The organism is Staphylococcus sp. EZ-P03 (assembly GCF_003344575.1).
GTDB lineage: Bacteria > Bacillota > Bacilli > Staphylococcales > Staphylococcaceae > Staphylococcus > Staphylococcus simulans_B.
The window spans coordinates 1-89697 of record NZ_QPMO01000019.1 but is presented as its reverse complement, the minus strand read 5'-3'; the positions used below and the strand labels follow the sequence as shown (position 1 = coordinate 89697).

Sequence of the window (89697 nt, the reverse complement as noted above, 5' to 3'; positions counted from 1 at the left end):
AAAACGCGTGCTGTATCTGCTGCTGTTTCTTTTTTGCCCATTTGAGAACCAGTTGGTCCTAAGTAAGTAGTACTTGCACCTTGGTCTGCTGCCGCAACTTCAAATGCGCAACGCGTACGAGTTGAGTCTTTTTCAAAAATTAATGCAATGTTTTTACCTTTTAAAGTTTGTTGTTCAATTCCAGCGTATTTAGCTCGTTTTAAATCTTCAGATAGGTTCAATAAGAACTCCATCTCTCTGTTTGAAAAATCTAATAGTGTTAGGAAATGTCTGTTTCTTAAGTTTTGCATTATTACTACAACTCCTCTTTTAGTGATAATTTTCACCTTAATTATAAGCGTTTTCATTTTAAAAACCAATGTAAAACACAACGATTTTCAAAATTTCACAATTTCTTAACTGTTTCTAAATAAATATACTTTTGTAATATTTAGTTGTAAGTGTCACATTAGTTCTATACCCACATACGAAAATATAAGCAAGGTGCTATGATTTTGTTTTATTATACACTATAACGAATAAAAATACATAATTATTTATAAAAACCTTTTTAGCTTTTCGGAGAAAAGCAGCCTGTTAAGGAGAAAAAAGAAAATGTTGAATTGTTATAAAGTGTAAATAGAATCTTATAATGATTGAAGAAATAGTATATTATAGATAGTAATAAACATCAGAGAAGAGGTGTACAAGATGTTAGAAATACTGGGAGTATTGTGTTTTATTATTTTCATCATTTACATAGTTATGTTTATCGTTTTATGGGCAAAGCGAAAGCCTAAAAAAACAGCAGGATTGATTGCGCTTGGTGCTTTTGTTTTAAGTATGATCATGATTGGTTTATCAGAACCAGAAACTGAACAGAAACCATCAGAACATCATACAGCTGAAGTCACAAAAGACAATAAGCCAAATCAACAACAAGATAATGATGCTGCTAAGCAGGAAAAGAAAGAAAAACCTAAAGCAGCTGCACCTAAGAAAGAAGAAACTTCAGAATCTGATAAAGAAAAAGAAACTCCAGACTCGCAACAAGAATCAAAAGCACAACCTAGTGCAAATGGATTAGTAAAAGAAGAAGCAACTTATTCACGTTCAGTCGATGGTGATACGGTAAGACTGATGTATCAAGGGAAAGAATCAGTATTCAGATTGTTATTGATTGATACACCGGAAACAAAACATCCTAAAAAAGGTGTGGAACCTTACGGCAAAGAAGCATCAGCTTATACCAAAAACATGCTGGAAAATGCTTCAAAGATTGAAGTTGAATTTGATAAAGGCGGAAAGACCGATAAATACGGAAGATATTTAGCCTATGTTTATGCGGATGGTGTAATGGTCAATGATGCATTAGTGAGACAAGGTTTAGCTAAAGTGGCCTATATTTATCCGCCAAGTATTACTTATCTGGATCAGTTAAAAGAAAGCCAGCGACTAGCGCAGCAAGAACATTTGAATATTTGGAGTAATGGGGTTCTTGATAGCGAAGCTGCACAAAATAGTGTGCCGTCAGACTCCCAAGCTGCAGCAACTCCTTCGCAGGCTGAGTCGACTGAATCTCAAAGCGGAACTGCCTCAAAACATTATGCAAACTGCACTGCATTAAGGGTGGATTACCCGAACGGTGTTCCTAAAGGTCATCCTGCATATCAAGATAAGATGGATAGAGATAAAGATGGTATGGCATGTGAAGTCAATTAGCGGGTAAATGAAAATCGTAAGTCAACAAAATTCACGTGATAAAAATGATTGTAAAAAGTAAATGGCTATGCTATAATTCTTGATTGTGAGTAATGAAAATTATTCCTTGCTTACTCCAATTGAGGGTAAGCCGTATAGTCCACGAGGAGGTGCAAATAAAAAATGAGAACATATGAAATTATGTACGTTGTTCGTCCGAACATTGAAGACGAAGCGAGAAAAGCATTAGTTGAACGTTTCAACGGTATTTTAAATCAAGACGGTGCTGAAATCATTGAAGAAAAAGATTGGGGCAAACGTCGCCTTGCTTACGAAATCGAAGATTTCAAAGAAGGTTTCTACAACCTTGTACGTATCAACACTGAAAACAGTGAAGCTACAGATGAATTCCAACGTTTAGCAAAAATCAATGACGATATCATTCGTTACATTGTTATCCGCGAAGACGAAGATAAGTAAAAACAGAATGGGGGCGTTTAAATGCTTAACAGAGTTGTATTAGTAGGCCGTTTAACAAAGGATCCTGAATACAGAACGACACCCTCAGGCGTAAGTGTAGCGACTTTTACTTTAGCGGTTAATCGTACGTTTACGAATGCGCAAGGGGAACGCGAAGCAGACTTTATTAACTGTGTTGTTTTTAGAAAACAAGCAGAAAACGTAAGCAATTACTTGTTTAAAGGCAGTCTTGCAGGCGTTGATGGTCGCTTACAATCACGCAGTTATGAAAACCAAGAAGGACGCCGTATCTTTGTTACTGAAGTTGTATGTGACAGTGTTCAATTCCTTGAACCTAAATCACAAAACCAACGTCATGGCCAACAATCTGGCGGTAACAACCAATTCCAGAATTACGGTCAAAACTATGGTGGTCAACAACAAGGACAAAATACGTCATCTTATCAAAACAATAATTCATCAAATGCTGGACAATCAGATAATCCATTTGCAAATGCAAACGGACCTATTGATATCAGTGATGATGATTTACCATTCTAATACGTCAAATGAACGTAGAATCTGAAAATATCGATTAAAGGAGGCAGTTAACCATGGCAGGTGGACCAAGAAGAGGCGGACGTCGTCGTAAAAAAGTTTGTTACTTCACAGCAAACGGAATTACACACATCGACTATAAAGATACTGACTTATTAAAACGTTTTATCTCAGAACGCGGTAAAATTTTACCACGTCGTGTAACTGGCACTTCAGCTAAATATCAACGTATGTTGACTACAGCTATCAAACGTGCTCGTCATATGGCATTATTACCATATGTAAAAGACGAAAACTAAGATCAGTTTTAATGATAAACCCCGTAGGCATAGGCTTACGGGGCTTTTTTGCGTCTGAAATACTGAAAAAGGGCAAATTCAAAAGATACAAAAAAATACGTCCGAATCATCGGACGTATATGCAGCCAATTTTAATGTTTTTAATTAAATTATTTTTTAGGAGCGAAAGTGTCTACTAAATTCACGATTAACTTGATAATACCACCAATAATATCTGCGATCATCATGATAAGTAACCTCCTTTGTTTTATCTTAGTTCTATTCTAAATTAGATTTGCATTTAATTGGACTAAATTTCTTAAGTCGTCATTTTGTGTCCTTATCTGTAAATAATGAAAGAGAAAATAACAGTTACGTTCCCTAACTGTCAAAATAACTGTGCGCATTAAGATTGTATGCGGTGTTTAAGAGATGTGGACGCGGGTAAACTTTCACTAAATTGCACTCTGATAGATTGAATCAAAGAAAATGTCATTGGACAAAGGAGTTAATAACTATGAGTGAAAAAAGCCAAAATTATTTTGATGAGTTAGACCAAAGCGGTACTGATGAAAAGCATTTTGATTTGCATAAAGCAGAAGAATTATTAGGAACATATAAGAAAAATAAAGACACGTGGAACAAAGAAGAGCGTATTAAAGAATTAGAAAAAATTGAAGATGAAATCAAAACACAGAAAATGTTAGTGAAAGATAGAGTGAAACCTGGAAACCAAGCGGAAAAAGAACGATTATCCGACCTTTCAGAAAAAGTAACAGATCAAGTATTCGGTATCTTTGAACATACTAATAGTTTTGACGAAGCTAAAAATTTCTTAGAATCTTACTACCAGCGAGGTAAAGTCGATATTGCATATGGTCGTGCTTTTATCTTAGTATGTGAGGATTCATTGTTGGCACAAGCTAAAGAAGAATATGAAAACAATGAAGAGAACGAAAAGTTAGTCGACTTTATTTCAGAAAAGAACGTGGAATTAAGTAAAGAAATTATGTCAGATGATTATGTACATTTACTAGAAGTAGAACGTGAATTTTTTAAAGACCTAATGGAAATTAATAAAATTGATTTAATTTAAGTGGTTGATCGAGCATGAAAGCATGCTCGGTCTTTTTTATTTTTAATAATGTTTGATAAGATAAATGAATGAATAGACGTATTTGATTTATGATAAAAGCGTTTACATTATAATAGTGATAAAGTATAATGTTTTTAACGAGTTGTGCAAATTACACATATTAATTATAGATATAGAGAAATTTTTAAACGGTGCTTTTGTAATGTGGGAGGTGAAACATATGAAATCATTACTAGATATTTTATCATTAAATGAAATTAACATTTGGATTTTTAAATTTGGCAGAAGAGGAAAAAGATGGTACTTCTAATTTAATATTAAAAATATTAAAGCTAGGATACTTATCCTAGCTTTAACTACTAAAATGGAGTAGAACATGAAAAAATTTGAAAATGTTATATTATCCTGTGCACTAATTGTATTGGCTGGTTTTGTCTTAAATATGGGATTGTTCGTTATTACATTAATCAATAAACAATTGCCTCCTTGGGTCTATATTACACTTTTTGTTTCTGTTTTTATATTGGCTTTTGTAATTATTCCAGTGTTCATAATACATACATTTTCTAATTTGCAGATAAACAATATATTCATAGATTTATTTAATTGGAAAAGAACTGTAATAATATTAATAACTATGATAATTATCTCGTTGTGTTTTGTCGGGTATGAAGCTACATTTGAATATTTAGTAGTAGCATTTGGTGAAGAATTTTTATTTAGGCATATCATTTTATTAATATTACTTAGCGTATTCCGTAGATGGTGGTGTTATATTATTGGATCGTTAATGTTTGCGTTAATATTGCATCTGAATGGAGATTTTATTATTAACTTACTAACTAAATTCCCAGTGAGTCTTTTGCTTTATTATGTCTCTGGAAAATATAAATTACAAGATGCTATAGGATTACATTGGCTTTATAACGTTTTAGTATACAAATTTTCTTGATTTAAAAGGAGGGTTCCATATTTGAATTTAAAAATTAAACATATTACGGTTGCGCTTATCTTGAACTTTATCTGTTCGATTTTAATGGCAATCATAAATATTAATTTAGGGTTAATCGTCATGATAATTGGAATGATTGTTGTGCCGCTATTGATAAATACTTTTTCATTTATAGTGGGGCAAGGGAATCGCTCAATTTTAAATGTTTTTATAATGAGTATTTTCAATTTAATTTATTATATTATTACATCTAATTCTGTCATGCATAATACAAAGTTTAAGGAAGTGTTAGCAAAGTATTCATATGAAAAAGGTGACTTTTTTATTCATTTGAATGCTAATTTAACGGCGCTTTCTCAACTTATATTCATTTTCTTGTTTTACTTTGTAATTAGCTTCTTAATTATGAAGTTATTTAGAAAGTCGGTGCATGCATAGTGTTAGAAGTGAAAGATTTATTTAAGAAATTTAAAAATGATGATCGCATGATTCTTGAAAATATTAATTTGACAATTAATAGTGGAGAGATAGTGGGGTTACTGGGCAAAAATGGTGCGGGTAAAACAACGTTAATGAAAATCATAGCAAAGACGAAAAGACCGACGTCTGGCCAAATTATGATTGATGGTAAGGATATTTTTCAGCACGATGGTTTATTACAAGATGTTGGTATTATGATTGATACAGTGTATTTTGATCATTTGTCAGCTGAACAAAATTTAAAGTATTTTTTACAGGTCAATCAACAAACACAATACTTAAAAAATATTGACCAAATTTTAGAATTGGTTGGATTACGCCATACTAAAAATAAAAAAGCGAAAGATTTTTCATTCGGAATGAAACAAAGACTTTCTTTGGCGATGTGTTTATTGATTGAACCAAAGTTGGCAATTATGGATGAGCCCTTTGTTGGATTAGATCCGAATGGCGTTAAAACATTAATTGAAGCACTCAAAAAATGGGTTAAAAATCGAAAAATTTCCTTATTAATATCTAGTCATCAACTAAATGAACTGGAAGAAGTTTGCGACCGATTTGTTATTTTAAAAAATGGTCACCTTCGTGCTATCAATCTAAATAAAATGAATGGTCTTAAAATCATTGTGGATAGAAACATAACTGAAGAAGATGCTGAAAAACTTAAATATGATTATTCAATTGTTGAACGTATTGAAGGTGATAGTATTTTCATTAAAGAAACGGTTGATAATTATAATGATTTATTGACAACTGTACTGACAAAGTACACATTGGTAAAAATAGACAAGCCGCAACAAGATTTATATGATGCATTTGATTACTATGAAAATAAGGGGGGAGCATAAATGTTATCAAAAAGTATCTTTTTAAATTTATCTTCCCGCACATCAGCAAAGATATTTTATGCGATTGCATTATATCCGTTTCTGTATTTAATTACCTTATTCTTGCCCACTAACTTTATGCAAGTGGGTGGAGAAGCAAAAGGATTATCTGGTTTAGATTTTTATAATGGGATTTTAATGGCGCAATCCCAATTTGCAATTCCATTAATCATGATGACTTATTTTGTCGGAATGTCATTTTATGATGAAATAAATAGTGGCAAATTAATTTTTTATAAAGATATCAGAAGAACGAAGCTATTGAATGCCAAACTTATATCATTGGCTTCTATGTATATGATTTATTTCATTGGTTTATTCATTTCATCTGAGTTGCTTTATTTCACATTCATAAAAAACTTTGATTATGCTTCAGGGGTGTTTTTACCAGCAACTCAAACGGATTTGTATGCAGATGTTTTAAGTATTGTAAGTACTATTGGTGTTTCATTTATCGCGGTGATATTTGCGATATTATTATCGATGAGGTTGTCAACAGGGTTTACTATATTAGGGGTTATCTTATTGTTCATGGTAATTTCGATTTCTCCTTTAATCAAAGGAGGACGCTATCTCTTCCCAAACAGCTATACAGATGCGAGTAGTATACAAGCATTTTTCATCCAACTCGGGATTATTTTAATCATGACGCTTGTTTACTGTACTATTTTATATATAGCTAGTTTGCGTGTGTTCAAAAAAACGGAATATTGATGAGACAGCGAGGATAAGAGATGCAACATTATAATTGAGATATGCAGGTTATTTACTCACACCTTTTAGAAGCTTTGAAAAGTCAAAAGAGGTGTGAGTTTTTCATGCAAACAATAATACAGCTATTCAATTGTGAGCAAGTCATGCAACAGAAATGTTAAAATTAGATAACAAATAAAGATTAAGCAACTAAAATTATATAAAATCATGTTATCATTACGTTAAATCTATTTGCCTGTAATAGAGTAGAGCTGAATTTTGATTGAATAAAGCATAATGGCAAATAACATTTGAGGATAATAGGAGTGAACACACCATGAAGCTTTATTTAATACGGCATGGAGAATCAACAGCAAACTACGATAACAAACATGGCAAACGTTATTTTTGCGGACAATTGGATGTTACGCTGACTAAAAAAGGTGTTAAATCTGCACAAGCTTTAAAAAAGTATTTTGAAAATATCACGATCGACCACATTTATATTTCTGATTTAATACGTACGGTTCAAACGTATGAAAATGGTTTTGACCACTCAATTCCTCATACTTTTTCTCCTTTATTGAGAGAACGTGCATTAGGCGAGTTTGAAGGCTATTCGCAAGAAATGCTTCAAAAGAATCCGAATTATCGACGTTATTTTGAAGATCCAAGATTCAGTGATTTCAGAAACAGCTTTACACAACATGCGCCAGGCGGAGAAAATTATACAGACGTTCTTGCAAGAATTGATGAATTCTTCAAAGAAGTAATCGATAATAAAGACGAAGTCGTTGTAATTGTTGCACATCTCATCTGGATTCGCTGTTGTTTATATTATTTAGGTGTCATTAATGAAGATGAATTGTTCAGCAAGAAAGTTAAAAATTGTGATCCTGTTTTAGTGGATACAGATAATATATAAAAAAGCCGCATCTATAATTAGATGCAGCTTAAAGGTATAAGTCGCTTTATGCGGCTTATTTTAATTTGTTGATGGATTGTGTTAGTAATTCTTCGAATAAATCAATGAATTTCAAGTAGACATCTTTCTCTACATACTCATCGACACGGTGAGCTTGGCTTGTTTGTCCAGGGCCAAACATAATGAACGGGAAGTCTTCTCCTTTGTCGACTACTAAGTCAGCTGCGTCAGTCACGCCTGGAGAAGCTTCTTTAGGAATATCATTGCCTAAATATTTTTTGCCTAGTTCTTGTGCTAAGTCGATGACACTGTTTTCACCGTTTGTGAAGACTGAAGGGCGAGACATATACGTATCCACATGCAAGTCGCTGTCTTTATAAGCCATTTTTACGTCTTTTGCGACTTGTTCGAACAAGTCTTGATAGCCTGCATTATCAGCTTCCGGAATAGTACGAATGTTAAATTCTGTCACAGCGTAATCAGGAATAGAGTTGACTTGTGAACCACTGTTGAAGATAGTCGCATTGACGATAGGGTCGCCAAGTTGTTCGTTCGTAGATTTAATTGCGGCTTGTGCTTCATTAATACGGTGAACATAGTCGACTAATGGGTTCAATGCATTATAGCCTAAATGCGGCATTGAACTATGCACAGATGAACCTTTTGAAGTGACACGAATGTCCATTGAACCTTTGTGTGCATAAATAATCTTATCTTGAGAAGGTTCTGCGATAATTAAGGCATCTACATCTTCCATATAACCTTCTTTTTGGAAAGCTTTCGCACCGTCGCCTTCAATTTCTTCACCTACAGTTGCGAGTAGACGGATCGTACCTTCTTTAGGCAAGCCTTGGTCGTGCAGTTCGATTAAGCTGATGACTAATGCGGCTAAGCCTGATTTCATATCTGCCGCACCACGGCCGTGTAAATGGCCCTCATCATCTTCAGTAAGTTTAAACGGCGGTGTTTGCCAGTCTTCTGGATTACCTGGAGATACAACATCCATATGGCCTGAAACGCCGATTACTGGGCTGCCGTTGCCGATTTCCGCTACAAGGTTTGCGCGTGTATCAGTTAATTTAATAATTTTTGAGTCGATATCATGTTTTTTCAATAAATCATGCAGGTACTCTGCAACAACTAATTCATGATCATTTACGGATTCAATACCTACGATATCCGCTAAAATTTGGACACGTTCTTCTGATGTCAATTTGCCCATTCTAACAACCCCTTTATATTTTATTCTGTACATATTAATCGTAAAATACTAATTTTCAGTATTCAAACAATTCGCACTTTTGTGTATTAAAGTAAAAAAGAATAAAAAAGCGAAATTCAGGGAATAATAGTACCGTATATAGCAATCAATTGTAATGGAGGTAATGATTGAATGGATAATAGAATTGACTATGGAACAGTGGCTAAAGAGAAAATCGACATTTTGTTAGAAATGGAAAAGCAGCTGAAAAAAGCGGATATTGATCGCAAGTTGCGCGAAATGATTAAAGTACGTGCTTCTCAAATTAACGGCTGTGCTTACTGTTTAGGTATCCATACAAGCGATGCCCGCAAAGTAGGAGTCAGCGAGGAAGAGTTGTTCTTGCTTAGCGCATGGGAAGATACAAACCTTTATTCAGAAAAAACAAAACTTGCTTTGGAATTAACTGAAGCAATTACACAGATTGCGCAAGGCGGCGTACCAGATGAATTATATGAACGTGTACGTAAGGAATATTCAGAAGAAGCATATACAGATTTAGTCTTCACAATCAATCAAATCAATTTCTGGAATAGATTATCCATTTCTATGGGTAACCAGCATATTGTATAATTCAGCATAAAGAAATGGAGTGCGACATCATTAATGATGCTGCACTCCATTTGTATATTATTTATCAATCGCTTTTGTTTCTAAATGATGTTTTTTCAAGTAAGCTTTAATTTTCTTTTGTTGCTTCAAGTTGACGTCGCCCGCATAGTTCGTCGGTACATCTACGACATTAACTGTTTTTTGCGGACTGTAGCTCAACTCTTCTAATTGCTGATCTGCACGTGCCGCTTTATAGTTTACAGCTTTAAAGTACTTATTGACGCGTTCAATGTCTTCTTTTTGATCTGCAGGGACTTTGTTGTCTTTTAAGAAGGCTGCGAAGTTCATTTGATTTTTGGTAGTAAGATTTGCTAAATCACGCAAATCTGTATCTAAATCATCAGAGACTTTTTGACGACCGTCATACTGCTGATCTAATTTGTGCTGTAAGACATACTTGTTATCGATAATATCATTATTCGCATTTAAATAACGTTTCAGGCTTTCTTCTAGCTCTTGTTCAGTTAAATCTTTACCTTTATCAGAGGATTTGAAGATTTCTATTTTATTAATCGGCGTTGCATTTTTTGGTGCGTACTTAACGTGATGCTCTTGTTTTTCATCTTTTTGACCGCAAGCAGTCAATGCAACTGCAAGTACGAGTGTGAAAGCGATGATGAGTAGCTGCTTTAATTTATTCACGATTCTTCTCCTTTAATTATCTGCATGATTATCTTTATTATAGCGAATCTGTTGACTTGCGTTAAGTATCTCGTTGCCAAGGTGATTTTAAGCGCGAAGTAAACGGCACATTCAGACGGTATTTAATAATGAAATGCTGCGCGACTTGCAGCATTAAAGACCCGAAGATGATTGCACCGACTGTATCTGAGAAGTAATGGGCGTGTACATAAATACGAGAAATCATCATCAGCGCAACCATGACATAAGCAATGTAATGCCATATGCGTTTGCGGCAGAATGTTAAGAAGACTGCTGCAGCGACAAATATCGTAAGTGTGTGCAAACTTGGAAAACTGAACCCGGAAATATATTCTACGGGTCTTTCTCTGTGAATAAAGTATTTTAATGCAATACCCAGCAGCAGTGTAGCAGCAGCCCAAACAGTTGTCGTCAGCATCAATTTCTTATTTTTGAAAAGGAGAAGGATAAGAATGACCGCCATAAAACCTACTAAATACCAAGGCTGAAATATGTCAGAGTAGGCAAATAAGAAACGATCCATAAAAGGTATGTGATGCAAGAGTCTGACGAAGCTGTATATGGGTTCGTCTATTAAGAGTATGAAGTCCGTCTTAACGAGCAGCATTAAAGCAATTAAGATGGTAAGTGTTAAACCGATATGTCTAGTGTATAGGACCCTCATAGTTAAAACCTAGCTTTCTTTTTTTATTAATTATGATTATAGCTGACCGCCCAAGTATTGCCATCCTACTTTGGAATGAACGTTTGACCAGACAATAGATGGAACACGATAAACTGCAGGTATATAAACAGAATTCGGCCATGATTGATGATAGTTCTGGAATTTAAAATTCAAAAACAAGCTGAGGAAATTTAAAGATTGCTGAAAAAAGAGGCATTTTAAAGCACGCCGTTGAAGTTTGGTGAGACAGCCGGCTTTCATTGCGTATTTCCTTTGACAGTTCTTGATTTGATGGTGGAACGGAAGGCTTGGCAGATACAAAAGAGGAGGGTGTCTAAGCGGTTAGAGTGATTCGCCAAGCTGATGATTAAGCTATATAATAGTGTACTTCATTAATTGTATCATGAATATGTATAAAAAAAGACAAGCAAAGGTAATATTGTCGCAGAAATTTACCTTCACCTGTCTATTTGTATCCGTACTAATCAAAATGATAGGGAGAGATTAGTTTCGGATAATATAATCAAATGCGCTGAGTGCTGCGCTGGCACCTGCACCCATTGCGATGATGATTTGTTTGTAATGTTCATCAGTAACATCGCCTGCCGCGAACACACCCGGCATGCTTGTTGCGTGGTTGCGGTCGATTAAGATTTCACCTTGTTTATTCGTTTCGACTGCACCTTGCAACCATTCTGTGTTTGGTAATAAACCAATTTGAACGAATACACCTTCAACATCGATTTGATGTGTTTCGCCAGTTTTATTGTCTTCATATTTGAGCCCTGTTACATGGCTGTCGCCAAGAATCTCTGAAGACTGTGCATTTTTCAAAATCTCAACGTTCGGCAATTCGCGTAAACGTTCTTGCAAGATTTCGTCTGCACGTAAAAAGTCTTTATATTCAACAAGTGTTACATGATTGACGATACCTGCTAAGTCAATCGCTGCTTCCGCACCAGAGTTGCCGCCGCCGACAACTGCTACATCTTTGCCTTTGAATAAAGGTCCGTCACAGTGAGGGCAGTACGCAACACCTTTGTTGCGCAATTCGTCTTCACCTGGAATGTTAAGGTTGCGGAAACGTGCACCTGTAGAAATAACTACTGTTTTACTAGTTAATTTTGCATCGTTGTCTAATGTTACAACGATACCGTCATCTGTTTTTTCGATATTAGAAGCACGCATGCCGTCCATGACATCAATGTCATACGCTTCGACATGTTGTTCTAAGGCAGCTGAAAATTCCGGACCTGTTGTTTCTTTAACAGTGATAAAGTTTTCGATACCTGCAGTTTCATTGACTTGACCACCGATACGGTCAGCTACAATACCTGTACGCAAACCTTTACGCGCAGCATAAATTGCTGCTGAACCGCTTGCTGGGCCGCCGCCGATAACTAAAACATCGAAAGGCTCTTTATCATTGAATTCAGCTGGATCTGCTTTGCTTCCTAACATGCCTAAGATGTCAGAAATGCTTAAGCGGCCATTGCCGAATTCTTCGCCGTTTAAGAATACAGCAGGTACTGCCATAATATCTTCAGATTCTTCTCTGAATATAGCACCATCAATCATTGTATGAGTGATATTCGGATTTAAAATACTCATTAAGTTTAACGCTTGTACCACATCTGGACATTTATGACAGCTCAAGCTGATAAATGTCTCGAAATGAAGTGGACGATCAAGCGCTTTGATTTGATCGATAACGCCTTGCTCTTCTTTCGGAGGGCGTCCGCTGACTTGTAATAAAGCCAGTACGAGTGAGTTGAATTCATGACCTAATGGCACACCGGCGAATACAACGCCTGTGTGCGCATCAGGACGGTCCACACTAAAACTTGGTGTACGTTGAAGTGTGTCCTCTTTAACAGTGATATGCGATGACATATCAGCAATTTCATCTAGTAGTTCTTTCAACTCTTTAGATTTGTCGCTGTCATCATAACTCGCTGTTAAAACCACGTCGCCTTCCATTAACTCAAGAAGTTGGGATAATTGTGATTTTAACTCTTTATTCAGCATTTATGTGAATGCCTCCTTAAATTTTACCTACTAAGTCAAGACCAGGTTGTAAAGTTTCGCCGCCTTCTTCCCATTTAGCAGGGCAAACTTCGCCTGGATGTTTACGAACGTATTGAGCAGCTTTGATTTTGTGTACTAAAGTGCTTGCGTCACGGCCGATACCGTCAGCGTTAATTTCTGCAGCTTGTACTACGCCATCTGGGTCAACGATGAAAGTACCGCGTTGAGCTAAGCCTTTTTCTTCGTCTAATACGTCAAAGTTGCGAGTGATTGTTTGTGATGGGTCACCAATCATAGTGTATTGTAATTTGCTGATAGCATCTGAATGATCATGCCAAGCTTTGTGTACGAAATGAGTATCAGTAGAAACTGAGTAAACATTTACGCCTAATTTTTGTAATTCATCATATTGGTTTTGAACGTCTTCTAATTCAGTTGGACAAACGAATGAGAAGTCAGCTGGATAGAATACGATTACGTTCCATGAACCTTGTAAAGTTTCTTCTGAAACTTCGATGAATTCGTCTTTTTTAGGATCATAAGCATCTGCTGTGAATGGTAAAATTTCTTTGTTAATTAATGACATAAAATACATCCTCCTAGAAATTATAAAGTTTGTTTGATCAGAATACATAACCAGGATATCTAAATTATCCTAATTATTTATTTATAATAATTCTAATCTCCTTGATTACTATTATCACATTATCGTCAGAAATAGTCAATACAAGTGGTTTCTAACGTACAATGACTGTTAAAATGCCTTGAAAACAAGCATATTGGACATTCTAACGGCTTTTAAAACTCATGTAAAGCCAACAAGTTTACAGGAAATTAATAATTATTGCTCAATATCAATTAGAATCAAATTTTCTCAATGAAACCCATACATTATTAATTATTGTGAGAACCTACAATACACATATACCCCTTTTCAACTTTCCAAACGAGTAAATGGAAGTTGTCATGGATTATTCAAATGTGACTTCGATTGAACCAGGGTAGCTGTATTCAGCTTTATAAGTGCCGGCTTTTGCAGGTACAGGCGGTACAAATGTACCAGATGACACAATTTGACCTTTGTAAAGCTGTTTGCCTTGTGTATTCAATTTATTGATTAACCATTTTAAGGCTTCAATAGGGTTGCCTAATACATCTGAAGAAATACCTGTCGCAATTTCTTCATTATCTTTTGATAATTTTAATGTGATATTTTCGAAATCATTGTATGAAACAGGCGCTTTCGCTTCGCCTAATGCGACTAAGCCTGAAGCTGTGTTATCAGAGATCAAATCACCTAAAGTAAAGTTAGGGAACCAATCTTTATAACGTGCGTCTGGGATTTCGATGCCCGGTGCAACTTTAACACTGTTTAAAATTGTTTCGTCAGAAGCATCTGGGCTGATATCTTCAGTTAATACAAATACCAATTCAGGTTCGATTAAAGGGGCAAACAATTTAGAAAGCTGTACAGTGTCTCCGGATTTTACAACTTTATTCGATAAAATCGTACCGTAAGCAGGTTCGTTGGTATTCGCATAAGCTTGTGTATCTTCGCTAGTCATACTTACTTTATAACCTGCGACTTCACTGTTGTCGGCTTGTTTGAGTGCTTCGATTAATTCATCTTGGATTTGATAAGCCACGGGTTCGCTGACTTCATATTCTTCTGATATGAAGTTGACGGGTTCATGATTTTTTTGTGCTTTGAATAATGTGTTAACAATCTCTTTTTTATGTTGTGTCATAGTTATCTCTCCCTTTAGTCAGAATATTTATAGTATTAGGATAACTTTATTCAGATTAAGTTTCAAAGCATTAACTTTTTAAGCCTCATGAAAAAAGGGTAAAATAGGAGTGTTAAAATCATTTGGAAAGATAGGGGCGTAAAATCTATGTCAGATGTAATTGAACAATTAATGAAAAAACACCATTCAGTCAGACGATTTAAACAAGAACCTTTAAGCGAAGCTACTGTGAAGCAGCTTGTACAAGCGGGACAAAGCGCTTCAACATCCAGTTACTTGCAAACATATTCGATTATCGGTGTGACTGATCCGGAAATTAAAAAGGCATTGCGAGAAATATCAGGTCAAGCCTATGTCGAAGAGAACGGCTACTTGTTTGTCTTTGTGATGGATTATCATCGTCATGATTTAATCAATGAACAAGTTCAAGGCGATATGCAAAGTTCATTCGAGTCTGCAGAAGGCTTATTAGTAGGTACAATTGATGTTGCCTTGCTCGCACAAAATATGGCAGTTGCGGCTGAAAGTTTAGACTTAGGTATTGTGTATTTAGGTTCACTGCGCAATAATGTTGCACGTGTGAAAGAATTATTGAACTTGCCTAAATATACTTTCCCATTATTCGGTATGGCAGTCGGTGTACCTGCAGATAATGAACAAGGTTCTCCTAAACCGCGTTTGCCATTTGAAGCAGTGTTCCATGAAAATCAATACAATCAAGATAAAGCATCAAAAGTAGATGCATTAAAAGAATATGACCAAGTCGTGAGCGATTATTACTCAAAACGTACAGACGGCAAACGTACAGAAACTTGGTCTCAGCAAGTTGCGAATTTCTTAGAGATGAAACAACGTACAGATATGTTAGACGAGCTGCATGATTCTGGTTTTGTTCAAAAATAAGAACAACCGTAAATAGAGAACATGTACCAATATCTAAGTGCGTGAATCAATAAAAGCAGGCAGGACGATTAACTTTGTCCTGCCTGCTTTATTGATGCTATAGCACTGCTTTTTTACTTTTAAGATTAATAATCTGTACTTAAATCACCATAATCATTTGATTTGAAGCGTTCTTTATCAAGGTTGCCTGTGAGTTTAGCACTGCCGACACCTGCAAGCATTGAATCATTAACGTTTAATGCAGTACGGCCCATATCGATAAGCGGTTCTACTGAAATTAAGACACCTGCGAGTGCTACCGGCAAGTTCAATGTAGAAAGTACTAAGATGGCTGCGAATGTCGCACCGCCGCCGACACCAGCAACACCGAATGAACAAATCACGACAACTGCAATTACTGTAATGATGAATTGGAAGTTGATTTCCACATTTGCTACAGGTGCAACCATTACAGCAAGCATTGCAGGATAGATACCTGCACATCCGTTTTGGCCGATAGATAGACCGAAGGAAGCGGATAAGTTGGCAATACCTTCAGGTACACCCAGACGTGATTTTTGTGTTTGCACGTTCAACGGCAATGCCCCTGCACTTGAACGTGCTGTGAATGCGAAGATCAGCACCTCAGCAACTTTTCGTACGTAACGCCAAGGATTCAGACCTAAACCGCCGACAATAATGAGGTGGATGATAAACATAGTAATCAGTGCCGCATATGAAGCGAGGACAAATTTGCCTAATGTCCATAAAGCACCGAAGTCGCTGGTTGCGATGGTGTTCGCCATAATAGCTAAAATACCATAAGGTGTTAAACGCAACACGAAAGTTACGACAGACATAACTACTGCGTAGACAGCTTCGATTCCGCGTTTCACAATATGACCATTATCTGGCTGTTTGCGTGCTACACGTAAATATGCGAAACCAATAAATGTCGCAAAGATAACGACCGCTATTGTAGATGTAGTACGTTGACCTGTGAAATCTAAGAACGGATTAGACGGTAAGAGTTCTAAAATTTGCTGCGGCAAAGTACTTGCTGTCATATCTTTAGCTTTTTGTGCAATTTCAGTACCTCTTGAATGTTCAGCGTTGCCCAAGTCGATAGATGAAGCATCTAAACCGAAGACTAAAGCTGAAATAATACCGATTGTTGCCGCAACCGCGACAGTACCGATAAGGAATACGAAAATATAAAAACCGATTTTCGCGAATTTTTCACCAAGCTGAATTTTAGTGAATGCTGCGACAATCGAAATAAAGATCAGCGGCATTACAATCATTTGAAGCAAGGAAATGTAGCCGTTTCCTACAATGCCTAGCCAATCTGTTGTAGTTGTTGTAATTTTTGAATCAGCACCATAGACCAGGTGCATAATAGCGCCAAGTACAATACCGATGCCGAGTGCAGTAAATACACGTTTTGAGAAAGCAACATGTTTCTTGGCCATCATGAAAAGTCCAGCAAGCAGCAAGACGAATATGACGATGTTAAGAACTGTGAAACCCAATTGAATCAAACTCCCTTTCCTTTAATTTATCTGTATCCGGAATGAATAAGATTGTACAAAGATTCAAATGGCTGTTATAAATACGAGGTTCTGGATAATAGATAGAATATTAGCAGACACGTATCAACCATAAATGCATGGAACAATGTAAAATTTGTAAAGTCCCCCTAAATACATAGTAAATATATCTCATATATAAGGTAGGGTCAATGGCGGTTTTTCGCAGAGCCTGTTATAGCAGGGGAATATAATAAAAAAACTCCAACCCGTACGGTCGGGTTGGAGCGTTCCATCTCTCGAAATTACATTCCGAATAGACGTGCGAAGAAACCTTTTTTCTCTTCTTTTTTATGCGGCGGTACTGAAGGTTCATGTTGATTATGCATAGCATCAATCGGTGTTTCCGGTTCAGATGTAGTTGTGCTAGGTGTGCTTTGCATTTCTGAATCAGATACTTTGTTTTCAGTCGCAGCTGATTGGTTGTCTGAATCAGCAGAAGTACTGTCTGATTTAGTTTCAGCAGTTGTGCTTTTCGTTGATGTTTTATTGTCATCAGATGAAGCTGAAACGGCTGCACCTTTATAATCAGAAATCGGTGTTTCTGATGTTTGGCCAGCAGTTTTCTCTTCTGATTTAGCTTCAGCAGTTGATGATACAGATGGCTTTTCTTCTTTCTTAGTTTCAACTGTTGTTGAAGCAGCAGTTTGATCTGTTTTTGGCTGTTCAGTTTCTGCTTTTGCAGGCGCTTCTTGTTTTGGTTGTGCTAATACTTTATCTGTATGCGATTTTACAGCTGCTGTATTATCTTCAACAGCTTTCGCTTGATCTTTTTGTGCAGTTTCAATGGCTTTTAATGTTTTTTCATGTTGATCAAGTTTATTTGTCATTTGCTGCTGCAGTGTTTGCAAATCTTTTTGCTGCTGGTGTACTTGAGAAATCATTTGGCCGAGCATTTGGCGTTCTTCTCGCATTTTAGTGATGTCGTTATGTAAGTCGCTTAATAATTTTGCGAAATTCTGATTACTTGGTAATTGTTCTTTATTTTCGTCTTTAACAACGATTTGCAAGAAGTCATTCTCTTTTTCTAATTCTTCGAAAGCAAGTTCATAACTGTTTGTCTTTTTAACCTTGTCCGCAATTTCTCTGAATAGCTCGATGTCTTCTTCTTGGAAGTCAGTTGCTTCACGACCACGGTATTCGGTTTTATTTAAGTGGTAGCCGCGTTCTTCTAAGTGTTGAACAATTTTACGTACTTGTTTCTCACTTAATTCGACGCGTTGGGCGAATTCTTTTGTTAGCATCTGATCTATATCCTTTCACTTTATGATTTTTAAGTCGGACGTTTGTCTTACGTCACACAAACGTCAGTCTAACCTCTATGTTAGTTTAACCCGATTACCGTATGATTTCAAGCGTTCTTAGGATTTTCTGAGATCCATTTGTTCTAAGAGAGGATATACAGTTTTGCGTGAAAGATGGTTTGCGAAGACATATTTTAAAATGTAGCAAGATTTGACACTTGTCGCATAAATGTCTTTAGTCAATGGAATACGTGTGTGCAAGAATAAGTTTAAAGCAATCGGCGGCTGGCCTTTTTCTAGTGCAGGACGTACATAGTCGATTTCCCTTTGTTGTTCGAAACCGTGCTCGTTTAAGAAACGATGACGCGAAACAAGCAAGTTTGCATCTTTTTCCTCTGAAGAATCTGGTACAGGTAAGGCTTCCATCATGAAGAAGTTCACATCGCGGTCATGTACACGGTTGGCAAGATTGTCCAATGCATCTTGTACTTTTTCTAATGTTTCAGCTAGATAACGCGCTCTATCAGGTGCATCGACAGCAACAAGGTAGATAATGAATGCCGCATTAGTAGTGGCTTCATAGTGTGCTGTGGCTAAACTGACAGGCTCCCCCTGATCTAATCCTACTAAAAAGACATAATCATTTTGAGTGCGCTTATTTTCAAGAGATTGCTTGAATATATGATGTTTTTGATTTACATTGCCGAATTGGTAGTTGTCATAAATTTTTAAAGCAGCTTCGTATAACGGGTCAGATGTTTGTTTTACTAATTTAAATTCCATAAGTCGTCCCCTCCCATATTTCTTTTGATTATAGCATACCGCTGTACTTCGCTTGTAGAATAAAAAAACGGCAGCAACTGCTGCCGATTAAAGAATCAGATACACATATTAAATTTCATACTCTTTGTCGTGTTTATCTTTATGTTCTTCATATTCGTCTTTGAATTCTTTACGACTGTACTTATGTTTGCCCGCAAGTACAACGATTTTACCATCAAGCAGTTCGCGTTTTAAAATTTGGCGTTCAGTTTCTGATAAATCATAATGCTGCAAGACAGCTTCCTCGCCATCTTCCCCTGTGAGGAGGCGGGCCACTCTGTCACTGAAAGTTCCGCTTGTAGATTGCACTTTCATATCTGTGCTATCTACGCTGTCGATGTGTAGTTTGTTTCTGCTGATTACTGAAATCTCGTCTTTTGTAAATCCTTCATCAAGTTTGTGTTTTAAAGTATCGAAAAGTTCATCTTTTGATGAAAGTACAACAATTTCTGGCATTTTAAAGCTCCCCCTCCGAAAATTCTGATTAATATAAAATAGAATACCCATTATCTCTTTATTGTAAACGTTTCCGTGTTCATTATACTATTTGAGATGCGGGGCATCAAATAAAATGTAAGAAAATTCAAACTATTAACAGAAAGATAACATTTTCTTTATTAAAATTATTGGATTCCTTAAGAATAAGATGAAATGATTTTCGAATATTGAAAAGACGCTTGAAATCTGATATCATCATTAAATAATTTACCTAACTCATATAATCTAGAGAATTAGGCTTTAGAAGTTTCTACCATGTCGCCTTAACGACATGACTATGAGTCACTTATACAATACAACACAAATGGTGCTTTCGAAACAATACGGTTGAAAGTGTGCAGACATCATAATTTACAGGTAAGGACTATTGGGAGATGGGACCTGTACTTTATCCCTGCATATAGCGAGCGATTGTATTTTGAAACGCAGAGAACACTCTCAGCTTCTCAAATTATCAATGAATATGGTTGCTTTAGCATTCGGCTTCAAGGGGTTGAGCTGATGCGGATTATTAGAAGTATGCAGTCATAGCTGTTTTGGCCAAATAGGTTTTTTTTGGCTTGCAGTTAAAGATGAACCTCCTGATAGCAAAGCAAACTTTATATTGATGATGTGTATTGCCTGTGCCACTCATAGATCCTGAAACTCGATTAGCAGTTTGGGATTTTTTTTATACACAAATTGAGGAGGTTTGCTAACGTGGAGGCGTTAAAACAAAAAGTTAAAGAAGATGGTGTGGTCATCGGAGAAAAGATTTTGAAAGTCGATGGGTTCTTGAATCATCAAATCGATGCAAAGTTAATGTATGACATTGGCGAAACATTTTACAAACAGTTCGAAGATCAAGGGATTACTAAGATTTTAACTGTTGAAGCATCAGGTATTGCTCCTGCAATCATGGCAGCATATCGTTTCGGTGTGCCTTGTCTCTTTGCCAAAAAGGCGAAACCGAGTACCTTGAAAGATGGTTTCTATCAAACAGATATTCATTCATTTACAAAGAACAAAACGAATCGTGTGATTGTTTCGAAAGAGTTTTTGGATGAAAATGATCGTGTACTGATTATCGATGACTTCTTAGCTAACGGAGATGCTTCCCTAGGTTTAGACCGTTTGGTTCAACAAGCAGGCGCACAAACAGTTGGTGTCGGTATTGTTGTAGAGAAGAGCTTCCAACAAGGCCGCAAGAAGCTGGAAGAAGCAGGTTTGACAGTTTCTTCTTTATGCCAAGTTGCATCGCTTGCAGGCAATCAAGTGACTTTAGTGGGTGAAGCATAAACATGAAGAACTTCATTCTGAGTCTACAACATTTACTTGCAATGTATGCAGGTGCTATACTAGTTCCAATTATCGTCGGGACCAGCCTTAAATTTACGCCTGAACAGATTGCATATCTGGTAACAGTCGACATCTTCATGTGCGGTGTCGCAACGTTTTTAGAAGCGAACCGAGTAACAGGGACCGGGTTGCCGATCGTATTAGGCTGTACCTTTACGGCAGTTGCACCGATGATATTAATAGGGCAGACAAAAGGGTTAGGCGTTTTATATGGTTCCTTATTTGTTTCGGGAATCTTAGTAGTCTTAATCGCACCAGTCTTCTCCTATGTTGTTAAGTTCTTTCCACCTGTTGTAACAGGAAGCGTCGTAACCATTATCGGTATTAATTTAATGCCGGTTGCGATGAACTATGTTGCAGGAGGCCAAGGTTCTAAAAACTATGGAGATATGAAGAATATCATCTTAGGGTTTTCAACTCTGGTCATCATTTTGATTTTACAACGCTTTACACACGGCTTCTTAAAGTCTATCGCAATTTTAATCGGGTTGATTGCAGGGACTTTATTAGCCAGCGCATTCGGTGTAGTAGATATTAAACAAGTCGGAACAGCACATTGGTTTGAATTTCCAAAGCCGTTTCGCTTCTCTGGATTCAGTTTTGATATCGGTGCTATTTTAGTCTTCTTTATTGTAGCCCTTGTCAGCTTGATTGAATCCACAGGTGTTTATACAGCGCTGAGCAAGATAACCGGAAGACGATTGACGCGTACAGATTACCGCAAAGGTTACACTGCGGAAGGTCTTGCGATTGTCATCGGTTCTATCTTCAATGCTTTTCCATACACTGCTTATTCGCAAAATGTCGGTTTGGTTTCATTATCAGGCGTGAAAAAGAATAATGTCATCTATGGAATGGTTATACTTCTTTTGATTTGCGGTTGTATTCCGAAACTCGGCGCATTAGCCAACGTCATTCCTTTACCAGTGCTCGGCGGTGCAATGATTGCAATGTTCGGGATGGTAATGGCATACGGCGTAAGTATTTTAGGAAGTATTGATTTCAAAAATCAGAATAATCTTTTGATTATTGCTGTAGCTGTCGGATTAGGGACAGGCATCAGTGCTGTTCCGCAAGCATTTAAAGCAATGGGCGAACAATTCGCCTGGTTAACTCAAAATGGAATTGTACTGGGTGCAATTTCAGCAATTGTACTTAATTTCTTTTTTAACGGTATAAAGTATCAACAAAACGAAGAAAATGTGAAATAATGTAATTAAAACAAATAATGGAGGCTGTATTCAATGTGGGAAAATAAATTTGCTAAAGAATCTTTGACGTTCGATGATGTACTCTTAGTTCCAGCGGAGTCTGATGTATTACCTAAGGAAGTAGACTTAAGTGTTGAATTATCAGACAGAATCAAGTTAAATATTCCAGTTATTTCAGCAGGTATGGACACTGTAACTGAGTCAAAAATGGCAATTGCTATGGCAAGACAAGGCGGTCTTGGTGTGGTTCATAAAAATATGAACATCGAAGATCAAGCTGATGAAGTACAAAAAGTTAAACGTTCTGAAAACGGCGTTATCTCTAATCCGTTTTACTTAACTCCAGAAGAAAAAGTTTATGAAGCTGAAGCTTTAATGGGTAAATACCGTATCTCTGGTGTACCGATCGTAGACAATAAAGAAGACCGTAACCTCGTTGGTATTCTCACAAATCGTGACTTGCGTTTTATTGAAGATTTCTCAATTAAAATTTCTGATGTCATGACAAAAGAAGACTTAATTACAGCTCCAGTCGGCACTACTTTAGATGAAGCGGAAAAAATCTTGCAAAAACACAAAATCGAAAAATTACCATTAACAGAAAACGGAAAATTAGAAGGACTTATTACAATCAAAGATATTGAAAAAGTTCATGAATATCCAAACGCAGCAAAAGATGCGCAAGGCCGTTTATTATGTGCAGCAGCTATCGGTATCTCTAAAGATACAGATATCCGTGCAGAAAAATTAGTTGAAGCGGGTGTAGATGCATTAGTTATCGACACTGCACACGGACACTCTAAAGGTGTTATCGACCAAGTAAAACACATTAAGAAAAACTATCCAGACGTAACTGTTATCGCAGGCAACGTTGCGACAGGAGAAGCTACAAAAGCATTATTCGAAGCAGGCGCTGATGTTGTAAAAGTAGGTATCGGACCAGGTTCTATCTGTACAACACGTATCGTTGCTGGTGTAGGTGTACCTCAAATCACTGCAGTATACGATTGTGCAACTGAAGCACGCAAACATGGTAAAGCTATCATTGCTGACGGCGGAATCAAATACTCAGGCGATGTTGTAAAAGCATTAGCAGCCGGCGGACATGCAGTAATGTTAGGAAGCTTGCTTGCAGGTACTGAAGAAAGCCCAGGAGAAACTGAAATCTTCCAAGGCAGACAATACAAAACATACCGCGGTATGGGCTCATTAGGTGCTATGGAAAGCGGATCAAATGACCGTTACTTCCAAGAAGATAAAACACCTAAAAAATATGTGCCGGAAGGTATTGAAGGCCGTATCGCTTACAAAGGTTTATTACAAGACAACATCTATCAATTGATGGGCGGCGTGAGAAGCGGTATGGGTTACACTGGTTCTCATAACTTAAAAGAATTACGTGAAGAAGCAATGTTCACACGTATGGGTCCTGCAGGTTTAGCAGAAAGCCACCCGCACAATATCCAAATCACTAAAGAATCACCAAACTACTCAAGATAAAAGGAGAAACTGATTTATGGAAATGGCGAAAGAACAAGAGTTAATTCTTGTATTAGATTTTGGCAGCCAATACAACCAACTCATTACACGTCGTATTCGTGAAATGGGTGTGTACAGTGAGTTGCACGACCATGAAATTTCAATTGAAGAGATTAAAAAGATGAATCCTAAAGGTATCATCTTATCTGGCGGACCTAACTCAGTTTATGAAGAAGGTTCTTACACAATCGATCCTGAAATTTACAACTTAGGTGTACCCGTACTTGGTATTTGCTACGGTATGCAATTAACGACTAAATTATTAGGCGGTAAAGTTGAGCGTGCGAACGAAAGAGAATACGGTAAAGCAACGATTCATGCAAAATCAGATGAAATCTTCTTTGGTTTACCGGAAGAACAAACAGTATGGATGAGCCACTCAGATAAAGTGATCGAAATTCCAGAAGGCTTTGTTTCAATCGCAGACAGCCCAAGCACACCTTATGCAGCAATCGAAGATAAAGAACGTCGTATTTACGGCGTTCAATTCCACCCAGAAGTACGTCACACTGAATACGGCAACGACATCTTACGCAACTTTGTACGCCGTGTGTGCGACTGTACAGGTGAATGGACAATGGAAAACTTCATTGACGTTGAAATTGAAAAAATCCGTGAAAAAGTAGGCGACCGCAAAGTTTTATGTGCAATGAGCGGCGGTGTAGATTCATCAGTAGTCGCAGTCTTATTGCATAAAGCAATCGGCGACCAGCTTACATGTATCTTTGTAGACCATGGTTTGCTTCGTAAAGGCGAAGGCGACATGGTTATGGAACAATTCGGCGAAGGCTTCAACATGAACATCATTCGTGTGAATGCCAAAGATCGTTTCATGGATAAATTAAAAGGCGTTTCTGATCCTGAACAAAAACGTAAAATCATCGGTAATGAATTCGTTTATGTTTTCGACGATGAAGCTTCTAAATTAAAAGGTGTAGACTTCCTTGCACAAGGCACACTATACACTGACGTTATTGAATCAGGTACAAAAACAGCACAAACAATTAAATCTCACCACAACGTAGGCGGATTGCCTGAAGACATGCAATTTGAATTAATTGAACCTATCAACACATTATTCAAAGATGAAGTACGTGCTTTAGGTATCGAATTAGGTATCCCTGAACACTTAGTTTGGAGACAACCATTCCCAGGTCCAGGACTTGGTATCCGTGTATTGGGTGAAATTACTGAAGAGAAATTAGAAATTGTCCGCGAATCAGACGCTATCTTAAGAGAAGTGATTCGTGAAGAAGGATTAGAACGTGAAATCTGGCAATACTTTACAGTACTTCCAGGTATGCGCTCAGTAGGTGTAATGGGAGACTACCGTACTTACGATTACACAATCGGTATTCGTGCCGTAACGTCTATCGACGGTATGACAAGCGACTTTGCGCGCATTGACTGGGAAGTCTTGCAAAAGATTTCAAGTCGTATTGTAAACGAAGTCGATCACGTCAACAGAGTTGTCTATGATGTGACTTCTAAGCCGCCAAGCACTATAGAATGGGAATAACCAGTCTATAAATATATAAAACGAAAACCCTTTAGCCGCAATGGTTAGAGGGTTTTTTTGGACGCTTAATCGTGACAATGAACAATGAGTGATGACTCTCAAAAGTGAAGTGTTAATTTAAGTAACAAATATGAAGTGCATGATAAACATCGAGCCCGATAACTACTGCGAATAGTTATCGGGCTCTTTTTAGGTGTATTGGTTATGCCATCGCTTTTTTAATCATGATTATTTAACCCATATGAAAATAACATGTTGTTACCCTTGCTAAAATAGGCGCATTTAAAGCTATTGAATGCATATATTCGGAGTTAATAAAACAATAATCCAATTGCGATACCTATTAAAACAATCGACCAAGAAGGGAGTTTGAAATAGGTGAGCAGAACGAAAAGAATACTTGCCAATGCAAAATCTAAAGGTTGCTTAACAGTAGATGTCCAAATCGGCTGATAGAATGCGGCGATTAAGATACCTACGACACCAGCACTGATGCCCTTTAAGAACCCTTCTGCATAAATATTCGATTTAAGACGATCCCAAAACGGTAAGACACCAAATAAAAGTAAAAAGGCAGGTAAAAATATTGCGAAGGTTGCGAGAAGTCCGCCGCCGATACCTCCGATTGATGTACCGATGTACGATGCAAAGGTAAATAAAGGTCCTGGGACTGCTTGAGAAGCCGCATAACCTGTGATGAAATCATTAGAAGAAATGAGACCTTGCGGCACAAATTCTTTTTCTAATAAAGGCAATACTACATGACCGCCGCCGAATACAAGAGAACCAGAACGATAGAAACTATCGAACATTCTTATCCATATGTTTTGTGTAGCTGCACTTAAGACAGGCAGCACAACCAGCAAGCCGGCAAATAAAGAAAGAGAAATAACGCTGACTCTCTTAGGTAAATAAAAGACTTTTGAGTCATGTTTTGAGACAGAAGCGGGCTTAAGAAATACAATACCGTAAATGCCTGTTATCAAAAGTGCAATAACTTGTATATAAATATTGTTGATTAATAATGTAAGTGCCAATACAAACATCGCCAGCATAATCGTTGTTTTTGTATTGGTTAATTTTTTGCCCATACCGAGTATTGCTTGTGCAACAATCGCCACTGCGACTAACTTTAAACCTTGCATCCATGTAAAGTGGGCATTGCCATTCACAAAGAGTGCTGAAAACAGCATTAATAGAATTACAGAAGGCATTGTAAAACCGAGAAAGGCTAATATACCCCCTAAGACACCGCCTCTGATCGTTCCGATACCTATACCGACTTGGCTGCTTGCAGGTCCAGGCAAGAACTGGCACAACGCAACTAAATCAGAGTATTCTTTTTCATTCAGCCATTTGCGCTTCTTTACATATTCATCATAAAAGTAGCCTAAATGTGCAGTCGGACCCCCAAAGGATAAGACACCGAGTTTTAAGGCAACCATAAAAATATTTACATAATTATACATAATAATCTCCTTATTCATTACAGGCTCAACTTATAATTTTTGACACGTTATGCTCTATTATATTGATGCATTGTAAAGGGTTGTGCATGAAAGATGTAAAGAATATTAAATTTTCACATGTTATGGACATGCCTGGCTGGTTTAATTTTCGATTTATTGAAGATGAGATGTATGGATTTTGAAAACATGACATTTCAGTGAAAGAAATATTAACTATAATTAACAAATTATAATTAATTATTAATTTTTAAGTTGATAATTTTAGATATAATTAAATCGAAAAGTCACAACAAAAGAAAAAGAGGAGTGATGCATCATGAATTGGAAACAAATAGCTGCGACATTAGTTCCAGCATCAGCTTTAATTTTAGGTACATTCATGCCTACTGAGGCTCTCGCAGCAGATATTAAACAAGATGAGATCGGTAAAGACGGCAAAATTGTTAAACGCACACAAGTCGGCGGTGATTTTGACGGAGGATTCACGCAACTGGTTCATTTTGACTTTATCGATGATCCGAAATACGACAAAGATGCTTTAGTTGTCCGTACCAAAGGGAATATTGCTTCCCAATTAGAATACGGAAAGTATCGCAAAAGTTTCCTGTTCTATAGCCAGATTAGATATCCTGGCGAGTTTGGCGTACGTGTCGATGTGAAGAACAATCCGAAAACAGAGATATTAGATTATCTGCCGAAGAACAATATTGAAAGCGTCAATGTGACCGAGACATTCGGTTATAACATCGGCGGTTCTATTTCCAGCAATCAATCTGGAAATATCAATGGCGGTCAAAACTATAGTAAAACAATCAACTATAAACAAACCAATTACCGAACACTGTTAAATGGAAATACGAGCAATCAAGGTGTAGGTTGGAATGTTGTTGCGAACAGTTTGTTTTATAACGGTCATATGAATGCACGCGGGGATATGAATTTATTCCATAATGATGGCGAAGAACGTGATGAAAAGCGTCCATCGACATTCTTTGCGGGGAAATCAACGTTGCCTTCGCTGGTGAGAAGCGGTTTTAATCCAGATTTCTTAACTTATTTATCGAACGATAAAGAGAATGAAAAAACACAAATCACAGTGACATATTCACGTAAGAATGATGAAATTGATGCGGCGTATTACAACGATAACTTTGATAAGTATCCGCAAATGAATCTTTATCATCAAAATATTTCAGGAAACACTTATAAAGTAACCTATGAAATTGATTGGAAAAAGAAAAAAGTGAAGATGATTAACCAAGAATCAGAACAGATAGGGCAAGCACCTTTAGAGAAAGACGGTGAATAGGATGGGCAAGAAAGCATTTAAAGTTTTAACATTAAGTACATTGTTAATGGCTTCTATGTTGTCTCAGACGCAAACTGCCAAGGCTGATGGGCATATCCAAGCAGTGATAAAAGATGAAGGCCAGCAAAAAGTGGCATCAGACTCAATGATTTATAAACGTACAGCAACTGCAAGCGACACGCAAAAGCATATTACACAAAGTCTGCAGTTTAATTTCATTAAAGATGAAAGCTATGATAAAGAAACAGTAGTGTTGAAAACAGCAGGTAATATTGCGAGCGGTGCACATATATTAGATCCTTATGCGGTATATACGAGTACAAAACGCTGGCCGGCGAATATAAAGTATCTGTAACGTTGCCGAAAACAGACTCCACAGCCATTATTGATTATGCGCCGCGCAACAGTGATGAATCGCGAGAAGTGACAGAGACGATCGGTTTGAATATCGGAGGCGGCCTCAATCTGAAGGGTGGCGGCGGTGACGCTAATTTGAATGGAAAGTATACATTTAATGAATCTGTAAAATATAAGCAAGATGCTTATCGTACCTTCCTAGAGCAACCCACTTCTCCAAAAGATATCGCTTGGGGTGTAGAAGCCTATAATATTAATGTGAATGGATATGGACCTTATAACAGAGAAAAATACAATGATATACAAAGTTCATATGGCAATGAGCTGTTTTTGAAAAACAGAACCAGCCGAGCAAATGCAGGGAAGAATTTTGTGGATTCTAACCAATTGCCGTCATTGATCGCAAGTTCATTCAACCCTGAATTTTTAACCGTCTTTTCTCATGATTATGATGATAAAGATAAATCTAGAATTAAAGTAAAATACGAAAGAAATATGGATGACTATTTAATCAAGTGGAAAACATTTTACTGGTCTGGTTATAACAAAAAGAATACAGCTAAAGAAGCTATGACAGCGACTTATGAAATTGATTGGGAAACACACAGTGTGAAATTCATTAAAGCAGAATAATAAGCAATATAGCGCAGGACTTACCTCAGCAGCAGTTTTTGGGAGTCCTGCTTTCTGATTGAGATGACAAAAACAGAATGGTGATAGTTTGGCTGATTGCACTATCAAAAATACATGATTTGTATTCATATACTCTATAATATTTAAAATATTTCAGAGGTTTTACTTAAAATTAAGTATTGATTTAAAACTGTTTGAAAATTCATACTATAAAGAAAACAACATTTGCGTTTATAGGATAAAAGGGATAAGCTTGAATGAATACAGTATATAAAGGGGCTGTGGAAAATAGATATATTAATCGGTACGGGCTTATTATTGCTCATTTTAGTCTTTTTTACTTTGTTTACGTATTACGCGCCGGATGGGCGCGCAGTCATGGGGGCCTTAGCAACAGCGGCAATTGCGACTTTCTTAGTGGAAGCACTTCAAGGTTATGTGTTGGGGGACATTCTTAACGTTGAATTCTTGAAAGAAACTGGAAAGTTAGCAGGCACATTGAGTGGGGTCATTGTTGCATTCTTAGTTGCATTATCTAGAAAGATCAATGCGCAAAATTCAGCATTATTAGCAGTATCTTTTGCGGAAATCGGGTTGATTCCTGCACTATTTGCTGCGTATTTAATGTCATTTGTAATTCGCTTTATTCAAAAGAAAATTACAAATGGCATGGATTTTATTATTGTAGTAATTGTTTGTATTCCGATCGCACGACTATTAGGTGTAGGTTTTACACCATTGGTTGACGGTTCATTGCTGAAAATCGGGGGCATTATTGATGCAGCAATGAATACAAGTCCATTACTTATGGGATTAATCCTTGGCGGTATTGTAACGGTAGTAGGAACATCGCCATTAAGCTCAATGGCACTGACAGCTATGTTAGGTCTGACAGGTGCACCAATGGCTGTTGCAGCATTAACAGCTTTTGCGTCAAGTTTCATGAATACAACGTTGCTGCACCGCTTGAAAATCGGTAATTTAAAATCAGTGATCTCAATTGCGATTGAACCATTATCAAAAGCGGATTTGGTTTCTTCGAATCCAGTTCCGATTTATGTCACGAACTTTATCGGCGGAGGGCTGGCCGGAATGGTCATTGCTTACTCAGGGCTTATCAACAATGCACCGGGTACGGCAGCTCCGACACCAGGTATACTCGTTATGTTTGGGTTCAACCCCGCACTTGAAGTATTGAAGTACGCTGCAATCGCAGCGGTCATCTGTTTGATTGTCGGATTTGTGATGGCTTATTTATTTAGAAATTATCCGATCAGAAACAGTGAAGTTTTAGGATATGAATCCGAAATCCTTAAAAAATCAAAAACAAAATAATGTTGAATATTACAGCATCGTAGCGAAATTAGTTTGCTATGGTGCTGTATTTTTATTTCTCTTCAAAAGAGACCATAAACGGATGTTGCGTGTCGTCTAAGCAGAGATTGATACGTGTTTTGAAATTACCCCATGTGACTTGCTGCATGACTTGTTCATACGAAAAGAAACCGACTTCCAAGCTTTCTTCGCTGGTCGTAAGGCTGCCGCTGACATACTCTGCGCAAAATAAATGATTCACAATGGAATGATTGGTATTTTGAAACGCACCGCAGTATTTCGTAATTTCAACGTTGACGCCGGCTTCTTCTTTAACTTCACGTATTGCAGCGTCTGTAATGGTTTCGCCGTTTTCTACTTGACCACCAGGCATTTCCCAACCTCGTCTCGGACTTTTAATTAATAAAATTTCATTTTTGTCATTGGTTACTAGACATGATGCTGAAAGTATATGCAAAGGGGGCATAGGTAAACTCCTTTTTTTCTTATTTTAAAGCGATGTGAATTTTTTGTTTGAATTAGGCTAGAAGATAATTAAGTATTATTTACTCGTTCAGTTATGGAGCTTAACATAGCAACGCAGACAAAGCGACAATTTCTAAAGATTGGAAACGATAGAGTAAGCAACAATCAATTGATATATTAGATAAAAATGTGTGAAAAAAGAATTTTAGGCAATAATGTGTTAAAGTATAGCAAATACAAAGACACAACCCTAGGAGGAACAGTTTTGCCAAAAAAATTATCAATAATCGTTCCTGTCTATAATAAAACATTATATTTAGCACAGTGTATTCAATCTATTGATGAGCTTGAGCTCAACCATTCAGAAATAGAGGCGATTTTCATAGACGACGCATCAACAGATGATTCACTGTCGCAACTGCAGCAATATGAAGTTACGCGCGATTATATGCGTGTGATTGCATTAGAAGAAAATACAGGCAGTCCTGCACAACCTAGAAATGTGGGTATAGATGCGGCCGAAGGCAGCTATGTTACATTTTTAGATGCAGATGATTGGCTGGATGCAAAAGGCTTTCCAAAATTATTGGATCAAGTCATTGCGAATGACGCAGATATCGCATTCGGACAAGCTCTGAAACATAAAGATCGTTCAATCAGCAAGATTGCGCGTTTTGCATCCTATCAAAAGGCAGAAGACTTAGTTCCTTATGAAATAGATAAAATATTTCGTGCCGTAGGCCCTCCGGGCAAAATCATTAAGAAAAGTGTAATAACTGACAACAATATTCAGTTTGAGCATATGAAGTATGGAGAAGATAAGCTTTTCTTTACAGAAGTCATTGCATTGGCACAACAGGCAGTGATGAATGATGTCACGGTCTATCATGTGAATCGATATGATGCCAATCAATCGCTGGTGACTGAGACAGATGTTTTTGAAAAAACAGATCTGAATTTAAAAGTGTTAAAAGCAGTGCTGGATTTAGACATCCCTGAGACTGCGCGCAAACATGTCATCAGCAGAATCGTTGAATTAGATTATTTATCACGCTTATTCATCAACCGCCGCTTTTTAAATAGTGCACATCAACCGCACTTTTATCAAGCTTTCGAAACACTTGTGGGAGTATTAAAAGAAAAAGGTCATGACATTACAGATTATTTAACTGAAGAAAAATATGAAAAAGTATGTTACTGCTTATTAGAAGGAACATCTGAACAAGTGAATGTACTTATCTCATCATTAGTCGAAGGTGCACGTGCACCGCATTATGTTTATAACGGACAAGTGTATTTTGACTTGCCAGAAAGCGTGCAAGCATACAAACCGTTGGCAGAGCCGATGTATGCTGTTTACGGAGGTACACATTGTCTTGATGATACTTTCTATGAAGTGATCAATGTTTACAAAGCACCAGCGACACAAGTCAATGCAGTGCAGTTAGTCAAAATAAGAGACGAGTCTGTCATAACAGAAACAACATTTGAAACAAACGGCAATCAGCTTTTCGTGCCATCGACTGCACTCGAAACCGATTATGACTTTAATATTCAATTGATTTATGACGGCTATAAGCCTTGCAAGGTTCAAATGACGTTGCCGAGTGCTGCGACAGCACCGCCGATGCATCGTCAAAGCTTTAAAGCAGAATTTGTCTTTCGAGATACAAAAGCGGATAAGACAAAAACAAAACCTGTTGATACGGCTAAGTATTACACTGAAATTCCAAAACAAGTTTATGCGATTAAAAAATTCAAAGTCTATCAAGATACAGAATTTAAAAACGAAGCAGCGCGTTCTATAGAAGTCGGTGAACTGGTGTCAGTATCAGATATTCAATATTCGCATAAAGGCACACCGCGGTTAGTCTTAGAAGACGGCAATATTATTACTGCGAATAAGAACTTTGTAACAACAACAGATGAAACTGATTCAGAACAATATTTCATAACATGCCCGTCAGCTGTAAAAGTAATTAAAAATTGCAAGGGTTATGAAGACCGCAATTTTAAAAATGAGACGGGTGACGCAATTAAAAAAGGTACAACAAAATCGATTGAAAAAATTGTTTTTTCTTCAAAAGGCACACCGCGATTGAAAACAGCAGATGGTATTTACATGACTGCGAATCGTGATTTTGTACAAGCAATTGATTAAGGAGCTGGTTTTTTATACCAACTCCTTTTTTTATTGGAACGTGAAGCTTAAAGATGGCAGCCCTCTTCATGACAAGCTTTAAAGTACTTTAGCAGAAAAGAGAAAGGAAGGCTTAATTGATAAAAATAAGATTTTCTTCGTCCGTATTATTAATTTTGTAAATTATTATAGATGTTGTTGACAGAGAGAAAAGAAAGCGGTATGATTCAATACATAATTATTTTCTGACAATTCGAACATCGTATCAATTTGAATTGTATGGCACAACATCTATATAATATGAGGGGAGAGTATTTTATTGACTTCTAAAATTACTTATACAAACTTCGCCTCAGATCCTTTTGAATCATTGGATGTTACTGATGAAACAAAAGGTGCGTATCATGTTTTGAAATGGGCATATGATACTTACGGAGATGAAATTGTATATGCTTGCAGTTTCGGGGCAGAGGGCATTGTCTTGATTAACTTAATTTCGCAAGTAAAACCAGACGCTCGTATCGTCTTTTTAGATACAGGTCTCCATTTTGAAGAAACTTATGATTTAATCGACCGCGTGAAAGCGAAATATCCTGATTTAAACATTATAATGAAAAAACCTGACTTAACAGTGGATGAACAAGCACAAAAATACGGCGGCAACCTTTGGCGAAGAGATCCGAACCAATGCTGCTATATTCGCAAAGTCAAACCGCTTGAAGAAGTACTTACAGGTCAAACGGCTTGGGTATCTGGACTCAGAAGAGAACAATCACCGACAAGACGCAATACGAACTTTATTAATAAAGATGATCGTTTTGAATCTATCAAAGTTTGTCCTTTAATTCACTGGACTTGGGATGATGTTTGGGATTACATTAAATCCAATGATTTACCTTATAACACACTGCATGATCAAAATTATCCGAGTATCGGATGTGCACCTTGTACATCACCTGTTTTTGAAGGCGGAGATTCTAGAGAAGGCAGATGGCAAAACAACATGAAAACCGAATGCGGACTGCATGTTGGACGTAAATCATAATAGGACTTGAAATTTTTTTGAACCGAATCCTTAGTAAACGCATTGGAATTAAACTCTTGTTGTTAAAACAATAATCATATTCCGCAACATATATTTTTTTGATTATAATTCCTACTAAAAAACTAAGGATATCAACCATAATATGGGGGGAAGACACTTGAATTTATCAGCAACAAATAGTCCGTTCAACGATGAACAGGCACAACTTATTAATCAAGCGTTATCAACATTATCAAATGACCAAAAGCTTTGGCTTAGCGGTTACTTAACAGCGAACATGCAAGGCGGAACAGCAGAAGCACCCGCACCTCAAGCTGCAGGCGCAGTTCAGCAAAGCGGTGCAGTTGCAGCGCCGCAAGTTGTAGAACCAAGAAAAATTACTATTCTGTTCGGTTCTGAATCTGGTAACGCTCAATGGGTAGCGGAATTGCTTGAAAGTAAATTAAAAGAGAATGACTTTGATGCAACATTGAGTGAGATGGACCAATATAAAACAAAAGAATTGAAAAATGTTGAAGATTTATTGATAGTGACTTCAACACATGGCGAAGGCGATCCGCCGGACAATGCACTTTCATTCTATGAGTTCTTATATGGTCGAAAAGCCCCTAAATTAGACGGTGCACGCTTCTCAGTCTTAGCATTAGGCGACCAATCTTACGAATTCTTCTGTCAAACAGGTAAAGAATTCGATGCACGCTTAGAAGAACTAGGCGCTGAACGTATCTTGCCTCGTGTCGATTGCGACATTGATTTCGAAGGACTTGCGAATGAATGGATTGATAACATTATTAACGAACTTGGCGACCAAGAAGTGAAACAAGTCGTGCAAGATGCTGAAGAAACACCGGTACAAGATGTATCAGCACCTATCTATTCAAGAACAAATCCTTATGAAGCAGAAGTATTAGAAAATATTAACCTTACAGGACGCGGTTCTAATAAAGAAATCCATCACCTTGAATTATCATTAGAAGGTTATGGTGATGAATATGCACCAGGCGATTCTATTAATATCTTGCCGGAAAATGATCCGGAATTAGTCGATGAACTCATCGATATGCAAGATTGGGTTGCTGAAAAAGATGTTGTTATTAATACACAAGGCGACAAATTGCCTTTAGGCGAAGCATTAACATCTTACTTTGAAATTACAAAATTAACAAAACCGCTGATTGAAGCAGCAGCGCAAATCTTTGATAACGAAGATTTACTAGATAAAGCTTCAGACAGCGAATGGGTGAAAGAATATATTTATGGTCGCGACTTATTAGACCTGTTAGATGACTTCCCGACTGAATCTTTACAACCTGACCAATTACATCAGTTCTTAAGAAAAATCCCAGCGAGAAGCTATTCGATTTCCAGCAGTAATAAAGCAAATGAAGATGAAGTGCATATCACAGTATGTGCAGTGCGTTATGAAGCGCATAATCGCGACCGTTCAGGCGTTTGCAGCGTACAATTAGCTGAACGTGTTGAACCAGGCGACAAATTAAAAGTGTACTTGAAGAAAAACCCTAACTTCAAATTTCCATTTGATGAAAACACACCAGTGATCATGATTGGTCCAGGTACAGGTGTTGCGCCGTTCCGCGGTGTACTTCAAGAACGTGAAGAATTAGATTTAACAGGCAATACATGGTTATTCTTCGGTAATCAGCACTTTAATACAGACTTCCTTTACCAAACTGAAATTCAAGATTGGTTGAAGAACGGTGTGTTAGAAAAAGTAGATTTAGCCTTTTCACGAGATCAAGAAGAAAAACGTTATGTTCAACATTTAATTGATGAAAAAAGTTCAGAATTCTACGAGTGGTTAAGAAATGGTGCAGCGATTTATGTCTGCGGCGATGAAAAACATATGGCTAAAGATGTACATCAAGCAATTATCCATGTCCTTGAAAAAGAAGGCGGCTTAACTGAAGAAGAATCAGAAGAGTACTTAGCAGAATTGAAAAAAGAAAAACGCTATCAACGTGACGTTTACTAATTTTTGAGGAGGCAAATTATGGCTAAGAATGACAATGATTTATATAAAGGCTTAGATGATTTAGAACGCAATAAAGGCGAAAGCAACTATTTGCGCGGCACAATTGTCGAAGGCTTGAATGACCCTGTTACAGGTGCAATTGCGGATGATGATACAAAATTATTAAAATTCCACGGCAGCTATATGCAAGATGACCGTGACTTGCGCCAAGAACGACGCAAACAAAAATTAGAACCCCTCTACGCATTCATGATTCGAGTGCGTATTCCTGGGGGACGTGTAACACCAGAACAATGGTTGAAATTAGATAAATTAGCAGATGATTTCGCGGGTGAACAAATCCGTCTAACAACACGTCAAACATTGCAATATCACGGTATTTTCAAACGTAATCTAAAAAAATCTATGCAAGCTATTAATGCGGCAGTATTAGATTCTATCGCAGCTTGCGGTGACGTTAACCGTAACGTCATGTGCAACCCAAATCCTTATCAATCTGATGTGTATGGTGAAATTAATGAGTATGCTTCAGAAATCAGTAATCACCTTTTACCGAAAACAACGGCTTACCATGAAATCTGGTTAGATGGCGAGAAAGTAATCGATTCTAAAAAAGAAGATCATGAACCGATGTATGGTAAAACGTATTTACCGCGTAAATTCAAAATCGGTATTGCATTACCGCCGTCTAATGATATCGATGTCTACTCTCAAGATATTGGTTTAATCGGTATCGTTGAAAACGATGAATTAACTGGCTTTACAGTGACTATCGGAGGCGGAATGGGAAGCAAGCATGACGACTTAAGAACGCATCCGCAAGTCGGTAAAGTATTAGGTTATATTCCTAAAGAAAAAGCTGCAGAAGTTTGTGAAAAAATCTTAACGATTCAACGCGACTTCGGCGATCGTGATGATCGTCAGCAAGCACGTTTCAAATATACTGTTGAACGTAAAGGTGTAGATTGGATTCGCGAAGAGCTTAATAATCGTTTAGGCTGGGAAATCGAAGATGCGAAACCTTTCGAATTCGACAGCAACGGCGACCGCTTAGGCTGGGTTGAAGGTTCAGGAAAATATCATTATACGTTATTTATCCAAAACGGACGTATTAAAGATACTGAAGACTTCAAATTAAAAACAGCTATCAAAAAAATCGCTCAAGTGCATAAAGGCGAAATTCGTATGACACCGAACCAAAACTTGATATTTGCGAACGTTGATAAAGCAGACAAACCAAAAATCGATGCATTAATCGAAGAGTACGGCTTAACAGATGGCAAAAATTACAGCGGTTTGCGCCGCAACTCAATGGCATGTGTAGCATTCCCTACATGCGGTTTGGCAATGGCTGAATCTGAACGTTATTTACCATCACTTGTCAGCAAAATCGAAGATATCTTAGATGAATTCGGTTTAAGAGAAGAAGAAATCACAATCCGTATGACAGGCTGCCCGAATGGATGTGCACGTCCAGCATTAGCTGAGATTGCCTTTATCGGTAAAGCACCTGGCAAATACAACTTCTACTTAGGCGGAAGCTTCATCGGTGAAAGATTGAATAAATTATACAAAGAAAATATTGGAGAAGAAGAAATTTTAGAAAGTCTTCGTCCGATTTTAGAACAGTTCAGCAAAGAACGTGAAGAAGGCGAACATTTCGGAGACTTTGTCGTACGCAAAGGTATTGTAGATAAAGTGACAGATGGACGCGACTTCAGATAATGACATTTAACTTGCGAGAGAAAGTGCTGTACGTTTTGTCGTACACACTTTCAATCGCAATCATTATAAACAAATGAGGTGATCGGATGGGGAAAGTATATATAGTGGGCGCAGGCCCGGGTGATCCGGATTTAATCACAGTCAAGGGTGTTAAAGCGATAGAAAGCGCAACTGTGATTTTATATGATCGCCTCGTTAATAAAGCGTTATTAGCATATGCGAAGCCGAATACAAGGTTGGTTTATTGCGGGAAAGACCCAAGCGGTTTATCTATTCCGCAAGAAGAAATCAATGCATTGCTTGTCAGTTTCGCGAACAAAGGACATACTGTCGCAAGATTAAAAGGCGGAGATCCTTTCTTGTTCGGCAGAGGCGGGGAAGAAGCGGAAGTATTGGCAGAACAAAATATTCCGTTTGAAATCGTACCCGGTATTACATCTGGAATTGCGGCACCTGCTTATGCAGGTATTCCTGTAACACATCGTGATTACAGTTCATCCGTTGCATTTGTGACGGGCGTCAATAAAGCTAAAACGTTAAAAGAAGATTACTGGAAACATTTAGCATTAGGACCTGAAACACTATGTATTTATATGGGTGTCAGCAGATTGCCTGAAATCAGCCGATTATTAATCCGTCACGGCAGACCGAAAGCTACACCGGCGGCATTGGTATATCAAGGTACAAGCGGTGTTCAGCAAACTGCAGTCGGAACACTTGAGAATATCGCAGAAGTCGCAAAAGACTTTAAAAATCCGTCGATGATTGTAGTAGGCGAAGTCGTGCAGATGCATGACAAAATCAGCTGGTTCCAAACGATGACAGAAAAAGCAGCAGCGCAACAATAAAATCCGCAGGGGTATTCGTATTATACTTTGTGAAATTTCTTAACTTTAATTCCTTGTAAACACATAAGAATAATAACGAAACTCTGCTTTTAAATAAAAGTAATTTGAAAATTGTAAAAATTGATTAAGGTCAACAAGAGGTTAAGCTTACTTTTTATTTGGAAACCTCTTGAATTATCATGATTAAACCTAAAAAGGTATTTGATTATTGATAGAAAGGAGCAAAGACAATGAAAAAACTATTAATTATTGCCCTTGTAGGGTTTTTTGCACAATTGGTTGATGGTTCCCTCGGTATGGGCTTCGGCGTAACATCTTCATCGATTTTGTTATCGCTCGGTTTAGCACCAGCTATTGTATCAGCGACAATCCACTTCTCTGAAATTGCGACAACAGCAGCATCAGGTGTCTCTCACATGTCGTTTTCAAACGCAGATAAACGTTTAATTTTAAAATTAGCGGTGCCCGGATCGATGGCGGCTTTCATTGGAGCCGCGGTAGTCAGCCATTTGCATGCAGGTATTGTAAAACCTGTCGTTGCTTTGTTCCTGATTACAATCGGTATTTATATTTTAGTGCAATTTGCTTTTAAACGCAGACAAGTTAAGAAGCTGACTAAAGGGTCAGAGTTGAGTAATAAATTTATGTTCCCGCTTGGGTTTACAGCAGGTTTCTTAACAGCAATCGGCGGAGGCGGCTGGGGTCCTGTGAATACATCAGCGTTGCTTGCACGTCGTGATATTAACGTCAGACATGTCATCGGAAGTGTTTCAATCAGCGAGTTCTTCGTAACGATTGCTGCATCCATCAGTTTCTTAATCTTTTTACCGTTACACCTTATTAACTGGGGATTGGTACTGGCATTAAGTGTGGGCGGCGTTGCTGCTGCACCTTTTGCTGCATGGTTAGTAAAAGTTATCCCGGTTAATGTGTTAGGTATTTTCGTCGGCGGTTTGATTATCTTTACGAACAGCAACACTTTAATGAAAGCATTCCATGTTCCTGGTGAAGTTTCAGGAGTGGTAAGAATCGGTGTTATCGCCGCATGGTTAGTTTTATTGTTTGTTATTTTGCGCAAAGAAGGCAGATTACCCAATTTTTTTCAGAAAAAAGAACCAAATAAAGTAGGAAGAGTTAAACAATAAGAGGAGATGAGTCAATTGGCAACAGCAACACAAATTTTAGAATATACGAGTACACCGCATGGCGGTAAATTGATCAACCGACAACTTGAAGGTGCAGAACGAGATGCTTTAATTGAAGCAGCAGCATCATTTAAAAAATTAACTTTAAATGCTTGGAGTTTATCGGACTTAGAATTAATCGCAATCGGCGGATTCAGTCCATTAACAGGTTTTATGGGAGAAGCGGACTATAAGAATGTCGTTGATAACTTACATTTAGAAGATGGAACATTATGGAGTATTCCGATTACATTGCCAGTAAGCGAAACAGAAGCTAAACAATATGAAATCGGTGATCAAATCGCATTATACGGCGAAGATGAAAAGTTATATGGTGTTTTAACTTTGGAAGAAAAGTATACGTATGACAAAGAAAAAGAAGCACAAAATGTATACGGTACGACAGAAGAAGCCCATCCAGGTGTGAAAAAAGTCTATGAAAAAGGCAATGTTTACTTAGCAGGTCCGATTCAACTTGTGAACAGACCAGATCACAGCGAATTCGAAGAATTCGAATTAGATCCTATCGAAGTTCGTCAAATGTTCCATGATTTAGGATGGAAAACAGTGGTAGGTTTCCAAACACGCAACCCTGTTCACCGTGCACACGAATACATCCAAAAATCAGCTTTAGAAACAGTCGACGGATTATTATTAAATCCATTGGTAGGTGAAACTAAAGCAGATGATATCCCTGCAGATGTACGTATGGAAAGCTATCAAGTTATCTTGAAAAACTACTTCCCTAAAGATCGCGCACGCTTAGCAATCTATCCAGCAGCGATGCGTTATGCAGGTCCTAGAGAAGCTATCTTGCATGCAATTGTGCGCTTGAACTACGGTTGTACACACTTCATCGTAGGTCGTGACCATGCAGGTGTTGGCGACTACTACGGCACATATGAAGCACAAGAGTTAATTTCAAAATACCAACATGAGTTGGGTATTCATATTCTAAAATTTGAGCATGCGTTCTATTGCACAAAATGCGGTAATATGGCGACAGCGAAAACTTGCCCGCATGATGCGAAATATCATGTGCACTTAAGCGGTACAAAAGTACGTGAGAAATTACGTAACGGCGAACCATTACCAGAAGAATTCTCTCGTCCAGAGGTGGCAGAAGTTTTAATTCGCGGATTACGCAGACATAGAGAACAAAACGAGGAGGCGTAAGCATGACAAAGTCGCAAAATATTACATGGCATGATTCAGAAGTAACGAAGGCAGAACGCCAAGCACAAAACAATCATAAGAGTGTTGTGCTGTGGTTTACAGGACTTTCTGGTTCAGGGAAATCAACAATCAGTGTTGCGCTTGAAAAAGCATTGTTTGAACGCGGTGTACGTTCATATCGTTTAGATGGTGATAATATCCGTCACGGTTTGAACAATAATTTAGGATTCAGTCCTGAAGACCGAAAAGAAAATATCCGACGTATCGGTGAAGTCAGCAAATTATTAGCGGATGCGGGCTTAATTACTTTAACAGCGTTCATCTCACCTTATCGTGAAGACCGCGATCGTGTACGTGAAATCTTAGACGATGGCGAATTTATTGAAGTCTACGCTAAAGCAAGTGTTGCGGCATGCGAAGAACGCGACCCGAAACAACTGTACAAAAAAGCACGTGCAGGAGAAATCAAGAATTTCACAGGCATTGATGCACCGTATGAAGCACCGGAAAATGCGGAAATTGTAGTGGATACAGAAACAACTTCTGTAGAAGATGCAGTTGCACAAATCATTCAATATTTAGAAGACAAACAAATCATTTAAATTTTTATCCATCTGGCAAAGCAGTTGTCAGGTGGATATTTTAACGTGTAAGACGCTTTTAATATTCAAAGCACATAGCAGGATATAGTTTTGTAAATATTCAGAAAACGGATATAATAAAACTGTAAGCAAATATGAACAACAAGGAGATGTACAGCATGACAAAAGTAAAAGGGCAAGTCGCATTAGTAACTGGTGGAGGACAAGGGATTGGTGAAGCAATTTGTCGCCGTTTAGCTGAAGATGGCTTTAAAATCGGAGTGGCAGATTATAATGAAACAACTGCTGAACAAGTAGCACAAAGTTTAAGAGATGCAGGCTATGAAGCACTTGCAGTTAAAGTCGATGTTTCTGATCGTGACCAAGTATTCAATGCGGTGAATACGGTTAAAAATCACTTCGGCGACTTTAATGTGATTGTAAATAACGCAGGTTTAGGACCACAAACACCTATTCATACAATCGACTATGACTTATATCGCAAAGTCTATGATGTTAACGTCGGCGGTGTATTCTGGGGTATTCAAGCTGCGACAGAAGCATTTGAAGCTTTAGGCCATGGCGGTAAAATTATTAATGCATCTTCACAAGCCGGCCAAGTCGGCAATCCAGGTTTAGCTTTATACAGTTCTACTAAATTCGCAGTACGCGGTGTAACACAAACAGCTGCACGCGACTTAGCTGAAAAAGGCATTACAGTAAATGCATATTGTCCAGGTATCGTTAAAACACCAATGATGGAAGATATCGCACAAAAAACTGCCGATGAAGCAGGCAAACCATACGAATGGGGAATGGAACAATTCGCACAACACATTGCGTTAAAACGTTTATCAGAACCATCTGATGTTGCGGCATGTGTTTCTTATCTAGCAGGTCCAGACAGTGATTATATGACAGGTCAAGCTTTAATCATTGATGGCGGTATGGTATTTAATTAATAGGTTATGTAATCCTTATACAGATGAAACGGCCCTGACGCTTAAATGTGTCAGGGCTGTCGTTTTATTATTTTCTTGGAATACCAATCGCATGGCCGAGTTGTTTTGGTGTTTCAAACTCCCCTTGTTCCTCGTAATAAGATTGGATATTGTTAAACACAAAATCAGGGAACACTGAACTGCGGCGCAGTTTATTGTTTACTGCCATCATGATCACTTCATATGTCGCAGTCGGTGTATGATCTTCATTGAACATTTTTAAAAAGAAATGAACACGTTTTTCATCATAATCATAGACATAAACCTCGACTGAAAACGGCTCATCTAAAAGCATTTCCTTTAAAAACGTTACATGTGCTTCTAAATTGAAAATCGTTGTATCGTGCTTTTGACGATAATCAATTGAAAAGCCCATCTTCGCAAAGAAACCTACCACTGCATCACTGAAAATCGAGAAATATTGTGCATCATGCAAGTGTTGATTATGATCAATCCAAGACGGATGCACTTTGTCGTTGTAAGTATAAATATAACCCATAAATAAAGCTCCCCCTTTATTACATATAAGTGAAGTGTATCATAGAAAATAAAAATGAATGGTAAAGGAGGTTTGTAAATACATTCTATAAAGTAACAATGCCTAAAGTAGATAGATAACAATATTATAAGGTACAGCATTACTAGTGTTAACAGCATGTGGTGACAAGAAAGAAGTATCAGAAGAACAAACTTCTAATTCAAACAGTAAAACATCATCAAGTATGGATGCTATAAAAGTAAAGGAAAAAGAAAAAACAAAAATCAAAGACAATGCAGTAGAAATTGATGGAATTAAAGTGAACATTAAAGGAAAAGCTGATTCTAAGAGTGATAAAGACAAAGAGGGAACAAGTGAATTATAAAGCAAACATCAGCGTTGAGATGACTATCTCAGCGTTTTTTATTTTTATTATTTTTTGTCCCAAAAACAGTATAAGTTGTCCCAATATGATATAATTATTTAAAAAAGGAGGTGCTCTAAATGAAAAAGAAGTCAGTGTTAAATTTAATTAAATATCATGCAGAAGGTAATGAAGTGCGTTTCCAAAATGAAGCTATAGAAATTGCTAGATACTTTGATTCTATAGGAGATTACCAATTATCTGAGTATATTATGGGTTTATTGTCTACAGCAAATGTTTTTGAACCTCAAGAAGAGTACAATAGTAAATTTTTAACAAGAGTCAAGATCAATACACAACCATTACCATTGCCGCAAAGTATTACAGAAGACGTAAAGGGAATTTTGAATGCGGTGAATCATAATTTAGGTGTAAATAAATTTCTATTTGAAGGAGCGCCTGGTACAGGTAAAACAGAAACAGTAAAGCAAATCGCAAGATTGCTCAATAGAGAATTGTATACAATCAACTTCAGTGATTTAATTGATAGTAAATTAGGTCAGACTGCTAAAAATATTGCATTGGTATTCAAAGAAATAAATCAAAGACAATATCCAACCAAATTCCTAATTTTGTTAGACGAAATCGATATTATCGCAATGGATAGAATCAATGATAATGATGTGAGGGAAATGGGGCGTGTCACGTCTACTATATTAAAAGAATTAGATAATCTTAACGATGAAATCATGCTTATTGCAACAACTAATCTGTATAAAAACTTTGATAAAGCATTGATTAGAAGATTTGACTCAGTAATCGATTTTAATAGATATACAAAACAAGAATTAATTGAAGTCGGTGAAAGTGTTTTGAATGTTTATCTAGATAAAGTAAATCTAGGGAAAGACTTAAGATTGTTTAAAAAGATTTTGAATAACATGGAAACAATACCTTATCCAGGTGAATTGAAAAATTTGATTAAAGTTTCAATCGCTTTTAGTAATCCAGATGATAAATTTGATTATTTAAGACGCTTACTAAAAGAAAGCGGCGTTAATATAGAAGAAATGTCCTTAAAAGCACTCCATAATCAAGGCTATACATTGAGAGAATTAGAAAAACTTACAAATATCTCTAAGAGTCAAATTTCACGTAAATTAAGAGGTAACCATTCATGAATCATTTATTAAATCTAAAAGGAAGTCTTTAAATCAGGTGCACAACGTGCTTTAGATATAGTGAAGGCACACGGTTGTACGGGTGTCATATTGAAATCAAAAAGTCCGTCTTACGGTCTGAGTGAAATATATGATGGTTCATTGTCAGGTCAACTTAAACAAGGCAAGGGTGTAAGTGCAGCATTATTTGATTTCATTATTTAAAGAGGTGCAGGAGAGAGTCAGAATGACTGTGTTTCTATAGTGTTTTAAGGGCGAGTAGTTTAAAGGATATATCTAAGCAAGTTATCCATCATTATAAAGCTGATTCCATTTATTCATTTCATTAGTTATTTTCTTATGTGTTATCCCCTTTTCATAATGAGTGTTAAGGTTCAATATATCTTAAAATTTCTAATTATACTAAATATATTTATCGAAAAAGTTGAAAAAATATTTGGATAAGGTATGATGAGTAGTGAATAAAATAGTTCTTATTAAGAGTGAGTGGAGGGACTTGGCCCTGTGAAGCTCCAGCAACAACCGTCAGGTGAAGTGCTAAATCCAACAAGGAAACTTGAAAGATAAGAAGACGTACGTGAAGCGCTTCTTCTTGCAAGGAGGGCTATTTTATTTATCCAAAATCAGAAAAGGTGGTAAATAAAATGACAACATCTACTAAAGAACAAATCAGAGGGAAAATGGCAGAACTTGAGCAATGGGAAGCTTATAAGCCGATGAATATGGCCAGCAGTATGGGAAGAAAAGCGCAGATTCATGATATTGAGGCAACAATCAGACAGATGGTTCCATTAGAAGTCATTAAAGAGTGGCTAGAAGAAGAGTAAGGAATGAGAGTAATTTATTCGCAATTGATGCGTGTTAATATTAAATGTGAATTTCATAGTTGACAGAATATTCTTTTAATTATAGACTAGGATTAATTCAAATAATATTAATTGATTATGATGAGTAGAGTAAATATTGAAGAATTATCAGAGAGCTTTTGGTTGGTGTGAAAAAGCAATTCGACAATATTGAAAATGGACTCTGAATCTGTTAGCTGAATTGTGAGGTTAACACGTGGTCGCATACGTTACCATTGCGCAAGTATGATAGTACTTTAGAGGAGAAGTATGTTATTTGTGCTTCTTGAAACCGGGTGGTACCGCGCAGAATCAGATTCTACGCCCCTGTAAAGCTTATTAAATCAGGCTTTATGGGGGCTTTTTATTATTTGAGGACTTATTTTAAACAGATACAAGGGGGAAATCAGAATGACTGAATTATTACGTTATGATATTGTAGGAAGTTTCTTAAGACCAGAGGCGTTAAAAGAGGCACGTGCCGCATTTGAAAAAGGCGACATTGATCAAAATGAATTAACAGAAGTGGAAAATAGAGAAATTAAAACATTGATTGAGAAACAAGTAGAGAATGGTTTGAAATCTATTACAGATGGAGAGTTCAGAAGAAGCTGGTGGCATTTAGATTTCTTCTGGGGTCTGAATGGTGTAGAGCAAGTTAAAGACGAAGGCGGTTATGCATTCTCTGAGGGCCCTTCTCGTATTGAGACGGCACGTTTATCCGGACCGATTTCAGGTGAAAATCATCCGTTTGTGGAACATTTTAAATTCTTATTAGCACATACACCAGAAGGTATTGAAGCACGTCAGACAGTGCCTGCACCAGCACGTTTATTCTCAGAGCTGACAAGAAAAGAAAATTTAGACCAAACACGTGCGTTTTATGAAGATGATGATGCATTGATCGATGCGATTGCGAAAGCGTACCAAACGGTTATCGAAGATCTGCACGACGCTGGATTAAAGACGATTCAATTTGATGATACAACTTGGGGCCGTTTAGTAGGCGACCAAACAGAAATCAACGGCAAGAATGGCGATCCGAAAGAAAAAGAACGTTTAAAACAGCTTTTCGCAGACGTTAATAACCGAGCAATTGCACTTTTACCTGAAGATTTAAGAGTACAAACACATATCTGCCGAGGCAACTATCGTTCGACTTGGTTTGCGTCAGGAGCATACGATACAGTTGCAACCCCATTATTCGACCAAGAAAATGTGGATGCATACTTGCTTGAATATGATAGTGACCGTTCAGGCGGCTTTGAACCGCTGCAATACGTTTCAGGCGACAAGCAAGTGGTCTTAGGGTTAATCACTTCAAAAGACGGTGAATTAGAAGATAGAGATGAAGTATTAAACCGTATAAAAGAAGCAGCACAATATATTCCATTAGAACGTTTGGCATTAAGTACACAATGCGGTTTTGCGTCTACTGAAGAAGGCAACAATTTAACAGAAGCGCAGCAATGGGCAAAGATTCGTTTAGTTAAAAGTATCGCAGAAGAAGTTTGGCCCGAAAAAGTAAAAGGCTGATTTTTTCGTATCTGAACAACATAATATATAGTTTGAACATAGAGCAGCACTCATTATGGAGGACTGCTCTTTTATTTTACGTTTAACATACGCTTTACAAAAGTCACGAAGTTGACAATTATTTTAATACACTACCTTGCATAGTTTAATAGTAAAGGGTATATTATAAATGAACTACTACTAAACATTGCACAGTACTGAGTAATGTATATGGAGGATTGCCATGAACATTCAATTTAAGAAAGGAGCGCTTGAGTTTTTAGTCTTACTCATTATTAAAGGTGAAGACCAATACGGCTATTCGCTTGTTCAAAAGATTACACCGCGTATCACAATCGCGGAAGGTACAGTCTACCCTTTAATGCGCCGCTTAGTTAAAGAAGGCTATTTAACCACTTATTTCAAACCGTCCACTGAAGGTCCGGCACGAAAATATTACCGTATTACTGATGAAGGTCTAGAACGTTTAGACGCATTGCTTAAAGAATGGAAAGCATTTACAGCAGCTGTTGATTTATTTATTGAGGAGAGTGAGACAGATGAGTAAAGAAGAATATTTAAAGTTGCTAAATCGTTATTTGACCAGAGTTTCACCAGAAGAAAGACAAGATATTCTCGATGAATACGAAACACATTTCATCAGCGGCAAAGCAGCAGGAAAGACTGAAGCAGAAATTGCCAGTGAACTTGGGAACCCAAAAGAAATCGGGCGTGAAATGAGTGCTGCAAATGCGATGGAAAAAGCTGAAGGTGATCGCAATGCCGGCAATGTGACCAACGCGGTGCTCGCAGTAATGGGTCTCAGTATTTTAAACTTCTTTGTGGTAACAGTTATCCTTGCGTCGCTTTTCGGCATCTTATTCGGCTTGATAGTTGCGACGATTTCACTGCTCGCAACACCGCTCTTACTCATCGTAAAAGGTATCATGGAAGGCTTCGGTCAAATTATTCCATTAGATATCTACACGGCTTTCACTTGTTTCGGAGTAGGGTTGATGTGCTTTACAGTAACGTATCTTGCTTGTAAATGGAGCTTCATCCTCTTTATGAAGTATCTGCGTTGGAATATTAAAGTTGTGAAGGGAAGTGCTCAATCATGAAAAAAGCACTCATTATTATCTTTAGTGCAGGATTGCTGATGACGATTGGTTTTGGCATAGCAGCGTATGTAGAAGGTAAGAAACTTGCACAACAAACAGATCACCCGATGCATTATGAAAAAGATTATGCGAACCAAGATGCTGAGATTAAAAAGCTTGATATTAAAACACAGGCCTCTGATATTAAAATCAAACGCGGCCAGCATTTCAATGTAAAAGGCGAGGGCGGAATCAAAGGTAAAAACAGTATTTCAAGTTCAGTTGAAAACGGCACATTAAAAGTACAAGAACACTATCGGCAGCCGACCATTAATTTCCGCTTTGATGGTCATAAAAGCAGCGAAGTTACCATTACTGTTCCTGATCGTCTCTTAGATGAAGTGGTAATTAATAACGATACAACGGATATCACGATAGAAGACTTAAAATCTGAAAGCCTGCGTACTCAAGTAGATACGGGAGATCTCACATTGAAAACATCACATATCGAACGTATCGATACTAAGAGTGATACAGGAGATATCCTTATAGACCGTACTGAGTTTAAAGATTTGAAATTAGAAAATGATGTTGGAGATTCAATAATAAAAGGAATTAAGGGCGATGCAAATATTAAAGCTGTCACAGATACAGGAGATATCACTGTAAAATATGACCAAGCACCACACAATACCAAACTAGAAAATGACAGTGATGAAGACACATCCAGCATTGATGTCTATCAACCTGAATTAAAAGCTAAGCAGTATGGCAAAGGCACGTATACACTCCAATTACAAACAGATACAGGTGCAATAGAAGTACATTAAATCATGATAGGAGGGCTGAGTAATAATTGCTCAGTCTTTCTTTTGGTGTAAATATTCCATAATATTAAATTTGTTTTTAAGAATAAAACAAATGCCTTTTTTCTTGTTATTGAATACGTTAGAATATGCGTTGCGATTTTTTAACACAGAAGAAAGGAGCGACTTATGGTCAATATATTATCAGCCATCGGTTCAATCGGAACCTTTATTATGGCGTGTTTCTATTTAATATCTGTTTCTATACAGTTATATCAAATGCGTATTTCCTTCATACCAGCCATCGGCTTTGATCAAATCTTATTGAAGACTGGCAAAGACGGGCATTTGAAGTTATTTAATATAAATACAACAGGAGAAGACAGCAATCGCTTTTTAAAACTTTATAACTTAGGCGGCGGTGCCGCAAAAGAAGTTGTGGTTACTATAACGCATATGGGAAAAGAAGAAGTCTTGCAAAGAAAGTATGTCAGTATTTTGCCGAGTAAAGAATTCTATCTTGTGTCGATTAATGAAGGTGTTTTCCATGAATTAGAGGAAACGATTAAACAAAACGGCTATGAAGCGAGCTTAAAAGTGAACATCGACTTTAAGCATAATTTAAGCCGTAAATATCAGCACTTGGAATTATACGGAAAAATCGACAGCTTTAATCAATTTAATGAAGAAGCTATCTATGAATTGCAATTTGTGCAAAAATCCGCAGTGAATGTATAGAAAATGACTCCAGACAAAGAAGTTTGGAGTCGTTTTTTTACGGTAATGAGAGTTGTGAGCATAAACACTTGCATTATTTCGAAAGTAGTATTATTATATGAAGTATAATAAGTATATCGGAAGAAGAACCGCTTTACTATGACACAAATATAAATAGTAAAAGGGGAACTTATTCAAAGAAGAGGAGCTGAAGTTAAATGAAAAACTTAAAAGGAATGCACCATGTTACTGCTATTACAAGTGACGCTGTTAAAATATATGACTTCTTTACTGATGTTTTAGGCCTTAGATTAGTGAAAAAAACTGTAAACCAAGATGATATCCAAACTTACCATTTATTCTTTGCGGATGATGAAGGGAATGCCGGAACTGACGTGACATTCTTTGATTTCCCTGGAATTCCAAAAGGTACACACGGAACTGATGAAATTGCACGTATTACACTTCGTGTCCCATCAGATGCGGCAATTGATTTCTGGAACAATCGTTTTGACGAATTAGATGTAAAACACGATGCGCCAAGCGAAAGATTCGGTAAAAAAATCATTGAATTCGAAGACTTCGATGGACAACAATACACATTAATCTCAGACGAAAAAGATGCGGCTGATAGTGTAGAACCAGGTGTCGCATGGAAAAATGCGCCAGTACCTGAAGAATATGCGATTGTTGGTTTAGGCCCAATCGAATTAAACGTAAGCCGTTTTGACCCATTCAAAGCTGTATTCGAAGAAGTTTATGGCTATAAAGAAGTAGATCAAGAAGGCGACTATCACTTATTCGAAACAGGCAAAGGCGGCAACGGCGGACAAGTGATTGTACGCAAACTCGGCGGCAACCCAGGTATGCAAGGTTACGGTACAATTCACCACACAGCATTCCGTGTCGCTGACAAAGAAGGATTAGATGAATGGATTGACCGTTTGAATGAATATCAAATCGGCAACTCTGGATTTGTGGAACGTTACTTCTTCAAATCACTTTATTCTAAATTCTATCCTGGTATCTTAATTGAAATTGCGACAGATGGTCCAGGATTCATGGGTGATGAAGACTATGAAACACTAGGTGAAAAATTATCATTACCTCCATTCTTAGAACCAAAAAGAGAAGCAATCGAAGCACAAGTGCGTCATATTGATACGACACGCCACAACCAACCTGGCCGTAAAAATCAATAATTAATAACTCTAGGAGGCAGATACGATGGCATTAAGTATGAAACACATTTTCAAAAAAGGTAACGGTGAAGATCAACCGACATTTATTCTCTTGCACGGTACTGGCGGCGATGAATCAGATTTATTCCCGCTCGCATTACGCTTGAACCAAAACTATAATATGCTGGGTGTGAAAGGCAACGTAGATGAAAACGGTATGACACGTTTCTTCAAACGCCACGGCGAAGGTCAATATGACTGGGAAGATTTAGAGGAACGCGGTACAGAGTTATACGACTTCTTAAAAGAAGCTGCTGAAGAATATGACTTTGATTTAGAAAAAGCAATCTTAGTCGGATTCTCAAACGGTACAAATATTGCGATTAACTTGTTATTGCGCGACAACACTAAATTCGATAAAGCATTATTATTCGCAGGACTTTACCCGACACAAATTGATGACGTTAAAGACTTAAGTCACATGGACATTTACCTTTCAATGGGTACACATGATCCTATCGTACCTGTATCTGAAAGCGAACGCTTAATTGATTTATTCAAACGTTCAGGCGCAAATGTAACAACACACTGGACACAATCACACGGCATTACAGAACAATCATTAAACGACGCAGATAAAGTCGTTAACGGCAACAACTAAAAAACATGATCACTCTAAAATAGATAGCATTAAAGACACGTGATTGAAGGACCTCCAAAACAAATTCAATCAAAACCCCCAAAATAACAAGAGACCTGGCACAACCAAAGTGGTTGCGACCAGGTCTTTTTCTCTGTGTAACTATTTTATTTTGTCTTTTGCGTTTAATAATGCTAGTACTTTTTTTGCGACACGTTTAGGAGATTGAGGGTTCTGACCTGTGACTAAATGATAATCTGTGACAGTATATGGACGAAATGGCAATGCAGCTTTAGTATAATCAGCACCTTGTGCAAATAATTGATCTTCTAACATAAATGGTACTAACTTTTTACGATGAGCCAATTTTTCTTCGAAATTAGAAAAGCCTGTGAGTTTTTTGCCAGATACATAATAAACGCCATTTGTATCTTTGAAATCTAAGAAAGCACAGATCCCATGGCAAACTGCTGAGACAATACCGCCTTGTTCTCTGACTTTTGAAATCACACGTTGAATATCAGGATTTCCTGGGAAATCATACATGACACCATGACCTCCTGTGAAATAAACAGCATCATAATCTTTAGGATTGATTGTCTTAATAGAGGGTGATGTTTCTAACAATTGCATAAATGCTTGATTGTTTTGATATTGCTTGGTTAATTTATCCAGCATAAGTTTGGAGGTACTGACTGGATCAATAGGCGTTGCGCCTCCTTTAGTATTGACGATATCCATTTGGATATGATTACGGTGCATGACGTCATAAAAATGAACGAGTTCGCCTAGCCACAAACCAGTAGCAACATCAAAATTTTCGAAATGGTCGACACTTGTATTGACGATTAGAACTTTTTTAGGCATGTAATTTCCTCCTGTTATGGTTTAAAAGGATTATACAGCAATTGAGTCTTTTTCGAACATAATAATGCACTGCAAGCATTAACTAAAGTTAAGAATTTGTTAATGATGCGTTAATTGGAAAAGAGGGCAAGAGACATTAAAATTAACTTGTGCTTAAGTAGTCTGAAATTAAGCATGACACACATTTTGTTATTTTTTTGTTATTTCTTTGATGTTTTATATTGTGTTTTTTCTTTTTTCTCTTTTCTATTTTTCTTTTTTCTTTTTTTCTTTTTTGTTTAATGAATTGCTCAGATGTTGTCTATGAAAGCTTAAGTAAAAAAGTTGTAGAAAAATTTTTAAGAAATAAGTAGAGGAAGCCTGGATTTTGATCAGCATTCGAAGTCCAGGCTTTGTTTATGATTATTGATAGTGAGGTATGGAGGTTGTCAATGAGTGTCGCAATATTAGGTTTATTCTTTTTAGTTAGGTTGTATTCTTTATCTATTTCAATGAAACACGAGCGGCTTTTAATTGCACAGGGTGCAGTAGAACATGGTGCAAGAAATTCTAAGTACCTTGCATGGGTACATATTTTAATCTATTTAGTGAGTTTTAGTTATGCAGTTATTTATCACCCTCCCTTTGATAGGATCGCTCAAGCGGGAACTTTGTTATTAATCGGGAGTTATATTGTATTATTTTGGGTAATTCATACACTAGGACCGATTTGGACTTTGAAAATATATATTCTCAAAGAGCATAAAGTAATAAAAACGGGTATATTTAAGTATATCAAGCATCCAAACTATTTTTTAAATATTATACCTGAGTTGATAGGGGTCATCTTATTAACACACGCTTATCCTGCAGCAATTTTACTGCTGCCGTATGCGTATATACTCTTTATACGTATCAAACAAGAAGAGCGCGCAATGTCACATCTTAAATAAGTTGCATCAAAGACTAGAAAATACACCAATGTTTTCTAGTCTTTTTAATTAATACATTTAAATATTAAATTACGCTTAACCTTTTGTGGAAATAGTCCGTATAATCATTCTATAATAGGATTACAACTGAGATGGAGTGAGTTGAATGTTAAAAGTTAAAGCACCAAAAGCACTCTTTTTAGAAGGCGGATCTGAAGCGGTTCTATTATTGCACTCTTTTACAGGTACAATACAAGATGTGAAAGCACTTGCTGAGGCATTACATGCAAAAGGTTATACTTGTTACGCACCTTGTTACAGAGGGCACGGCTTGCCTGTATCTGAATTTGTTCAATACGATATCAGAGATTGGTGGGAAGATGCAGAAGCAGCATATGGTTTTCTTCATGCGAAAGGTTATACCAATATCAATGTAGCAGGCGTATCATTAGGCGGTATTTTTGCATTGAAGTTAGCACAGCAGTTTGACGTTGCACGTACGATTGCGATGTCTGTCCCTTACCGTAAATCTCAATCGGGTGTCTTAAGCAGATTGAACCATTATGGTACACGTCTGCAATATTACATCGGATGTACAGAGGAAGAACAAGCAGAGCAAATGGCTTATGTTCCTGCTTATCGTGAAGGTGCAGCGCATTTTGAGGCATTTGTGAACCAGACTATGAATGAATTGAACAAAGTGACATCACCGACATTCGTTGCGTACGGCGGTGCTGATGATCAGTCCTATCATGAAAGTGCAAAAAAGATTGTTCAAAATCTGACACAAGCTGTGTCAGCGGAACTGCATAGTTATGCACATGCCGGTCATTTGATCACAAGAAGTTCACAATTAGAAGAAATAATTGATAATATTATTAAATTTTTGTATAAATCGTAACATTTACGTGTAAGCGTTTTACATATTAAGAAAAGTAGCGTAAAATCATATAAGTATAATCGACTATTAATGTATCAGAGTGCTTGGATGTGTTATGATGGCTCCAAGAGTATTTTTACTAATAAGTTCCCCGTTGACACCCCAAGGTAGTCACCTCTTGTAAGAGGAAAATTGTTACTACAAAATGCTTTTTATACAAATGCCTGCCATCAAGAAGAAATTTCCGCAGAATGAGAAAGAGAGAAATGATTGGAGGGATTTCGCAATGAAGAATGAGATTATCAAAAATGCGATTGAGCTGTTTGCGAAAAAGGGTTACTATGGTTGCACTCTTGATGAAATCGCGAAAAGCGTTTCAATAAAAAAAGCGAGTCTTTACTACTACTTCCCAAGTAAAGCAAATATCTATGAAGAATGTACGGTGCGTATATTTAATCATTTTAATAGAATGCTTGATTTGCAAGAAGATGCTTCTCATACGTCATTAGAGAATTTGAAGCAATTTATTTTAGACGTGGTTTTCAAACCAAACATTAGTTACTTGCGCATGTACTTGCAATTTACACAAGCGCCTGAAGAATTCAAAGAACAGTTATATGTCAATGTCGCAGCACTGCATAAGCGAGTGATTGCCTTATTTAAAGTGTTCTATGAAAAGAACGATGTATCCATTTCGTTTTCAGCGTTTGAAGAATTAATGTTCGGTGTAATCGAAAGCGGCTTCGTCAGAACAACATTCATCAACTACTTCGATGAGTTGAGTTACCGCCGCGAAACATTAGAGGGTGAAGTAAGTTCAATGCTGGATTCACTATTAGAATTAAATGAATCACAAATAGATGAATAAAATATGAGATGCAAGGGGTTATCCTAAAAGAGGGTAATCTCTTTTTGTTTTGTGCCTGATATCTTTGCTAAAATTAAAAAATCAAATATATTTGTATGGCTGCTTAGCATTAATATTTTCTCAAGCTTGAGATCTAAGCAGTCTTTTTTGTGCTGTACTTGAAATTAAAAAATGAACTTTTGAAAATCATTGAAACCGCTATGATGACAAGGTTAAATCAAGTTTTCACACTTTAAATTAAGGTTGAGGGATTGCTATTATTGTGTTATAGTATACTTAATCACATGAACGCTTTAACGCTTTAACGTAAATGAGTTAAACGCAACTCTAAACAGATAGAAAAGGATGAAGAACGTGTCGAAACAATCTCAATGGAAAACGTCAACAGGGTTTATTTTAGCAAGCGCAGGCTCGGCAATCGGACTAGGGGCTATGTGGAAATTTCCATATATGGCCGGTGTGTACGGCGGCGGTGCGTTTTTAATTATGTTTTTGATATTTACAATATTTATCGGTTTGCCGCTGCTGATTATGGAATTCACAATCGGGAAACTCGGCAGAACGTACACAACTGCAATCTTCGGCAAGCTCTCCAATAAGAAATGGACGAATGCGATAGGCTGGAGCGGTAATATTGCAGTATTTGTTTTATTCGGATTTTACAGCGTAGTCGGCGGTTGGATTGTCATCTATATTGCACAAGTCGCTATGCAGATTTTAGGCTTCGATCAAGGCGGTTTAGGCAGTATTCACTTTGATCAAGTCATCAGCAATCCAGTCTATACGATTATCGGACAAGGGGCATTTATTTTAATTACAATGCTGATTGTCATGTTAGGGGTAGAACATGGATTAGAGAAAGCTTCTAAAGTAATGATGCCGCTGTTATTTGTCTTCTTGATTTTAATTGTGGTCAAATCACTGACACTTGAAGGTGCAGCGGAAGGTGTGCGTTTCATTTTAGAACCGCGTATGGAAGAGCTGTCCATGGAAGGTGTATTGTTCGCGCTGGGACAATCTTTCTTTGCGTTATCTTTAGGTACAACCGGAATGATTACATATGCCAGTTATGCACCGAAAGAGATGACGATTAAAACATCAGCACTATCAATTGTTATTATGAATATTATTGTTTCATTATTGGCAGGCCTTGCAATTTTCCCTGCGATTAATGCATTCGGTTATAAACCAGAAGAAGGTCCGGGTCTGCTATTCAAAGTATTGCCGCATGTCTTTGAAAAGATGAGCTTTGGTCCAGGCTTCTATCTGATTTTCTTAATTTTATTCTTATTTGCGGCACTGACATCTTCAATTTCATTATTAGAATTGAATGTATCGAACTTTACGAAGAATGATAATCGCAAACGCGGCAGAGTTGCAGTGATTGGCAGTATACTTGTGTTTATTATCAGTATTCCGGCAACATTATCTTTCAGCAGTTTGAGCGGTGTACATTTCTTAGCAGGTACAATTTTCGATAATATGGATTTCTTAGTTTCAAATATTTTAATGCCTTTAGGCGCATTAGCCACGACTTTATTTGTTGGTCAGTTATTAACGAAAGAGGATTTGAAATCTGTCTTTGGTTATGATCGCTTCAAGTTCTTTGCGCCATGGTATTATTTAGTGAAATTTGTCTTACCTGTCGTGATATTGCTAGTATTTGTAATTCAATTTTTCTAAACCTAAGATTTTATACTATTCCCGCTGTCAGACAGCGGGAATTTTTTAATCTTAGTATTCAATTGCATTCCTTACTGTATTGCGTTATAATTCAGACTAGTATGATAGGAATAATTGGGTTGCGTAATTAAGAAAGACGTTAAGCCTTTCGTCACACGCATCTCGGGGAGGAAACCAATGATTGCATATGATTTAATCGGCAATACGCCTCTCGTTAAATTGGAATCGTTCAGTGATGAGAACGTCACTATCTATGCGAAACTGGAACAATTTAATCCTGGCGGCAGTGTCAAAGACCGTTTAGGAAAGTATTTGGTGGAGCAAGCATTAGAACGAGGACAAATTCAACGCGGAGATACGATTGTTGAAGCTTCGGCTGGAAACACAGGTATTGGATTAGCGATTGCGGCGAATCATTATGGTTTGCGATGTGTGATTTACGCACCACAAGGATTTGCGGCGGAGAAAATTTCGATTATGGAAGCATTGGGAGCTGAAGTGATTCGAACACCGCAAAACGGCGGTATGATTGGTGCGCAAAATGAAGCAAAAGCATATGCGGCAGAACATGGTGCATATTATATGAACCAATTTGAATCTGAAGATAATCCAGGCGCATATCGCGACACACTTGCGCAAGAAATCTTGAAAGAAGTGCCGCAGATTGATTATTTTGTGGCCGGCGTCGGCTCTGGGGGTACTTTTACAGGTACTGCAGAAGTGCTGGCTGAACACAATGTGAAAAATGTCATTGTTGAGCCTGTCGGGTCAGTGCTCAACGGCGGTAAAAAGCAATTGCATGACACAGAAGGTATCGGTTCTGAAAAATGGCCGGTCTTCTTGGATAAAGGATTAGTGGAAACAATCTTAACAATTGCGGATGAAGCTGCTTTTCATAATGTAAAACAGCTGGCATTGCAAGAAGGCCTCCTTGTAGGAAGCTCATCGGGAGCAGCGCTGCAAGGTGCATTAGAAATCAAAAAACGCCTAGACAAAGGTACGATTGTGACCGTCTTCCCTGATGGCAGCGATCGCTACATGTCTAAATCCATCTTTAATTATTCGGGAAAACACAATAAGTAAATGAAGTTCAAACAACAAGTGAGAGGCACTGATAATGTTGATCAAGCACGTTATCTTAAGGTGTCTTTTACTGTTGTCAGAAACGATTAAAAAAGGAGCTAATATCATGAATAAAAAAACACAAATGGTCCATGGCGGACATACGACTGATGACTATACTGGTGCAGTAACAACACCGATTTATCAAACAAGTACTTATTTGCAAGATGATATCGGAGACTTGCGTGAAGGTTATGAGTATTCACGAAGCGGCAACCCTACACGTACTGCTTTAGAAAGTACAATTGCTGATTTAGAACATGGACGTTTCGGGTATGCGTTCGGTTCAGGTGTAGCCGCAATTTCTGCAGTAGTGATGTTATTAGACAAAGGCGATCATATTGTGGTCAACTCTGATGTATACGGCGGTACTTTCCGTGTCTTAACAAAAGTATTCAACCGTTTAGGTATCGATGCAGATTTCGTTGATACAACAGATGCAAACAATATTGAAGCGTCTATCAAACCAGAAACAAAAATGTTAATCATTGAAACACCGTCTAACCCATTATTACGTGTTACAGATATTAAAGCATCAGCGGATATCGCGAAAAAACACAACTTAATCTCAGTAGTAGACAATACATTCATGTCACCTTATTTCCAAAATCCGCTTACTTTAGGTGCAGATATTGTTTTACACTCTGCTTCTAAATATATCGGCGGTCATAGTGATGTCATCGGCGGTTTAGTTGCGACAAATGATGAAGATTTAGCGGAACGTATCGGCTTTATCCAAAACTCTACAGGCGGCGTTTTAGGACCGCAAGACAGCTACTTGCTTATCCGCGGTATTAAAACATTAGGCTTACGTATGGAACAAGTCAGCCGCAGTGCAGTTGCTGTATCTGAAATGCTTGCGAACCACCCTAAAGTAGAAAAAGTTTATCACCCAAGCTTAAAAGATCATCCGAACCATGATATTCAAGCACGTCAAGCAACAGGACACACTGGTGTTGTATCATTTGTAGTGCCGGATATCGAATCAGCGAAAGCAGTCATTCGAAATACAAAATACTTCACATTAGCAGAAAGCTTAGGCGCAGTAGAAAGTTTAATCTCTGTTCCAGCATTAATGACACATGCTTCTATCCCTAAAGAAGTACGTGAAAAAGAAGGCATTGCGGATGGTTTAATCCGTTTATCAGTAGGTATTGAAGACACTGATGATTTAATCGAAGACTTAAAACAAGCATTAGATCAATTAAAATAATTAATGCATCAACAAGGTGCCTTTCACTAAGTGTGGAGGGCATCTTTTAATTTACATCAGGTTGATCTAACAAATAGCGTGAAGATTTGCGGTATTAGAGTGGGTGAAACAGTCTCAAAAACAATAATAAGTGTGCTTAAACGCATTCATCGCATCAGTGCACAGGCTAAGTTAGAATAGTAAGTGATGTATCTTGTTAAAAGACGACACTTTGCGTGTTGTAAAAACAGAGAAAGAAGGCTGATAGTGTGGTGGACTTCACAAGATTAGAACGTTATTTAGGAATAGATCCGAATGACCATAAATCTGCAGATTTAGAGGCGTTGAATCACTATATCCGCCAGTATATGCTGAAGGTGCCGTTTGAAAATATCAACGTGCAGAATGGCTGGCCGCTTGCATTGACAGATGAAGCGATGATGCAAAAAGTAGTAGATGAACAGCGCGGCGGCTTTTGTTATGAAATGAATTATTTCTTTAAGCATTATTTAGAATATAAAGGCTTTGAAGTCGACGCAATGTCCGCAACCGTGATGAGTCCGAACGGCTGGGCGCGTGAAGGCTCGCATATGTCCTTAAAAGTCACGATTGATGATAAAGCGTATGTCGCAGATATCGGTTTTGGGGACATGCCGAAATTTGCTTTGCCTATGCCTTGTCCAAGTGAAGGTCTGTCAGATGTGACAGGCAGTTACAGAGTACATGGCTTGAATGAAGATTATTATGACATTGAGAAATGGTCTGATGCACAACAAGCATGGCAAATCAGCTACCGTGTGTTGAATGAACCAAAAACGTTAGAGGCATTCGAAGATGGGATTGCCTACAATCAATCCAGCCCGGATTCTATATTTGTTCAAGGTTTACTGATCACAAAAGCGACAGAAACCGGACGCAATACATTAACACATAATCATTTAACACTGCTTTCAAACGGTGATAAGTCTGTACAAACAACAACGAAAGAGAACTACCAAGATTTCTTAGAAACATATTTTGGTATACCGAAGATGACCATTGCGACATTTTCATAATATATTGCATGAAGAAAAAGCAGCACAACCTCCTGAAAATATAGGAAGTTGCGCTGCTTTTATTTGGGTTTATGCTGCTTTATCTGCTTTTCGTGTTACACAATAAGTACCTAAACCTAAAAGGACTAATCCAATCGGTAAGAATGGAAGTTGTGATGTGCCTGTGTTCGGCAAGTGATGACTTGCATCAGATTGAGCAGTTTTGTTTGTCGGCGCAGCTGTATTGTTATGATGTACAGCTTTATGTGCTGGATGGTACATCACGTTGTCAGCTGCAGTGCCAGGATGTGCAGTGTTCGTGTGTTGTGCTGCAGCCGGCTGGTCTGCAGGCACACCTGATGGTTTGTTTGATGGGAAAGGAATCACATTGGATGGTGCTTTGACAGGATTACCTTGTCCGTTAACAACAGGTGTTTGCGGTTGAGCAACTGCTGGTTGATCTTCAGGTACAACCGGTACATTGCCTTGTGCTGCAGGTTCAGAAGATTGACCTGGTGCTGGGCTGTTGTCTTGTTCTGCTGGTGTATCTGTTTTGACGCCAGGTGTTTCAGTATCCGCAACAGGAGGTTGGCCATTGATAATACGGCTGGCTGTATCTGTAGCGTATTGTGATAAATCTGCTGTTTCAAGGTAGTCCGCAAAGACTTTATCTAATGAGATGCCTTCTTCACGCGGTCCGCCTAACATATCGTAACCATCGCCGCCGGCAGCTGTGAAATCATTTGTGGTTACATAGTAAGTGCGGGCGTTATCTAATGGTTCGAATTGCTGTGTTTGTTTATTTAAGACTTCAATTTTAAGTACACGTTCACCAGGTGCTTTATTGATGTCGTAATAAACACGGATAGATTTAGAAGCGTGCAAGAAACCGCCGTTTGCGCCTAATTCACCATTTTCAACTGGTGCACTCAGGCTGTGTTCGAACATTTTCTTAACGTTTTCGCCAGAAACTTGGATTTGAGAAATTGTGTTGCCGAATGGCAATACAGTAATCACATCGCCAAGTGTAACGTCTTTGCCTTTATCGATAGAAGCACGGATACCGCCGCCGTTAGTTACCGCAAAATCTGCAGGGTGCGAGAAACCGTCTTGAGCATAAGCTTCCATGCTGTCTGTAATAGCATTCCCTAAGTTAGTTTCGTGTCTGCGAACATCATCGCGTTCACCTTGGAATTGTACTTGGTTATCAGGAATGATTACTTCAGACACTTGTGCGTCGAATTTCGCTTTTGCTTCATCCATTTTTTGTTGCAAAGTTGGATCAGGCTGTACATTCGCTGTGTCTTTCACGTTGATTAATGAATCTTTTAAGTTAGATACAGTGTTATCTGCATAATCGAATTCTACTTTTCCGATGTTTGCGAGCGCTGTACCTGTTTGTGCTAACAATGTATTTTGATTGATTTCGCCATTTTCAATGACTGAGTGCGAATGGCCGTCTAAGATGATAATTTCTTTGTCGTTAAAGCGGCGATCGCGCGCTAACGTATTCGCTAATGTATCTCCGCGCCATTCAGTTTTGGTAGACCCGTCAATCCCTAAATGAGAGAGAATGATAAAAATATCTGCTTGGTCTTTAATTTGATTCATGACATTTTGTACGGCAGGAATCGGTTCTGTAAAAGTGACACCTTGGATGTTATTCGGGTGTGTTTTAACGCCGGTTTCAGGTGTTGTGACACCGATAATCCCGTAGTTAATGCCGTTTTTATTGACGATGGTGTAAGGGTCAAAGAGCGGCTTCCCATCTTTATATGTATTCGCCGAAAGAATAGGGAAGTTTAATTGATCTTTGTATTTGATTGCTTGATCCAAGCCGAAATCGAACTCATGGTTGCCGACGGCCATAGCATCGTAACCCACATCGTTCATTGCTTCTGCCATATCTGCACCTTTTGTGTTGTTAGAGATAGGCAAACCTTGGAAAGCATCCCCGGAATCCAGCATTAAATCCGGATTTTCTTGCTGCTTGATGGTCTTTAATTTAGACATCCCGATGACGCGTCCGTCTTCTTCTAAGATACGTCCGTGCATATCATTAGTATGAAGAATTTTGACGTGCTGCGCAGTGTTGGAATCTGTTTGTGCAGTGCTGCGTGCTGCTGAAGCTGTCATAGTGTCAGGCTCAGCATTTTGTGTTGTTGGTGCTGATGGTTGCGAAACGGTTTGTGTTTTTGGTGCTGTTGTTGTTTCAGGTTTCACAGTATCAGCGGGTTGCGTAGTAGTTTGTGTTGCAGTGTCAGTAGATGCAGGACTTGCTTTTGCAACTTCAGGTTCAGCTGTTGGTGTTGAGTCTGAAGATGGTGCGGTCTGCGTAATGCTTTGTGCAGTGTTTTCAGTTGGCGAAGCGGGTACGTCTGCTGTTTTTTGTGTCGTTTCAGCAGGTGCTTCCTGCACAGGTGCATTGTCAGAAGCGGATGCTTTTGGTTCTTGAGCTGTTTGTACTGTCGTATCCATACTGTCAGACGGAGTTGCTGCTGTTTCTGCCGCAAAACTTGTGATGTTGAACAGTAAGAATAAAGTTGCGACTAAGAAGCAAGTTCTTAATAGTAACTTATGCATTTGTGTCCTCCTTTTTATTGGATTGTGTTAAGCACACAACACTATAGTACCAGTGAAACGTATCAAAATGTATTTAATTTTTGTTAATTTTACAAATGTTTACGACGTAATAAATATATTTTTTGGTTTATCGGAAATTCAAGACGAAAATAGGGTTCAATGATTGATAGTAATCGGGGGAACTTGTTGGAATCGTGGTGGAAAAAGTAATGATATAAATAAAAGGTATCTTAAATAGGATTGTTTATAGATGCGACAATAAGTTAAGCGCTTACATTATATTAGAAAAAATAGAATTGAATCTTTTGTAACCTAAATGTCATCTAATGATAATATGTCATACGTAAATGATGTGTATAATAATTAAGTGTATAGGTGGAAAAGAGAAAATCAGCAATGGCAATCCGAAAGGGCAGGCAGGATGAACAGTCATCGCTGATCGAGAGAATATACTATTGTCAGGAGGCATTTCCATTGCAAAAGAAAATTATTGCTGCTGTTGTTGGGACTGGCGCTGTTTCTGCAATTGCTACTGCTGGAGCTGCAGATGCTGCTTCAACATATAGAGTCCAAGCTGGCGACTCTTTGTGGTCTATTGCACACCGTCACAACACGTCCATTGCGAATATTAAATCATTAAACAATTTAAGTTCAAACTTGATTTTCCCGAACCAAGTCTTAAAAGTGTCTGGTTCTGCGAATACAAATCGTACAAGTACTTCAAGCGGTTCATCAGGCGGGTCTACTTATACAGTACAACCTGGTGACTCATTATCATTAATCGCATCAAAATACGGTACGACATACCAAAATATTATGCGCTTGAATGGATTAAACGGATTCTTAATCCATCCAGGACAAGTTTTAAAAGTATCCGGTACAGCTTCTAGCAGTACTACGGTTTCTAATAATAGAACACAAGTTTCAGGCGGTTCAGTTTATACGGTACAACCTGGTGATTCATTATCATTAATCGCATCAAAATACGGTACGACATACCAAAACATTATGAAGTTAAACGGTTTAAATAACTTCTTTATTTATCCGGGACAAAAATTAAAAGTAGTCGGTACAACTGCAGCGAATACTAATTCGCCTTCACCATCAGTTTCAACGAGCAGAGGCGGTTACTATACTCCGGTATTCAACCACTCTAACTTATATGACTGGGGTCAATGTACATGGCATACATTCAATCGCCGTGCTCAAATCGGCAAACCGATCAGCACTTATTGGTGGCATGCTTATAACTGGGATAATGCAGCGCGTGCAGACGGCTACACTGTAGACCATTACGCAACTGTAGGTTCAATCTTGCAATCAGATGCTGGACCTTTTGGCCACGTAGCGTTCGTAGAACGTGTCAATGGCGACGGAAGTTTATTAGTATCTGAAATGAACTTTACTGGCAACCCTGGTTATACGACTTATCGTACAATTCCTGCAAGCCAAGTAGGTTACTATAACTTTATCCATTAATTGAATAATGTTTAAAATCCAGAGACGGATAGGGTCTCTGGATTTTTTTCGCAATAAAAGAGAGGTACTGGTGACTGCCAATACCTCTTTTTGGATTAAAGTTGTGTATTTTTGTATTCAATTTCATCGATTTCCGGATTATAGTCCACCAATAAATCAAGACCTTTAAAGAACCATACATCTGAATCATTGATATAGAAAGTGATGCGATCTACTGTAACAGAAGCCGCTGCGTTTTTGTCGTAAGGTTCGATTTTGAACGCTGTTGTGAAGTGTTCATGCAGTCCAGTATGTACATAAGCTTGTACATAAAAGTTCACTTTATCTCCCGGCTCTAAATCTAACTCGTTTCTAAACCATTTTAATGCGCTATCAGTAATTTGGATTTTCATGTTGTTTCCTCCTAGATGTTGCTGCAAAATAATTATGTCGATAGGCTTATGTGCAGTGCAACTATAAATGTATATTCAAATCAAATTATAGCAGTAATCCAAAGTAATGTCTTGTACAATCTATATTTTGGATTATTAAAAAAAGCAAGTTGCAACTTCTTATAAAAAAGGAAGTTCAGCTTGCGTTATTGTATGTTAATTTGATTTTAAAGCTTTAAAGCGTTTATAAGATGTCGCAAAGACTGTTACCAAGTTTGCGAATGAGAAGATTTTTGTGAAGAAGCGTCCTGATTGCAATGCTGTATAGAAATCAAGGATACCTCCTGTTACATTGATCACTAAGCCGATACGAGATAAGTTGCGGTTTTTAGAGTTGTGCGCATACGCATTATAAGCTTCGATGCCGTAACCGACAATATTTAAAACGTTAGAAAAACGACGTAATTTTGAATTAGATTGTCTTGCCATGTATATGTTCCTCCTTCATAAGATGTGTTGAGCATGATTATTATAACATTGCTGTGAAGGTGTGACGATTTTAAAACTTATTTCGATACCGTCTTTTTCGGATGTTGTCTTTTAATCAGCCAAGCAGTGATCCAAGCTGTAATCGGAATACTCATCGCAACAGCAATGCCGCCGAATAAAATTGAGACGAACTCTTGAGTGAAGATTTTAGAGTTTATGATATGTCCGAATGAATAATCTAATTTAAAGAACCAAAAGAACAGGGTGAGCTGTCCTCCGAAATAGGCAAGGTAAATGGTATTGGCAGAGGTTGCTAAAATTTCTCGTCCAATACGCATGCCTGATTGGAACAATTCGAATCGATTTAAATCAGGATTGGTAACATTAAGTTCATACATCGGCGAACTGATGGTAATTGCCAGATCGACTACGGCTGCTATGACTGCAAGCAAAGTGGTAAAGACCATAAATTGAATCATATTAATCCCAATGTTCATCGAATAAACGTAGGTTTCGTCTTGCTGTTCCGACGCAAATCCCTGCAAGTGTCCTAATGCAACAGCACAATATATAGCGCCTAATAATACAAGCGTGGTGATACAAGTTGCATAAAATGCAGCTTGTGTTTTAACGTTATTGCCGTTGAGTCCGAATAAATTCAGGCTTGCGACAATGATACAAAAGACGATTGCTACAATAGGTATCGGTAATTTCAAGACAACCGCAACTAAGGCAAGCAAGACAAGGACGAAGTTTAAAAACAGCATGCCGTAAGATACAGCGCCTTTTTTACCGCCGAATATCAGCATCAAGATGAAGAGAATCAGTGCGAGTATTAAGACTGCGTTCATGCTTGATCACCTCTCAATTTCACCCATAATTCCATTAATAAAATAGTCGCTGGGATAGTTAAGACAATGCCGATACCTCCGATTAAAGCACGTGCAATTTCTAATGACCAGTTCATTGAAATTGTATAGGTAATGGTATTCGCATTTCTTAGATATATCAGCATCATCGGCAAGCTGCCTGCTAAATAAGAGAACAATAAGATGTTCGTCATAGTTCCCATGATGTCTTGTCCAATATGGCGTCCGGCCAATGCCCAGCGTTTCAAATCGATATCAGGGGTACGTTGTTTGATTTCATACATACCGCTCGCAATGGTAATGGCGACATCCATCACTGCACCTAAAGTTCCGACAATGACAGAAGCCATGAAGACTTCTTTCGGCGGTAAGGTGAGGAAACTCATTGTTTCATATTTAATACCGGCACCTGCAGTTGAGCGTATGACAATTTCCGCAATGCCGACACAGATGAAAGTACCTAGCAGTGTGCTGAAAATCGTAATAGTAGTACGCCAATGCCATCCGGTTACGAGTAATAGGGTGATGATGGTTGAGATTACCACCGCAAGACTCATTAACCAAAAGAGACTAAGCCCTTGAAAAGCATTATGCAATGCGATGGCACCGATGACTGCCGCAGTATTCAATACAAGAGAAAGAATCGATTGAATACCGACTTTGCGTCCAACCCAGAGCACAACTAATACAAATAATCCTGTGATAACGACTACTAATGTATCGCGTTTCTTTTCAATAATAGTCGCATCTTTAGGGGATTGATTAATATGTAACAGGACTTTATCGTGTGTATGAAACTTTTCTGAGTCCGCTTGTGATGCGTAATATTTATGTGCAATTGTACCTGTCTGTCCTTCGAACTTGCCGTTTAATACTTTGAACTTAAGATGTTCAGTATGTTTCGTATCTTCATTATGATGTTCATCTGTCACGGGTACAGCTTTTTGGTGTGTAATCTGTGTGATTTCACCAATAGGCATACGATAAAAGCGTGCATTGCTAAGAGTAAACAGCACACTTGCAATGAATATGACCAAGAAACCAATCAGTATCCATGAAAACGGCTGAGACAGTTTATCTTTGAATGACATATAAGCCACCCTTTCTATTCCTCTATTACTTTATTATAAGAGAAGATTAACAACGTGATTATAATCCTTAAACTATGAAAATGCCAATAATAGAAAAAAGACAATTCACGTTATATGAGTTGTCTAATAAAGTATACATTCTAAATTATATTAATGTTGTTCATGATTCGAGTGTTCTTTGTCGTATATTTCTTGTTCGATTTGATCAATAGACTTTTCCTCTTTTTTTAAGTTATTACCGAATTTGTCTGTATAGGACATACTTCCTACAAATTGAAAATTGTCAGGGGCACTGGCAAAAGCGGTGAAACTCATCTTTTGATCATTGTTCATGTAACCATCAATGACATAACTGCCCATGGGGGTCATATCGCGTTTAGTAAAAGTGACATTTTTAAAAACTTTAGTATTGTATTTGAGATACAAAGTGATTCTTTTTTCTTGTTCATTAAAAATTTTTTGGTCTTCATCAACAGTCAATTTGTGATGGATACCTCCTAAAATAAGAAATATAAAGCCAAGTGTGGAAAAAATGATAAGGAAAATTTTATGTTTCACATCAAGACTCCTTTTAAGTATAATATTATAAAAAAATGCGTTTCGCTATATAATTAAAATATTATCATGTATCTTCGTTTTTTTTCTATGATGAATAGGGAGTGATGGGTATTAAGGATTTAAGTAAAAATGATAAAACATATTGGGAATTATCAGATAAAGTCTATAGATTGTATTCCGAACAAAGCGTAGTTAAATTACATGATGGCGATAAAGTAATTCCAATGAAGATAAGAGTAAAACGAATAGATAAAAACAATGGGTTTAAAGCAATGGCGGTATCTCCAATTGATGAACAAGGTAAGGTTGATAACGATACGATTTATATGACTTATGCTGGTACTAGTATTTATGAGGATATAGGTGCAGATCTTGGTGCGGACTTATCCATTTTAGCAGCCCATGGTATGCCCATAAGTATGAAAATGCCTACAAGTCATATTAAAAGATATGCTGATTTGAATCAGACCGTGATTAAAAATAAGCAACTAAAAGGAAATGTTTCAAATATGAGCCAATTTGAAGAAGCGATGATTTGGACGAAATCTGTGCGTCGAACTTTCAAACCTAAAAAGATGTACGGAACAGGTCATAGTTTAGGTGGTGGACAAAGCTTATTAATGGGGGTCATTTTTAATTTTGATAAAGTACGTGTTTATTCTGCACCTAATATCTTTAAGTTATTACCTATAGAAATTCAAAAACATTTTGACAATGATAAGTATAAAAATAAATTTGTGAATTATGTTCATACTTCAGATGCCATAGGTTCAGTTGATTTTGGCTCACCAGATATAGGTAAAAAAGTCGAGCTTTACGCTTCATCCCGATTTGGTCATTTGTTTCATGGCCATGGTCTCGACACATTTAAGTTTATTGGTAATCATCTGATTATAAAAATGGATTATGACAATTTGGAGCTGGTTGCACAAGAATTAGCTAATAAGATATTTTTCTTGGAAAAAGAATTATTAAACTATCATACGTATATAGAAAATAGTGTTAGAAGAGCAAAACAGATTGAACGAAAATACATAGATATTGTTTCAAATGGTAATTATGAATATATTCACAGTGGTGATATAGAAAATTATGTAGCAGAAATATCCAAATCTGGTAAATATGATTTTTATGATAAATATATTTTTGAAGAAATTCAACATCGTATTAGTCAAAGGAAACAACGCCTTATTGAATATTCTCAACAAATTCATCAAACTATCTCTAAAATGAAAGAAGTTGAACATAGAGTAGGCGATTATTTTGGACTACAGTAGGAGGTCTAATATCTATTGAATGAAGAAAAGTATATAGAGGAACAAGAGATTCTTACAAATCTTAAACATAAAATAAAGTCAGAGATTGAAGATATGATTAATGATGAGAAATTAGTCATATCTGGGCATGTAATTGATTTGGATAATTTGTCATCTGATTTAAAAAATATTTGTGAAAAGTTAGATACAATCACTAAGGGTTTAACGTCTGAAAGTATGATAGAAGCGTTGAGCAATCAAAAGAATGAAGTAATCAAAGATAGGGATATTGCGAGAGCAGCTTATATGAGTTGTAAGGTATATCCATGGTAATCATTAATACTCCCGATTTAGTTTTCACTTTAGGAGTGATGACTAAACTGGGAGTATTGATTTGTTCATTATTAACTAGATTTATAAAAACTTGCCGTCTTTATAAATTACTTTTTCTTTTTCGCCATCAATGAATTTGTTGTAGTTGGCTTGTTGGAAATCACTGATAAGTGCTTTAGATGTACCGTATTTAGCCACAGAGCCGTCAAGTTCAAATGTTACGTACATTTTTCTGAAAAGCAGCGCGTCTTTAAGGCGAATCTCGCTGATTTGTGATTTCGGGAAAAGAGATGTTTCAATGAAATTGAAAGTAGTGAACTCTACAGTTAATACTGCAAAGTAATCTTGTTCCCCTAAATAAAAAACGTGCAAGTTATTGCGTTTATTTTGTCCAACTAATAATCTGCCTTTATCAAAAGTTTGTTCTGGATAATGTAGACGCAGAGCTTCTAATATTTCTTCTTCTTTTAGTTTGAATCGCATATATTTTATCCTCTCAATCTTTAGCATTTAAATACATACTATATTAATAGGATAGCTATTGATAGTACCTTTATGAAATTATTTGTTGAAGATTTTGTAAAGTGTATGATCTGTACAATGTTTTGCCGGTTTAATGATAAACTGACGTATGAGAAAGCAGAGTGGTAATTTCATTCATTAAATCGGTAAGTTCTGGTTTGTGATTATCCTTTCTTACAATTGCACATAGTGTGCGTTTAAGTTCTGTATGCGATAAGTTGATCCGTACCCAATGCTCGCTTTCTGACAAACTCATATATTGCGGTGAAATGACATAACCGCGGTTATGCTTAAGCAAGTAATGTGCTAAGCGTTCTGTCGAGATGCGGTAAGTGGTGCATCTTGCGGAAGCTTCAAGTTGATGTATCAGGTGCTGCGGCAAGTCTGACATTAAAAATAATGGTTGAGCATTCAATTGGTTTAATGGCGGATTGACAGTAGCAGTCAATGGATCTTGTTTAGGAACATAAAGTTGATAATTATCTTCGAATAATGGAATGATTTCAATTTCATTATGCTTTTTTAATTGTGATGTCAGATCTGTAAAAGCAACATCTAAATCACGATTCAAAATAGATTTCAGCAATGTCTCATTTTCTTGCATCATTGGAAGCAGTGTAGCGGCATGATCTTTTTCGAACTTTTGTATCAGCAAAGTCAAAAGCTGTGCCACATAACTTTCTACATATCCGATTTTAATCCGTTTGGCTTCTGCTTCTTGTTCATGGCGAAACATCTCTAAAGTTTGTTCTGCTTGTTCTATAATTTTAGTGGCTTGTGTCATAAAACGCTGACCTGCGTCGGTTAAGTAAATGTTGCGTCCATCTCTTCTGAAAAGTTTGGTATTTAATTCTTCTTCTAGTTGAGAGATTTGCCGGCTGATTGCGGATTGGGCGATGTTCAATTCTAAAGCTGCTTCTGATAAATGTTCTCTTTTGGCGACTTCTACGAAGTATTTCAGTTGTTTTAATTCCATGTTATTCTGCACCACGCTTATTGTTCTAAATATTAGAATGATATCATCTAATATTTATATTGAACAGAAGAATGCCCTCCTATATTATATAACTTATCGATAATAATCTGAAAATTCATACAACACGCATATTTAAAGGAGGAGCAAGCATGGCTGAAAATGAGCAAAAGCAAGGTTTGTACGATGCAAGAAACGAACATGATGCTTGCGGCATAGGATTTTATGCAAACATGGACAATTTACGTTCTCACGATATTGTCATCAAGTCGCTGGAAATGCTGCGCCGTCTAGATCACCGCGGGGGAATCGGTGCAGATGGAATGACTGGTGACGGAGCAGGGATTATGACTGAAATTCCATTTAAGTTTTTCAAACAACAGACAGATTTAGACTTGCCTGAAGAGGGCAGCTATGCTGTCGGTTTCTTTTTCACTAATGAACCAATTAAAGGTTCAAGACATGAAACAGTATTTAAAGCATATTTCGAAAGTGAGGGGCTTCGTGTAATCGGGTACCGTGATGTACCTGTCGATGTCACAGCAATTGCACCGCATGTTGCAGAAACAATGCCGGTGATACAACAAGTATTTATTGATTTAAACCACAGTGCTGATGCAGCAAAACGTCTGTATCTTGCACGTAAGCAAATTGAGTTTTACGGAGAAGAACAAGGGTTGGAATTATACTTCACAAGTTTATCTCCTAAGACAATTGTTTATAAAGGTTGGTTGCGTTCTGACCAAATTAAAGGATTATACAACGATTTGAACCACCCTGATTATGAATCAAAATTAGGATTGGTTCACTCTCGATTCAGTACCAACACATTCCCAAGCTGGAAACGTGCGCATCCTAACCGTTTATTAATGCATAACGGAGAAATCAATACGATTCGAGGCAATGTCAACTGGATGCGTGCACGTCAGAAACGTTTGGTTGAAACGATTTTCGATGAAAACGATCGACCGAAAGTGCATGCAGTATTAGATGTGGATGGAAGCGACTCGGCAATTGTAGATAATGCGCTTGAGTTCTTATCATTAGCAATGGAGCCTGAAAAAGCTGCAATGCTGCTCGTGCCGGAACCATGGCAATACAGTAAGGCTAACCAAAGTGCTGTACGTGCTTTTTATGAATACTACAGCTATATGATGGAACCTTGGGATGGTCCGACAATGATTGCCTTTTGCAACGGCGATAAAATCGGAGCATTAACAGACCGTAATGGATTGCGTCCAGGTCGTTATACTGTAACGAAAGATAACTACATTATCTTTTCTTCAGAAGTCGGTGTTATCGATGTAGATGAAGAAGATGTCGCTTTCAAAGGTAGATTGAATCCAGGACGATTGCTGCTTGTAGATTTTGATAAGCATGAAGTGGTGCATAACCATATGCTCAAAGCTGAAATTGCAAGTGAATTACCGTATGAGAAATGGTTGGAATCGCATAAAGTCAATTTAGATCTAAATGTTCCATTTGAAACAAAGGGCTGGGATGTTAAAACAGTCGAACGTCTTCAAAAACAATTCGGTTACACACGCGAAGAAATTTATAAATACATGGCCGAGCTGGTTTCAGGTAAAAAAGATCCTATCGGTGCGATGGGTTATGATGCGCCGCTTGCAGTCTTAAATGAACGACCAGAATCATTATTTAATTACTTCAAGCAGCTCTTTGCACAAGTTACAAACCCGCCGATTGATGCTTACCGTGAAAAAATCGTTACCAGCGAATTATCTTATCTAGGTAAAGAAGGCAACTTGTTATTGCCGGATACAGATGCTTTGAACCGTCTGCAGCTTAAACATCCAGTATTGACTGAAGCACAATTAAAAGTAGCAGAAAACGGACCATTCAGAGCCAAACATTTATCTACGGTATACAGCGGCAGTTTAGAAGATGCACTTGAAGTGTTAAGAGAAAAAGCGGTAGAAGCAGTGAAGCAAGGTTACGATATTTTAGTGTTGGATGACAGCAGTTTAAAATCAGAACCGGGCTATGCAATGCCGATTTTATTAGCAGTCAGCTACTTGCACCAAGCATTAATCACAGAAGATTTAAGACAGGAAACAAGTTTGGTTGCTAAAGGCGGAGAAATTCGCGAAGTACATCATGTTGCATGTCTATTAGGTTACGGTGCTAACGCTGTGGTACCTTATTTAGCACAAGAAACGATTGCGGCACTTGTGGAACAAGGCGAATTGCCGGGACCGGCAGAAGTACAAGTCAAAACTTATACAGATGTATTAGCTGAAGGTGTTATCAAAGTCATGTCTAAGATGGGTATCTCAACAGTTCAAAGTTATCAAGGGGCACAAATCTTTGAAGCGGTTGGTTTATCTCATGATGTCATCGATAAATACTTTACAGGTACACAATCTAAGTTATCTGGTTTAAGCATTGGAATGATCGATGAAGAAAACAAGAAACGTCAAGGACGCAAAGAAGCACACTTGGAATCAGGCAGTACTTTCCAATGGCGTCAACAAGGTCAATACCATGCTTTCAACCCAACTACCATTAGGTTGCTGCAACATGCGTGTCGTGAAAACGACTATGACATGTTCAAAGAATATTCGAAAACAGTGAACGATCATCGTACAGATCGTATCCGTCATTTAATGCAATTCAAAAAACGCACACCAATCAGTATTGATGCTGTTGAACCTATCGAAGACATCGTACATCGCTTTAACACAGGTGCGATGAGTTATGGTTCGATTTCTGCCGAAGCGCATAAAACTTTAGCAGAAGCGATGAACTTGATCGGCGGTAAAAGCAACAGCGGTGAAGGCGGAGAAAACCCTGAACGTTATATCAGAGGTTCAAAAGGAGAAGACTATACAAGTACGATTAAACAAGTCGCATCTGGTCGCTTCGGAGTAACAAGCAATTACTTGCAACACGCTACTGAAATTCAAATTAAAGTAGCACAAGGCGCTAAACCGGGGGAAGGCGGACAGCTGCCAGGTAAAAAAGTCTATCCATGGATTGCTGAGGTGCGTGGGTCAACACCGGGTATCGGCTTGATTTCGCCGCCGCCTCACCACGACATCTATTCAATTGAAGATTTAGCGCAATTGATACATGACTTGAAGAATGCTAATCCAGAAGCGAATATCGCAGTAAAATTAGTATCTAAAAGCGGTGTCGGAACAATCGCAGCAGGTGTCGCAAAAGCCTTTGCCGATAAAATCGTTATCAGCGGTTATGACGGCGGTACAGGTGCTTCGCCTAAAACGAGTATCCAACATGCTGGACTGCCTTGGGAAATCGGTCTAGCAGAAACGCATCAAACATTAATGATGAATGATTTACGTTCACGTATTCGTTTAGAAACGGATGGTAAATTATTAACTGGACACGATGTTGCCTATGCATGTGCATTAGGTGCAGAAGAATTTGGTTTTGCGACTGCACCGCTTGTAGTTTTAGGCTGTGTCATGATGCGTGTGTGTCACAAAGATACATGTCCTGTCGGCGTGGCGACACAAAATGAAGATTTGCGTAAACTCTTTAACGGTCGTGCACATCACGTTGTGAACTTTATGCACTTTATCGCGCAAGAATTACGTGAAGTCTTAGCTGAACTTGGTTTGCGTTCAGTCGAAGAATTAATCGGCCGAACAGATTTATTAGAAGCAAATGCTTCTATTGAAAATGATAAAGCGCGTGCACTAGATGTTGCGCCGCTGCTTCATCAAGAAGAAGGACCTAAATTTAAACAAATCGAACAATTGCATCACTTGGAAAAAGGTTTCGACCAGACAGAACTGATACCTGACGCTAAAGCAGCAATTGAAGCAGGCACTCAATTTAAAGGGACATACAATTTGTGCAACGAACAGCGTGATGTCGGCGTTACTGCGGGCAGTTTGATTACGCGTGCACATGGAGCGGAAGGTTTACCCGAAGATACAATCTATGTTGAAACTACAGGCCATGCAGGCCAAAGCGTTGGTGCATTTACACCTTCAGGATTAACTATTCACCATACAGGTGATGCAAACGACTATGTCGGTAAAGGTTTATCCGGCGGCAAGATCATCATCAACGCGCCAAACGAAGAACGAGAAGAAAATATTATTGCTGGTAACGTGTGCTTCTACGGTGCGACAGCTGGTAAAGCATTTATCAACGGTTATGCCGGTGAACGTTTCTGTATCAGAAACAGCGGTGTGCATGCAGTCGTTGAAGGTATCGGCAACCACGGATTAGAGTACATGACTGGCGGACGTGTCATTGTATTAGGTAATGTTGGAGACAACTTTGGTCAAGGTATGAGCGGCGGTGTTGCTTATATCTTCCCAGAGGATGTAGAACACTTTAAATCTTATTACGCACTTCCAACACTTGATTTTGACACGATTTCTGAACCAGAAGAATTCGAAGTAATCAAAGACATGTTAGAAGAACATGTAAGATACACAGACAGTAAAAAAGCAAAAGCAGTCTTAGCGGACTTTGATAATGTTGCTCAAAAAGTAGTCAAAGTTATTCCGAAAGACTTTAAATTAATGATGCATAAAATCGAAGCGCAAGAACGCAAAACGCATAATCAATCCGAAGCAATTTTGAATGCATTTTATGATGAACGTAAAGCATCTGAAGTAGAAGGACCATTCTCAGTAGTATATTAACGAAACAGAAGGAGTGTTTAGATATGGGTGAATTTAAAGGTTTTATGAAATACGACAAACAAGCACTGCCGGAACTTTCGTTAGCAGAGCGTTTAAAAAATCATCTTCAATTCCAGCAGCGCTTCACTAAAGAAGATGCACAACGTCAAGGTGCGCGATGTATGGATTGCGGAACACCATTTTGCCAAACAGGTCAGCTTGTAGGACGTGAAGCCATCGGGTGTCCGATCGGCAACTACATCCCTGAATGGAATGATTTGGTTTACCGCGGTGATTTCAGAAAGGCTTATGAGAGATTGTCTGAGACAAACAACTTCCCTGATTTTACAGGGCGTGTTTGTCCGGCACCTTGTGAAAATGCATGTGTAATGAAAATCAATCGTGAATCTATCGCAATCAAGGGGATTGAGAGAACAATCATTGACGAAGCATTCGAAAACGGATGGGTACAACCTCGTGTACCAGAACAACGCACAGGACAATCAGTTGCGATTGTCGGCAGCGGACCTGCAGGATTGACAGCTGCTGATGAACTGAATGCTAAAGGGTATGATGTGACAGTTTATGAACGTGCGCATGAACCAGGCGGACTATTAATGTATGGTATTCCTAACATGAAACTTGATAAAGGTGTCGTTCGCCGCAGAATTGATTTGATGAAAGAAGCGGGAGTAAAATTCATCACTAACACTGAAGTCGGTGTAGATATTTCCCGGGAAACATTAGATGAACAATTCGATGCAATTATCGTATGTACAGGTTCGCATCAAGCGAGAGATTTACCGTTAGAAGGGCGTATGGGTCATGGTATTCATTTCGCACTGGATTATTTAACTGAACAAACGCAAATCTTAACAGGTGAATTGAAACCTGAAGATGCGACAATCAGTGCAGAAGGTAAAAATGTAATTGTAATCGGTGCGGGTGATACAGGTGCGGACTGTGTTGCGACAGCTTTACGTGAAAACTGTAAATCTATCGTACAATTCAACAACTTCACTAAATTACCTGAACGCTACGAAATAGAAGGTAATCCATATTGGCCGATGTCTATGCCGGTATTTAAAATGGACTATGCACATACAGAGTACGAAGAAAAATTCGGTTTTGAACCGCGTGCATACGGTGCGAACTCTATGCGTTATGATGTAGATAAACTAGGAAATGTACATGGTGTTTATACACAAACATTGCGTGATCTTCCTGACGGATCTACAGAAATGGATGATACATTACGCCATTGGCCAGCGGACTTAGTTTTGCTTGCAATCGGGTTTATCGGTACTGAAAATACTGTACCGCATGCATTTAATTTGAAAACAGAACGTAATAGTATCGTTGCTAACGATAAAGATTATGCGACAAGCCAGCCTCATATTTTTGCGGCAGGCGATGCACGACGCGGACAAAGTTTAGTTGTTTGGGCAATTAAAGAAGGACGCGGCGTCGCAAAAGCAGTAGACAAATATCTGCAAAAACAAACGGTATTAAATTAATATTTCAATAACACGTATCTTGCGGGGTACGTGTTATTTTATTTAGTTTTTTAAATTGTCAACGCTTTCATATTAAAATAAGGTAAAAATTGATTGACAATTAGAGAAAAATAGAATACAATTGTTCTTGTGCTTATTTGGAGGAATACCCAAGTCCGGCTGAAGGGATCGGTCTTGAAAACCGACAGGGGCTTAACGGCTCGCGGGGGTTCGAATCCCTCTTCCTCCGCCATTAGAATTAAATTCCAAGACTAATAGATATAAAAAGGCAATCATTCAATGTCATGTTGAGTGATTGCCTTTTTAGTTTTTATTTGATAATTTCAGCTGAAAGTTGAATTATAATGACAGCAAATACAAACTGAGCCAAACAGGTTTATTTAAGTACCATTAAAGGAACAACTAATTATTCCTATCAGGAGGTAACAGAAATGAAAATAAAAGTGACAAGTATTTTTGTGGATGATCAAGATCATGCATTAAAGTTTTATACAGAAGTATTAGGATTTGAGAAGAAATCTGATGAACCTGCTGGTGAATATCGCTGGTTGACTGTTGTGTCTAAAGAAGAACCTAATGGCTCTGAACTATTATTAGAGCCGAATGAACATGAAATTGCGAAAAACTATCAAGAAGGCTTGAAAAAAGAAGGTATTCCGTGTGCGTTATTAGACGTAGAAGATGTACAAGCTACATATCAAAACCTTAAAGAACAAGGAGTAGGTTTCACAATGGCACCGATGGAATATGGTAATGTGAAATTTGCGATATTTGATGATACTTGCGGTAATTTGATTCAAATTGTTGAACGTCATGAACAGTAGAATAGTAATTGCTATGAAACGATAATCTTTAATAAGGTTGTCGTTTTTTTTATTTGTCTGCGTATCCTCTTTAAGTATTTGAATGCTGTATGAATATGTATAAGAAAGTATTAATTTAAATGAAAGCCTTTACATAACTTGTCTAGACAAGTATAATAAATTCAAACAAGAAAAACGAGGGAGTGAGTAAGATGGCTGTTAAAGATAAAGATGTAAAAGCGATAGTAAAAGCAATCGGCGGCGCAGAAAACGTAGATACTGCAACGCATTGTGTCACACGATTACGTTTAGTATTAAAGGACGACAATAAGGTTAATAAAGATGAATTAGATGACAACCCGCTGGTTAAAGGACAATTCAAAGCGGATCATCAGTACCAAATTGTCATTGGACCAGGTACTGTAGATGAAGTATACAAACGTTTTATGGATGATATCGGAAAAGATGAAGCTTCTAAAGATGATGTAAAAGCTGCAGCGGCGCAAAAAGGAAATCCAATCCAGCGTCTTGTGAAATTATTAGGAGATATCTTTATTCCGATTTTACCTGCCATCGTGACAGCGGGTCTTTTAATGGGGATTTATAATGTCTTAACGATGAAAGATTTATTCGGTTCTAAGCCATTAGTAGAACAATTCCCGCAAATGGCTGACTTCGCAGATATCGTCAATGTCATTGCGACAACAGCATTTATCTTCTTGCCGGCATTAATTGGTTGGAGCAGTATGCGTGTGTTCGGAGGAAATCCAGTACTCGGGTTAGTATTAGGACTTGTGTTAATGCATCCGCAGTTAATCTCTCAGTATTCATTGAATGAAGGATCAAAGATTCCGGTATGGCATATTTTTGGTTTAGATATTAAACAGTTGAACTATCAAGGACAAGTTTTACCGGTATTATTAGCGTCTTACGTTTTAGCACAAATTGAAAAAGCTTTGAACAAGGTCGTACATGATTCGATTAAGATGCTGGTCGTAGGACCTATCGCATTGCTTGTGACAGGTTTCCTAGCATTCTTAGTGATTGGACCTATCGCATTGTGGGTCGGTACAGGTATTACTAACGTTGTAACATTCCTATTCGAACATGCAGGTTGGTTAGGAGGCGCAATTTACGGTTTATTCTATGCGCCGCTTGTTATTACAGGTCTGCATCATATGTTCTTAGCAGTAGACTTCCAATTAATGGGTTCAAGCTTAAAAGGTACTTACTTATGGCCGATTCTCGCAATTTCAAATATCTGCCAAGGTTCAGCAGCCTTCGGTGCTTGGTTTGTCTATAAATGCCGTAAAATGGTTAAAGAAGAAGGTTTAGCTTTAACTTCTAGTATTTCTGGTTTCTTAGGCGTGACTGAACCTGCGATGTTTGGTGTGAATATTCCATTGAAATATCCATTCGTCGCAGCTATCCTTACTTCAGGTGTATTAGGGGCATTTATCGGTGCCAGCAAAGTCTTAGGTAACGTTGGTGTCGGCGGTGTGCCCGCAATCATTTCGATTCAAAAAGATTTCTGGCTTGTTTATGGTATCTGTACAGTAATTGCAGTTATCGTGCCGGCAATTTTAACAGTAGTTTTCTCTAAGTTTGCGAAAAACAAAGCAAAAGAAATGGTAGACTAAATTTAAGCATAGCAACGCAAGCTAACCATGAAAGTGATGAAAAGTATAAAACAGAACATCGTGCAGAGGGTGTTCTGTTTTTTTACAATAGAAAGGTAAAGGTGGTCATTTTATGAAGAAACAAGATATAAGAAAATCAGTGGTCTATCAAATTTATCCTAAATCATTTAACGACACGACAGGTAATGGTGCAGGGGATTTAAACGGGATTATTGAAAAAATGGATTACCTTGAATATTTAGGTGTTGATTATCTATGGCTCACACCGGTTTATCGTTCTCCAATGAATGATAATGGTTATGATATCAGTGATTACTATAATGTAAATGAAGCATTCGGCACAAAAGAAGATTTAAAACGCTTATTAGATACAGCACATGATCACAATTTGAAAGTAATGATGGATATTGTGATTAACCATACTTCTACAGAACATGAATGGTTCAAAGAAGCAATCTCCTCAAAAGGCAATCCTTATAGAGATTATTACTTCTTCCGTAAGTCCGCAAAAGAAGGCGTGCCGCCAACAAACTGGGAATCAAAATTCGGAGGCAATGCATGGAAATATGATGAAGCAACGGATGAATACTACTTGCATCTGTTTGACGTTACTCAAGCGGATTTAAACTGGGAAAATCCTAAAGTACGAGAAGCCCTTTATGACATGATCAATTACTGGATAGACTTCGGAGTAGATGGGTTCCGTTTTGATGTCATCAATTTGATTTCAAAAGGCGAATTTAAAGATTCAGATAAAATCGGTAAAGAGTTTTATACAGACGGCCCGCGTGTGCATGAATTTATTCATGAAATGAACCGCAATACATTCGGAGGCAAAGACTTGATGACGGTCGGAGAAATGTCTTCCACAACGATCGATAATTGTATTAAATATACAAATCCAAAACGCGAAGAGTTGAGCAGTGTTTTCAACTTCCATCATTTAAAGGTTGATTATGAAGATGGAGAAAAATGGACATTAGCAGATTTCGATTTTATCGCATTGAAACGTATTTTAATGGAATGGCAGCTCGGTATCTATGAAGGCAATGGCTGGAATGCGATTTTCTGGTGCAACCATGACCAACCGCGTGTTGTTTCCCGTTTCGGAGATGATTCAACGGAAGAATTGCGTCAAAAGAGTGCGAAAATGTTAGCAGTAGCATTACACATGCTTCAAGGTACTCCATATATTTATCAAGGTGAAGAAATCGGAATGACAAACCCGCACTTTACACACATTGATCAATATCGTGATGTAGAATCATTGAATGCCTATCAGAATTTAAAAGACAAAGGATATGATGAAACAAAAATCATGCAGATTTTAGCACAGAAATCTCGTGATAATTCACGTACGCCGATGCAATGGACAGCAGGTGAAAATGCTGGATTTACCAGTGGTACACCATGGATAGATATTCCAGAGAATTATCGCCATATCAATGTTGAAGATGATATAGAAAATGAACATTCTATCTTACAAACCTATCGCGAATTAATTCGCTTGCGTCATGAACATGATATTATTACTTATGGAGCGATTACACCTATGTATATGGAAGATCCGAACTTGATGATTTATCAACGTTCGTATCAAGGTGAAACTTGGTTAGTGATTGCGAACTTTAGTAAAGATGCAGTCACATTGCCTAAAGACCTGTATACTGAAGGTAAAGTGATAATAGAATGCGGTTCAATCACAAATGGCGAGATTGAAGGCTATGGTGCTATTGTGATTGCGAATAACGATTAAAGAATAGAGTGAGAGTTATGATTACGAAACCTAAGAAATTCACAAAGATTTATGATGAATTAAAAGCACAAATCGTAAATATGCAATTGAGTTACGGCGATCAATTACCTTCTGAACATGAATTAGTGGAGAAGTACCATGCTTCACGTGAAACGGTACGACGTGCATTAAATTTACTTGTAAGCGAAGGAATGATTCAGAAGATACGCGGCAAAGGTTCGATTGTGATTTATCAAGGCGTCAAAGAGTTTCCGTTTTCTAAATTAACCAGCTTCAAAGAAGTACAAGAGAATTTAGGAATAGTACTTGAAACAGAAGTGAAGCTGCTGGAAACTTTAAAAGCGCATGAAGTACCTGATGTGCAGCAAGCATTAGATTTAAAAGGTCATGAAACACTATGGCATCTTGTGCGCTACCGTAAAATGGATGGACGTGTCAAAATTATTGATGAAGACTATCTGTCAGCTGCCATTGTACCGGGTCTAACTGAAAGCATTGCACTCGATTCGCTATACGATTATATTGAACGCCAACTTGGGCTTGAAATCAGCTACTCTAGCAAAGCTATAACTTTTGAAGCATTTGAAGACTCGGAATATGAAGCATTTGGAGATGTTAATCCACCATACACAGCTACTGTAAGAGGTGTTGTACATTTGAAAGACACCACAAAATTTCAATACAATATCGCAAAACACATTGCGACAGAGTTTAGATTTGTGGATTTCTCAAGAAGATAAAGCAGAGACAGAGGGTGCGAAGAAAGATAATTTGACTCTAATTTCTGTTTAAATTAACCCAGGTTTAACAAATTATTAATGCTTGCATTACGACCTTAAAATATAGTATGATAAAACTTGCCGTGCTAGGTGGGGAGGTAGCGGTTCCCTATTCTCGAAATCCGCTTATGCGAGACTGAATACTTTGCCTAGGGTGTGTACTTGTGAAGTCTGCCCAAAGCACGAGGTGTTTGAAGATTTCGGTCCTATGCAATATGAACCCATGAATCATGTCAGGTCCTGACGGAAGCAGCATTAAGTGGATTCTCATATGTGCCGTAGGGTAGCCGAAATTTAGCTGTCGACTTTGGTAACGTTCATGATACACATTCGAAGCAAAGTTGCGCGGTATTTTTATTTTTAAATAAATGATAAAAATGCTTTCTTATTTTATGAGACGAATCAATCGTTAAAATAAGAAAGCATTTTTTTGCGTTTGAAAATAATAAATAACTGGACCTATGCTGTCTTCTCTGAAATCTATAATATGTTTTGAAAGATTTATTATACGAGGAGGAAAAGTATGAAAAAACTAATGGCGTTTTGTTTAGGACTTATTATTTTGTTGGCAGCATGCGGGAATAAGGTAGATGGCACATATAGTAATAGTGACATTAGAGTTACAGCAAACAGTGAATCAGGCAATGCGACAATGATTATTAAAGCGATGCAATCTGAAGGGTTCTTTGGTGTAGGAGAAAATGACGGAGAATTTAATGGAACTGTTGATAAAGACAATGGAACTATGAACTTTGATATTCAAAATAGAACGATGAAATTGAAGTACAAAGTCAAAGGGGATAAATTAATCATTGAAGATCCTAGTGGTGATACGAAAGACAAATTAGAGTTAACAAAAGAATAGCTGTTGTCTACTATTGAATAGATGAGACAGCAATATAAAAAGAAACAGGCTGAAAATACACTTGATTGTGTGCATTTATCCTGTTTCTTTTAGTTTCTAGCTATTAGATTTCGCAGCATCTACTAAGTATTTTGCGAACTCAGTGATTTGTTTTTGTTTCTCAGAATCTTCCATATAAAGTACACCGTATTCAATCATTTGGTTAAAAGGTGCACCTATCGGAACGGTTGTAATCATATTGCGTTGATAGAAGGGAGTACTTTCTACCATTAAATCGGATAAGATACTCATGCCGAGTCCTTCGGCGACAGAGTTGAAGAGTACGCCGACATTATTAGTAGAGAACAGTAAGTTGATAGCGTTGTTCTTTTCTTCGAACTTTTTGATGTTCTGTTTATAGAAATTGCGATCATATAGGATGAAGGGGAATCCTTTAATATCGCTGAGCGACAATTTGCTGAGATAGGCAAGTTTAGAGTCTTTAGGCACAATGGCAGTAAAGCCGCTTGAGAATAAAGGATCGTAATGTGCCCCTGTAACTTCTAAGTCGCCTTCTTGAAGCACGGTATATAAACCGATGTCTACTTCACCATTTACAACAGATTGGCGGACTTCATGATTTTCAGCTTCTGTAATCTGTACATCAATATTAGGATTGTCTCTTTTGAAAGCGGCTAATACACTTGGGACAATTGTCATAAATAGACTAGGTACGGTCGCAATTGAAAGCGAACCATCCATATTCGAATTGAGTGTATCGATTTTTTCATATAAATTTTCCTCTTGTTCCAACATATCTAATATGAGGGGGTAGATGTTTTTCCCAAGCGGTGTCAGTGTTGTACCGCTCTTTTGTCTTTGGAAGAGTTTGATTCCGAGTGAAGTTTCTAGGTTAGATATCGACTGGCTTAAAGCGGACTGTGTAATGTGAAGCAATGTTGCGGCTTTAGTAATAGAGCCTGTTTCTGCAATAGCTTTCACATGGTGCAATTGTGCGAAATTCATGGTAATGCTCCTTATAGATTAGTAATACTTATGTATTCATTAACATTATCCATTATACATTAGTAATCTTTATGTTTATAATAGCATTATTGAAATTTTAGTAACAAATCATAGAGGGAGTGCGCATAAAATGTATCGCAATTTATGGACAAAAGATTTTATGTTCATTACAATCATCAACTTTTTAATGTATATCATTCATTATGCATTAATCGTAACAGTTACAGCGTTTACGATAGATACCTTCCACGCAGGTGAAGGTATGGGCGGATTAGCCGCAGGTATCTTTATTATCGGGATGTTATTCGGTCGGTTATTTACCGGGAAATACATCGATAACCTTAATTTGAAAAAGACATTGTTTATAGGTCTTGTCTTTTCATTCGTTGCGATTGGTTTGTACTTCCTGATTAATAGTTTATTCGTATTGATTATCGTGCGATTAATTCATGGTATTGCTTTTGGTATGTCGTCTACGACAACAGGTACTTATTCTTCAACTATCGTACCTGAAGATCGTAAGGGTGAAGGCATTGGTTATTATGCACTAAGTACGACAGTTGCTTCGGCAGTAGGACCTTTCTTAGGTATTATTATCAACCAAAACTTTAGTTTCGAAAGCAACTTTATCGTTTGTTTAGTCTGCATTGTATTAGCCGGTGTACTCGCACTCTTCATTACCAATATCAAACAGCCTAAGGTTGACGAAGAAAATGAAGAAATTGAACCAGACAAAGGCTTAAGTCAATTCTTGCAGAAGGAAGCAATGCCGATTTCTATCGTAGTAGTCTTTGTAGGTATTGCCTACTCCAGTGTGCTCGCGTTTATTGATTCATATGCCAGTCATATTGGTTTAGCCGCAGCAGCCAGCTTCTTCTTTGTTGTCTATGCGGCAAGTACGTTTATTGTCCGTCCGATCACAGGTAAAATATTCGATAATTATGGGGCGAATAAAGTGGTTTATCCAGTACTTGTGTTATTCGTAATCGGATTAGCTTTATTAAGTATTACGCATAGCAGTTGGATGCTGCTGTTCTCAGCAATCTTTATTGGTATCGGTTATGGTACAATCTTGCCATCCTTCCAAACAATTGCAATTCAAGCTTCTCCAACTAAGAAGATAGGACTTGCAACATCTACCTTCTACATTTTTGCAGATTTAGGGGCAGGCGCAGGTCCGACATTGCTGGGCTTATTAATCGGCGGTGTAGGCTATCGTAATTTATATTTACTCATGGCAGCATTGCTTGTCTTTGTTATTGTACTGTATTACTTCTTGCATGGACGCAAGCACATTACAATGGAATACTAATGAAAATACGATGTGTCTCTTTATTGATAGACACATCGTATTTTTAATGGTGCAGCTTTATTTAAGACAATCAAATAGGGTTGCGATGTTCAAATTATTGTTCATCGCAACCCTATCTTCATTTAACCTTCTGATTCAGTTGTAAGCTGAAGTATATGAATAACGCCCCGCATACAAACCCGGGGATAATCATCCAGATATTTTGTACTTTTGAAAAACTCACAATACAGAGGACGATAAATATAATACCGATTAATAGATATACTTTGTTTTTAATCATCTGAAACATCCTCTCTTTAGCTTTTATTATTGGAAGTGTGAAAACATTTCACGTGGATTACTCATTATCTTACCATAGTATTTACAATAATTTTACAAAATTTACATGCACTTTCAATAAATTGTACTTAAGTCGCAGATAAAAGGGGAGCATTCATTACAGAGAGGTATTAATAAGACAAAGTGAAGAATTACGTTATAATAAACCTATCACTTTGACGAAAAACGGAGGGGAACGTATGCAGATATTTCTAGGTACAGTAACAGAGAACGATTATCCAGTCATTGCACACTTGAAAGATAAGAAAGATAGTGAGGGACTCTTCGAAGGGGAATATTATGAAGATAACTTGCGAGAATTACGTCAATTGCCAAACTATAATCATGATTTTGAGATGATTGCACGTACAGATGATAATGAAATCGTCGGCCATATTTTGTTAATGCAAGAATTGATTCGAAATGAAGAGGATATTCAACGTCCTTTAATGATTAAGTCGCTGTCGGTAAAAGAAGATTATCGTGAATATGGAATCGGCAAAGCATTAGTCGAAGCTGCAGAGAGCCGAGCGAAAGAAGCGGGCTATAATGAAATTATTGTAGAAGGTGAGCCTGATTATTTCAGATCGCTTGGGTTTGTACCATTAACAGATTTTAGTGTAGAGGTGCCTGAAGGGGAAGCTATCGACCAGTATAGTGTTTACTTGTTATGGGATACACTAGATGCGAATCCGCAAGGACAATTGATTTTTGAAAATGAAGTGTAGTTTCTATCATCGCGTTCTGTCCTTTACGCGTGCTATAATAATGTTGATTTGTATCCGGAGGTGCGAAAGTGAATTATCAAGCTTTATATAGAATGTATCGGCCGCAAAGCTTTGAAGATGTGGTCGGACAAGAGCATGTAACGAAAACACTCCGCAACGCAATCGCTAAAGGAAAGCAATCGCATGCGTATATTTTCAGCGGACCCAGAGGTACGGGTAAGACAAGTATTGCGAAAGTATTTGCGAAAGCGATCAACTGTCCTAACAGTGTTGACGGAGAACCCTGCAATGAATGTGAAATATGCAAGAGTATCACACAAGGTTCAAACTCGGATGTGATTGAAATTGACGCCGCAAGTAATAATGGTGTCGATGAAATCAGAAACATTCGTGATAAAGTTAAATACGCACCATCACAATCTAAGTATAAGGTCTACATTATAGATGAGGTGCATATGCTGACGACAGGTGCATTTAACGCACTGTTGAAAACATTAGAAGAACCGCCGGCACATGCTATCTTTATCCTGGCGACGACTGAACCGCATAAAATCCCGCCGACTATTATTTCACGTGCGCAACGTTTTGATTTTAAAGCAATCGGTTTAGAACAGATTACAGATCGTTTGCGCTATGTGGCACAGTCTCAAAATATAGCGTTCGACGAAGAGGCCATTACCTTTATTGCGAAGGCTTCTGAAGGCGGTATGCGTGACGCGTTAAGCATTATGGACCAAGCGATTGCATTCGGCGATGAACATTTAACGTTGCAAGATGCTTTGAATGTGACAGGCAGCGTAGATGAAGCTTCATTAAATGAATTGATGAATGATGTTGCAAACGGCGAAGTGAAAGATGCATTCGTGCGTTACCATCAATTTATTAAAGACGGCAAAGAAGTGAATCGTTTAATCAACGATTTGATTTACTTTGTACGTGATACGATTATGAATAAAACAGCACAACAAGATGCAGAATATGATGCATTGATGCGTTTTGATCTAGATACACTGTATAAAATGATAGACCTCATCAATGACACATTAGTCTCTGTACGCTTTAGTGTAAATCAAAATGTACACTTTGAAGTCCTGCTGGTTAAAATGGCAGAACTCATTAAATCCGGCGGAGAAGCGCCAGCTGCATCAGAAGCACCCGCAGCTGTACAACCTGCAGCCCCAGCAACGAATGATGTAAACAGTGCATTGCTTCAGCGGTTAGAACACTTAGAACAAGAACTGCATGCGTTGAAACAGCAAGGCGGCACACAAGTCAATACGCCGCCTAAACAACAATCTTCTTCAAGAGGACGCCGCAAGAGCAAGAACAGCTTCTCTATGACTCAAATTGCAAAAGTCTTAGACAATGCGAATAAAGAAGATATTCAATTGTTGAAAGAGCATTGGCAAGAAGTAATTGATCATGCGAAGAATAACAATCAAAAAGCATTGGTCAGTCTATTGCAAAATTCAATTCCTGTTGCGGCAAGCGAAAAGAGTGTGCTTGTACAATTTGAAGCAGAGATACACTGTGAGATTGTTAATGAGGACGATGAAAAACGTAAAAATTTAGAAGAAGTCGTACGCAGTATTATCAATAAAGATGTTAAAGTTGTAGGAGTGCCTGCAGATCAATGGCTGCAAGTACGTTCTGAATATATTAAAAACCGAAAGCGCGGCAACACATCGAATGGCGGCAATGCTGAGGCAGAACAAGCTGCACCGAAAAATGATGATATTGTGCAAAAAGCTAAGGATATGTTTGGTGAAGATACTGTACATGTCATGGATGAAGAATAAAGAGAGATGCCTTATACTAAGGCACCATCATTGTCGAAAGACGTGACGGCTTTGTGTTATAATTTGCATATCAATAGAAGAGATATAAGAGTATGTCATGTGTTTCTACTATATAAATGCAGAAAATCACAACGCAGCAAGTTGGATGATGTGATGCTCTTGATATCTTTACCATATGTTGAATAACAAACAAGAATCTAAGGAGGAAATGTATTATGCGCGGTGGCGGAAATATGCAACAAATGATGAAACAAATGCAGAAAATGCAAAAGAAAATGGCTGAAGAGCAAGAAAAATTAAAAGATGAACGAGTAAAAGGAACTGCAGGCGGCGGTATGGTTACAGTTACAGTAACTGGTCATAAAGAAGTCGTAGATGTAGAGATTAATGAAGAAGCGGTCGACCCAGATGATGTTGAAATGCTTCAAGATTTAGTGTTAGCAGCAACAAACGAAGCGATGAACAAAGCAGATGAACTCACATCAGAACGTTTAGGCAAACACACTAAAGGCTTGAACATTCCTGGAATGTGATAAAACATGCATTATCCAGAACCGATTTCTAAACTGATTGATAGTTTCATGAAATTGCCAGGCATTGGGCCCAAGACGGCGCAACGTCTGGCATTTCATGTATTAGATATGAAAGAAGACGATGTCGTTCAATTTGCGAAGTCATTAGTTGATGTGAAACGCGAACTGACTTATTGCAGTGTTTGCGGTCATATTACTGAAGAAGATCCTTGTTATATTTGCCAAGACAAACAGAGAGACCGTTCTGTTATTTGTGTGGTTGAAGATGATAAGGATGTTATCGCAATGGAAAAAATGAAAGAATACAAAGGTCTTTATCATGTATTGCATGGTGCGATTTCTCCAATGGATGGTATAGGACCTGAAGACATTAATATTCCTTCATTAATAGAACGATTAAAAGATGACGAAGTTAAAGAATTGATTCTTGCAATGAATCCTAACCTCGAAGGTGAATCAACAGCTATGTATATTTCACGACTTGTGAAGCCGATTGGTATTAAGGTTACACGATTAGCACAAGGTTTATCAGTGGGCGGAGATCTAGAATATGCCGATGAGGTGACTTTATCGCGTGCGATTGCAGGGAGAACAGAAATGTAAAATAAGTGCAGAGGAGTAATAATACTAGTGCCTTAACCTAGTATTATGCCCTACTGCACTTTTTTTAAACTTTTTTAGGAAAAAATAAAGTTTGTGTTTGAGGTAATTGTTAAGGAATTGTGAAGTGGTTGAAAAGAGAATGCTTTCTAAAACACGAACGTTAATAAACAACGAGTTATAAAAGTACGGGAAAAGGCGTAAGGACAAGGGTTTCGAGGCGTAAATTTCAATTTTCGGGGGTTGCAATTCATCTAGAATGATAGTATAGTTAATATCTGTTGAGCGAACGAAACAAATTCTTCAACAAAGATTTACAAAATTAACTTCAAAAAACTTTTAAAAAAGTGTTGACTTTAGTTTTGGAAAAGCGTATAATTATTTCTTGTGAGTCGCAAAAAACGACTTAAAGAAAACGAAATGAACATTGAAAACTGAATGACAATATGTCAACGTTAATTCCAAATTAACAAACGTTTTAAACGTTTTATAACAAATAGTTTTTTATGAGCTAGTCAAACATCATAAACTTTTATGGAGAGTTTGATCCTGGCTCAGGATGAACGCTGGCGGCGTGCCTAATACATGCAAGTCGAGCGAACAGACGAGGAGCTTGCTCCTC

At 37.7% G+C, this 89697-nt stretch carries 84 protein-coding genes, 1 tRNA gene, 1 rRNA gene, 1 other RNA gene, 2 pseudogenes, 2 riboswitches and 1 other annotated feature; of the genes and pseudogenes, 65 read left to right on the top strand and 24 right to left on the bottom strand.

Annotated features, from left to right (window positions below):
- Positions 1-290 (bottom strand): annotated as a pseudogene (locus DVJ99_RS10025) (ornithine carbamoyltransferase); the annotation flags it as partial.
- Positions 291-690: 400 nt separating this feature from the next.
- On the opposite strand from DVJ99_RS10025, the gene DVJ99_RS10020 reads away from it, so the two are divergent.
- From DVJ99_RS10020 to DVJ99_RS09975, 10 genes are all read left to right on the top strand, one after another.
- A complete protein-coding gene (locus DVJ99_RS10020; RefSeq protein WP_114604096.1) occupies positions 691-1701 on the top strand; it encodes a thermonuclease family protein in 1011 nt (336 codons plus the stop codon).
- Positions 1702-1863: 162 nt separating this feature from the next.
- Positions 1864-2160 carry a 30S ribosomal protein S6 gene (rpsF, locus tag DVJ99_RS10015; RefSeq protein WP_105994450.1) on the top strand — a complete coding sequence of 99 codons (297 nt, stop codon included), beginning with the start codon at positions 1864-1866 and terminating at the stop codon, positions 2158-2160.
- A 21-nt stretch (positions 2161-2181) separates the two neighbouring features.
- Positions 2182-2700, top strand: a complete 519-nt coding sequence (gene ssb / locus DVJ99_RS10010; protein WP_105994451.1) for a single-stranded DNA-binding protein — start codon at positions 2182-2184, stop codon at positions 2698-2700.
- A 53-nt stretch (positions 2701-2753) separates the two neighbouring features.
- Positions 2754-2996, top strand: a complete 243-nt coding sequence (gene rpsR / locus DVJ99_RS10005) for a 30S ribosomal protein S18 (protein WP_002480324.1) — start codon at positions 2754-2756, stop codon at positions 2994-2996.
- Positions 2997-3492: 496 nt separating this feature from the next.
- Positions 3493-4071, top strand: a complete 579-nt coding sequence (locus DVJ99_RS10000) for a hypothetical protein (RefSeq protein WP_114604095.1) — start codon at positions 3493-3495, stop codon at positions 4069-4071.
- Positions 4072-4447: 376 nt separating this feature from the next.
- The gene (locus tag DVJ99_RS09995) at positions 4448-5023 is read left to right on the top strand and encodes a CPBP family intramembrane glutamic endopeptidase (RefSeq protein WP_114604094.1); all 576 of its coding nucleotides are present in this window, start codon (positions 4448-4450) and stop codon (positions 5021-5023) included.
- A gap of 21 nt (positions 5024-5044) precedes the next feature.
- The gene (locus tag DVJ99_RS09990; protein ID WP_114604093.1) at positions 5045-5461 is read left to right on the top strand and encodes an Msa family membrane protein; all 417 of its coding nucleotides are present in this window, start codon (positions 5045-5047) and stop codon (positions 5459-5461) included.
- Complete coding sequence (locus DVJ99_RS09985; protein ID WP_114604092.1) at positions 5461-6351, top strand: ABC transporter ATP-binding protein; 891 nt, start codon at positions 5461-5463, stop codon at positions 6349-6351. Before DVJ99_RS09990 ends, DVJ99_RS09985 begins: the two co-directional genes overlap by 1 nt.
- Positions 6352-7104, top strand: coding sequence for an amino acid transporter (locus DVJ99_RS09980; protein ID WP_114604091.1), 753 nt, complete (start codon positions 6352-6354; stop codon positions 7102-7104). It begins immediately after the preceding gene.
- A gap of 316 nt (positions 7105-7420) precedes the next feature.
- Positions 7421-8008, top strand: a complete 588-nt coding sequence (locus DVJ99_RS09975; RefSeq protein ID WP_105994453.1) for a histidine phosphatase family protein — start codon at positions 7421-7423, stop codon at positions 8006-8008.
- 55 nt (positions 8009-8063) lie between these two features.
- Here DVJ99_RS09975 and DVJ99_RS09970 read toward each other — a convergent pair whose 3' ends face one another.
- On the bottom strand, positions 8064-9230 hold the full coding sequence (locus DVJ99_RS09970) for an ArgE/DapE family deacylase (RefSeq protein ID WP_114604090.1): 1167 nt from the start codon (positions 9228-9230) through the stop codon (positions 8064-8066).
- A 171-nt stretch (positions 9231-9401) separates the two neighbouring features.
- Here DVJ99_RS09970 and DVJ99_RS09965 point away from each other — a divergent pair, with 171 nt between their 5' ends.
- A complete protein-coding gene (locus tag DVJ99_RS09965) occupies positions 9402-9842 on the top strand; it encodes a carboxymuconolactone decarboxylase family protein (RefSeq protein WP_105994455.1) in 441 nt (146 codons plus the stop codon).
- Positions 9843-9899: 57 nt separating this feature from the next.
- On the opposite strand, the gene DVJ99_RS09960 is transcribed toward DVJ99_RS09965, so the two are convergent.
- From DVJ99_RS09960 to DVJ99_RS09940, 5 genes are all read right to left on the bottom strand, one after another.
- A complete protein-coding gene (locus tag DVJ99_RS09960; RefSeq protein ID WP_114604089.1) occupies positions 9900-10523 on the bottom strand; it encodes an NDxxF motif lipoprotein in 624 nt (207 codons plus the stop codon).
- Between the two features lie 61 nt (positions 10524-10584).
- Entirely contained in the window at positions 10585-11208 is a 624-nt protein-coding gene (locus tag DVJ99_RS09955) for a phosphatase PAP2 family protein (protein WP_114604088.1), read from the bottom strand.
- A 504-nt stretch (positions 11209-11712) separates the two neighbouring features.
- A complete protein-coding gene (gene ahpF, locus DVJ99_RS09950) occupies positions 11713-13236 on the bottom strand; it encodes an alkyl hydroperoxide reductase subunit F (RefSeq protein ID WP_114604087.1) in 1524 nt (507 codons plus the stop codon).
- A gap of 16 nt (positions 13237-13252) precedes the next feature.
- The gene (gene ahpC / locus DVJ99_RS09945; RefSeq protein WP_105994459.1) at positions 13253-13822 is read right to left on the bottom strand and encodes an alkyl hydroperoxide reductase subunit C; all 570 of its coding nucleotides are present in this window, start codon (positions 13820-13822) and stop codon (positions 13253-13255) included.
- A 385-nt stretch (positions 13823-14207) separates the two neighbouring features.
- The gene (locus DVJ99_RS09940) at positions 14208-14984 is read right to left on the bottom strand and encodes a 2-keto-4-pentenoate hydratase (protein ID WP_105994460.1); all 777 of its coding nucleotides are present in this window, start codon (positions 14982-14984) and stop codon (positions 14208-14210) included.
- A gap of 147 nt (positions 14985-15131) precedes the next feature.
- On the opposite strand from DVJ99_RS09940, the gene nfsA reads away from it, so the two are divergent.
- Positions 15132-15887, top strand: coding sequence for an oxygen-insensitive NADPH nitroreductase (gene nfsA / locus DVJ99_RS09935; RefSeq protein ID WP_114604086.1), 756 nt, complete (start codon positions 15132-15134; stop codon positions 15885-15887).
- Between the two features lie 125 nt (positions 15888-16012).
- Here the strand turns inward: nfsA and DVJ99_RS09930 are convergent, their stop codons facing one another.
- The 4 genes from DVJ99_RS09930 to DVJ99_RS09915 form a co-directional block, all read right to left on the bottom strand.
- A complete protein-coding gene (locus DVJ99_RS09930; protein WP_240430833.1) occupies positions 16013-17341 on the bottom strand; it encodes an L-cystine transporter in 1329 nt (442 codons plus the stop codon).
- A gap of 359 nt (positions 17342-17700) precedes the next feature.
- Positions 17701-18699 (bottom strand): hypothetical protein, encoded by a 999-nt coding sequence (locus DVJ99_RS09925; protein ID WP_114604085.1) that lies wholly within the window; start codon positions 18697-18699, stop codon positions 17701-17703.
- Positions 18700-18816: 117 nt separating this feature from the next.
- Positions 18817-19482, bottom strand: a complete 666-nt coding sequence (locus DVJ99_RS09920) for a hypothetical protein (RefSeq protein ID WP_114604084.1) — start codon at positions 19480-19482, stop codon at positions 18817-18819.
- Positions 19483-19590: 108 nt separating this feature from the next.
- Positions 19591-19977, bottom strand: a complete 387-nt coding sequence (locus DVJ99_RS09915; RefSeq protein ID WP_114604083.1) for a general stress protein — start codon at positions 19975-19977, stop codon at positions 19591-19593.
- Positions 19978-20215: 238 nt separating this feature from the next.
- Positions 20216-20317: riboswitch (purine riboswitch) on the top strand.
- A 401-nt stretch (positions 20318-20718) separates the two neighbouring features.
- Here DVJ99_RS09915 and xpt point away from each other — a divergent pair.
- Genes xpt through guaA form a run of 4 tightly spaced genes read left to right on the top strand, consistent with a single transcriptional unit; the run spans position 20719 to position 25626 of the window.
- On the top strand, positions 20719-21297 hold the full coding sequence (xpt, locus tag DVJ99_RS09910) for a xanthine phosphoribosyltransferase (RefSeq protein ID WP_105994465.1): 579 nt from the start codon (positions 20719-20721) through the stop codon (positions 21295-21297).
- 2 nt (positions 21298-21299) lie between these two features.
- The gene (gene pbuX / locus DVJ99_RS09905) at positions 21300-22568 is read left to right on the top strand and encodes a xanthine permease PbuX (RefSeq protein ID WP_105994466.1); all 1269 of its coding nucleotides are present in this window, start codon (positions 21300-21302) and stop codon (positions 22566-22568) included.
- Between the two features lie 33 nt (positions 22569-22601).
- Entirely contained in the window at positions 22602-24068 is a 1467-nt protein-coding gene (guaB, locus tag DVJ99_RS09900) for an IMP dehydrogenase (protein ID WP_114604082.1), read from the top strand.
- A 16-nt stretch (positions 24069-24084) separates the two neighbouring features.
- Positions 24085-25626, top strand: a complete 1542-nt coding sequence (gene guaA / locus DVJ99_RS09895; RefSeq protein ID WP_105994468.1) for a glutamine-hydrolyzing GMP synthase — start codon at positions 24085-24087, stop codon at positions 25624-25626.
- 311 nt (positions 25627-25937) lie between these two features.
- Here the strand turns inward: guaA and chrA are convergent, their stop codons facing one another.
- Positions 25938-27095, bottom strand: coding sequence for a chromate efflux transporter (gene chrA, locus DVJ99_RS09890; protein WP_114604081.1), 1158 nt, complete (start codon positions 27093-27095; stop codon positions 25938-25940).
- Between the two features lie 316 nt (positions 27096-27411).
- Here chrA and DVJ99_RS09885 point away from each other — a divergent pair, with 316 nt between their 5' ends.
- From DVJ99_RS09885 to DVJ99_RS09870, 4 genes are all read left to right on the top strand, one after another.
- Positions 27412-28404 (top strand): leukocidin family pore-forming toxin, encoded by a 993-nt coding sequence (locus DVJ99_RS09885; RefSeq protein ID WP_114604080.1) that lies wholly within the window; start codon positions 27412-27414, stop codon positions 28402-28404.
- Between the two features lies 1 nt (position 28405).
- Positions 28406-28759, top strand: coding sequence for a leukocidin family pore-forming toxin (locus DVJ99_RS09880; protein ID WP_114604079.1), 354 nt, complete (start codon positions 28406-28408; stop codon positions 28757-28759).
- A gap of 2 nt (positions 28760-28761) precedes the next feature.
- Entirely contained in the window at positions 28762-29394 is a 633-nt protein-coding gene (locus DVJ99_RS09875) for a leukocidin family pore-forming toxin (RefSeq protein WP_162912178.1), read from the top strand.
- Between the two features lie 288 nt (positions 29395-29682).
- On the top strand, positions 29683-30729 hold the full coding sequence (locus tag DVJ99_RS09870; protein ID WP_114604077.1) for a PTS sugar transporter subunit IIC: 1047 nt from the start codon (positions 29683-29685) through the stop codon (positions 30727-30729).
- 52 nt (positions 30730-30781) lie between these two features.
- Here DVJ99_RS09870 and DVJ99_RS09865 read toward each other — a convergent pair whose 3' ends face one another.
- On the bottom strand, positions 30782-31195 hold the full coding sequence (locus tag DVJ99_RS09865) for an NUDIX hydrolase (RefSeq protein ID WP_114604076.1): 414 nt from the start codon (positions 31193-31195) through the stop codon (positions 30782-30784).
- A 264-nt stretch (positions 31196-31459) separates the two neighbouring features.
- Here DVJ99_RS09865 and DVJ99_RS09860 point away from each other — a divergent pair, with 264 nt between their 5' ends.
- The 9 genes from DVJ99_RS09860 (at position 31460) to DVJ99_RS09820 (ending at position 42848) form a co-directional block, all read left to right on the top strand.
- Positions 31460-33355: a DUF5776 domain-containing protein gene (locus DVJ99_RS09860; protein ID WP_114604075.1), complete on the top strand. Its 1896-nt coding sequence runs from the start codon at positions 31460-31462 to the stop codon at positions 33353-33355.
- Positions 33356-33653: 298 nt separating this feature from the next.
- Positions 33654-34379, top strand: a complete 726-nt coding sequence (locus DVJ99_RS09855; RefSeq protein WP_114604074.1) for a phosphoadenylyl-sulfate reductase — start codon at positions 33654-33656, stop codon at positions 34377-34379.
- A gap of 157 nt (positions 34380-34536) precedes the next feature.
- A complete protein-coding gene (locus tag DVJ99_RS09850; RefSeq protein WP_162912177.1) occupies positions 34537-36372 on the top strand; it encodes an assimilatory sulfite reductase (NADPH) flavoprotein subunit in 1836 nt (611 codons plus the stop codon).
- 18 nt (positions 36373-36390) lie between these two features.
- Positions 36391-38097, top strand: a complete 1707-nt coding sequence (locus DVJ99_RS09845; protein ID WP_114604072.1) for an NADPH-dependent assimilatory sulfite reductase hemoprotein subunit — start codon at positions 36391-36393, stop codon at positions 38095-38097.
- Positions 38098-38183: 86 nt separating this feature from the next.
- Positions 38184-38945: a uroporphyrinogen-III C-methyltransferase gene (gene cobA / locus DVJ99_RS09840; RefSeq protein ID WP_114604071.1), complete on the top strand. Its 762-nt coding sequence runs from the start codon at positions 38184-38186 to the stop codon at positions 38943-38945.
- A 230-nt stretch (positions 38946-39175) separates the two neighbouring features.
- Positions 39176-40090, top strand: a complete 915-nt coding sequence (locus DVJ99_RS09835; protein WP_105994479.1) for a sulfite exporter TauE/SafE family protein — start codon at positions 39176-39178, stop codon at positions 40088-40090.
- Positions 40091-40105: 15 nt separating this feature from the next.
- Positions 40106-41305 (top strand): sulfate adenylyltransferase, encoded by a 1200-nt coding sequence (sat, locus tag DVJ99_RS09830; RefSeq protein WP_114604070.1) that lies wholly within the window; start codon positions 40106-40108, stop codon positions 41303-41305.
- A gap of 2 nt (positions 41306-41307) precedes the next feature.
- Positions 41308-41907 carry an adenylyl-sulfate kinase gene (gene cysC, locus DVJ99_RS09825; protein ID WP_105994481.1) on the top strand — a complete coding sequence of 200 codons (600 nt, stop codon included), beginning with the start codon at positions 41308-41310 and terminating at the stop codon, positions 41905-41907.
- A 158-nt stretch (positions 41908-42065) separates the two neighbouring features.
- Positions 42066-42848 (top strand): (S)-acetoin forming diacetyl reductase, encoded by a 783-nt coding sequence (locus tag DVJ99_RS09820; protein ID WP_114604069.1) that lies wholly within the window; start codon positions 42066-42068, stop codon positions 42846-42848.
- 67 nt (positions 42849-42915) lie between these two features.
- Here DVJ99_RS09820 and DVJ99_RS09815 read toward each other — a convergent pair whose 3' ends face one another.
- Complete coding sequence (locus DVJ99_RS09815; protein ID WP_105994482.1) at positions 42916-43386, bottom strand: thioesterase family protein; 471 nt, start codon at positions 43384-43386, stop codon at positions 42916-42918.
- Positions 43387-43531: 145 nt separating this feature from the next.
- Here DVJ99_RS09815 and DVJ99_RS09810 point away from each other — a divergent pair, with 145 nt between their 5' ends.
- The 11 genes and pseudogenes from DVJ99_RS09810 (at position 43532) to DVJ99_RS09760 (ending at position 51735) form a co-directional block, all read left to right on the top strand.
- The gene (locus DVJ99_RS09810; RefSeq protein ID WP_114604068.1) at positions 43532-43750 is read left to right on the top strand and encodes a hypothetical protein; all 219 of its coding nucleotides are present in this window, start codon (positions 43532-43534) and stop codon (positions 43748-43750) included.
- 119 nt (positions 43751-43869) lie between these two features.
- Positions 43870-44910 (top strand): ATP-binding protein, encoded by a 1041-nt coding sequence (locus tag DVJ99_RS09805; RefSeq protein ID WP_114604067.1) that lies wholly within the window; start codon positions 43870-43872, stop codon positions 44908-44910.
- A 33-nt stretch (positions 44911-44943) separates the two neighbouring features.
- Positions 44944-45114, top strand: a pseudogene (locus DVJ99_RS09800) (2-thiouracil desulfurase family protein); the annotation flags it as partial.
- 266 nt (positions 45115-45380) lie between these two features.
- Positions 45381-45480, top strand: a riboswitch (SAM riboswitch).
- A gap of 74 nt (positions 45481-45554) precedes the next feature.
- Complete coding sequence (locus tag DVJ99_RS09795; RefSeq protein ID WP_105994485.1) at positions 45555-45737, top strand: hypothetical protein; 183 nt, start codon at positions 45555-45557, stop codon at positions 45735-45737.
- Positions 45738-45845: 108 nt separating this feature from the next.
- Positions 45846-46087 (top strand) — a binding site (T-box leader).
- A gap of 79 nt (positions 46088-46166) precedes the next feature.
- Positions 46167-47291 carry a 5-methyltetrahydropteroyltriglutamate--homocysteine S-methyltransferase gene (locus DVJ99_RS09790; RefSeq protein ID WP_114604065.1) on the top strand — a complete coding sequence of 375 codons (1125 nt, stop codon included), beginning with the start codon at positions 46167-46169 and terminating at the stop codon, positions 47289-47291.
- 223 nt (positions 47292-47514) lie between these two features.
- Positions 47515-47838 carry a PadR family transcriptional regulator gene (locus tag DVJ99_RS09785; protein ID WP_114604064.1) on the top strand — a complete coding sequence of 108 codons (324 nt, stop codon included), beginning with the start codon at positions 47515-47517 and terminating at the stop codon, positions 47836-47838.
- Positions 47831-48391 carry an HAAS signaling domain-containing protein gene (locus DVJ99_RS09780; RefSeq protein ID WP_114604063.1) on the top strand — a complete coding sequence of 187 codons (561 nt, stop codon included), beginning with the start codon at positions 47831-47833 and terminating at the stop codon, positions 48389-48391. The genes DVJ99_RS09785 and DVJ99_RS09780 overlap by 8 nt, the downstream gene beginning before the upstream one ends.
- Positions 48388-49200, top strand: coding sequence for a DUF4097 family beta strand repeat-containing protein (locus DVJ99_RS09775; RefSeq protein ID WP_114604062.1), 813 nt, complete (start codon positions 48388-48390; stop codon positions 49198-49200). Before DVJ99_RS09780 ends, DVJ99_RS09775 begins: the two co-directional genes overlap by 4 nt.
- Before the next feature lie 165 nt (positions 49201-49365).
- Positions 49366-49914, top strand: a complete 549-nt coding sequence (locus DVJ99_RS09770; RefSeq protein WP_114604061.1) for a hypothetical protein — start codon at positions 49366-49368, stop codon at positions 49912-49914.
- Positions 49915-50111: 197 nt separating this feature from the next.
- Positions 50112-51095 carry a ring-cleaving dioxygenase gene (locus DVJ99_RS09765; RefSeq protein WP_114604060.1) on the top strand — a complete coding sequence of 328 codons (984 nt, stop codon included), beginning with the start codon at positions 50112-50114 and terminating at the stop codon, positions 51093-51095.
- A gap of 37 nt (positions 51096-51132) precedes the next feature.
- The gene (locus DVJ99_RS09760) at positions 51133-51735 is read left to right on the top strand and encodes an alpha/beta hydrolase (RefSeq protein ID WP_162912180.1); all 603 of its coding nucleotides are present in this window, start codon (positions 51133-51135) and stop codon (positions 51733-51735) included.
- 141 nt (positions 51736-51876) lie between these two features.
- Here DVJ99_RS09760 and DVJ99_RS09755 read toward each other — a convergent pair whose 3' ends face one another.
- Positions 51877-52581 carry a type 1 glutamine amidotransferase domain-containing protein gene (locus DVJ99_RS09755; protein WP_114604059.1) on the bottom strand — a complete coding sequence of 235 codons (705 nt, stop codon included), beginning with the start codon at positions 52579-52581 and terminating at the stop codon, positions 51877-51879.
- Positions 52582-53012: 431 nt separating this feature from the next.
- On the opposite strand from DVJ99_RS09755, the gene DVJ99_RS09750 reads away from it, so the two are divergent.
- The 7 genes from DVJ99_RS09750 to DVJ99_RS09720 all read left to right on the top strand — a co-directional run bounded on the left by DVJ99_RS09750 (position 53013) and on the right by DVJ99_RS09720 (position 60292).
- Positions 53013-53513, top strand: coding sequence for an isoprenylcysteine carboxyl methyltransferase family protein (locus DVJ99_RS09750; protein ID WP_114604058.1), 501 nt, complete (start codon positions 53013-53015; stop codon positions 53511-53513).
- Between the two features lie 145 nt (positions 53514-53658).
- On the top strand, positions 53659-54393 hold the full coding sequence (locus DVJ99_RS09745) for an alpha/beta hydrolase (RefSeq protein WP_114604057.1): 735 nt from the start codon (positions 53659-53661) through the stop codon (positions 54391-54393).
- A gap of 265 nt (positions 54394-54658) precedes the next feature.
- Positions 54659-55240, top strand: a complete 582-nt coding sequence (locus tag DVJ99_RS09740) for a TetR/AcrR family transcriptional regulator (protein WP_114604056.1) — start codon at positions 54659-54661, stop codon at positions 55238-55240.
- A gap of 354 nt (positions 55241-55594) precedes the next feature.
- Positions 55595-56923, top strand: coding sequence for a sodium-dependent transporter (locus tag DVJ99_RS09735; protein ID WP_114604055.1), 1329 nt, complete (start codon positions 55595-55597; stop codon positions 56921-56923).
- A gap of 177 nt (positions 56924-57100) precedes the next feature.
- Positions 57101-58006, top strand: coding sequence for a PLP-dependent cysteine synthase family protein (locus tag DVJ99_RS09730; protein ID WP_114604054.1), 906 nt, complete (start codon positions 57101-57103; stop codon positions 58004-58006).
- A 106-nt stretch (positions 58007-58112) separates the two neighbouring features.
- Complete coding sequence (locus DVJ99_RS09725; RefSeq protein WP_114604097.1) at positions 58113-59258, top strand: bifunctional cystathionine gamma-lyase/homocysteine desulfhydrase; 1146 nt, start codon at positions 58113-58115, stop codon at positions 59256-59258.
- 248 nt (positions 59259-59506) lie between these two features.
- Positions 59507-60292: an arylamine N-acetyltransferase family protein gene (locus DVJ99_RS09720; RefSeq protein WP_114604053.1), complete on the top strand. Its 786-nt coding sequence runs from the start codon at positions 59507-59509 to the stop codon at positions 60290-60292.
- Between the two features lie 69 nt (positions 60293-60361).
- Here DVJ99_RS09720 and DVJ99_RS09715 read toward each other — a convergent pair whose 3' ends face one another.
- Positions 60362-62854 (bottom strand): 5'-nucleotidase C-terminal domain-containing protein, encoded by a 2493-nt coding sequence (locus DVJ99_RS09715; protein ID WP_114604052.1) that lies wholly within the window; start codon positions 62852-62854, stop codon positions 60362-60364.
- 474 nt (positions 62855-63328) lie between these two features.
- Here DVJ99_RS09715 and DVJ99_RS09710 point away from each other — a divergent pair, with 474 nt between their 5' ends.
- Positions 63329-64333, top strand: a complete 1005-nt coding sequence (locus DVJ99_RS09710; protein WP_114604051.1) for a LysM peptidoglycan-binding domain-containing protein — start codon at positions 63329-63331, stop codon at positions 64331-64333.
- Positions 64334-64428: 95 nt separating this feature from the next.
- On the opposite strand, the gene DVJ99_RS09705 is transcribed toward DVJ99_RS09710, so the two are convergent.
- The 5 genes from DVJ99_RS09705 to DVJ99_RS09685 form a co-directional block, all read right to left on the bottom strand.
- Positions 64429-64725: a HesB/YadR/YfhF family protein gene (locus DVJ99_RS09705; protein WP_114604050.1), complete on the bottom strand. Its 297-nt coding sequence runs from the start codon at positions 64723-64725 to the stop codon at positions 64429-64431.
- Positions 64726-64920: 195 nt separating this feature from the next.
- Positions 64921-65193: a hypothetical protein gene (locus DVJ99_RS09700; RefSeq protein ID WP_105994500.1), complete on the bottom strand. Its 273-nt coding sequence runs from the start codon at positions 65191-65193 to the stop codon at positions 64921-64923.
- 77 nt (positions 65194-65270) lie between these two features.
- Positions 65271-66044 (bottom strand): YibE/F family protein, encoded by a 774-nt coding sequence (locus DVJ99_RS09695; protein WP_114604049.1) that lies wholly within the window; start codon positions 66042-66044, stop codon positions 65271-65273.
- Positions 66041-67153, bottom strand: coding sequence for a YibE/F family protein (locus tag DVJ99_RS09690; RefSeq protein ID WP_114604048.1), 1113 nt, complete (start codon positions 67151-67153; stop codon positions 66041-66043). Before DVJ99_RS09690 ends, DVJ99_RS09695 begins: the two co-directional genes overlap by 4 nt.
- A gap of 150 nt (positions 67154-67303) precedes the next feature.
- Complete coding sequence (locus tag DVJ99_RS09685) at positions 67304-67711, bottom strand: DUF1433 domain-containing protein (RefSeq protein ID WP_162912175.1); 408 nt, start codon at positions 67709-67711, stop codon at positions 67304-67306.
- 104 nt (positions 67712-67815) lie between these two features.
- Between DVJ99_RS09685 and DVJ99_RS09680 the strand changes: the two genes are divergently transcribed.
- Together DVJ99_RS09680 and DVJ99_RS09675 are read left to right on the top strand one after the other, a co-directional pair.
- Complete coding sequence (locus tag DVJ99_RS09680) at positions 67816-68988, top strand: hypothetical protein (protein WP_114604046.1); 1173 nt, start codon at positions 67816-67818, stop codon at positions 68986-68988.
- Between the two features lie 15 nt (positions 68989-69003).
- Positions 69004-69300 carry a hypothetical protein gene (locus tag DVJ99_RS09675; protein ID WP_114604045.1) on the top strand — a complete coding sequence of 99 codons (297 nt, stop codon included), beginning with the start codon at positions 69004-69006 and terminating at the stop codon, positions 69298-69300.
- Positions 69301-69381: 81 nt separating this feature from the next.
- On the opposite strand, the gene DVJ99_RS09670 is transcribed toward DVJ99_RS09675, so the two are convergent.
- On the bottom strand, positions 69382-69783 hold the full coding sequence (locus tag DVJ99_RS09670) for a hypothetical protein (protein WP_114604044.1): 402 nt from the start codon (positions 69781-69783) through the stop codon (positions 69382-69384).
- A 130-nt stretch (positions 69784-69913) separates the two neighbouring features.
- Entirely contained in the window at positions 69914-70798 is an 885-nt protein-coding gene (gene gltC / locus DVJ99_RS09665; protein ID WP_114604043.1) for a glutamate biosynthesis transcriptional regulator GltC, read from the bottom strand.
- Between the two features lie 149 nt (positions 70799-70947).
- Between gltC and gltB the strand changes: the two genes are divergently transcribed.
- From gltB to DVJ99_RS09620, 9 genes are all read left to right on the top strand, one after another.
- Positions 70948-75441: a glutamate synthase large subunit gene (gene gltB, locus DVJ99_RS09660; protein ID WP_114604042.1), complete on the top strand. Its 4494-nt coding sequence runs from the start codon at positions 70948-70950 to the stop codon at positions 75439-75441.
- 23 nt (positions 75442-75464) lie between these two features.
- Positions 75465-76937, top strand: a complete 1473-nt coding sequence (locus tag DVJ99_RS09655) for a glutamate synthase subunit beta (protein WP_114604041.1) — start codon at positions 75465-75467, stop codon at positions 76935-76937.
- Positions 76938-77076: 139 nt separating this feature from the next.
- Positions 77077-77169, top strand: a tRNA-Ser gene (locus tag DVJ99_RS09650).
- Between the two features lie 199 nt (positions 77170-77368).
- Complete coding sequence (locus DVJ99_RS09645) at positions 77369-77761, top strand: VOC family protein (RefSeq protein ID WP_105994507.1); 393 nt, start codon at positions 77369-77371, stop codon at positions 77759-77761.
- A 191-nt stretch (positions 77762-77952) separates the two neighbouring features.
- The gene (treP, locus tag DVJ99_RS09640) at positions 77953-79380 is read left to right on the top strand and encodes a PTS system trehalose-specific EIIBC component (protein ID WP_114604040.1); all 1428 of its coding nucleotides are present in this window, start codon (positions 77953-77955) and stop codon (positions 79378-79380) included.
- A gap of 112 nt (positions 79381-79492) precedes the next feature.
- Positions 79493-81136, top strand: coding sequence for an alpha,alpha-phosphotrehalase (gene treC / locus DVJ99_RS09635; RefSeq protein ID WP_114604039.1), 1644 nt, complete (start codon positions 79493-79495; stop codon positions 81134-81136).
- A 17-nt stretch (positions 81137-81153) separates the two neighbouring features.
- Positions 81154-81876, top strand: coding sequence for a trehalose operon repressor (gene treR / locus DVJ99_RS09630; protein WP_114604038.1), 723 nt, complete (start codon positions 81154-81156; stop codon positions 81874-81876).
- Positions 81877-81996: 120 nt separating this feature from the next.
- An RNA gene (gene ffs, locus DVJ99_RS09625) (signal recognition particle sRNA large type) lies at positions 81997-82264 on the top strand.
- A gap of 174 nt (positions 82265-82438) precedes the next feature.
- Positions 82439-82780 (top strand): hypothetical protein, encoded by a 342-nt coding sequence (locus DVJ99_RS09620; protein WP_105994511.1) that lies wholly within the window; start codon positions 82439-82441, stop codon positions 82778-82780.
- A gap of 96 nt (positions 82781-82876) precedes the next feature.
- Here DVJ99_RS09620 and DVJ99_RS09615 read toward each other — a convergent pair whose 3' ends face one another.
- Positions 82877-83785: a LysR family transcriptional regulator gene (locus tag DVJ99_RS09615; RefSeq protein WP_114604037.1), complete on the bottom strand. Its 909-nt coding sequence runs from the start codon at positions 83783-83785 to the stop codon at positions 82877-82879.
- A gap of 130 nt (positions 83786-83915) precedes the next feature.
- On the opposite strand from DVJ99_RS09615, the gene DVJ99_RS09610 reads away from it, so the two are divergent.
- From DVJ99_RS09610 to DVJ99_RS09585, 6 genes are all read left to right on the top strand, one after another.
- Positions 83916-85097 carry an MFS transporter gene (locus DVJ99_RS09610; RefSeq protein ID WP_114604036.1) on the top strand — a complete coding sequence of 394 codons (1182 nt, stop codon included), beginning with the start codon at positions 83916-83918 and terminating at the stop codon, positions 85095-85097.
- 518 nt (positions 85098-85615) lie between these two features.
- Entirely contained in the window at positions 85616-86143 is a 528-nt protein-coding gene (locus tag DVJ99_RS09605) for a GNAT family N-acetyltransferase (RefSeq protein ID WP_105994514.1), read from the top strand.
- A gap of 92 nt (positions 86144-86235) precedes the next feature.
- Complete coding sequence (gene dnaX, locus DVJ99_RS09600; protein WP_481900535.1) at positions 86236-87942, top strand: DNA polymerase III subunit gamma/tau; 1707 nt, start codon at positions 86236-86238, stop codon at positions 87940-87942.
- Between the two features lie 215 nt (positions 87943-88157).
- Positions 88158-88475 (top strand): YbaB/EbfC family nucleoid-associated protein, encoded by a 318-nt coding sequence (locus DVJ99_RS09595; protein WP_002480398.1) that lies wholly within the window; start codon positions 88158-88160, stop codon positions 88473-88475.
- 6 nt (positions 88476-88481) lie between these two features.
- Entirely contained in the window at positions 88482-89078 is a 597-nt protein-coding gene (recR, locus tag DVJ99_RS09590) for a recombination mediator RecR (protein WP_105994516.1), read from the top strand.
- Positions 89079-89606: 528 nt separating this feature from the next.
- Positions 89607-89697, top strand: a 16S ribosomal RNA gene (locus tag DVJ99_RS09585); the annotation flags it as partial.

Bases quoted from the DNA above. Each gene is read 5' to 3' on its own strand.
- DVJ99_RS10020 (WP_114604096.1), top strand. From the start codon at position 691: ATGTTAGAAATACTGGGAGTATTGTGTTTTATTATTTTCATCATTTAC.
- rpsF (WP_105994450.1), top strand. From the start codon at position 1,864: ATGAGAACATATGAAATTATGTACGTTGTTCGTCCGAACATTGAAGAC.
- ssb (WP_105994451.1), top strand. From the start codon at position 2,182: ATGCTTAACAGAGTTGTATTAGTAGGCCGTTTAACAAAGGATCCTGAA.
- rpsR (WP_002480324.1), top strand. From the start codon at position 2,754: ATGGCAGGTGGACCAAGAAGAGGCGGACGTCGTCGTAAAAAAGTTTGT.
- DVJ99_RS10000 (WP_114604095.1), top strand. From the start codon at position 3,493: ATGAGTGAAAAAAGCCAAAATTATTTTGATGAGTTAGACCAAAGCGGT.
- DVJ99_RS09995 (WP_114604094.1), top strand. From the start codon at position 4,448: ATGAAAAAATTTGAAAATGTTATATTATCCTGTGCACTAATTGTATTG.
- DVJ99_RS09980 (WP_114604091.1), top strand. From the start codon at position 6,352: ATGTTATCAAAAAGTATCTTTTTAAATTTATCTTCCCGCACATCAGCA.
- DVJ99_RS09975 (WP_105994453.1), top strand. From the start codon at position 7,421: ATGAAGCTTTATTTAATACGGCATGGAGAATCAACAGCAAACTACGAT.
- DVJ99_RS09970 (WP_114604090.1), bottom strand. From the start codon at position 9,230: ATGGGCAAATTGACATCAGAAGAACGTGTCCAAATTTTAGCGGATATC.
- DVJ99_RS09965 (WP_105994455.1), top strand. From the start codon at position 9,402: ATGGATAATAGAATTGACTATGGAACAGTGGCTAAAGAGAAAATCGAC.
- DVJ99_RS09955 (WP_114604088.1), bottom strand. From the start codon at position 11,208: ATGAGGGTCCTATACACTAGACATATCGGTTTAACACTTACCATCTTA.
- ahpF (WP_114604087.1), bottom strand. From the start codon at position 13,236: ATGCTGAATAAAGAGTTAAAATCACAATTATCCCAACTTCTTGAGTTA.
- ahpC (WP_105994459.1), bottom strand. From the start codon at position 13,822: ATGTCATTAATTAACAAAGAAATTTTACCATTCACAGCAGATGCTTAT.
- DVJ99_RS09940 (WP_105994460.1), bottom strand. From the start codon at position 14,984: ATGACACAACATAAAAAAGAGATTGTTAACACATTATTCAAAGCACAA.
- nfsA (WP_114604086.1), top strand. From the start codon at position 15,132: ATGTCAGATGTAATTGAACAATTAATGAAAAAACACCATTCAGTCAGA.
- DVJ99_RS09930 (WP_240430833.1), bottom strand. From the start codon at position 17,341: ATGATGGCCAAGAAACATGTTGCTTTCTCAAAACGTGTATTTACTGCA.
- DVJ99_RS09925 (WP_114604085.1), bottom strand. From the start codon at position 18,699: ATGCTAACAAAAGAATTCGCCCAACGCGTCGAATTAAGTGAGAAACAA.
- DVJ99_RS09920 (WP_114604084.1), bottom strand. From the start codon at position 19,482: ATGGAATTTAAATTAGTAAAACAAACATCTGACCCGTTATACGAAGCT.
- DVJ99_RS09915 (WP_114604083.1), bottom strand. From the start codon at position 19,977: ATGCCAGAAATTGTTGTACTTTCATCAAAAGATGAACTTTTCGATACT.
- pbuX (WP_105994466.1), top strand. From the start codon at position 21,300: ATGAAGAACTTCATTCTGAGTCTACAACATTTACTTGCAATGTATGCA.
- guaB (WP_114604082.1), top strand. From the start codon at position 22,602: ATGTGGGAAAATAAATTTGCTAAAGAATCTTTGACGTTCGATGATGTA.
- guaA (WP_105994468.1), top strand. From the start codon at position 24,085: ATGGAAATGGCGAAAGAACAAGAGTTAATTCTTGTATTAGATTTTGGC.
- chrA (WP_114604081.1), bottom strand. From the start codon at position 27,095: ATGTATAATTATGTAAATATTTTTATGGTTGCCTTAAAACTCGGTGTC.
- DVJ99_RS09885 (WP_114604080.1), top strand. From the start codon at position 27,412: ATGAATTGGAAACAAATAGCTGCGACATTAGTTCCAGCATCAGCTTTA.
- DVJ99_RS09880 (WP_114604079.1), top strand. From the start codon at position 28,406: ATGGGCAAGAAAGCATTTAAAGTTTTAACATTAAGTACATTGTTAATG.
- DVJ99_RS09865 (WP_114604076.1), bottom strand. From the start codon at position 31,195: ATGCCCCCTTTGCATATACTTTCAGCATCATGTCTAGTAACCAATGAC.
- DVJ99_RS09845 (WP_114604072.1), top strand. From the start codon at position 36,391: ATGGCTAAGAATGACAATGATTTATATAAAGGCTTAGATGATTTAGAA.
- cobA (WP_114604071.1), top strand. From the start codon at position 38,184: ATGGGGAAAGTATATATAGTGGGCGCAGGCCCGGGTGATCCGGATTTA.
- DVJ99_RS09835 (WP_105994479.1), top strand. From the start codon at position 39,176: ATGAAAAAACTATTAATTATTGCCCTTGTAGGGTTTTTTGCACAATTG.
- cysC (WP_105994481.1), top strand. From the start codon at position 41,308: ATGACAAAGTCGCAAAATATTACATGGCATGATTCAGAAGTAACGAAG.
- DVJ99_RS09820 (WP_114604069.1), top strand. From the start codon at position 42,066: ATGACAAAAGTAAAAGGGCAAGTCGCATTAGTAACTGGTGGAGGACAA.
- DVJ99_RS09815 (WP_105994482.1), bottom strand. From the start codon at position 43,386: ATGGGTTATATTTATACTTACAACGACAAAGTGCATCCGTCTTGGATT.
- DVJ99_RS09805 (WP_114604067.1), top strand. From the start codon at position 43,870: ATGAAAAAGAAGTCAGTGTTAAATTTAATTAAATATCATGCAGAAGGT.
- DVJ99_RS09795 (WP_105994485.1), top strand. From the start codon at position 45,555: ATGACAACATCTACTAAAGAACAAATCAGAGGGAAAATGGCAGAACTT.
- DVJ99_RS09790 (WP_114604065.1), top strand. From the start codon at position 46,167: ATGACTGAATTATTACGTTATGATATTGTAGGAAGTTTCTTAAGACCA.
- DVJ99_RS09785 (WP_114604064.1), top strand. From the start codon at position 47,515: ATGAACATTCAATTTAAGAAAGGAGCGCTTGAGTTTTTAGTCTTACTC.
- DVJ99_RS09780 (WP_114604063.1), top strand. From the start codon at position 47,831: ATGAGTAAAGAAGAATATTTAAAGTTGCTAAATCGTTATTTGACCAGA.
- DVJ99_RS09775 (WP_114604062.1), top strand. From the start codon at position 48,388: ATGAAAAAAGCACTCATTATTATCTTTAGTGCAGGATTGCTGATGACG.
- DVJ99_RS09770 (WP_114604061.1), top strand. From the start codon at position 49,366: ATGGTCAATATATTATCAGCCATCGGTTCAATCGGAACCTTTATTATG.
- DVJ99_RS09765 (WP_114604060.1), top strand. From the start codon at position 50,112: ATGAAAAACTTAAAAGGAATGCACCATGTTACTGCTATTACAAGTGAC.
- DVJ99_RS09760 (WP_162912180.1), top strand. From the start codon at position 51,133: ATGAAACACATTTTCAAAAAAGGTAACGGTGAAGATCAACCGACATTT.
- DVJ99_RS09755 (WP_114604059.1), bottom strand. From the start codon at position 52,581: ATGCCTAAAAAAGTTCTAATCGTCAATACAAGTGTCGACCATTTCGAA.
- DVJ99_RS09750 (WP_114604058.1), top strand. From the start codon at position 53,013: ATGAGTGTCGCAATATTAGGTTTATTCTTTTTAGTTAGGTTGTATTCT.
- DVJ99_RS09745 (WP_114604057.1), top strand. From the start codon at position 53,659: ATGTTAAAAGTTAAAGCACCAAAAGCACTCTTTTTAGAAGGCGGATCT.
- DVJ99_RS09740 (WP_114604056.1), top strand. From the start codon at position 54,659: ATGAAGAATGAGATTATCAAAAATGCGATTGAGCTGTTTGCGAAAAAG.
- DVJ99_RS09730 (WP_114604054.1), top strand. From the start codon at position 57,101: ATGATTGCATATGATTTAATCGGCAATACGCCTCTCGTTAAATTGGAA.
- DVJ99_RS09725 (WP_114604097.1), top strand. From the start codon at position 58,113: ATGAATAAAAAAACACAAATGGTCCATGGCGGACATACGACTGATGAC.
- DVJ99_RS09715 (WP_114604052.1), bottom strand. From the start codon at position 62,854: ATGCATAAGTTACTATTAAGAACTTGCTTCTTAGTCGCAACTTTATTC.
- DVJ99_RS09705 (WP_114604050.1), bottom strand. From the start codon at position 64,725: ATGAAAATCCAAATTACTGATAGCGCATTAAAATGGTTTAGAAACGAG.
- DVJ99_RS09700 (WP_105994500.1), bottom strand. From the start codon at position 65,193: ATGGCAAGACAATCTAATTCAAAATTACGTCGTTTTTCTAACGTTTTA.
- DVJ99_RS09695 (WP_114604049.1), bottom strand. From the start codon at position 66,044: ATGAACGCAGTCTTAATACTCGCACTGATTCTCTTCATCTTGATGCTG.
- DVJ99_RS09690 (WP_114604048.1), bottom strand. From the start codon at position 67,153: ATGTCATTCAAAGATAAACTGTCTCAGCCGTTTTCATGGATACTGATT.
- DVJ99_RS09680 (WP_114604046.1), top strand. From the start codon at position 67,816: ATGGGTATTAAGGATTTAAGTAAAAATGATAAAACATATTGGGAATTA.
- DVJ99_RS09670 (WP_114604044.1), bottom strand. From the start codon at position 69,783: ATGCGATTCAAACTAAAAGAAGAAGAAATATTAGAAGCTCTGCGTCTA.
- gltC (WP_114604043.1), bottom strand. From the start codon at position 70,798: ATGGAATTAAAACAACTGAAATACTTCGTAGAAGTCGCCAAAAGAGAA.
- gltB (WP_114604042.1), top strand. From the start codon at position 70,948: ATGGCTGAAAATGAGCAAAAGCAAGGTTTGTACGATGCAAGAAACGAA.
- DVJ99_RS09655 (WP_114604041.1), top strand. From the start codon at position 75,465: ATGGGTGAATTTAAAGGTTTTATGAAATACGACAAACAAGCACTGCCG.
- DVJ99_RS09645 (WP_105994507.1), top strand. From the start codon at position 77,369: ATGAAAATAAAAGTGACAAGTATTTTTGTGGATGATCAAGATCATGCA.
- treP (WP_114604040.1), top strand. From the start codon at position 77,953: ATGGCTGTTAAAGATAAAGATGTAAAAGCGATAGTAAAAGCAATCGGC.
- treC (WP_114604039.1), top strand. From the start codon at position 79,493: ATGAAGAAACAAGATATAAGAAAATCAGTGGTCTATCAAATTTATCCT.
- treR (WP_114604038.1), top strand. From the start codon at position 81,154: ATGATTACGAAACCTAAGAAATTCACAAAGATTTATGATGAATTAAAA.
- DVJ99_RS09620 (WP_105994511.1), top strand. From the start codon at position 82,439: ATGAAAAAACTAATGGCGTTTTGTTTAGGACTTATTATTTTGTTGGCA.
- DVJ99_RS09615 (WP_114604037.1), bottom strand. From the start codon at position 83,785: ATGAATTTCGCACAATTGCACCATGTGAAAGCTATTGCAGAAACAGGC.
- DVJ99_RS09610 (WP_114604036.1), top strand. From the start codon at position 83,916: ATGTATCGCAATTTATGGACAAAAGATTTTATGTTCATTACAATCATC.
- DVJ99_RS09605 (WP_105994514.1), top strand. From the start codon at position 85,616: ATGCAGATATTTCTAGGTACAGTAACAGAGAACGATTATCCAGTCATT.
- dnaX (WP_481900535.1), top strand. From the start codon at position 86,236: ATGTATCGGCCGCAAAGCTTTGAAGATGTGGTCGGACAAGAGCATGTA.
- DVJ99_RS09595 (WP_002480398.1), top strand. From the start codon at position 88,158: ATGCGCGGTGGCGGAAATATGCAACAAATGATGAAACAAATGCAGAAA.
- recR (WP_105994516.1), top strand. From the start codon at position 88,482: ATGCATTATCCAGAACCGATTTCTAAACTGATTGATAGTTTCATGAAA.